General features: G+C 72.5%; 95 protein-coding genes and 1 pseudogene (2 of these 96 only partly in view). 55 read left to right on the top strand and 41 right to left on the bottom strand.

The genetic code is table 11. From position 1 onward, the window contains the following. Window positions 1-1,291 carry the 5' portion of a PIG-L family deacetylase gene (locus ABT095_RS09300; RefSeq protein ID WP_350528698.1) on the bottom strand. 836 nt of this gene lie to the left of the window's left edge, so only the first 1,291 of its 2,127 coding nucleotides appear in the window; it begins with the start codon at window positions 1,289-1,291; its stop codon lies beyond the left edge, outside the window. A 208-nt stretch (window positions 1,292-1,499) separates the two neighbouring features. Here ABT095_RS09300 and tsaE point away from each other — a divergent pair, with 208 nt between their 5' ends. Further along, a complete protein-coding gene (gene tsaE / locus ABT095_RS09295; RefSeq protein WP_350528697.1) occupies window positions 1,500-2,003 on the top strand; it encodes a tRNA (adenosine(37)-N6)-threonylcarbamoyltransferase complex ATPase subunit type 1 TsaE in 504 nt (167 codons plus the stop codon). A 314-nt stretch (window positions 2,004-2,317) separates the two neighbouring features. On the opposite strand, the gene ABT095_RS09290 is transcribed toward tsaE, so the two are convergent. After that, on the bottom strand, window positions 2,318-2,881 hold the full coding sequence (locus ABT095_RS09290) for a hypothetical protein (RefSeq protein ID WP_350528696.1): 564 nt from the start codon (window positions 2,879-2,881) through the stop codon (window positions 2,318-2,320). A 134-nt stretch (window positions 2,882-3,015) separates the two neighbouring features. Here ABT095_RS09290 and tsaB point away from each other — a divergent pair, with 134 nt between their 5' ends. The 5 genes from tsaB to ABT095_RS09265 all read left to right on the top strand — a co-directional run bounded on the left by tsaB (window position 3,016) and on the right by ABT095_RS09265 (window position 6,441). Further along, complete coding sequence (tsaB, locus tag ABT095_RS09285) at window positions 3,016-3,669, top strand: tRNA (adenosine(37)-N6)-threonylcarbamoyltransferase complex dimerization subunit type 1 TsaB (protein WP_350528695.1); 654 nt, start codon at window positions 3,016-3,018, stop codon at window positions 3,667-3,669. 20 nt (window positions 3,670-3,689) lie between these two features. After that, the gene (rimI, locus tag ABT095_RS09280; RefSeq protein ID WP_350528717.1) at window positions 3,690-4,160 is read left to right on the top strand and encodes a ribosomal protein S18-alanine N-acetyltransferase; all 471 of its coding nucleotides are present in this window, start codon (window positions 3,690-3,692) and stop codon (window positions 4,158-4,160) included. Then, window positions 4,153-5,235 (top strand): tRNA (adenosine(37)-N6)-threonylcarbamoyltransferase complex transferase subunit TsaD, encoded by a 1,083-nt coding sequence (gene tsaD, locus ABT095_RS09275; RefSeq protein WP_350528694.1) that lies wholly within the window; start codon window positions 4,153-4,155, stop codon window positions 5,233-5,235. The genes rimI and tsaD overlap by 8 nt, the downstream gene beginning before the upstream one ends. After that, window positions 5,232-5,495 (top strand): hypothetical protein, encoded by a 264-nt coding sequence (locus ABT095_RS09270; RefSeq protein ID WP_502884840.1) that lies wholly within the window; start codon window positions 5,232-5,234, stop codon window positions 5,493-5,495. Before tsaD ends, ABT095_RS09270 begins: the two co-directional genes overlap by 4 nt. Window positions 5,496-5,559: 64 nt before the next feature. Further along, on the top strand, window positions 5,560-6,441 hold the full coding sequence (locus tag ABT095_RS09265) for a polysaccharide deacetylase family protein (protein ID WP_350528693.1): 882 nt from the start codon (window positions 5,560-5,562) through the stop codon (window positions 6,439-6,441). On the opposite strand, the gene ABT095_RS09260 is transcribed toward ABT095_RS09265, so the two are convergent. Next, window positions 6,438-7,604 carry a class I SAM-dependent methyltransferase gene (locus ABT095_RS09260; RefSeq protein ID WP_350528692.1) on the bottom strand — a complete coding sequence of 389 codons (1,167 nt, stop codon included), beginning with the start codon at window positions 7,602-7,604 and terminating at the stop codon, window positions 6,438-6,440. The genes ABT095_RS09265 and ABT095_RS09260 overlap by 4 nt on opposite strands. Window positions 7,605-7,810: 206 nt before the next feature. Between ABT095_RS09260 and groES the strand changes: the two genes are divergently transcribed. The 3 genes from groES (at window position 7,811) to ABT095_RS09245 (ending at window position 10,986) form a co-directional block, all read left to right on the top strand. Further along, a complete protein-coding gene (groES, locus tag ABT095_RS09255) occupies window positions 7,811-8,116 on the top strand; it encodes a co-chaperone GroES (RefSeq protein WP_350528691.1) in 306 nt (101 codons plus the stop codon). Window positions 8,117-8,222: 106 nt separating this feature from the next. Further along, a complete protein-coding gene (groL, locus tag ABT095_RS09250) occupies window positions 8,223-9,854 on the top strand; it encodes a chaperonin GroEL (protein WP_350528690.1) in 1,632 nt (543 codons plus the stop codon). A 151-nt stretch (window positions 9,855-10,005) separates the two neighbouring features. After that, window positions 10,006-10,986, top strand: a complete 981-nt coding sequence (locus ABT095_RS09245; protein WP_350528689.1) for a LysR family transcriptional regulator — start codon at window positions 10,006-10,008, stop codon at window positions 10,984-10,986. A gap of 142 nt (window positions 10,987-11,128) precedes the next feature. Here the strand turns inward: ABT095_RS09245 and ABT095_RS09240 are convergent, their stop codons facing one another. Then, a complete protein-coding gene (locus ABT095_RS09240; RefSeq protein WP_350528688.1) occupies window positions 11,129-11,455 on the bottom strand; it encodes a WhiB family transcriptional regulator in 327 nt (108 codons plus the stop codon). A 453-nt stretch (window positions 11,456-11,908) separates the two neighbouring features. Here ABT095_RS09240 and ABT095_RS09235 point away from each other — a divergent pair, with 453 nt between their 5' ends. From ABT095_RS09235 to ABT095_RS09195, 9 genes are all read left to right on the top strand, one after another. Further along, entirely contained in the window at window positions 11,909-12,520 is a 612-nt protein-coding gene (locus ABT095_RS09235) for a response regulator transcription factor (protein ID WP_014136228.1), read from the top strand. Window positions 12,521-12,800: 280 nt separating this feature from the next. Beyond that, window positions 12,801-13,505, top strand: a complete 705-nt coding sequence (gene shbA / locus ABT095_RS09230) for an RNA polymerase sigma factor ShbA (RefSeq protein WP_350528687.1) — start codon at window positions 12,801-12,803, stop codon at window positions 13,503-13,505. 243 nt (window positions 13,506-13,748) lie between these two features. Next, window positions 13,749-15,251 carry an IMP dehydrogenase gene (gene guaB, locus ABT095_RS09225; RefSeq protein WP_350528686.1) on the top strand — a complete coding sequence of 501 codons (1,503 nt, stop codon included), beginning with the start codon at window positions 13,749-13,751 and terminating at the stop codon, window positions 15,249-15,251. Window positions 15,252-15,376: 125 nt separating this feature from the next. Next, a complete protein-coding gene (locus ABT095_RS09220; protein ID WP_350528685.1) occupies window positions 15,377-16,489 on the top strand; it encodes a GuaB3 family IMP dehydrogenase-related protein in 1,113 nt (370 codons plus the stop codon). A 174-nt stretch (window positions 16,490-16,663) separates the two neighbouring features. Then, window positions 16,664-18,541, top strand: a complete 1,878-nt coding sequence (locus ABT095_RS09215; RefSeq protein ID WP_350528684.1) for a serine/threonine-protein kinase — start codon at window positions 16,664-16,666, stop codon at window positions 18,539-18,541. A gap of 72 nt (window positions 18,542-18,613) precedes the next feature. Then, a complete protein-coding gene (locus tag ABT095_RS09210; protein ID WP_350528683.1) occupies window positions 18,614-19,660 on the top strand; it encodes a protein kinase family protein in 1,047 nt (348 codons plus the stop codon). A 154-nt stretch (window positions 19,661-19,814) separates the two neighbouring features. Continuing rightward, complete coding sequence (locus ABT095_RS09205; RefSeq protein ID WP_350528682.1) at window positions 19,815-21,512, top strand: serine/threonine-protein kinase; 1,698 nt, start codon at window positions 19,815-19,817, stop codon at window positions 21,510-21,512. An 85-nt stretch (window positions 21,513-21,597) separates the two neighbouring features. After that, window positions 21,598-23,217 carry a succinic semialdehyde dehydrogenase gene (locus ABT095_RS09200; protein WP_350528681.1) on the top strand — a complete coding sequence of 540 codons (1,620 nt, stop codon included), beginning with the start codon at window positions 21,598-21,600 and terminating at the stop codon, window positions 23,215-23,217. Between the two features lie 40 nt (window positions 23,218-23,257). Next, complete coding sequence (locus tag ABT095_RS09195; RefSeq protein ID WP_350528680.1) at window positions 23,258-25,048, top strand: GMC oxidoreductase; 1,791 nt, start codon at window positions 23,258-23,260, stop codon at window positions 25,046-25,048. 21 nt (window positions 25,049-25,069) lie between these two features. On the opposite strand, the gene ABT095_RS09190 is transcribed toward ABT095_RS09195, so the two are convergent. From ABT095_RS09190 to ABT095_RS09165, 6 genes are all read right to left on the bottom strand, one after another. Next, entirely contained in the window at window positions 25,070-25,606 is a 537-nt protein-coding gene (locus ABT095_RS09190) for a hypothetical protein (protein ID WP_350528679.1), read from the bottom strand. Further along, complete coding sequence (locus tag ABT095_RS09185; protein ID WP_350528678.1) at window positions 25,607-27,262, bottom strand: fatty acyl-AMP ligase; 1,656 nt, start codon at window positions 27,260-27,262, stop codon at window positions 25,607-25,609. Beyond that, entirely contained in the window at window positions 27,259-27,537 is a 279-nt protein-coding gene (locus ABT095_RS09180; protein ID WP_350528677.1) for an acyl carrier protein, read from the bottom strand. Before ABT095_RS09180 ends, ABT095_RS09185 begins: the two co-directional genes overlap by 4 nt. A 29-nt stretch (window positions 27,538-27,566) precedes the next feature. Then, window positions 27,567-28,085: a PaaI family thioesterase gene (locus ABT095_RS09175; RefSeq protein ID WP_350528676.1), complete on the bottom strand. Its 519-nt coding sequence runs from the start codon at window positions 28,083-28,085 to the stop codon at window positions 27,567-27,569. Further along, entirely contained in the window at window positions 28,082-29,275 is a 1,194-nt protein-coding gene (locus tag ABT095_RS09170) for a ferritin-like domain-containing protein (RefSeq protein ID WP_350528675.1), read from the bottom strand. Before ABT095_RS09170 ends, ABT095_RS09175 begins: the two co-directional genes overlap by 4 nt. A gap of 194 nt (window positions 29,276-29,469) precedes the next feature. Next, a complete protein-coding gene (locus ABT095_RS09165) occupies window positions 29,470-30,879 on the bottom strand; it encodes an MFS transporter (protein ID WP_350528674.1) in 1,410 nt (469 codons plus the stop codon). A 925-nt stretch (window positions 30,880-31,804) separates the two neighbouring features. Here ABT095_RS09165 and guaA point away from each other — a divergent pair. The 3 genes and pseudogenes from guaA (at window position 31,805) to ABT095_RS38840 (ending at window position 34,556) form a co-directional block, all read left to right on the top strand. Then, window positions 31,805-33,385 (top strand): glutamine-hydrolyzing GMP synthase, encoded by a 1,581-nt coding sequence (guaA, locus tag ABT095_RS09160; protein WP_350528673.1) that lies wholly within the window; start codon window positions 31,805-31,807, stop codon window positions 33,383-33,385. A gap of 160 nt (window positions 33,386-33,545) precedes the next feature. Further along, a pseudogene (locus ABT095_RS38845) lies at window positions 33,546-34,046 on the top strand (DoxX family protein); the annotation flags it as partial. Between the two features lie 48 nt (window positions 34,047-34,094). Further along, the gene (locus ABT095_RS38840; RefSeq protein WP_502884844.1) at window positions 34,095-34,556 is read left to right on the top strand and encodes a QcrA and Rieske domain-containing protein; all 462 of its coding nucleotides are present in this window, start codon (window positions 34,095-34,097) and stop codon (window positions 34,554-34,556) included. 149 nt (window positions 34,557-34,705) lie between these two features. On the opposite strand, the gene ABT095_RS09150 is transcribed toward ABT095_RS38840, so the two are convergent. Further along, the gene (locus tag ABT095_RS09150; protein ID WP_350528671.1) at window positions 34,706-34,903 is read right to left on the bottom strand and encodes a hypothetical protein; all 198 of its coding nucleotides are present in this window, start codon (window positions 34,901-34,903) and stop codon (window positions 34,706-34,708) included. After that, window positions 34,900-36,309 (bottom strand): PspC domain-containing protein, encoded by a 1,410-nt coding sequence (locus tag ABT095_RS09145; RefSeq protein ID WP_350528670.1) that lies wholly within the window; start codon window positions 36,307-36,309, stop codon window positions 34,900-34,902. Before ABT095_RS09145 ends, ABT095_RS09150 begins: the two co-directional genes overlap by 4 nt. 233 nt (window positions 36,310-36,542) lie before the next feature. On the opposite strand from ABT095_RS09145, the gene ABT095_RS09140 reads away from it, so the two are divergent. Together ABT095_RS09140 and ABT095_RS09135 are read left to right on the top strand one after the other, a co-directional pair. Then, a complete protein-coding gene (locus ABT095_RS09140) occupies window positions 36,543-37,898 on the top strand; it encodes an ATP-binding protein (RefSeq protein ID WP_350528715.1) in 1,356 nt (451 codons plus the stop codon). Beyond that, window positions 37,891-38,574, top strand: coding sequence for a LuxR C-terminal-related transcriptional regulator (locus tag ABT095_RS09135; protein WP_350528669.1), 684 nt, complete (start codon window positions 37,891-37,893; stop codon window positions 38,572-38,574). Before ABT095_RS09140 ends, ABT095_RS09135 begins: the two co-directional genes overlap by 8 nt. A 93-nt stretch (window positions 38,575-38,667) precedes the next feature. Here the strand turns inward: ABT095_RS09135 and ABT095_RS09130 are convergent, their stop codons facing one another. Together ABT095_RS09130 and ABT095_RS09125 are read right to left on the bottom strand one after the other, a co-directional pair. Then, on the bottom strand, window positions 38,668-38,832 hold the full coding sequence (locus ABT095_RS09130; protein WP_350528668.1) for a hypothetical protein: 165 nt from the start codon (window positions 38,830-38,832) through the stop codon (window positions 38,668-38,670). A 77-nt stretch (window positions 38,833-38,909) separates the two neighbouring features. Continuing rightward, window positions 38,910-39,266, bottom strand: coding sequence for a hypothetical protein (locus ABT095_RS09125; RefSeq protein ID WP_350528667.1), 357 nt, complete (start codon window positions 39,264-39,266; stop codon window positions 38,910-38,912). A gap of 161 nt (window positions 39,267-39,427) precedes the next feature. On the opposite strand from ABT095_RS09125, the gene ABT095_RS09120 reads away from it, so the two are divergent. Then, a complete protein-coding gene (locus ABT095_RS09120) occupies window positions 39,428-40,423 on the top strand; it encodes a helix-turn-helix transcriptional regulator (RefSeq protein WP_350528666.1) in 996 nt (331 codons plus the stop codon). A 54-nt stretch (window positions 40,424-40,477) separates the two neighbouring features. Here ABT095_RS09120 and ABT095_RS09115 read toward each other — a convergent pair whose 3' ends face one another. From ABT095_RS09115 to ABT095_RS09100, 4 genes are all read right to left on the bottom strand, one after another. After that, window positions 40,478-42,016: an FG-GAP-like repeat-containing protein gene (locus tag ABT095_RS09115; RefSeq protein WP_350528665.1), complete on the bottom strand. Its 1,539-nt coding sequence runs from the start codon at window positions 42,014-42,016 to the stop codon at window positions 40,478-40,480. A 47-nt stretch (window positions 42,017-42,063) separates the two neighbouring features. Further along, window positions 42,064-43,410: an FG-GAP-like repeat-containing protein gene (locus ABT095_RS09110; RefSeq protein ID WP_350528664.1), complete on the bottom strand. Its 1,347-nt coding sequence runs from the start codon at window positions 43,408-43,410 to the stop codon at window positions 42,064-42,066. Window positions 43,411-43,493: 83 nt separating this feature from the next. Further along, complete coding sequence (locus ABT095_RS09105; RefSeq protein ID WP_350528663.1) at window positions 43,494-44,294, bottom strand: COG1361 family protein; 801 nt, start codon at window positions 44,292-44,294, stop codon at window positions 43,494-43,496. A gap of 137 nt (window positions 44,295-44,431) precedes the next feature. Next, on the bottom strand, window positions 44,432-44,581 hold the full coding sequence (locus ABT095_RS09100) for a hypothetical protein (RefSeq protein ID WP_350528662.1): 150 nt from the start codon (window positions 44,579-44,581) through the stop codon (window positions 44,432-44,434). Between the two features lie 270 nt (window positions 44,582-44,851). Between ABT095_RS09100 and ABT095_RS09095 the strand changes: the two genes are divergently transcribed. Further along, a complete protein-coding gene (locus ABT095_RS09095) occupies window positions 44,852-46,123 on the top strand; it encodes a putative hexosyltransferase (protein WP_350528661.1) in 1,272 nt (423 codons plus the stop codon). A gap of 28 nt (window positions 46,124-46,151) precedes the next feature. On the opposite strand, the gene ABT095_RS09090 is transcribed toward ABT095_RS09095, so the two are convergent. Then, the gene (locus ABT095_RS09090) at window positions 46,152-47,309 is read right to left on the bottom strand and encodes a putative hexosyltransferase (RefSeq protein ID WP_350528660.1); all 1,158 of its coding nucleotides are present in this window, start codon (window positions 47,307-47,309) and stop codon (window positions 46,152-46,154) included. Window positions 47,310-47,387: 78 nt separating this feature from the next. After that, window positions 47,388-48,896 carry a glycosyltransferase family 39 protein gene (locus tag ABT095_RS09085; RefSeq protein ID WP_350528659.1) on the bottom strand — a complete coding sequence of 503 codons (1,509 nt, stop codon included), beginning with the start codon at window positions 48,894-48,896 and terminating at the stop codon, window positions 47,388-47,390. 243 nt (window positions 48,897-49,139) lie between these two features. Here ABT095_RS09085 and ABT095_RS09080 point away from each other — a divergent pair, with 243 nt between their 5' ends. Further along, a complete protein-coding gene (locus ABT095_RS09080; RefSeq protein WP_350528658.1) occupies window positions 49,140-50,450 on the top strand; it encodes an acyltransferase family protein in 1,311 nt (436 codons plus the stop codon). A 27-nt stretch (window positions 50,451-50,477) separates the two neighbouring features. Here ABT095_RS09080 and ABT095_RS09075 read toward each other — a convergent pair whose 3' ends face one another. Then, entirely contained in the window at window positions 50,478-51,464 is a 987-nt protein-coding gene (locus tag ABT095_RS09075; RefSeq protein ID WP_350528657.1) for a C40 family peptidase, read from the bottom strand. 210 nt (window positions 51,465-51,674) lie between these two features. On the opposite strand from ABT095_RS09075, the gene pcrA reads away from it, so the two are divergent. Both pcrA and icmB read left to right on the top strand, forming a co-directional pair. Continuing rightward, window positions 51,675-54,197: a DNA helicase PcrA gene (pcrA, locus tag ABT095_RS09070; RefSeq protein WP_350528656.1), complete on the top strand. Its 2,523-nt coding sequence runs from the start codon at window positions 51,675-51,677 to the stop codon at window positions 54,195-54,197. 104 nt (window positions 54,198-54,301) lie between these two features. After that, window positions 54,302-54,709 (top strand): coenzyme B12-dependent isobutyryl CoA mutase small subunit, encoded by a 408-nt coding sequence (gene icmB, locus ABT095_RS09065; RefSeq protein WP_350528655.1) that lies wholly within the window; start codon window positions 54,302-54,304, stop codon window positions 54,707-54,709. On the opposite strand, the gene ABT095_RS09060 is transcribed toward icmB, so the two are convergent. Next, window positions 54,697-56,238, bottom strand: a complete 1,542-nt coding sequence (locus tag ABT095_RS09060; RefSeq protein ID WP_350528654.1) for a DUF5691 domain-containing protein — start codon at window positions 56,236-56,238, stop codon at window positions 54,697-54,699. The genes icmB and ABT095_RS09060 overlap by 13 nt on opposite strands. A 187-nt stretch (window positions 56,239-56,425) precedes the next feature. Then, entirely contained in the window at window positions 56,426-57,733 is a 1,308-nt protein-coding gene (locus ABT095_RS09055; protein ID WP_350528653.1) for an SWIM zinc finger family protein, read from the bottom strand. A gap of 193 nt (window positions 57,734-57,926) precedes the next feature. Between ABT095_RS09055 and ABT095_RS09050 the strand changes: the two genes are divergently transcribed. From ABT095_RS09050 to sucD, 5 genes are all read left to right on the top strand, one after another. Beyond that, window positions 57,927-59,030: an ATP-binding protein gene (locus ABT095_RS09050; RefSeq protein ID WP_350528652.1), complete on the top strand. Its 1,104-nt coding sequence runs from the start codon at window positions 57,927-57,929 to the stop codon at window positions 59,028-59,030. Between the two features lie 24 nt (window positions 59,031-59,054). Then, complete coding sequence (locus ABT095_RS09045) at window positions 59,055-61,256, top strand: DUF5682 family protein (protein ID WP_350528651.1); 2,202 nt, start codon at window positions 59,055-59,057, stop codon at window positions 61,254-61,256. 71 nt (window positions 61,257-61,327) lie between these two features. Continuing rightward, on the top strand, window positions 61,328-62,461 hold the full coding sequence (locus ABT095_RS09040; protein ID WP_350528650.1) for a VWA domain-containing protein: 1,134 nt from the start codon (window positions 61,328-61,330) through the stop codon (window positions 62,459-62,461). A gap of 323 nt (window positions 62,462-62,784) precedes the next feature. Next, window positions 62,785-63,963, top strand: coding sequence for an ADP-forming succinate--CoA ligase subunit beta (gene sucC, locus ABT095_RS09035; protein ID WP_350528649.1), 1,179 nt, complete (start codon window positions 62,785-62,787; stop codon window positions 63,961-63,963). A gap of 16 nt (window positions 63,964-63,979) precedes the next feature. Next, on the top strand, window positions 63,980-64,867 hold the full coding sequence (gene sucD / locus ABT095_RS09030) for a succinate--CoA ligase subunit alpha (RefSeq protein ID WP_350528648.1): 888 nt from the start codon (window positions 63,980-63,982) through the stop codon (window positions 64,865-64,867). A gap of 180 nt (window positions 64,868-65,047) precedes the next feature. Here sucD and ABT095_RS09025 read toward each other — a convergent pair whose 3' ends face one another. Then, a complete protein-coding gene (locus ABT095_RS09025; protein ID WP_350528647.1) occupies window positions 65,048-66,178 on the bottom strand; it encodes a sigma factor-like helix-turn-helix DNA-binding protein in 1,131 nt (376 codons plus the stop codon). A gap of 105 nt (window positions 66,179-66,283) precedes the next feature. Between ABT095_RS09025 and ABT095_RS09020 the strand changes: the two genes are divergently transcribed. Beyond that, window positions 66,284-67,573: a cell division protein PerM gene (locus tag ABT095_RS09020; protein WP_350528646.1), complete on the top strand. Its 1,290-nt coding sequence runs from the start codon at window positions 66,284-66,286 to the stop codon at window positions 67,571-67,573. A gap of 150 nt (window positions 67,574-67,723) precedes the next feature. Next, the gene (locus ABT095_RS09015; RefSeq protein WP_350528645.1) at window positions 67,724-70,672 is read left to right on the top strand and encodes a S53 family peptidase; all 2,949 of its coding nucleotides are present in this window, start codon (window positions 67,724-67,726) and stop codon (window positions 70,670-70,672) included. A 51-nt stretch (window positions 70,673-70,723) separates the two neighbouring features. On the opposite strand, the gene ABT095_RS09010 is transcribed toward ABT095_RS09015, so the two are convergent. Continuing rightward, a complete protein-coding gene (locus ABT095_RS09010) occupies window positions 70,724-71,266 on the bottom strand; it encodes a hypothetical protein (protein WP_350528644.1) in 543 nt (180 codons plus the stop codon). Window positions 71,267-71,614: 348 nt separating this feature from the next. Between ABT095_RS09010 and purN the strand changes: the two genes are divergently transcribed. Continuing rightward, window positions 71,615-72,220 carry a phosphoribosylglycinamide formyltransferase gene (gene purN, locus ABT095_RS09005; RefSeq protein ID WP_350528714.1) on the top strand — a complete coding sequence of 202 codons (606 nt, stop codon included), beginning with the start codon at window positions 71,615-71,617 and terminating at the stop codon, window positions 72,218-72,220. After that, complete coding sequence (gene purH, locus ABT095_RS09000) at window positions 72,217-73,797, top strand: bifunctional phosphoribosylaminoimidazolecarboxamide formyltransferase/IMP cyclohydrolase (RefSeq protein ID WP_350528643.1); 1,581 nt, start codon at window positions 72,217-72,219, stop codon at window positions 73,795-73,797. Before purN ends, purH begins: the two co-directional genes overlap by 4 nt. A 58-nt stretch (window positions 73,798-73,855) precedes the next feature. On the opposite strand, the gene ABT095_RS08995 is transcribed toward purH, so the two are convergent. Continuing rightward, window positions 73,856-74,653, bottom strand: a complete 798-nt coding sequence (locus tag ABT095_RS08995) for an RDD family protein (protein ID WP_350528642.1) — start codon at window positions 74,651-74,653, stop codon at window positions 73,856-73,858. Window positions 74,654-74,790: 137 nt separating this feature from the next. Continuing rightward, on the bottom strand, window positions 74,791-75,177 hold the full coding sequence (locus tag ABT095_RS08990) for a DUF2752 domain-containing protein (protein ID WP_350528641.1): 387 nt from the start codon (window positions 75,175-75,177) through the stop codon (window positions 74,791-74,793). 202 nt (window positions 75,178-75,379) lie between these two features. On the opposite strand from ABT095_RS08990, the gene ABT095_RS08985 reads away from it, so the two are divergent. The 6 genes from ABT095_RS08985 (at window position 75,380) to ABT095_RS08960 (ending at window position 80,854) form a co-directional block, all read left to right on the top strand. Then, on the top strand, window positions 75,380-76,237 hold the full coding sequence (locus tag ABT095_RS08985) for a bifunctional methylenetetrahydrofolate dehydrogenase/methenyltetrahydrofolate cyclohydrolase (RefSeq protein WP_350528640.1): 858 nt from the start codon (window positions 75,380-75,382) through the stop codon (window positions 76,235-76,237). Window positions 76,238-76,244: 7 nt separating this feature from the next. After that, entirely contained in the window at window positions 76,245-76,658 is a 414-nt protein-coding gene (locus ABT095_RS08980; RefSeq protein ID WP_350528639.1) for a DUF3017 domain-containing protein, read from the top strand. A gap of 182 nt (window positions 76,659-76,840) precedes the next feature. Then, window positions 76,841-77,830: a malate dehydrogenase gene (locus ABT095_RS08975; RefSeq protein WP_350528638.1), complete on the top strand. Its 990-nt coding sequence runs from the start codon at window positions 76,841-76,843 to the stop codon at window positions 77,828-77,830. Window positions 77,831-77,912: 82 nt separating this feature from the next. After that, a complete protein-coding gene (locus ABT095_RS08970) occupies window positions 77,913-79,226 on the top strand; it encodes a hemolysin family protein (RefSeq protein ID WP_350528637.1) in 1,314 nt (437 codons plus the stop codon). A 30-nt stretch (window positions 79,227-79,256) separates the two neighbouring features. Further along, window positions 79,257-80,294, top strand: coding sequence for a tryptophan--tRNA ligase (gene trpS / locus ABT095_RS08965; protein ID WP_350528636.1), 1,038 nt, complete (start codon window positions 79,257-79,259; stop codon window positions 80,292-80,294). 8 nt (window positions 80,295-80,302) lie between these two features. Continuing rightward, complete coding sequence (locus ABT095_RS08960; protein ID WP_350528635.1) at window positions 80,303-80,854, top strand: 2'-5' RNA ligase family protein; 552 nt, start codon at window positions 80,303-80,305, stop codon at window positions 80,852-80,854. A gap of 112 nt (window positions 80,855-80,966) precedes the next feature. Here the strand turns inward: ABT095_RS08960 and ABT095_RS08955 are convergent, their stop codons facing one another. The 4 genes from ABT095_RS08955 to ABT095_RS08940 all read right to left on the bottom strand — a co-directional run bounded on the left by ABT095_RS08955 (window position 80,967) and on the right by ABT095_RS08940 (window position 89,442). Further along, window positions 80,967-82,427 carry a hypothetical protein gene (locus ABT095_RS08955; protein ID WP_350528634.1) on the bottom strand — a complete coding sequence of 487 codons (1,461 nt, stop codon included), beginning with the start codon at window positions 82,425-82,427 and terminating at the stop codon, window positions 80,967-80,969. A gap of 39 nt (window positions 82,428-82,466) precedes the next feature. Beyond that, window positions 82,467-84,944: a CDP-glycerol glycerophosphotransferase family protein gene (locus ABT095_RS08950; protein WP_350528633.1), complete on the bottom strand. Its 2,478-nt coding sequence runs from the start codon at window positions 84,942-84,944 to the stop codon at window positions 82,467-82,469. A gap of 191 nt (window positions 84,945-85,135) precedes the next feature. Further along, on the bottom strand, window positions 85,136-88,687 hold the full coding sequence (locus ABT095_RS08945) for a bifunctional glycosyltransferase/CDP-glycerol:glycerophosphate glycerophosphotransferase (RefSeq protein ID WP_350528632.1): 3,552 nt from the start codon (window positions 88,685-88,687) through the stop codon (window positions 85,136-85,138). Window positions 88,688-88,812: 125 nt separating this feature from the next. After that, on the bottom strand, window positions 88,813-89,442 hold the full coding sequence (locus ABT095_RS08940; RefSeq protein ID WP_350528631.1) for a class I SAM-dependent methyltransferase: 630 nt from the start codon (window positions 89,440-89,442) through the stop codon (window positions 88,813-88,815). A 280-nt stretch (window positions 89,443-89,722) separates the two neighbouring features. On the opposite strand from ABT095_RS08940, the gene ABT095_RS08935 reads away from it, so the two are divergent. From ABT095_RS08935 to ABT095_RS08910, 6 genes are all read left to right on the top strand, one after another. After that, window positions 89,723-90,721, top strand: coding sequence for a glycosyltransferase family 2 protein (locus ABT095_RS08935; RefSeq protein ID WP_350528630.1), 999 nt, complete (start codon window positions 89,723-89,725; stop codon window positions 90,719-90,721). Between the two features lie 157 nt (window positions 90,722-90,878). Then, entirely contained in the window at window positions 90,879-92,756 is a 1,878-nt protein-coding gene (locus tag ABT095_RS08930) for a hypothetical protein (RefSeq protein ID WP_350528629.1), read from the top strand. A gap of 124 nt (window positions 92,757-92,880) precedes the next feature. Next, window positions 92,881-94,644: a hypothetical protein gene (locus tag ABT095_RS08925; RefSeq protein ID WP_350528628.1), complete on the top strand. Its 1,764-nt coding sequence runs from the start codon at window positions 92,881-92,883 to the stop codon at window positions 94,642-94,644. A 128-nt stretch (window positions 94,645-94,772) separates the two neighbouring features. After that, window positions 94,773-95,717 carry a class I SAM-dependent methyltransferase gene (locus tag ABT095_RS08920; protein ID WP_350528627.1) on the top strand — a complete coding sequence of 315 codons (945 nt, stop codon included), beginning with the start codon at window positions 94,773-94,775 and terminating at the stop codon, window positions 95,715-95,717. 29 nt (window positions 95,718-95,746) lie between these two features. After that, a complete protein-coding gene (locus ABT095_RS08915) occupies window positions 95,747-96,727 on the top strand; it encodes a YihY/virulence factor BrkB family protein (RefSeq protein WP_350528626.1) in 981 nt (326 codons plus the stop codon). Window positions 96,728-96,781: 54 nt separating this feature from the next. Further along, window positions 96,782-97,657 carry a class I SAM-dependent methyltransferase gene (locus ABT095_RS08910; RefSeq protein ID WP_350528625.1) on the top strand — a complete coding sequence of 292 codons (876 nt, stop codon included), beginning with the start codon at window positions 96,782-96,784 and terminating at the stop codon, window positions 97,655-97,657. Window positions 97,658-97,699: 42 nt separating this feature from the next. On the opposite strand, the gene ABT095_RS08905 is transcribed toward ABT095_RS08910, so the two are convergent. Further along, window positions 97,700-98,956, bottom strand: coding sequence for a D-alanyl-D-alanine carboxypeptidase family protein (locus tag ABT095_RS08905; RefSeq protein WP_502884839.1), 1,257 nt, complete (start codon window positions 98,954-98,956; stop codon window positions 97,700-97,702). 141 nt (window positions 98,957-99,097) lie between these two features. On the opposite strand from ABT095_RS08905, the gene ABT095_RS08900 reads away from it, so the two are divergent. After that, window positions 99,098-99,349 carry an SCO4848 family membrane protein gene (locus tag ABT095_RS08900; RefSeq protein ID WP_350528624.1) on the top strand — a complete coding sequence of 84 codons (252 nt, stop codon included), beginning with the start codon at window positions 99,098-99,100 and terminating at the stop codon, window positions 99,347-99,349. A gap of 19 nt (window positions 99,350-99,368) precedes the next feature. Here the strand turns inward: ABT095_RS08900 and ABT095_RS08895 are convergent, their stop codons facing one another. Both ABT095_RS08895 and ABT095_RS08890 read right to left on the bottom strand, forming a co-directional pair. After that, window positions 99,369-100,217 carry a hypothetical protein gene (locus ABT095_RS08895; RefSeq protein WP_350528623.1) on the bottom strand — a complete coding sequence of 283 codons (849 nt, stop codon included), beginning with the start codon at window positions 100,215-100,217 and terminating at the stop codon, window positions 99,369-99,371. A 3-nt stretch (window positions 100,218-100,220) separates the two neighbouring features. After that, window positions 100,221-100,790, bottom strand: a complete 570-nt coding sequence (locus tag ABT095_RS08890) for an RNA polymerase sigma factor (RefSeq protein WP_350528622.1) — start codon at window positions 100,788-100,790, stop codon at window positions 100,221-100,223. A gap of 385 nt (window positions 100,791-101,175) precedes the next feature. Here ABT095_RS08890 and ABT095_RS08885 point away from each other — a divergent pair, with 385 nt between their 5' ends. Then, window positions 101,176-102,765 carry a hypothetical protein gene (locus ABT095_RS08885; protein WP_350528621.1) on the top strand — a complete coding sequence of 530 codons (1,590 nt, stop codon included), beginning with the start codon at window positions 101,176-101,178 and terminating at the stop codon, window positions 102,763-102,765. Window positions 102,766-102,819: 54 nt separating this feature from the next. Here ABT095_RS08885 and ABT095_RS08880 read toward each other — a convergent pair whose 3' ends face one another. Genes ABT095_RS08880 through sdhC form a run of 4 tightly spaced genes read right to left on the bottom strand, consistent with a single transcriptional unit; the run spans window position 102,820 to window position 106,250 of the window. After that, a complete protein-coding gene (locus ABT095_RS08880; RefSeq protein ID WP_350528620.1) occupies window positions 102,820-103,593 on the bottom strand; it encodes a succinate dehydrogenase iron-sulfur subunit in 774 nt (257 codons plus the stop codon). Continuing rightward, window positions 103,593-105,335, bottom strand: a complete 1,743-nt coding sequence (sdhA, locus tag ABT095_RS08875) for a succinate dehydrogenase flavoprotein subunit (protein WP_350528619.1) — start codon at window positions 105,333-105,335, stop codon at window positions 103,593-103,595. The genes ABT095_RS08880 and sdhA overlap by 1 nt, the downstream gene beginning before the upstream one ends. Before the next feature lie 31 nt (window positions 105,336-105,366). Then, window positions 105,367-105,864, bottom strand: a complete 498-nt coding sequence (locus ABT095_RS08870; protein ID WP_350528618.1) for a succinate dehydrogenase hydrophobic membrane anchor subunit — start codon at window positions 105,862-105,864, stop codon at window positions 105,367-105,369. A 5-nt stretch (window positions 105,865-105,869) separates the two neighbouring features. Further along, window positions 105,870-106,250: a succinate dehydrogenase, cytochrome b556 subunit gene (sdhC, locus tag ABT095_RS08865; protein ID WP_350528617.1), complete on the bottom strand. Its 381-nt coding sequence runs from the start codon at window positions 106,248-106,250 to the stop codon at window positions 105,870-105,872. A gap of 243 nt (window positions 106,251-106,493) precedes the next feature. Here sdhC and ABT095_RS08860 point away from each other — a divergent pair, with 243 nt between their 5' ends. Beyond that, entirely contained in the window at window positions 106,494-107,201 is a 708-nt protein-coding gene (locus ABT095_RS08860; RefSeq protein ID WP_350528616.1) for a hypothetical protein, read from the top strand. 28 nt (window positions 107,202-107,229) lie between these two features. Here ABT095_RS08860 and ABT095_RS08855 read toward each other — a convergent pair whose 3' ends face one another. From ABT095_RS08855 to ABT095_RS08845, 3 genes are all read right to left on the bottom strand, one after another. After that, window positions 107,230-107,754: a 2-oxo-4-hydroxy-4-carboxy-5-ureidoimidazoline decarboxylase gene (locus ABT095_RS08855; RefSeq protein ID WP_502884843.1), complete on the bottom strand. Its 525-nt coding sequence runs from the start codon at window positions 107,752-107,754 to the stop codon at window positions 107,230-107,232. 289 nt (window positions 107,755-108,043) lie between these two features. Then, entirely contained in the window at window positions 108,044-108,784 is a 741-nt protein-coding gene (locus ABT095_RS08850) for an SDR family oxidoreductase (RefSeq protein ID WP_350528615.1), read from the bottom strand. A gap of 113 nt (window positions 108,785-108,897) precedes the next feature. Beyond that, window positions 108,898-110,934 (bottom strand): S53 family peptidase, encoded by a 2,037-nt coding sequence (locus tag ABT095_RS08845; RefSeq protein WP_350528614.1) that lies wholly within the window; start codon window positions 110,932-110,934, stop codon window positions 108,898-108,900. A gap of 384 nt (window positions 110,935-111,318) precedes the next feature. Between ABT095_RS08845 and ABT095_RS08840 the strand changes: the two genes are divergently transcribed. The 3 genes from ABT095_RS08840 to ABT095_RS08830 all read left to right on the top strand — a co-directional run. Beyond that, window positions 111,319-112,563 (top strand): amidohydrolase, encoded by a 1,245-nt coding sequence (locus ABT095_RS08840; protein ID WP_502884838.1) that lies wholly within the window; start codon window positions 111,319-111,321, stop codon window positions 112,561-112,563. 240 nt (window positions 112,564-112,803) lie between these two features. Next, the gene (locus tag ABT095_RS08835) at window positions 112,804-113,877 is read left to right on the top strand and encodes a BMP family lipoprotein (protein WP_350528613.1); all 1,074 of its coding nucleotides are present in this window, start codon (window positions 112,804-112,806) and stop codon (window positions 113,875-113,877) included. Window positions 113,878-114,211: 334 nt separating this feature from the next. Further along, a protein-coding gene (locus ABT095_RS08830) for an ABC transporter ATP-binding protein (RefSeq protein WP_502884842.1) crosses the window boundary here: on the top strand, window positions 114,212-115,343 show its 5' portion. 395 nt of this gene lie beyond the right edge of the window; the window shows 1,132 of its 1,527 coding nt (coding positions 1-1,132); its start codon is at window positions 114,212-114,214; its stop codon lies beyond the right edge, outside the window.

The raw sequence follows: 115,343 nt of genomic DNA, 5'->3' as shown, positions 1-115,343 counted from the left end.
TGCCGTGGTCGCCGAAGGTACGGCGCAGGGCGAAGAGGTGGATCAGGCCCTTGGCGTCGAGCAGGACCTCCACGTGCGGCAGCCGCCAGGAGGTGGTGGGCAGGTACTCGACGGCCCGCCAGAGCGAGCTGCCGGGGGTCTGCTCGGCCCAGTGCGCGACCCGCCCGCCGATCGCGGCGAAGGCGTGCAGGCGGCCGACGCCGTCGTTGACCAGCCAGTTGGTGGTCGGCGTGTGCCGGTAGGCGGTGCTGACGATGTGGGTGGTCTTCGACGGGTCCTGGCCGATCTGGTAGTCCCCGCAGTTGTGCGCGGGGCAGGCGCCGACGTTCAGGCCGGCGTACGGCATCAGGTAGTCGCGCTTCTCGTCGACGGCCCGGCGGCTGATGTTCGGCGGCCAGTACTTGCTGCTGTAGCCCCGGTAGTACTCCACCACGGGCTGGGCGCCCCCGGCGGAGGCGTACTCCTGCAGCGCGGCGATGGCGAACTGGGCCGTGGCCGTGTGGTCGATGTGGTCGCCGGAGGTGATCGGCGGCTGGGTGGGGTCGTGCTCCGGGTCCGGGTCCAGGGTGCGGACCACCGTCGGGCGGTGCTTCTTGAGCAGGTCGAGCAGGCAGCCGGTGAGCTGGTCCCTGGTGAAGTCCTGCGGCTGGCTGATTGGGGCCCCGGTGCCGGGGAGGGTGGATTCGGCGCTGACGTCCCCCGACCAGAGGTTGCGCAGCCGGACCTGGGTGCTGTCGGCGGTCTGGTCGATGCCCCGCAGGTTCTGCGCGAGGTTGAAGAAGTAGAGCTGGACGGCCGGCTTCTGCGCCAGGGTGTTCAGCTCGACCAGGGCGCCGCCGGTCAGCTTGACCACCTCGCGCCGCCACTGGGCGCCCGCGTTGCCGGTCGCCATCAGCGCGTACGCCGAGCGCAGACCGTTGTGTCTGGCCTCGGTATAGCCGGGGCGGTCGCTCGCCACGTTCGCCGAGGAGTTGTCGGCGTCGGCGTTGCGGCCGTCGGCCTCGGCGGCGGTGATCACCACGGTGACGACGGGGGCGCCCTTGGCGATCGACCGCTGGATGGGCGGGTTCATGAAGTACAGGTCGTCGTCGGGGTGGGCGATGATCTGCAGGTAGCTGCCGTTCCAGTCCTCGGCGGGCACCGGCGGCTGCGGCGGGGCGGCCGAGGTGGGGGTGGCGGAGGGCGTCGGGGCGGCGGCCGGCGGGTCGCCGGGGAGGACGGAGCGGACGGCCGCCACGCTGGTGGCCGCGACGGCGGTGGTCCAGGTGGCGATCAACGCCCGCCTGGTCATCCGCCGCCGCTTCCCGGGTGTCCAGGTCCGATCCACGCAGTGCCCCCGCAGTTCCACCGGCAACCCGGGGTCCCCGCTTGCTGCCGCTCTGTCAGATGTCAATCCGTATGAGATGTCGTTCTGTCATACGAATTGGTTGCACAATACCGGTCCCGGTCCGGCGATCGGGCTGACCGGAGGGGGCGCCGGGCCCCGTACGCTGTCCCCCATGGGTAACCGGACCACCGTCATCGTCGAGACCCCCGAGCGGATGAACCGGCTCGGGCGAGAGCTGGCCGGGCTGTTGCGGCCCGGGGACCTGGTGCTGCTCTCGGGCGAACTGGGCGCGGGCAAGACCACGCTGACCAGGGGTCTCGGCGTGGGCCTGGACGTCCGGGGCGCGGTCACCTCGCCGACCTTCGTGATCGCCCGCGTGCACCCGCCGCTGAGCGGCGGCCCCGCCCTGGTCCACGTGGACGCCTACCGGCTCGGGGGCGGCCTGGAGGAGATGGAGGACCTCGACCTCGACGTCTCGCTGCCGGAGTCGGTCGTCGTCGTGGAGTGGGGCGAGGGCAAGGTCGAGCAGCTGAGCGAGGACCGCCTGGAGGTCCGCATCGAGCGGGCGCTCGGCGGCGAGGCAGCGGAGGACGACAGCGACCCGCGCCAGGTCACGGTCTCCGGGCTGGGCGCCCGCTGGGACGGCGTGGATCTCACCGGTTTGAGTGAAGGCTAGGCAGGTATTGCGGGCCTCCGGGGCCGCGTGGTGGGATGGCGCCGGAAGTTAGGTATACCTAACTAGGGAGCGCCATGACGAGCACTGACCCGAGCGTCCGGGCGGTATTGGCCGCGTGTGCGGCGGCTGCTGCGATCTCGACCCCGCCAGGCACCACCAGCGGCGCGGGGAACTGCGCGAAGTCGGAAGGCGACGGCCTGCGGCCTGCCGCTGCGCGCAGTTCCCCGCGCCCCCGGACAGTGCAGCTCGCTGAGTGACAGTGCGGGATGGTGGGGGTCGGCCGCGCGGTTCCTCGCGCCCCTGCGGGGTGGAGGTCAGCCGACCACGGTGACCCTGGTCCCGTTCGGGGCGAAGTCCCAGAGGAGTTGGCCGTCGGGGCGGGTGCTGCGGATGCCGCCGGTCTTCCTGGGGGTGGCCTCCGGGGAGGGGGCCGCGTCGGCGGTGGCGGCGCTGAAGCCGAAGACGGTGCCGGACTGCTGGGCGAAGCGGACGACGTGCTCGATGGGGAGGCCGTCCGTGCCGTTGCCGGCGGCGCTGCGGCCGTAGACGGTGTAGGTGCCCGGGGCGGGGTCGACCGTGCCGGGGGTGACCTTGAAGGTGGCCTGGACGGGCGGGGTCTTCTTCGGGTCGACCAGCCAGACCTGGTGGGTGGCGGTCGAGTAGACGACGCGACGGCCCGAGCCGGAGGACGGCGGGAGGGCGGCCAGGCTCGGGCTGGGGGAGGCGCTCGGGGACGGGGCGGCGGGGCCGGCGCTCGCCGCGGGCTTTGCGGCGGCCTTCGTCTCGGTGCCGTTGGCCTGGACGGCCAGCAGGGCCACCACGGCCAGCGCACCCGCCGTCAGGCCGGTGACCACCACTCCCGGACGCGTCCTCGCCACGTGCGCTCCCACCGCTCGATCCGCTCTACGCCGCCCATCGTGCCAGGTCCACCGCCGCGCCAAGGACCGCTTGGTACGTGTGTTCCGAACTCGGAGGAAAAGCCGAAGCCCGCCGAGCCACTAACCTTGACCCCGTGCTGCTGCTCGCGTTCGACACCGCTACCCCCGCCGTCACGGCCGCCGTCCACGACGGCACGGCCATCCTCGCCGAGCTCTACGAGGTGGACGCCAGACGGCACGGGGAGCTGCTGCTGCCCACCGTCGACCAGGTGCTGAAGCAGGCGGGGGTGGACAAGCACGACCTGACGGCCATCGCCGTCGGCGTCGGCCCCGGCCCGTACACCGGCCTGCGGGTCGGCCTGGTCACCGCCGCCGCGCTCGGCCACGCCCTCGGCCTGCCCGTGCACGGCGTCTGCACCCTGGACGCCATCGCGCACCAGGCCCGCCAGGAGGGCGTGAGCGGCCCGTTCACGGTGGCCACCGACGCGCGGCGCAAGGAGGTCTACTGGGCCTCCTACGACGCCGAGGGCCGCCGCACCGCCGGCCCCGACGTGCACCGCCCGGCCGAGCTGACCCCCGAGGCGCAGTCGGTGGGCGCCGGGGCGCTGCTCTACCCCGAGACCTTCCCTGGCGCGCACGGGCCCGAGCACGTCTCGGCCGGGGCGCTGGCCGACTTCGCCGCCTGCGAGCTGGCCGCCGGCCGCGAGCTGCTGCCGAACCGGCCGCTCTACCTGCGGCGCCCCGACGCCCAGGTGCCGGCTGGCTACAAGGCGGTGCTGCCCGCGTGAGCGGGGTGCGTCTGCGGCCGATGCGCTGGTGGGACATCGAGCCGGTGATGGAGCTGGAGCTGAAGCTCTTCCCCGAGGACGCCTGGTCGCACGGGATGTTCTGGTCCGAGCTGGCCGAGGCCCACCCCGGCGGCACCCGGCACTACACCGTGGCCGAGACGGCCGACGGCGAGCTGGCCGGCTACGCCGGGCTGATGGCGGTCGGCGTCGAGAGCGACGTGCAGACCATCGCCGTGGCCGAGGGCCGGCAGGGCGCGGGCCTGGGCGCCGCGCTGCTCACCGACCTGGTCACCGAGGCGGCCCGCCGGGGCTGCGAAGAGGTGCTGCTCGAGGTGAGGGCCGACAACCCGCGCGCGCAGCGGCTCTACGAGCGCTTCGGCTTCGAGACCATCGGCATCCGCCCCGGCTACTACCAGCCCGCCGACGTGGACGCACTCGTCATGCGTCTGGAACACCCCGCACCCGACCTGAAGGACCCCCGCCATGGCTGACGAACCGCTCGTCCTCGGCATCGAGACCTCCTGCGACGAGACCGGCGTCGGCATCGTCCGCGGCACCACCCTGCTCGCCGACGCGGTGGCCTCCAGCGTCAACGACCACGCCCGCTACGGCGGTGTGGTGCCCGAGATCGCCAGCCGCGCGCACCTGGAGGAGATGGTCCCCACCATCCAGCGCGCCCTGGACACCGCCGGGATCAAGGCGAGCGACCTGGACGGCATCGCCGTGACCGCCGGGCCCGGCCTCGCGGGCGCCCTGCTGGTCGGGGTGAGCGCGGCGAAGGCGTACGCCTGGGCGCTCGGCAAGCCGCTGTACGGGGTGAACCACCTGGCCTCGCACATCTGCGTGGACCAGCTGGAGCACGGGCGGCTGCCCGAGCCGACCATGGCGCTGCTGGTCTCCGGCGGGCACTCCTCGCTGCTGCTCAGCGCCGACATCACCACCGACGTCCGCCCGCTGGGCGCGACCATCGACGACGCGGCGGGCGAGGCCTTCGACAAGGTCGCCCGGGTGCTCGGCCTGGGCTTCCCCGGCGGCCCGGTGGTCGACCGCAGGGCCCGCGAGGGCGACCCGAAGGCGATCAGGTTCCCGCGCGGCCTGAGCGGCCCGAAGGACCCGGAGTTCGACTTCTCCTTCTCCGGCCTGAAGACCGCCGTGGCCCGCTGGGTCGAGGCCAAGCGCCGGGCGGGCGAGGAGGTGCCGATCGCCGACGTCGCCGCGTCCTTCCAGGAGGCCGTCACCGATGTGCTGACCCGCAAGGCGATCAAGGCCTGCCTGGCCAACGACGTCGACCACCTGATGATCGGCGGCGGCGTCGCCGCCAACTCCCGGCTGCGGGAGATGGCCCAGCAGCGCTGCGACAAGGCCGGCATCGTGCTGCGGGTGCCGCGCCCGGGCCTGTGCACCGACAACGGCGCGATGGTGGCCGCGCTCGGCGCCGAGATGGTCTGGCGCGACCGCGCACCCTCGAGCTTCGACCTGTCGGCGGACTCCTCGCTGCCGGTCACCGAGGTCTCCGTGCCCGGGCATGTCGACGTGCACGCGGCCGCGCAGGACGCGCTGCGGTGACCATCACCGCCGCGATGTGGGAGGCCAAGGCCGCCGAGGGGCGCGGGGCCGACCTGCACGCCTGGGCGCTCGAGGTGGCCGTCCCCGCCGTGCGCGGGGCGGCCGGTCTGCAGCGGTCCGAGCTGTTCACGGCGCCCGGCGAGCGCGTGCTGGTGGTCACCTGGTGGGCCGGCGAGCCGCTGGCCCTGCCCGAACCGCCGGCCGCGCTGCTCGCCCGGCCGGTGCACCGCTGGAGCTTCACCAGCGAGCACGTCGAATGAACCGCACGGCCACCCGGTAGCGTCTGTCCGGCTGAGAGTCGGCCGGACGGATGCTGGGAGAACCGTGAACCGCAGGATGAAGACGTACGCCGTGGGGGCCCTGGCCCTGCTGGTGACCACCACCGCCTGCGGCAGCGGGAGCAGTGCGTCGAGTGCGGTCTCGGCGCCGCCCGCCACCCAGGCCGGTGCCGCGCCCACGACCGCCGCGCCGGCCCAGAGCTCGGCCCCCGGCGCCGACGGCGCCGCCTCGGCGGCGGCCTGGAAGAAGTGGGGCCTGCAGCCGCTGGCGCCCGCCCCGGCGGCGCCCGCGGACAAGCCGGTCAAGCTGGCGAAGACCGGCCAGGTGCCGGTCTTCAGCGATGTGCCGACGAAGGACAAGGTCGTCTTCGTGACGATCGACGACGGCGCCGAGAAGGACCCGAAGTTCGTCGAGATGCTGACGGACCTCAAGGTGCCGATCTCGATGTTCCTGACCAAGGACATCGTCAAGGAGAACTACGGCTACTTCAAGCCGCTGCAGGCCCTCGGCAACCACATCCAGAACCACACCGTGGACCACCCGCAGATGAGCAAGGTCTCGGCGGCGAAGTCGAAGAGCGAGGTCTGCGACGACCAGACCGCGCTCACCCAGCAGTACGGCACCCCGCCGCTGCTCTTCCGCCCGCCGTACGGCGACGGCGCCAACACCGCGCAGCTCAACACCTCGGTGCAGGAGTGCGGCCCGCGGGCGATCGTGCTCTGGCGCGAGTCGATGCAGATCCACGACATGCAGTACCAGGCGGCCGACAAGAAGCTGAAGCCCGGCGACATCATCCTGGCCCACTTCCGCGGCCCGAAGGACCTCAAGGGCGAGACCATGACGGCGATGTTCGGCGAACTGCTCGCCCGCATCCAGGAGCAGGGCTTCGCCGTGGCGCGCCTGGAGGACTACATCCAGGCCCCCTAGGCGGGCTGACCGAGCATCATGAGGTGGCCGTTGCCGAGGCGGCTCAGAATCACCGTCACCGTGTTCGGCCCGCTCGGCTTGAGCTGGCGGCGCAGCTCCTCGGGGGTGACGCCGATGCCGCGCTTCTTGATGACGACCGTGCCGACCTGCCGCTCGCGCAGCAGCGCCTTGAGCTTCTTGACGTTGTACGGGAGCACGTCGGTGAGCTCGTAGGCGTGCGCGAGCGGGGTCGGCACCAGCCGGTCGGAGGTCAGGTAGGCGATCATCGGGTCGATCAGCCGGCCGCCGACCGTCTCGGCGATCTCCGGCAGCAGCCGGGCCCGGATGGCGGCGCCGTCCGGCTCGTACAGGTAGCGGCCGACCGGGCCGGGCTCGGGGTCGGGCCGGGTGCCGCCCGCCAGGGTGTGCGGGCCGGGCAGCAGGGTGGCCCGGTACCGGCCCGGCGCGTCGGTGCCGAACCAGATGACGGCCTCCTTGACCTCGCCGTGGTCGGAGACCCACTCGGCCTCGGCCTCCTGGGGCACGGCCTCGTGCGGGATGCCGGGGGCCACCTTGAGGGCGCCGTACGGGGTGCGGCGGGCGGCCGCCAGGGCCCAGGAGAGCGGCGGCGAGTACGCCTCGGGGTCGAAGACCCGGCCCCGGCCGGTGCGGCGGGCCGGGTCGGTGAAGACGGCGTCGTAGCCGGTGACGTCGACCTCCGTGACGTCCGCCTCGCGGACCTCGATCAGCTCCGACAGGCCGAGGGCCGCCGCGTTGGCCTCGGCCACGGCGCAGGTCAGCGGGTCGCGGTCGACGGCGAGCACGGCGACCCCGGCGCGGGCCAGCGCGATCGCGTCGCCGCCGATCCCGCAGCACAGGTCGGCCAGACGCTTCACCCCGAGCGCGCCGAACCGCCGCGCGCGCCACTCGGCCACCGAGCGCCGGGTGGCCTGCTCGACGCCGTTCGGGGTGAAGTACATCGCGGCGGCGTCCGCGCCGAACTTCGCGGCGGCACGCTGGCGCAGCCGGGCCTGGGCGAGCGCGGCGGAGACCAGCTCGGCCGGGTGCTCGCGCCGCAGCCGGGTGGCCAGCGCCAGCTCCTGCCCGGGGTCGAAGTCACGCAGCTCGGCAAGGAGGCGCTGCCCCTGGTCGGTCAGCAGGGCCCGGAACGGTTCGATCTCCACGCGCCCATTGTCGCCGGAAGCGAAACGGGCGCGCCGTTGGCACTCTGGTTGACTGAGTGCTAACCGCGCCCTATGGTCGTTCCTGGCACTCCCCACCGGGTGAGTGCTAACGCGACCGAGTGCCCCTGACCCCCGCGACGGCAGGTGCCGGCAGGTCGCCCCTTACCTGAAGAACAACCCCGTAATCTCCGAAGGGGAACTCGGACGTGACCACCGCCAGCAAGGTTGCCATCAAGCCGCTTGAGGACCGCATCGTGGTCCAGCCGCTCGAAGCCGAGACCACCACGGCCTCCGGCCTGGTTATCCCGGACACCGCGAAGGAGAAGCCCCAGGAGGGCGTCGTCCTGGCCGTCGGCCCGGGCCGCTTCGAGGACGGCCAGCGTCTGCCGCTCGACGTCACCGTCGGCGACATCGTCCTGTACTCCAAGTACGGCGGCACCGAGGTCAAGTACAACGGCGAGGAGTACCTCGTCCTCTCGGCCCGCGACGTTCTGGCCATCGTCCAGAAGTAAGCGGCACCAGTCGTAACCAGCCCGCCCCGGATCTCTCTGTCAGCACTGACAAGGGGCCGGGGCGTGGTTGTTGGCTCACGTTTCGATCCCTAAGGAAGCATCAGACATGCCGAAGATCCTTCAGTTCGACGAGGACGCCCGCCGCTCGCTGGAGCGCGGTGTCAACAAGCTGGCCGACACCGTCAAGGTGACCATCGGCCCCAAGGGCCGCAACGTCGTCATCGACAAGAAGTTCGGCGCGCCGACCATCACCAACGACGGTGTGACCATCGCCCGCGAGGTCGAGCTCGACGACCCGTACGAGAACCTCGGCGCGCAGCTGGTCAAGGAGGTCGCCACCAAGACCAACGACGTCGCGGGTGACGGCACCACCACCGCCACCGTGCTGGCCCAGGCCCTGGTTAACGAGGGTCTGCGCAACGTCGCCGCCGGCGCCGGCCCGGCCGCCCTGAAGAAGGGCATCGACAAGGCCGTCGCCGCCGTCTCCGAGCACCTGCTCTCGGTCGCCCGCGAGATCGAGGGCAAGGACGACGTCGCCGCCGTCGCCTCCCTCTCCGCGCAGGACCCGCAGGTCGGCGAGCTGATCGCCGAGGCGATCGACAAGGTCGGCAAGGACGGTGTCATCACCGTCGAGGAGTCGAACACCTTCGGCGTGGAGCTGGGCTTCACCGAGGGCATGCAGTTCGACAAGGGCTACCTCTCGCCGTACTTCGTCACCGACGCGGAGCGTCAGGAGGCGGTCCTGGAGGACCCGTACATCCTGATCAACCAGGGCAAGATCTCCTCGATCCAGGACCTGCTCCCGCTGCTCGAGAAGATCCTGCAGGGCGGCGCCTCGCGCCCGCTGCTGATCATCGCCGAGGACGTGGACGGCGAGGCGCTCTCCACCCTGGTCGTCAACAAGATCCGTGGCACCTTCAACGCCGTGGCCGTCAAGGCCCCCGGCTTCGGTGACCGCCGCAAGGCGATCCTCGGTGACCTCGCCGTCCTCACCGGCGGCACCGTCATCTCCGAGGAGGTCGGCCTCAAGCTCGACCAGGCCGGTCTGGACGTGCTGGGCTCCGCCCGCCGCGTGACCATCACCAAGGACGAGACCACCGTCGTCGACGGCGCCGGTGACACCGAGGCCGTCGCGGGCCGCGTCGCCCAGATCAAGGGCGAGATCGCCAACACGGACTCGGACTGGGACCGCGAGAAGCTGCAGGAGCGCCTGGCGAAGCTCGCCGGCGGCGTCTGCGTCATCCGCGTCGGTGCCGCCACCGAGGTCGAGCTCAAGGAGCGCAAGCACCGCCTCGAGGACGCCATCTCGGCGACCCGCGCCGCGGTCGAGGAGGGCATCGTCGCCGGTGGTGGCGCCTCCCTCGTGCACGCCCAGAAGGTGCTCGACGGTGGCCTGGGCCTCTCGGGCGACGAGGCGACCGGTGTCGCCGTCGTCCGCAAGGCGCTCGCCGAGCCGCTGCGCTGGATCGCCCAGAACGCCGGCCTCGAGGGCTACGTCATCACCTCCAAGGTCGCGGAGATGGAGGCCGGTCAGGGCTTCAACGCCGCCACCGGCGAGTACGGCGACCTGGTGAAGGCCGGCGTCATCGACCCGGTCAAGGTCACCCGCTCGGCCCTGGAGAACGCCGCCTCCATCGCCTCGCTGCTGCTCACCACCGAGACCCTCGTGGTCGAGAAGCCCGCCGAGGAGGAGGCCGGCGCCGGTCACTCGCACGGCGGTCACGGTCACTCGCACTGACCTCGGTCGAACGGCTGAGCCTTCAGGCCCGGCTCGCACCCTGTGAGGGGTGGGAGCCGGGCCTCCGGCGTGAGGGGGCACCTCCCGGCCGAAGGCCGGGGGAGGATCAGGCCGGTTTTGTGGCGCTCAAAGTCTGGCTTATAACTGAGGCATGATCGAGGCCCGACACCTCCGAGTCCTCCGCGCCGTCGCCCGTACCGGGTCCTTCTCGGCCGCCGCGCGGGAGCTGGGCTGCACCCAGCCGGCGGTCAGCCAGCAGATGAAGGCGCTGGAGAAGTCCGTGGACACGCCGCTGGTGGTCCGCTCCGGGCGCGACATGCAGCTGAGCGAGGCCGGCAAGGTGCTGCTCAAGCACGCCACCGGCATCCTGGCCGGGCTCTCGGCCGCCGAGGAGGAGGTCGCGGCGATCACCGGGCTGCGCGCCGGGCGGGTCCGGCTGGTCTCCTTCCCGACCGCCAGCTCCACCCTGGTGCCGCCCGCTGTCGCCCGGCTGCGGGGCGCCCATCCGGGGGTGCGCGTGTCGCTGGTGGAGGCCGAGCCGCCGGAGTCGCTGGCGATGCTGCGCAGCGGCGAGTGCGAGGTCGCCCTCGCCTTCCGCTACCCCGACTCGCAGGGCGGCGCCACGCGCTCTGCCCCGCACGCCTCGCCCCGCGAGGTGCGGGCCGAGGCCACCCTGGAGGCCGCTGCCTCGCAGGCGGCCAACGACTGGTCCGACCTGGTGGTGCGACCGCTCCTGGACGACCCGCTGGTCGGCCTGCTGCCCGCCGCGCACCCGCTGGCCGGGCGGGGCGGGCCGGTGCGGCTCGCCGAGCTGGCGGGGGAGCAGTGGATCGCGGGCTGCCCGCAGTGCCGCGGCCATCTGGTGGAGCTGTGCGGCGCGGCGGGCTTCGAGCCGCGGATCGACTTCGCGACGGACGACTACCCGGCCGTGGTCGGCCTGGTCGCGGCCGGCCTCGGCGTGGCGGTCCTCCCGGAGCTGGCGCTCGGCTCCGTCCGGACGGAGGGCGTCGTCCCCGTGCCGGTGCACACGGCCGCGGGGACCGCAGCCCTGCGGCAGGTCGTGGCGCTCACGCTGCCGGACCTGGCGGACGTCCCGGCGGTGGCCATGATGCTGGATCAGCTGGGCAGCTGACCTTCGGTCGCAACCTTTCCGGGGCAGCACCCCGGGGGCGCGGGGAACTGCGCGACCGGCCATGCACGGCCTGCGGCCTCCCGCTTCGCGCCGTTCCTCGCGCCCCCAGGTAGTGCAACTGGGCGACTGCGGAAACGTTTCTTCAGTACTGGGCGACCTTGGGGGCGGTGAGCGGGACCTCGACCAGGCGGTTGCGGGAACGGCCCATCAGTTCCTCGCGTTCGTCCTCGGTCAGGCCTCCCCAGACCCCGTAGGGCTCGCGGACGGCGAGTGCGTGCGCCGCGCACTCCGTCCGGACCGGACACCGCATGCAGACCTCCTTGGCGCTTGCCTCGCGCGAGCTTCGCGCCGCGCCACGCTCACCCTCCGGGTGGAAGAAGAGCGAACTGTCCACGCCGCGGCAGGCGGCGGAGAGCTGCCAGTCCCAGAGGTCCGCGTTGGGGCCGGGGAGGCGGGAGAAATCTGCCATGGCTCGTTCCCTTTCAGGGACTCGACGGCTCGCTGCCGGGGTGTGCGGCGAGGCTCCGTCGGGTCGGGTGTGAACACCTGGAAATATGACTTACGGCAACCACTGGGACAAGTCACCCACAGAGTTACACAACAGTCAATGACCGTACAGAAGCTATAAAAATGGACAAACCGGGCAAGGTATCCGGGTGACCACGGGGGCGCGCAGGGCCGAACGGATGCGCTCGTGGTGCGCGGTCCGCGCGTGAGCAGCACAAAAGTGCGGCACATGCCCCGCGATGCGGCTGATCGGTAACGGGTCGGCCACGTACAGTGGTGGAGATGGCCCTGAAGGCCGTAACTCATTCGAGTGACGGTCGTTGGATGTGCGGAAGCGGCGAAAGGCCGTGTCGGAGAGATTCGTACCAGCCAGGAGGCTCAACGTGACGCGGATCAGCTGCGGAGGACGACGGGCATGACATCCGTACTCGTCTGCGACGATTCCCCGCTCGCCCGGGAGGCGCTTCGCCGCGCGGTGGCGACCGTTCCCGGGGTCGACCGGGTGACCACGGCGACGAACGGTGAGGAGGTCCTCCGCCGCTGGGTGGCCGACCGCTCCGATCTCGTCCTGATGGATGTCCGGATGCCGGGCCTCGGCGGGGTGGAGACCGTCCGGCGGCTGCTCTCGGCCGACCCGGGCGCCCGGATCATCATGCTCACCGTCGCGGAGGACCTGGACGGTGTGGCGCTGGCCGTCGCCGCCGGGGCCCGCGGGTACCTGCACAAGGACGCCTCGCGCGCCGAGCTGCGGGCCACCGTGACCCAGGCCCTCGCCGACCCGACCTGGCGGCTCGCCCCGCGCCGGCTCCGCAGCCCCGACATGGGCGCCGCGCCGACGCTGACGGCCCGTGAGATCCAGGTGCTCGAGGGTATGAGCCACGGCCGGAGCAACGCCGAGATCGGCCGCGAGCTGTTCCTCTCCGAGGACACCGTGAAGACCCACGCCCGGCGCCTGTTCAAGAAGCTCGGCGCCTCGGACCGCGCCCACGCGGTGGCGCTCGGCTTCCGCTGGGGCCTGGTCCGCTGACCGGCCGTCCGCCGGTGGGCACGCGCGGATGAGAAGTGGCCGAGTGGCCGCTTCGCTCGCTCAGACGTATGACGTTACGGTCCCGAGGCTGCACCATGGAGGAGTGGAGCACCTCGGGGACCAGCGGACAGGTACTGCGGAGACGAGCGTGACCGCAGGTGGCTCAGAGAGCAGTGGGGCGGGAGGCGGCACGGTGCGCGCGACGACCGGTCATAACGTTCCGATGCACAACTCCGGACGCGGTGCCGTGTTTTCCGGCCCGACCAGGCACCATGGACCGATGCGCGACGACGAGACCCCGAGCGACGGGCCCGCCACCGGCGGCCCGGCCGCCGACTCGCCGTACCCCGAGGTGTACCCCGAGGCCGAAGGCCGCAGGCCGGTGCTCGGTGGCGGCGGTTCGCCGGTGCTGAGCGAGCTGGTCGCGGCCGCCGTGCGGGGCGAGGGCCCCGCGATCGACGCCCTGCTCGCCCACGTGCACCCGCTGGCGCTGCGGTACTGCCGCGGCCGCCTGGTGCGGCTGCCGGGCAACGCCCGGCACCATGTGGACGACGTGGCGCAGGAGGTCTGCGTGGCCGTGCTGTGCGCGCTGCCGCGCTACAAGGACGAAGGGCGGCCGTTCGAGGCCTTCGTGTACGGGATCGCCGCGCACAAGATCGCCGATCTGCAGCGGGCCGCGATGCGCGGGCCCGGCTCGACGGTGATCCCGCCGGGCGACCTGCCGGAGCTCCCCGACGAGGCGCTCGGCCCCGAGGAGCAGGCGCTGCTGAGCAGCGACGCCGCCTGGGCGATCGAGCTGCTGTCGAACCTGCCGGCCCGCCAGCGGGAGCTGGTGCTGCTGCGGGTGGCGGCCGGGCTGTCGGCGGAGGAGACCGGTGAGGTGCTCGGCATGTCGCCGGGGGCCGTCCGGGTGGCGCAGCACCGCGCGCTGAGCCGGCTGCGGGCACTGGCGGGCGAGTCGGCCTCGCTGGAAGACGTTTCATGATCGGCGTGTTGTCAAGGGGGCGCGAGCTGGCATTCCGGTGCCAGTACCATGGGGTATCGGCGCCTGGGCAGGTCGCCAAAGTTTCGCGGGTGTGAGCGGGCTCTTCTTGGAGCTTCCTCCAACAGCCCGGTTCTTCTCGGCGGCCTGGTCCCTGTGCCGGTGCGCACTCGAGCGACCAACGCGCCCCGACCACCCTCAGCGGGCGCATCAATCAATCGGCCATGCCACGGAAGGTCCCCAAAGATGTCTTACAACGCCGCAGGCGTACCCGAGAAGTTCGCGATGCTCGGGCTCACGTACGACGACGTCCTGCTGCTGCCCGGGGCCTCCGAGGTGCTGCCGAACATGGTCGACACCTCCTCGCGGGTCTCCCGCAACGTTCGGGTGAACATCCCGCTGCTCTCCGCCGCGATGGACAAGGTCACCGAGTCGCGGATGGCGATCGCGATGGCCCGCCAGGGCGGCGTCGGCGTGCTGCACCGCAACCTCTCGATCGAGGACCAGGTCAACCAGGTCGACCTGGTGAAGCGCTCCGAGTCCGGCATGGTGACCGACCCGATCACCGTCGGCCCGGACGCCACGCTGGCCGAGGCCGACGCGCTCTGCGCCCGGTTCCGGATCTCCGGTGTCCCGGTCGCCTCGCCGGCCGGCAAGCTGCTCGGCATCGTGACCAACCGCGACATGGCCTTCGAGTCGGACCGCAGCCGCAAGGTCAGCGAGATCATGACCCCGATGCCGCTGATCACCGGCAAGGTCGGCATCTCGGGTGAGGACGCGATCGGGCTGCTGCGCCGCCACAAGATCGAGAAGCTCCCGCTGGTGGACGACGAGGGCCGGATCAAGGGCCTCATCACCGTCAAGGACTTCGTCAAGGCCGAGAAGTACCCGAACGCCGCCAAGGACGCCGAGGGCCGTCTGCTGGTCGGCGCCGCCGTCGGCGCCTCCGCCGAGGCCTTCGACCGCGCCCAGGCGCTGGTCGGCGCCGGCGTGGACTTCCTGGTGGTGGACACCTCGCACGGGCACTCGCACAACGCGCTGGCCTGGATCGCCAAGATCAAGGCGGCCGTGAACGTCGACGTCGTCGGCGGCAACGTGGCCACCAAGGACGGCGCCCAGGCGCTGATCGACGCCGGTGTCGACGGCGTCAAGGTCGGTGTCGGCCCGGGCTCCATCTGCACCACCCGCGTGGTGGCCGGCATCGGCGTCCCGCAGGTCACCGCGATCTACGAGGCCGCGCAGGCCTGCCAGGCCGCCGGCGTGCCGGTCATCGGCGACGGCGGCCTGCAGTACTCGGGCGACATCGGCAAGGCGCTGGCCGCCGGCGCCGACACCGTGATGCTCGGCTCGCTGCTGGCCGGCTGCGAGGAGTCGCCCGGTGAGCTGCTGTTCATCAACGGCAAGCAGTTCAAGTCCTACCGCGGCATGGGCTCGCTGGGCGCCATGCAGACCCGCGGCCAGGCGAAGTCCTTCTCGAAGGACCGTTACTTCCAGGCCGACGTCAGCTCCGACGAGAAGCTGATCGCCGAGGGCATCGAGGGCCAGGTGCCCTACCGCGGCCCGCTCTCCGCGGTGCTGTACCAGCTGGTCGGCGGCCTGCGCCAGACCATGGGCTACGTCGGCGCGGCCACCATCGCCGAGATGGAGAGCAAGGGCCGGTTCGTCCGGATCACCTCGGCGGGCCTCAAGGAGAGCCACCCGCACGACATCCAGATGACGGTCGAGGCGCCGAACTACACCAGCCGCTGAGACCGGGCTCCTGAAGGGGAGCCGCGTACGGGAGACACCCCGTACGCGGCTCCCCTTTTTCGGCTGACGGCCCCCGTACGGGATACTGGGCCGGTACGAGGCATGAAGCAGCAGAAGGGCTCGAAGTGACTGAGATCGAGATCGGGCGAGGCAAGCGCGGCCGACGGGCGTACGCCTTCGACGACATCGCCGTCGTCCCCAGCCGCCGGACCCGCGACCCGAAGGAGGTCTCGATCGCCTGGCAGATCGACGCCTACCGCTTCGAGCTGCCGTTCCTGGCCGCCCCCATGGACAGCGTGGTCTCGCCCCAGCAGGCCATCGCCATCGGCGAGCTGGGCGGCCTGGGCGTGCTGAACCTCGAGGGCCTGTGGACCCGCTACGAGGACCCGCAGCCGCTGCTCGACGAGATCGCTCAGATCACCGACGAGGCCGCCGCGACCCGCCGCCTGCAGGAGATCTACGCCGCGCCGATCCAGCCGGAGCTGATCAAGCAGCGGATCAAGGAGGTCCGGGACTCGGGCGTCGTGACCGCCGCCGCGCTCTCGCCGCAGCGCACCGCCGAGTTCTCCAAGACCGTGGTGGACGCCGGCGTCGACGTCTTCGTGATCCGCGGCACCACCGTCTCGGCCGAGCACGTCTCCGGCGCCGCCGAGCCGCTCAACCTCAAGCAGTTCATCTACGAGCTCGACGTGCCGGTGATCGTCGGCGGCTGCGCCACCTACACCGCCGCGCTGCACCTGATGCGCACCGGCGCGGCCGGCGTGCTGGTCGGCTTCGGCGGCGGCGCCGCCCACACCACCCGCAACGTGCTGGGCATCCAGGTGCCGATGGCCACCGCCGTGGCCGACGTCGCGGCCGCCCGCCGGGACTACATGGACGAGTCCGGCGGCCGGTACGTGCACGTCATCGCGGACGGCGGGGTCGGCTACAGCGGCGACCTGGCCAAGGCGATCGCCTGCGGCGCCGACGCCGTGATGATCGGTGCCGCGCTGGCCCGCGCCACCGACGCGCCCGGCAAGGGCTTCCACTGGGGCATGGAGGCCGTCCACGACGAGCTGCCGCGCGGCAAGCGGGTCGACCTGGGCACCGTGGGCACCACCGAGGAGATCCTCACCGGCCCCTCGCACACCCCCGACGGCACCATGAACCTGTTCGGCGCGCTGCGCCGGGCGATGGCCACCACCGGCTACTCCGAGCTGAAGGAGTTCCAGCGGGTCGAGGTCACCGTCGCGCACTGACGCAGTGTCTGGTTCGTACCGAAACCCCCGCCCTCGGCGGGGGTTTCGGCGTTCCGGGAACGGGGGCGGGTGGAGTTGCGTCCCTGGGACAGGAGATGATGGGGGCTTCGCGTCCGGGCGGACCACCCCCAAGGGGAACCGGCTGTCCAGCACAACACTTGGGGGAGCGCACCGATGACCCAGGCGCAAGGTTCCACCGGCCGTCTGCTGGCGGGTCGTTACCGGCTCAACGAAGTGCTGGGCCGCGGCGGCATGGGCACGGTGTGGCGCGCCGAGGACGAGATGCTCGGCCGGATCGTCGCCGTCAAGGAGCTGCGGCTCTACACCGGGGTGGACGAGGAGGAGAAGCACCGGCTGATCGTCCGCACCCTGCGGGAGGCCAAGGCCACCGCGCGGATCCGGCACACCGCCGCCGTCACCGTCTTCGACGTGGTCGAGGAGGACGAGCGGCCGTGGATCGTGATGGAGCTGGTCGAGTCCCGCTCGCTGGCCGAGGTGATCAAGGAGGACGGGCCGCTCACGCCCGCCCGGGCGGCCGAGATCGCGCTCGAACTGCTCGGGGTGCTCGGCGCGGCGCACAGCCACGGCATCCTGCACCGGGACGTGAAGCCCTCCAACGTCCTGATCGGTGAGGACGGCCGGGTCGTGCTCACCGACTTCGGCATCGCCAGCGTGGAGGGCGACACCTCCGTCACCTCCACCGGCATGCTGGTCGGCGCGCCCTCGTACATCTCGCCGGAGCGGGCCCGCGGGCAGAAGCCCGGCCCGCCGGCCGACCTGTGGTCGCTGGGCGGCACGCTCTACTCGATGGTCGAGGGCCGCCCGCCGTACGACCGGGGCTCGGCGCTGGCCACCCTGACCGCCGTGATGACCGAGGACCTCGCCACGCCCGAGAACGCGGGCCCGCTGCGGCCGGTGATCGAGGGCCTGCTCGAGAAGGACCCGGCCAAGCGGCTGGACGCCGCCACCACGCGCTCGATGCTGCGCCGGGTGGTCGGCGAGGCGATCGCCCGGGCCGAGTCGACCACCCAGGTGAACACGCCGCCCGCTTCGGCCGGAGCGGGCGCGGCGGGCGCGGCGGGCGCTTCGGCCGCTGAGAAGGGCCGGGGTGTCTCGGGCCTGCTCGGCACCGTCCGGGTGGGCAGCCGGGCGGGGCGGCAGGCCGACTCCGCCGGGGCGGTTGCGGCGGCCGGCCAGAGCGGTGCCGCCACCGGTGCGGCCACCGGCTCCGCCGGGCCCGCGCAGGGCTCCTCCGGTGCCGGCGCCGCCGGGGCGGGTGCCTCCGGTGCCGGAGCGGACACCCCCGGGCGGGCCGTGCCGCGCAAGGCCGTGATCGGGGCCGCCGTGGTGGCGCTGCTGGTGCTGATAGCCGTGGTGGCCGTGGTGCTGAACCAGAAGGACGACCGGGCGGGCGGCGGCACGCCGGCCGCCGACGCCGTGCACAGCAGCGCCGCGCTCACCCCGGCGCCGAGCGCGCCGAAGAGCGCCCCGCCCTCGCCGTCGGCCTCTCCCTCGGCCTCCGCCTCCGCCTCCGCCTCGCCGAAGGCGACCGCCTCCTCCGCGAGCCCGGCGGCGCCGACCACGGCCGCCACGCCGACCACCGCCACCGTGCCGGCCGGGTACCACGTGTACCGGGACAGCACCGGCTTCACCATCGCGGTGCCCGACTCGATGGGCCCCCCGGCCATCAACAGCGACAACCGGCTCTTCACCGGCACCGACGGCACCACGCTCAAGGTCGCCTGGACCACCGAGCCCAAGCCGGACGCGCTGGCGGAGTGGAAGAGCGTCGAGGAAGGCTCGCACTTCCCGGGCTACCAGCGGGTCCGGATGGAGAAGATCCAGTTCCGCGGCTGGTCCAACGCCGCCGACTGGGAGTGGACCTTCACCGGCAGCACCAGCGGCAACACCATGCACGCGCTCGACCGCGGCTTCGTGACCGGCAAGTACGGCTACGCGATCTACTGGACGATGCTCGACTCGGCCTGGAACACGCCGGACGGCATGAAGGCCCGTCAGGTGAGTTATGACAGTTTCCAGCCCGCACCGTGAAACCTCTCGGGCCGCTGGGGACGTACTCTGACGTGACGGGCATATTTTCCTAGGAACAGTCAGGATCAGCTCATGCGCGCGGCGGGCCCCGGGCAGGTGGTGGGCGGGCGGTACCGGGTGACGGGCGAGCCGGCGGGTGGAGGTCTGCCCGCACGGGACGAAGTCACCGGTGAGTCCGTGCTGCTGCGTGCGCTGGAGCTGCCCGAGGTGTTCGACCCCGAGCTGCCCGCCGAGGGGCCGGACCCGGCGTACGGGGAGCAGGTGGCCCGGCGGGTCGCCGAGCGGACCAAGGGCGAGCCGGGCCACCCCAGGCTGCTGCGCGGCGAGTGGGTCTTCGCCGAGGGCGGGCTGCTGTGGACGGCCGAGGAGCGCCCGGCCGGAAGTGTGCCGCAGGGCCCGCTGCCGCCGTACCGGGTGGCCGAGATCGGGGCGGACCTGGCGGGGGCGCTGCACGCGCTGCACCGCGGCGGCCGCACCCACGGGAACGTCACCGCGGGCGCCGTGCTGCTCTGCGAGGACGGCGCCGCGATGCTCGGGGGGCGGCTGCCCGGGGCGGCGGAGGAGGCCCTCTGCGAGGAGCTGGGCGGCCCGGTGCCGCGCCGGGTGTACGAGGCGCGGGCGGTGCTGCTCGGCACGGTGGCCGAGCGCTGGGCGCCGGACGCCGGCCCGGAGGCGGACTGCTGGGCGCTCGGGGTGCTGCTGCACCGGCTGGCGACCGGTCACGCCCCCTACCCCGAGCAGGAGCTGACGGCGCTGCTGGCCGCCGTCCGGGACGGCGCGTACACCGTCTCCGAGCGCTGCGGGCCGCTGCGCCCCCTGGTCGAGCGGCTGCTCGCCCCGGTGGAGGCCGAGCGGCCGGGCGCGGCGCAGGCCCTGCGCTGGCTCACCGAGCTGCTGTCCTCGGCGCCGGAGCCGTACGAAACGCCGGAGCGGGCCGAGGCGCTGCCGGTGCGGCGGCCCAAGGGCCCGGTGGTGCCGCGGCAGCGCGGGGCCCTGCCGGAGCACCGCCGGCACGGACGGCCGAAGGTGCCGCCGGCCCTGCTCGGACCGCTGCTGGTCGGCGGGGTGATGGTGGCTCTGGTGGCCGCGTTGGCGGCCGTGGTGGCGTTCGCCGGCTGAGACCGGCGAGGGGCGTGGCCGGATGGGGCTGACCTGGTGCGGACCTCGTCGGCCGGGGCGCCTAATCTGTGCGTAGCAGTGGTTGTATCGGTGGTTCGGCGGTGCACCGGAACCCCTCGTCACGGTGACGGCGGGCAGGACGTAGGGGGACTCGGTGAGCGGGCAGGAGCAGTCGGCACAGGTGGGGCGGACGCTCGCCGGGCGATACGTGCTGGGCGAGAAGCTCGGGCGCGGCGGCATGGGCACCGTCTGGCGGGCCCGGGACGAGATGCTGGACCGCGAGGTGGCGGTCAAGGAGCTGACGGTCGGCCACCTGGACGACGAGGACCAGCAGATACTCCAGTCCCGGATGATGCGGGAGGCGCGGGCCGCCGCCCGGATCAAGCACCCGGGCGTGATCACCATCCACGACGTCCTCGAGCAGGACGGCCGCCCGTGGATCGTCATGGAGCTGATCGACGGCCGCTCGCTGGCCGACGTGATCAGCCAGGACGGTACCCTGCTGCCGCGCGAGGCCGCCGAGGTCGGCGCCCAGGTGCTGGCCGCGCTGCACCGGGGCCACCAGCTCGGCGTGCTGCACCGGGATGTGAAGCCGGCCAACGTGCTGCTCGAGCACAACACCGGCCGGGTGGTGCTGCTGGACTTCGGCATCGCGACCTTCGAGGGCTCGACCGAGCTGACCCGCCCGGGTGACCTGATCGGCTCGCCCGACTACCTCGCGCCGGAGCGGGCCCAGGGCGAGCGCCCCGGCGCGGCCTCCGACCTGTGGGGCCTGGGCGCCACCCTGTACGCCGCTGTCGAGGGCGAGTCGCCGTTCCGCCGGACTTCGCCGATCACCACGCTGGCCGCAGTGGTCGGCGACCCGCTGCCGGAGCCGCGCCGGGCCGGTGCGCTCGGGCCGGTGCTGGCCGCGCTGATGGCCAAGGACCCGGCCGAGCGGCCGAGCGCGGACGAGGCGCTGCGGATGCTCGCCGAGGTCACCGCCGGGCACACCGTCTCGATCAAGCAGCCGCCCAAGCCCGCGCCCGCCGAGGCCGAGGCCGAGGCGGAGGCGGAGGCCGAGCACCCGGCCGAGCCGGCGCCGGTGGCCGCCGAGCCGAAGATGCCGACCCAGTTCGTGCCGGTGGTCGACCGCGCCGTGCCCGCCCAGCCGCCGGTCGGCCAGCTGCCGCCCGTGCTGCTGGGGCACCCGACCGGCCCGACGGTGGCGCGTCAGTCCCCGCCGCCCAAGCGCCGCCGGGTGCTGCTGCCGGTGCTGGCCGCGCTGGTCGCGGGCGCCCTGGTGGCCGGCGTGACGTACGAGGTGGCCTCCGGCCGCTTCGGCGGCCGGAGCAGCGCGAACGGCGGGACGTCCACCGAGAGCCCGGCCCCGGCGGACCCGTCGGTCGGCCCGGCGCCGGACGGCTACACCTGGACGCAGGACCACGAGGGCTTCCGCTTCCCGCTGCCCGAAGGCGGCAAGTGGGTGCGCACCACGGACAGCCACAACCAGATCTTCTACTCGCCCGACGGCAAGGTGCACTACCTGCAGTTCGCGGTGGCCGTCGGCCAGTCGCTGGCGCCCTACGACCACCTGGACCAGTTGGAGCAGGACGTCAAGAAGGGCAAGAACATCAAGGACTACCAGCAGATCGACCTCTCCGAGGTGAAGATCAACGGCCAGCAGGCCGCGCACTGGGAGTTCACCTACACGGTGGTCAAGGACGGCACCCGCCGCCACGTGCGGGAGACGGAGTTCCGGGACGAGAGCGGGACCTCGTACACGATCTACCAGTCCGGCCCGGAGACGGACTCGGCGGACGGGGAGCGGCTCTTCACCGCCGTGCTGAACAACTTCACCCCGACCAGATGACGGGTTGGCGCAAGCGTTCGGCCCCGGTCATTTGGTGTTACCGACGGGTACCAAACGGCGGCCCGACGCCTTAGGCTTGCCCGTCATGACGGACACCACGGCAGACCGCAGCACCACTCCGCGCAACCCGGCCGCGCCGGGCTCGGGCCGGACCGTCGCCTCGGCGGTCCCCGCGTCCCTGATCGCCCGCCTGGCCAAGGGCGTCACCGCCGGCCCCGACGCCGAGCAGGTGCACACCACCGCCCCGCTCACCGGCGACCGGCTGGCCACCCTGCCGCTCTCCACCGAGCAGGACGTGGCCACCGCGTACGAGAAGGCCCGGGCCGCCCAGCAGCGGTGGGCCCAGCTGCCCGTCCGCCACCGGGCCGCCGTGCTGCTGCGCTTCCACGACCTGCTGCTCAAGCGGCAGGACGAGGTGCTCGACCTCATCCAGGCCGAGACCGGCAAGGCCCGGCTGCACGCCTTCGAGGAGGTGCTGGCCGCCGCCATGGCCGCCCGCCACTACGGGCGCAAGGCCTCCGCCTACCTGCGCGACCGCCGCCGCTCCGGCGCCGTGCCGGGCCTCACCCACGCGATCGAGGCCCGCCGCCCCAAGGGCGTGATCGGCCAGATCTCCCCGTGGAACTACCCGCTCGAGCTCTCCGTCGGCGACGCGCTGCCCGCCTTCGTGGCCGGCAACGCCGTGGTCAACAAGCCCGACACCCAGACCGCGCTCACCGCGCTGTGGGCCCGCGAACTGCTGGTCGAGGCCGGCCTGCCCGCCGACCTGTGGCAGATCGTGGTCGGCGACGGCCCGGTGGTCGGCCCGCTGGTGGTCGACGGCGCCGACTACGTCTCCTTCACCGGCTCCACCCGCACCGGCCGCGAGGTGGCCCAGAAGGCCGCCGCCCGCCTGGTCGGCGCCTCGCTGGAGCTCGGCGGCAAGAACGCCCTGCTGGTGCTCGCCGACGCCGACCTGGACAAGGCCGCCGAGGGCGCGGTGCGGGCCTGCTTCTCCTCCGCCGGGCAGCTGTGCATCTCGATCGAGCGGCTCTTCGTGCACCGCTCGGTGGCCGACGACTTCCTGGCCCGCTTCGCCGCCCGTACCAGCGCGCTGCGCCTGGGCGGCGGCCTGGCCTACGGCGCCGAGATGGGCTCGCTGGTCTCCGAGCGCCAGCTCGAGGTCGTCACCCGGCACGTCGAGGAGGCCGTCAAGGCCGGGGCCACCGTGCTGGCCGGCGGCCAGGCCCGCCCCGAGCTCGGCCCGCTCTTCTTCGAGCCGACCGTCCTGGACGGGGTCACCCCCGAGATGGCCGTCTGCGCCGAGGAGACCTTCGGCCCGGTCGTCTCGGTCTACCGCTTCGACACCGAGGCGGAGGCCGTCGCGGCGGCCAACGCGACCTCCTACGGTCTCAACTCCAGCGTCTGGACCAAGGACCTGCGCCGCGGCCGGGCCGTCGCCGCCCAGCTGCGCACCGGCACCGTCAACGTCAACGAGGCCTACGCGGCCGCGTACGGCTCGGTCGCCTCGCCGATGGGCGGCATGGGCGACTCGGGCCTGGGCCGCCGGCACGGCTCGGAGGGCATCCTGCGCTACACCGAGGCGCAGACCGTGGCCACCCAGAAGCTGCTGCCGATCGGGCCCTCGATGGGCCTGACCGACGAGAAGTTCGCGGCCCTGTTCACCACGGGCCTGAAGGCGATGAAGGCGATCGGCTTCAAGTAAGCCACCCCCGGGACAACCCTTCGCTAAGGAGCGGCGGCACATGGCAGGCGAGGAAACTCCTGAGTTCGACTACGACGTGGTCGTGATCGGCTCGGGCTTCGGCGGTTCGGTCTCGGCGCTGCGGCTGACCGAGAAGGGGTACCGGGTCGCCGTCCTGGAGGCGGGGCGCCGGTTCACCCGGGAGGAGCTGCCCAAGAACTCCTGGGACGTGGCCAACTACCTCTGGGCGCCCGCGCTCGGGCTGTACGGCATCCAGCGGATCCACCTGCTGGCCAACGTCCTGGTGCTCGGCGGGGCCGGGGTCGGGGGAGGCTCGCTCAACTACGCCAACACCCTGTACGTGCCGCCGAAGGCGTTCTTCGAGGACCGCCAGTGGCAGCACATCACCGACTGGGAGGCGGAGCTCGCGCCGTTCTACGACCAGGCGCAGCGGATGCTCGGGGTGCGGACCAACCCGACCATGACGCCCTCCGACGTCCACCTGAAGGCCGCCGCCGAGACCATGGGGGTGGGCGACACCTTCCACATGGCGCCGGTCGGGGTGTTCTTCGGTGACGGCGAGGACGCCGAGGGCGCCGCCAAGGCCGCCCCCGGCACCGAGGTGGCGGACCCGTACTTCGGCGGCGAGGGCCCGAGCCGCCGGGCCTGCACCGAGTGCGGGGAGTGCATGACCGGCTGCCGGCACGGCGCCAAGAACATGCTCACCGAGAACTACCTCTTCCTGGCCGAGAAGAACGGCGCCGAGATCCACCCGCTGACCACGGTCGAACGGCTGCGCCCGCTCGGTGACGCCGGCACGGGCGAGGGCTTCGCGGTGGACGTGCGCCGCACCAACTCCCGCTCCAACGACCGGGTCAAGGCCGGGGCGCGGACCATCACGGCCGCCCGGGTGGTGGTCGCGGCGGGCACCTACGGCACCCAGATGCTGCTGCACAAGATGCGCGACCGGGGCCACCTGCCGGCGATCTCGGCCAGGCTCGGCGAGCTGACCCGGACCAACTCCGAGGCGATCGTGGGCGCTTCGACCACCGACAAGCGCTACGGGGAGCGCGTCGACTTCACCCGGGGCGTGGCGATCACCTCCTCGATCCACCCGGACGCCAACACCCACATCGAGCCCGTCCGCTACGGCCGGGGCTCGAACTCGATGGGCGCGCTGAGCATCCAGCAGGTGCCCGGGGCCGGGCGCGGTCCGCGCTGGCTGCGGTACGCCGTCACGGCGGCCCGGCACCCGGTGATCTTCGCGCAGTCGATGAACCAGCACCGGTGGTCGGAGAAGACCATCATCGGGCTGGTCATGCAGTCGCTGGACAACTCGATCACCGTCTCGCTGAAGAAGAGCGGCCCCGGCAAGGGCAAGCTCACCTCGACCCAGGGCCACGGCACGCCGAACCCGACCTGGATCCCGGCCGCCGAGGAGGCGGCGCAAGCACTGGCCACCGAGATCAACGGCTTCGCGGGCATGACCCTCGGCGAGGTCTTCGACATCCCGCTGACCGCCCACTTCATCGGCGGCTGCCCGATCGCGGACAGCCCCGAGCAGGGCGTGGTCGACCCGTACCACCGGCTCTACGGCTACCCGGGGATCAGCGTGGTGGACGGTTCGGCGATCTCGGCCAACCTGGGGGTGAACCCCTCGCTGACCATCACCGCGCAGGCGGAGCGGGCGATGTCGATGTGGCCGAACCAGGGCGAGGCGGACGCGCGCCCGGCCCAGGGCGAGACGTACCGGCCGGTGCCGGCCGTCACGCCGGTGAGCCCGGCGGTGCCGGCGGGGGCGTTCGGCCAGCTGCTGCTGCCGGTGCCGAAGGTGCCGCCGCGCGAGAGCTGAGGCGGCACCTCCGGGCCCGGGTCAGGACGCGGGCAGGGTGATCCGGAGCAGGTAGGAGCAGGACCCGGTGTGGGCCTTCTGGCAGAGGCCGACACCGGGCTCCAGGGCGGCCGGCAGCTCCATCGCCTGCAGCCAGCCGGTCAGCCGCTCGCCCGGGCCGCAGTGGTACTCCTTGGCGATGCCCGCCCGCTCGACGCCCTTGTGGGCGAAGCAGGTGTCGACCTGCACGGTGTGGTCGGTGCCCTCGGCCGTCTCCTCGAAACTGTCCCGGGCGGAGAACAGCGAGCCGAGGTAGAGCTCGACGGCCGCGTCGTACAGTGCGCGGTACTGCTCGGCCGTCTCGACCTTCTCGACGCCGAGGGAGCGCATCAGGCGCAGCATCTCCTGGCGGCCGAACTCGCGGACCACCTGGATGTTCGCCTCGTTCGCGCCGTCGACGCCCTTGGCCATCGCGGTCTGGTAGAACCAGAGGCCGTCGGTGGCCATCCAGGAGCGGCGCAGCAGCTCCTCGCGCTGGACGGCGGTCAACTCCTGGGCAGACGTGGGCTGTTCGCTCATCTACGACTCCGTGGCGGGGTGGGCTGGCGCGGCGTACTGCTCGTAGAGGGCCTGGTAGCCGTGGCGCCGCAGCTTGCCGCTGGACGTCCGGGGCAGGCGGCCCTTGCGGACCGGGAGCACGGCGCGGGGGGCGATGCCGAGAGTGCTCGAGACGGCGTAACGCACTTGGTCGGCAAGGGTGTTGCGGGCTTCGGGCGCCGTCTCGCGGGTCTCCACGAACACTACCAACCCTTCTCCGTCCTCGAAGGGTATTCCGGCGGCCAGCACTCCGTCGGGGACGGCGCCCGGGCAGCCGGCGGCCAGCGCCTCGATGTCGGCGGCGTAGTAGTTGCGGCCGAAGACGATGACCATCTCCTTCGTCCGCCCCACGACGAAGAGTTCACCGTCGTGGCGGAAGCCCAAGTCCCCGGTGTCCACCCAGCCGTCGGCTCCGGCGGTGGAGCCGTCCTCGTAGCCGCTGGTCACCGAGGCGCCCCGGATCTGGATCGAGCCGACGGCCGGCTCGGCGGCGAGCGGGGCGCCCGAGGGGTCGACCAGTCGCAGCTCGGTGCCGTCGACCGGTACCCCGACCGAGGCCAACTCCCGTGCACCGTCCGGCTCCTGGCTCTCGGCGACGGTGCCTTCGGCGAGCGCCTCGCGGTCGACCAGCAGGGTGCGTACGGCCCGGCCGACCGGCGGGAAGGTGACGGCCAGCGAGCCCTCGGCCAGGCCGTAGACCGGCAGGAAGGCCTCGGGCCGGAAGCCCGCGGGGGCGAAGTGGGCCGAGAAGCGGCGCAGCAGGGCGGTGTCGACCGCCTCGGCGCCGTTGAGTGCGAGGCGCCAGCGGGAGAGGTCGTACTCCGCGACCTGCTCGGGGCCGGTCTTGTGCAGGGCGTGCAGGTAGCCGGAGTTGGGGGCGGTGCTGATGGTGACGCCGTGCTCGCTGATGATCCGCAGCCAGCGGCCCGGGTCGCGCAGGAAGTCCTCCGGCGGCTGGAGGAAGGTCTCGATGTCGTTCAGCACCGGGGTGAGGAACATCCCGATCAGGCCCATGTCGTGGAAGAGCGGCAGCCAACTGCCGCTCACGTCCTGCTCGGTGACGCCGAGGCCGGCCACGATCGCGTCGATGTTGGCCCGCAGGTTGGCGTGGCTGAGGATCACCCCCTTGGGGGCCGAGCTGGTGCCGGAGGTGTACTGGATCAGCGCGGGCGCATCCTCGGGCACCGGGACGTACTCGGGGGCGCCGGCCCGGCAGGAGCCCACGTCGAGCACGGTGAACCGGCCCTGCTCCTGGGGCAGCAGGGGCCCGAGCAGCTCGGCCAGCACGCCCTCGGTGAGCACCCGCTCGACCCGGGACTGCCGCATCGCCAGGCCGATCCGGTGGGCGTAGACCTCGAGCGGGGCGAAGCGGATCGGCGGGGGCAGCGGCACCGGCACGGCGCCCGCCGCGAGCACGCCGAAGAAGGCGCGGGCGAAGTCGGGCGAGGTCGGCAGGGCGAGGCCCACCCGCTCCCCGCGCCCGACTCCGCGCTCCAGCAAGCCGCAGGCCAACTGACCTGCTTCGAGATGGAGTTGGGCGAAACCGACCCGCTCGGTCTCCTTGCCGCCGCGGAAGACCCGCAGGGCGCGTCCGGTGTCGCGGTCGGCCACGGACCGCAGCGCGTCGGTCAGGCTCATGAGGCCGCAGCACCCTCACGGTCGAGCTCGCCGGCCAGCTCGCGCACCAGCGCCCGGTACTCGCCGACGGTCTGGATGCGGAAGGTGACGTCGGCCTCGATCTCGATGTCGAAGGCCTTCTCCGTCTTCAGGATGATCTGCAGCACCCGCATCGAGTCGACGCCCGGCAGCTCGCGGAAGTGGGAGTCGGCGGTGATCTGCTCGGCCGGGATGCCGAGTTCGGCGGCGATGATCTCGGTGACCTGCTGCTCGGTGCTGTGCTGGTCGGTACTCATGGAACTTCCCCCTGGTGAGACGCGGATGGTCACGACTGGTTGGAGCTGCGCAGGGCCTGGGCCAGGCCGGTGGGCAGCCGGTCCTCGGAGGCGTCCAGCACCTCGTCGGTGAGCAGGTAGAAGGTGCCGTCGGCGGCGGCGACCAGGCCCCCGTCGGCCTGCTCGATCCGGCCGGTGGCGCGGACGGACTCGTCCGCCCGGACGGTGGTCTCGGCACTGACCAGGTACTCGGTGTCGGTGCGCATGGGTTGGGCGTAGCGGATGCGCAGCCCGGCGGTGAAGGCCGAGGTGCGGCCCGAGCGGTAGACCGCCTGGGCGAGCAGTTCGTCCAGCACGGCGGCCACGATGCCGCCGTGGACGACGCCGGGGAAGGACTCGTAGTCGGCCCCGAGCTTGACGCTCGCCCGGTAGCCCTCGCCCTCGGGCTCGATGACCAGCCGCAGGCCGATCGGGTTCTTCGGGGCGCAGCCGAAGCAGTTGGAGACCGCCTCCGCGGTCAGGGATTCGGGCACGCCGATCTCCTCGTGGTCGGTCGAAGTCCTGGTCACACCAGCGAGCGCAGCTTGCGCTTGATGTCGCGGGAGTTCTCGATCGAGTCGTCCTCGGCGAGGCGGCGGACCATCGCGAGCACCTTGGCGTCGGCGGCGTCGGTGGCGCCGGCCTGGATGGTCTCGATCCGCCGGATGCCCTTGGCGGAGGTGGAGTGCGGGTAGAAGTGCCCGGCCGGGTGCTTGAGGCCCTCGCTGCGGTCGGCCAGCCAGACGTAGGCCATCTTCAGCGCCTCGACCTGGTTCTCGACCCGCCCGTCGCACAGCTCCTGGCTGAAGACGTAGAAGGCGCGCGCGTGCCGGGACTCGTCGCGGCCGAGCAGCTTCCAGATCCGCTTGATCACCGGCTCCTTGGTGTCGGCGGCCAGGCGCTGGTAGAGCTCGGCGGCGCGGGCCTCGGAGATGATGTTCATCATCAGGGTGCCCGCCTGGGTCGAGCCCATCGGGTAGGGCTCGCGCTTGTAGAGGGCGTGCTTGGAGCGGATCTTCACCCCGATCCGGTCCAGGTAGCGGGCCTGGACCAGCGAGTGCCGGGCCTCCTCGGCGCCCCACATCAGGGCCCAGGAGGAGAAGCTGGTCTCGCCCTCCCACTCGCGCAGGAAGTTGTGCGCGCCCGGCAGGGTGCCGAACTCGATGATCGCGGCCTCGGTGAGGTAGTCGATCTCGTCCTCCTGGAGCAGGCCGGCGTCCAGGCTCGCGAAGTCGATCTCCTTCCAGTCCCACCGGGTGGTCTCGAACCAGTCGAAGATCTTGTTGTAGGTCATGTCCAGGTAGAAGTCGGTGTACAGCTGGTCCTGGGCCAGCGAGTGGTACGCCCGCAGGCCGATGTCGACCCGGTCGGTGAGGCCGAAGCCCTCGAAGGCGGCGGCCGCGACGAAGTCCTCGATGTCCAGCGCCTCGGCCCAGGAGGGCACCGGCCCGGCCGCGTCGGCGCCCACCACGTAGGCCCGGGTCTTGGCGTGGGCCTCGTTCGCCCGCAGCTTCTCGACCAGCTCGGGCCGCCCGCCGCCGGTGTGGCCGGCGTAGACCACGGCCAGCTCGGCGTCGGGGGCCAGCTCGTTCAGGTACCGCTCGAAGGCGGCGGGCTCGACCCGGTCGACGGCGATCTCGCCGAAGCGGGCCAGTGACAGCTGCTCCGCCAGGACGGTGCCCGGCAGGCAGTCGACGAAGGCGACGCGCAGGTTGCTCATGGTGAAGGTCCTCTCCACGTGAAGGGAATGACCGCAGGCGGGAGCCCGCCCACGGCGGGCCGGCCGGTCGTCGGCGCCGTGCGGGGCAGCCGGTGACGCCGGGCATGGCGGTGCCGTGGTGCGGGGGGACGCGGTGCGGGTGGTGTGGTGCGGTAGGGCGCGGTGCCGGGGAGGGTGGTGCGGCGGTGCGGGTGTTACCGGACGGGCAGCTCGGTGTCGGAGGCCACCGAGGCGGGGGAGTCGAGGGCCGGCCGGGGGCTCATGCCGAGCGCCGGTGCGGCGCCGAGCAGCATGAACAGGCCGACGGTGATGCAGGTGTCCAGGTACGCGTGGTGGGCGTCGTCGTACGTCCGGGGCGTGCCCATCACGGCGACCAGCAGGCTGATGCCGAGCACGCTGCCGATCTGGCGGCTCATGTTGACGACCGCGCTGCCGGTGGAGAACCGCTCGGCCGGGAGCCCGGCCGCGGCGGTGGACAGGATGGTCGGCAGGGCCAGGCCCACGCCCACGCCGCCGACCAGCCAGCCGGGCAGCAGCTCGGTGGCGTAGTGCGGCTCACGCCCGACCATCAGGGCCATCGCCAGTGCGCCGGCCCCGCAGAGCAGGCAGCCGGCCGCGGCGATCCGGCCGACCGGGACGCGCCCGGCGAACCGGCCCGCCAGCAGGGCGGCGACCGGCACCAGCAGCGGCCCGGGAGCCACCGCGAGCCCGGTGCGCAGTGCGGACCAGTGCCAGACGTTCTGCATCCACAGGATGGCGCTGAGCAGGTTGGCCGCGAAGCCGGCGCTGAACGCCAGCACCGCGACGTTGGCCCAGCTGAACTCCCGCAGCCGCAGCAGGGCCGGCTCCACCACCGGGGCTTCGTGGCGCCGCGAGCGGAGCCAGAAGGCCGCCACACCCAGGGCCGCGGCGGCCAGCACCAGCGTGGTGCGCACCCCGGGCCAGTCGTTGACCTTGACCAGCCCCAGGGCGAGCAGGCCGATGGCGGCGGTCAGCAGACCGGCGCCGACCAGGTCGGGCGCCTTGCCGACGCGCTCGTCCCGGGAGTCCGGCACCAGCTTGGCGGCGGCGGCCAGGGCGAGCACGCCGATCGGCAGGTTGACCAGGAAGACCCAGCGCCAGGAGGCGCTGACCAGCAGCCCGCCGAACACCGGCCCGGCCGCGGCGGCCAGGGCGGCCGAGGCCGACCAGACCCGCACGGCGGCGGCCCGCTTCTCGGGCGGGAAGACGTGCAGCAGCAGCCCGAGGCTGGCCGGGGTCAGCGCGGCCGCGCCCAGGGCCTGGAGCACCCGGAAGAGCACCAGCTGCCAGAGCGAGGTCGCCACCGCGCAGGCCCCGGAGGCCAGCGTGAACAGCGCGACTCCGTACAGGAAGCCGTTCTTGCGCCCGAAGCGGTCGGCCAGCCGCCCGAGCGGGACGAGCAGGGCGGCGAAGACGATCGCATAAGCGTTGAGCACCCACGAAAGGTCGGCCAGCGAGGACTGCTTGAACTCCTTGCCGATGTCGGCGAACGCGACGTTGACGATGAAGAGATCCAGACCGGCCATGAAGGCGGCCAACGACAGGATCGCGAGGACCATCCGTGCCTTGCGCGGGGTGACCATGAGCGCCACCGTAACCATGCGGAGGAACGGTGAACAAGGATTTTCTGAAGTCAATTTCCTTGCGGGAAACGGAAGATGATCATCAGTCAGAATTCCCGCTCGAGCCCGGACGGGGGCAGGGCAAAGGGCCCCGCCGGGGGAAACGGGGCCCTTTGTCGTTCAGCACGCGGCGTCAGGGCTGCGCCGGGTGCTGGGCGACGGCGCCGGGGGATGAGCGCCGTCTCGTCACAGTGGTTCATGGAGGCACTGGTTCACTGAGCGTGAGGTGATAACCGTTGTCACCAGTGCTCGCTCGGAGGGCTCGGTCGGGGTGGGGCGACTGCCTGTACCCAGCATCGTGGGGGACGGAAGCCTTGCTGTGCAACCGATTCGACGCAGTTCGGCACAGTCCAATTTCTGGCGGCCGTCCTGCCGTACCATGCCCGCCGCACTTCGTGGGCGCAGCGCCGGGTGGGCGGCGACGACTACGCAGCGTAGTAGGTGAGGGGTCGGGGCGGCGCGGCGACGGGCCCCGGGCGTCCCCGGGAGCCGCCGCCGCGCCCCCACTTCGTTCCAGTCACGGCCGGGTCCGCTGTCCCCTGCATGCCGGCCGCAGCACCCGCGCACGGTCCCACGGCGGGCCGCACCCGGTGAGGGAGTCGGCAGCGCCACGTGCGCCGGTGGACTGAGAGAGGTTGTCCACGCGTGGTTCGGTGTCCGCCCGCCCGCGGCCCGCACCTGGGAGGTGCGACGCGTCCGTGCGGCCCGCCCGGAACAACGCGCGGCCGTCGGCCCTGGTCACGGCGGGCGGGCACGGCAAGCGGGTGAAGTCGGGACGTACGGGCCACCCCGGTAGAATCGGTGGTGACCCCACCCGTCACCCGCCGTCGGCCTCCCCAGGGCCGGCTGCGCGCGACACCTCCCGATCGCTGCCGGAAGGCCGTCCGTGACCTCTGCTACCCCCGACCACTCCGCACTCGACACCGTTCTCGTCGTCGACTTCGGTGCCCAGTACGCCCAGCTCATCGCCCGTCGGGTGCGTGAGGCGCGGGTCTACAGCGAGATCGTGCCCAGCTCCATGCCGGTCGCCGAGATGCTCGCCAAGAACCCGAAGGCGATCATCCTCTCCGGCGGCCCGTCCTCGGTCTACGAGGAGGGCGCGCCGCGCCTGGACCGCGCGATCTTCGAGGCCGGGGTGCCGGTCTTCGGCATGTGCTACGGCTTCCAGCTGATGGCCATCACCCTCGGCGGCACCGTGGACAACTCCGGTGCCCGTGAGTACGGCCGCACCCCGCTGCACGTCGGCAAGACCGGCTCGACCCTCTTCGAGGGCACCCCCGCCGAGCAGTCGGTCTGGATGTCGCACGGCGACGCCTGCTCCGCCGCCCCCGAGGGCTTCACCGTCACCGCCTCCACCGACGTGGTGCCGGTCGCCGCGTTCGAGAACGACGAGGCGAAGCTGTACGGCGTCCAGTACCACCCCGAGGTGCTGCACTCCACGCACGGCCAGCAGATCCTGGAGCACTTCCTCTACCGCGGCGCCGGCCTCGCCCCGACCTGGACCACCGTCAACGTGGTCGACGAGCAGGTCGCGCTGATCAAGGAGCAGGTCGGCGACAAGCGCGCCATCTGCGGCCTGTCCGGCGGCGTGGACTCGGCCGTCGCGGCGGCACTCGTGGCCCGCGCCATCGGCGACCAGCTGACCTGCGTGTACGTCGACCACGGTCTGATGCGCAAGGGCGAGACCGAGCAGGTCGAGAAGGACTTCGTGGCCGCGACCGGCGTCAAGCTCAAGGTCGTGGACGCCGAGGAGCGCTTCCTGACCGCGCTGGCCGGGGTCTCCGACCCCGAGACCAAGCGCAAGATCATCGGCCGTGAGTTCATCCGCGTCTTCGAGCAGGCGCAGGCCGAGATCATCGCGGACGAGGGCCCGGCCGTCGGCTTCCTGGTCCAGGGCACCCTGTACCCGGACGTGGTGGAGTCCGGCGGCGGCACCGGCACCGCCAACATCAAGTCCCACCACAACGTCGGCGGCCTGCCCGACGACATCGAGTTCGAGCTCGTCGAGCCGCTGCGCAAGCTGTTCAAGGACGAGGTCCGGATGGTCGGCCAGGAGCTCGGCCTGCCGGAGGAGATCGTCCAGCGCCAGCCGTTCCCCGGCCCGGGCCTGGGCATCCGGATCGTCGGTGAGGTCACCAAGGAGCGGCTCGACCTGCTCCGCGAGGCCGACGCCATCGCCCGCGAGGAGCTGACCAAGGCCGGCCTGGACCGCGAGATCTGGCAGTGCCCGGTCGTGCTGCTCGCCGACGTCCGCAGCGTCGGCGTCCAGGGCGACGGCCGTACCTACGGCCACCCGATCGTGCTGCGCCCGGTCTCCTCCGAGGACGCCATGACGGCCGACTGGTCGCGCCTGCCCTACGAGGTGCTGGCGAAGATCTCGACCCGGATCACCAACGAGGTCAAGGACGTCAACCGGGTGGTGCTCGACTGCACCTCCAAGCCCCCGGGCACCATCGAGTGGGAGTGATCCCGTAAGCAGCTGAACACCCGCGCCGCCGTTCCCGTACCAGAGGGAGCGGCGGCGCGGTTGTCCGTGCGGGCGCCTTGAGCACGGAACACGTCCGGGAACGGGCAGAATCGGACCGGACCTGTCAGTGGATGACGGGCCGTGAGACAAAGGGGACGGCATGACGGCGGGGCTACGGGATTCGCAGCAGGGCGGGGTCGAGGTCCTGCGGGAGACCGCCACGCGGTACGCGCTGCTGCCGCTGCGGCTCTTCCTCGGGGTGACCTTCGTCTACGCCGCCTTCGACAAGCTCTCCGACGCGCACTACCTGGCGGGCGCCGCCGACCAGGCCTCCTTCTACGCGCAGACCAAGGCCGTCAAGGCGCACAGCCCGATCGGCTGGGGGCTCGGGCCCGCACTGGACCACCCGACCTTCTTCGCCGTGCTGATCGCCTTCGGCGAGCTGGCCGTCGGCCTGGGGACGCTGTTCGGGCTGTGGGGGCGGATCGCGGCGGCCGGGGGCGCGCTGCTCAATCTCACGCTCTGGCTCACCGTCAGCTGGAACATCAGCCCGTACTACCTCGGCAACGACCTCCCGTACCTGATGGCCTGGACGCCGCTGCTGCTGGCCGGCACCCCGTACTTCTCGGTGGACGGCTACCTCGCGCGGCGGGCCCAGCGGGACCGGGCGCGTGGCGTGAGCGAGCAGGGCATCCGGCGGCGGTCGGTGATGGACGGCGGGATCGCGGCGGTCGCGCTCGGCGGGGCCGGGCTGCTGGCCGGCTCCCTGACGGCCACCTTCGGGCGGACCAGGAAGACCACGGCCACCGCCCCCTCGGCAGCGCCGCAGCCGACGGCGGCCTCTGGCGGCTCCGGCGGCGCCAAGGTCTCGGTGGCCGCCGCGAGCGTGCCGGTCGGCGGCTCGGCCCAGGTCAAGGACCCGGCCTCGGGGGACGTGGTCTACATCGTGCAGCCCAAGGCCGGGCAGTACTGCGGCCTCTCCTCCGTCTGCACCCACTCCGGCTGCGCGGTGGACGCCCCCAAGGACGGCAAGCTCTACTGCCCCTGCCACGGCTCCCGCTTCGACGCCGCCACCGGCGCCGTGATCAACGGCCCGGCCACCAAGCCCCTCCCCAAGTACACCGTCACCAAGAACGGCGACCAGCTCGACCTGGGGGCACAGCAGGCCTGACGGCCGGTCGGCTCCGCCGCTCCAGGGTCAGTTGCACGACCAAGGGGCGCGAGGAACTGCGCGAGATCGGAAGGCGACGACCTGTGCCCTTCCGTCTTCGCGCAGTTCCTCGCGCCCCCAGGTGTTGCCACCGGCTCGTCTGCCGAGCGCTAGCGCCGTCCCCGGCGGGCCATCGCGAGCACCGCGGCCGCCAGACCGGCCCCGCCGAGGGTGATGAAGGCGGCGGGGATCACCAGGTGGCCGTTGACCGTCCGGTCGTTCAGCGAGGCGACCAGGTAGAGGACGGCGATCACGGCGAAGAACGCGCCGGAGATCAGGGAGAAGAGGTCGAGCGGGTGCTTCCTCATAGGGCCTGCTCCAGGTGGATGTCGCCGATGCCGACGTAGACGGTGAGGTCGAGGTTGCCCTTGGCGGGCAGCCCGCCCGCCGGGCCGAGGGTGTAGTCGCGGTTGTTGGCCACGCCCGAGCTGGAGCTGTCGTTCGGCAGCCGCACGTCGCCGATCGCGTTGCGGACCTTCACGTGCGTGGTGACGTCCTTGGGGACGGTCACGTACGCGTCGCCGGCGCCGAGCCTGACAGTGGTGCTCAGAGTCGCCCCGGCCGGAGCCAGGCCGGAGAGGTCCAGCCGCAGGTCGCCGGCCCCCAGGCTGTACTCGGACCGCAGCTCGGCGGCGGTCACCGGTGCCCAGGAGCGGTCCCCGAAGGCCTCGCCCACGGTGGTGTCCCGGACCCCGAAGGTGCCCGCCAGGGCGACGGTGAGCACCAGCGCCGGGAGGGTCAGCCCCTTCGCCCGGCCGAACTTCGCGCCGATCAGCAGCGGCACCGCGAGCCCGAGCAGGGCCGCCGCGAGCACGGTGGAGAGCTTGGCGTCGCCGTGCGGTTCGGTCGCGGCCCAGGCCAGCGCGCCGCCGCCGGCGCCCAGGAGCAGGCCGAGCGGGCCGAGGAAGGAGTGCTGGCGGCGCGGCTTCGCCACCGCCGGAGGAGCGGGCCGATCGGGGCCCGGGCCCTTGCGCAGCGGGTCCCCCTCGGGGAGGTCGGTGCGCTTCCACCAGGGCTCGGCCGGGGCGCCGGGCGGCGGGGTGTGGCCGGAGTACGGGTTGCGCTCGGGGTGGCGCGGATCCCACAGGTACCCCGAGGGGCCGGTCGGCGGAGTGTCCGCCGGGCGCTCCGCCTCGGCCTGCCGCTGTGCGCGCATCTGCTCCTGCATATGGGCCTTCCACCCCTCCCACTCGGGCTTGAAGTCACGGGCCAGCTGCTCTTTCCAGGCCGGCCAGTCCACGTGCTGGTGCCAGGCCTCGCCCATCGGGCCGCGCCGGCGGCGGCGGTGCCGCTCGGGGTCGTACCGGACGGCCAGGAAGACCAGGCCGCAGAGCAGCAGCAGCGGGAAGAGCTGCCCGCCGTCGTCCATCGAGGAGAAGAACACCCCGGTGCCGATCACGGTCAGCAGCACCGCGCCCACCGACTGCCCGTCCACCCGCCCGGTCAGCACCCGCTGCAGCTCGGTCCGGCCCTCCCGGCCCTCGGCCGGCTCGCGCGGCACGATCAGCCAGCCCAGGCCGTACAGGAAGAGGCCGAGCCCGCCGGAGAGGCAGAGCACCGCCGTGACGACGCGGAAGACCACCGGGTCGATGTCCAGGTGCCGGCCGAGGCCGCCGCACACCCCCGCCACCACGCGGTGCTCGTCGCTGCGGGTGAGGGGTGGGCGGGCCGCCGGGGGCTGCTCCGCCGTGCTGGTGGTCTGGTCGTCCGTCATGCCTCCATCCTGACGGTCCGCCGGTGCTCCGCCCAAGCTCCTGGGGCCCGGGACGGACCCTGAACCGACCCTGAGACGCAGCTCGGGGGCGGACCCTGATGCGCGCGGGCCCGCCCGCGTGTGACCATCGGGGCGTGGCAGCCCCCGGAACCGATCCCCAGCCCCCCGCACCCCCCGCCCCCTCCGCGCCTGACGGGCCGTCGGGCGAGGGCGGCGCGGCCGACGAGCCGGGCCTGCCCTACCGCAGGCTGTACCGCAGCCCGCACGGGCGGATGCTCGGCGGGGTGGCGCACGGCCTGGCGCTGCACCTCGGGCTGCCGGTGCTCTGGGTGCGGGCCGCCTTCATCCTGCTGTTCTTCGCCCAGGGCATCGGCGGGCTGCTGTACGCCGCGTTCTGGTTCGTGGTGCCGATCGGCATCGGCGAGCCCGCGGTGGGCGGCGCCCGGCCCTGGCGGTACGTCAACGGGCGGTTCGTCCAAGGGGACGTCGAAGGGCCGGACTTCGGCGAGCTGCGCAAGGCCGGCGGCCGGCGCCAGGGGCTCGACCGGCTGCGCGACCTCGCCCAGCGCACCTTCCACGGCGAGGGCGCCGGCTCCCCGTCGTCGTCGGAGAGCGGCGGCGGCGGCCTCGGGCAGATCGCCGCCCTGCTGGTGCTGGTGATCGGCCTGATGGCGCTGCTCAGCGCCCTGCACATCCAGCCCGCCAAGCCGTACGTGTGGCCGCTGCTGACCATCGGGGTCGGCGTCGCACTGGTCTGGCGGCAGGCCGACGACTCACGCTGGCAGCGCTGGTTCGGCCTGGAGGAGGGCACCAAGCGGCGGGCCGCGTACACCCGCGTCGGCGCGGGCGTGCTGCTCGTGGTGGCCGGGATCGTCGCCTTCCTGATCCTCCAGGGCAACGACTCCACCTGGGGCTCCGTGCTCGAGGCGGCGCTCGCGGTGCTGGCCGGCGTGCTGGTGCTGGTCGGCCCGTACGCGCTGCGCCTGTGGCAGGACCTCGGGGCCGAGCGCACCGCCCGCATCCGGGCCCAGGAGCGGGCCGAGATCGCCGCCCACGTGCACGACTCGGTGCTGCACACCCTGACCCTGATCCAGCGCAACGCCGACGACGCCAAGGAGGTGCTGCGCCTGGCCCGCGCCCAGGAGCGCGAGCTGCGGCTGTGGCTCTACCGCCCGGAGGCCGTCTCCGAGGCCGCGCCCGACACCCTGGCCGAGCGGATCCGCTCCGTGGTCGCCGAGGTGGAGGACCTGCACGGGGTGCCGGTCGAGCTGGTCTGCGTCGGCGACTGCCCGATGGACGAGCGGATCGCCTCGCAGATGCAGGCCGCGAGGGAGGCGATGGTCAACGCGGCCAAGTACGGTGGCGGGGGACCGGTCCAGGTGTACGCCGAGGTGGAGGGGCGGACGGTGTCCGTGTTCGTCCGCGACCACGGCCCCGGCTTCGACCCGGACAGCGTGCCGGAGGACCGGATGGGCGTACGCGAGTCGATCATCGGCCGGATGAGGCGCAACGGGGGCACCGCGAGGGTGCGGCCGGCGCCGGACGGCGGTACCGAGGTCGAGCTGGAGATGGAGAGGGCAGATGACTGAGGCTGTTTCGGCCGGTCCCGAGCGGGTCGCCCGCGTGGTGCTGGTCGACGACCACCGGATGTTCCGCACCGGGGTGCGGGCCGAGATCGGGCGCACCGAGATCACCGGGATCGACGTGGTGGGGGAGGCCGACGACGTCGAGTCGGCCGTGCAGGTGGTGGCCGAGACCAGGCCGGACGTGGTGCTGCTCGACGTCCACCTGCCCGGCGGCGGCGGGGTCGAGGTGCTGCGGCGCTCGGCGCCGCTGATGGGGGACGCGGGGGTGAAGTTCCTCGCGCTCTCGGTCTCCGACGCGGCGGAGGACGTGATCGGGGTGATCCGCGGCGGCGCCCGCGGGTACGTCACCAAGACCATCACCGGCACCGACCTGGTCAACGCGGTCTTCCGGATCGCCGACGGCGACGCCGTCTTCTCGCCCCGGCTGGCCGGCTTCGTCCTCGACGCCTTCGCCGCCACCGACACCCCGCCGGTGGACGAGGACCTGGACCGCCTCACCCAGCGCGAGCGCGAGGTGCTGCGCCTGATCGCGCGCGGGTACGCCTACAAGGAGATCGCCAAGCAGCTCTTCATCTCGGTCAAGACGGTGGAGAGCCATGTGTCCGCAGTGCTGCGCAAGCTCCAGCTGAGCAACCGCCACGAATTGACCCGCTGGGCCACCGCCCGCCGCCTGGTCTGAGACGCACCGAAGGGCCGCTACCCCTCGGCGGGGTGGCGGCCCTGTCCATTCCTAAGTTCGGGGGCGATTCGACTTCTGCGATGCAGCAGGAATTCACCTGGTGGTCGGCTGCTGCCAGATCATGTCGCCGGGCTGCACGTCGGATGCGGTGACCCGGGCGGCGGCGGAGCCGGCGGCTTCGGAGGAGAGGGCCGGCGCGGCGACGGCGAAGGCGATGGCGAGGACCGCGGCGAACTTGGCGAGAGCGGTACGGGACATGGTGGCTTCCTCCAGGAGCGGTGTGTCGTGCCGACAGGCATCAGCTTCGCCGACCCCGGAGCCCCCCGGAAGAGCGGTCAGCTGGACGGAAACGGCCCTGGCCTGATCCGTCCAACCGGGCCAGAGCCGGTCAGCAGCTGCTCGTAGAAGGGCGCCACCAGGGGGGCGCCGGCCGAGCCGACCCGCCAGTCGGCCAGCGGCGGCAGGGAGCTGACGGCGCGTCGGAGCAGCGCCTCGGCCCGGGCCTCCGCCGTCTCCAGGCGGTCTGCCAGCAGGAACACCCCGACCACCGGCCGACTGCTCGCGCGGGGGTGCACGGAGATGTGCTCCACCTGCTCCTGGGGCAGTGCCACCGAGGAAATCAAGTCCCTGGTGCCGGCGGGAAGTTCCGCCGTCGGGGTCGAAGCAGTCAGACCGATGTGAACGAGATACATGGTGCCGAGGGTCCCAAAGACGTCACAGCTGGCATAGGGGGCGTAGAAGGACGGTTCGGGCCTTGGCCGGAACCGTCCAAGTAAAAACTCTGGAGCAGCCGTTCCCGTACCTGACATGATCGATCCTGGACCAATCTGTCAGGTCTTACGGGGGACTTTTCATGCTCGACACTCTCGGTTTGGATGCCACGGCGGAATCCGTCTACCGAGCCATGCTCGCCCGGCCGCAGGAAGGCGTCGCGCGCCTGGCCGAGTGGACGGCACTCACCGAGGAGGCCGTCCGGCAGGCGCTGGACACGCTCAGCGAACTCGCCCTGATCCGTGGCTCGTACGAGCGGCCGGGGGAGCTGCGGGCCGTCTCGCCGGACGTCGGGATGGAGATCCTGATGTCCCGCCAGCAGGCGGAGCTCGCGGCCCAGCAGCACCGGGTGGAGGCTTCCCGGGCCGCCGCGGCGCGGCTGATCGCGGAGTACTCCGACCTCAGGCCGACCACGGACCACCCCGGGGTCGAGCAACTGGTCGGCATCGACCGGATCCGGGACAGGCTGGCCTCGCTGACCAGCGCGATGCGGACCGAGGTGATGACCTTCGCTCCCGACGGCGCGCACACCGCCGAGAGCATCGAGGCCGCCCGGCCGCTGAACGAGTCGCTGCTGGGCCGGGGCATCCTCATGCGGACGGTCTACCTGGACAGCGTCCGCAACAGCCAGCCCACCGTCGACTACGTGGCCTGGCTCGCCGAGCGCGGCGGCCGGATCCGGACGGCGCCCGCCCTGCCGACCAGGATGATCATCGTGGACCGGACCACCGCCGTGATCCCGGTCAGCGGCCAGGACACCGCCGCCGGCGCGGTGGTGCTGACCGGCCACGGCACGCTGACCGCGCTCTGCGCGCTGTTCGAGAACGTCTGGGCCGGGGCAAGGCCGTTCGGCGAGGCCACGCACCGCGACTCCGCCGGGCTGAGCCCGCAGGAGGCCACCATCATCGGACTGCTGGCCGAGGGCCACACCGACGACGCCATCGCCAAGCGGCTCGGTGTCTCGCCCCGCACCTCGCGCCGGCTGGCCGCCGATCTCATCGAGCGGCTCGGTGCGCGCAGCCGCTTCGAGGCCGGAGTCCGGGCCGTGCAGCACGGCTGGCTGCCGGCCACCCGCTGAGCCCGTACCGAATGGGCCCCGGACGAGATCTCGTCCGGGGCCCCTCGCGTCGGATCAGGCACCCGCGGCGAACTGGTCGCCGCCCGTCCAGCCGCCCGCGCCGCTGACGTCGCCGCCGTTGTTGGTGTAGGCGTTGACCGAGCCGGTGGGGGTGGTGAAGAGGTAGTCGGCCCGGGCGTCGCCGTTGACGTCGGCGAAGGCGACCGCGCTCTGGTCGGAGGTCACGCCCGTGGCGAACTGGCCGGGGACGCCCCAGCCGCCGTGGCCGTCGCCGCCCCGGTTGAGGTACGGGGTGATGGAGCCGCTGGTGTTGATGACGGTGTAGTCGGCCTTGCCGTCGCCGTCGAGGTCGGCCCAGCGGATCCGGGAGCGGTCGGTGGTGACGCCGGTGGCGATCTGGCCGAGGCCGGCCCAGCCGCCGCCGGTGTCGCCGCCCCGGTTGAGGAAGACGTTGACGGCGCCGCTGCCGGCGGTGGTGACGTAGTCGGCCTTGCCGTCGCCGTCGAAGTCGGCGAAGGTGACGGCGTTCTGGTCGGTGGTGGTGCCGGTGGCGACCTGGCCGAGCAGGCTCCAACCGCCGTGGTCGTCGCCGCCCTTGTTCAGGAAGACGGTGACCGAGCCGTTGGGGTTGACGGTGATGTAGTCGGCCTTGCCGTCGCCGTCGAAGTCCGCGAGGTGGACGCGGGAGCGGTCGGTGGTGGTGCCGGTGGCGACCTGGCCCAAGTCCTGCCAGCCGCCGTGGCCGTCGCCGCCCTTGTTGAGGAAGACGTTCACGGCACCGTTGTCGGCGATGGTGAGGTAGTCGGCCTTGCCGTCGCCGTCCCAGTCGGCCCAGCGGACCCGGCCGGTGCCGGACTCGGTGCCCGCGCGCGGCGCGGTACGGGTGGTGGCGAGGCCGTCGGTGAAGGCCTTGTCCAGCGCACCGTAGAAGGCCTGGCCCATCCGGCTGTAGCCGGCGTCGTTCGGGTGCAGCCGGTCGTTGAACTCGGCGCCGGTGAGGGCCGGGGGCTCCACGTAGCGGACCTTCTCGCCGGCCGCCTGCTTGCCGGGGATCAGCGCCTTCACCTTGGCGTTGAAGTCCTGGGACAGCGCCTCGAGGCCGCCGGTGGTCGGGATCAGGCCCTGCACCAGGACGGTGGTGCCCGGGCGGTCGGCGTTGATCCGGTCGAGCAGGGCCGCGAGCCGGTCGGAGGCGTGCGCCTTGTCGGTGCTCCGGTCCATGTCGTTGATACCGATGTGCAGCAGGACGACGTCGGGCTGGGCGGCGGCCATCCAGCCGTCGATGCCGGCGCTGATCTGGTCGATCAGGTAGCCGCTGTGGCCCTCGTTGTCGGTGTCGGGCAGGGCGCCGGAGTTGCCGGAGCCCACGAAGTCGACGCTGTAGCGGGACTGGCCGGCCACCAGGTTCCACAGCGGGGCCCGGTAGCTGGAGCCGGTGGCGCTGCCGGAGCCGGCGGTGATCGAGTCGCCGAGCGGCATGACCTTGAGCGGGCGGGCGGTCGGGGCGGAGGCGGCCGAGGCGCAGCCGGTGCTGAGACCGGCGGTGGCCAGGGCGATGGCAGCGGTGAGACCGAGGGCGGTGATGCGCTTCATGGGATGTCCGTTACGTCGGGAGGTGGGTGGGAGGGAGCGCGTCGGTCTCAGGCGCCTGCGGCGATCTGGCCCCAGTTGGTCCAGCCGCCGTGGCCGTCCATGCCGCTGTTGATGAAGGCGTTGACGGAGTTGTTGGGGTTGGTGAGGAGGTAGTCGGCGCGGCCGTCGCCGTTGATGTCGGTGAAGGTGACGGCGTTCTGGTTGGTGGTGAGGCCGGTGGCGGCCTGGCCGGGGTTGTTCCAGCCGCCGCCGGTGTCGCCGCCCTTGTTGAGGAAGGCGGTGATGGAGCCGTCTGCGTTGATGACGGTGTAGTCGGCCTTGCCGTCGCCGTCCATGTCGGCCCAGCGGACGCGGCTGCGGTCGCTGGTGAGGCCGGTGGCGACCTGGCCGAGGAGGTTCCAGCTGCCGTGGCCGTCGCCGCCGCGGTTGAGGTAGGCGGTGACGGCGCCGTTGTCGGCGGTGGTGAGGTAGTCGGCCTTGCCGTCGCCGTCGAAGTCGGCGAAGGTGACGGCGTTCTGGTTGGTGGTGGTGCCGGTGGCGACGGTGCCCCAGTCCTGCCAGCCGCCGTGGCCGTCGCCGCCCTTGTTGAGCATGACGCGGACGGAGCCGTCGCCGTTGATGAGGATGTAGTCGGCGCGGCCGTCGCCGTCGAAGTCGGCGAAGCGGACGCGGGTGCGGTCGTTGGTCATGCCGGTGGCGACCTGGCCGTAGTCCTGCCAGCCGCCGTGGCCGTCGGTGCCCTTGTTGAGGTAGACGTGGACGGAGCCGTCGTCGTTGACGACGATGTAGTCGGCCTTGCCGTCGCCGTCCCAGTCCGCGTAGCGGACGCGGTTCGCGCCACCCGCCTCCGTACCGGCGCCACCGCTGTTGCCGCCCTGCGGCGAGACGTAGCCGCTGATGTGCTGGCTGCCGTAGTAGCCGCTCGCGCTGATGGTGCCCCGGGTCACGGAGTTGCTCTGGTTGCCGCCGATGGTGGAGACGGTGCCGTCGGAGTTGACCGAGGTGACCAGGGAGACGTGGTCGGCGTAGCCGCCGCCGCTGTAGTTGAAGACCGCCGCGTCGCCGACCCGCGGGGAGGAGTGCAGGCCGGAGCCGTACAGGGCGAAGCTGCCGGCGCCGGCGGTCAGGCCGGAGACGTTGACGCCCGCCTGGTTCCAGACCCACTTGGCGAAGTCGGCGCACCAGGCCTCGCCGCAGCTGCCGTAGTAGCCGGAGCCGCCGGCGCTGTTGGTGCTGCACGGGCCGTTGCCCAGGTTGGACTGGGCGATCGAGACGATGGTGCTCCCGGTGTTCGCGGAGGCCGAGCCGGCCCCGGACAGCACCAGGGCGGGGGCGACGGCGACGGTGGCGAGCGCGCCGGTCACGAGACGACGGAAACGGGACAGCTGGGCCATGGGAGTGCTCTCCTGTGAATGGTTGGAAGATCGACTGACGGGCAGTCGGAAGAAGGTGGAAGCCGTGGCGGCCTGTTCGCGGGTCAGGCGATCGAGACCGGGAGGGAGGCCGTGCCCGCCTGGAGGTTGTTCGGCTGGGACACGGCGTAGAACTGGATCTCGGTGGTGCCCGCCTTCAGCGCCGGGTCGAGGCTGAGGCGGTAGCGGATGGTCTCCTTGGCGCCCTTGGGGAGCGGCTTGGCGCCGGTCGCGGCGAGCAGGTAGTCCATTCCGGAGGCCTGCGGCAGCGGTGCGTTCTGCCAGGCGCCGGTCGCCGGGTCGAGCCGCTGCAGGGTGCCGCCGACCGAGCCGAGCGGCGCGAGACCGCCGTCGTACTGCTTGAGCCGGACGACGGAGGCGAGGGTGACGTAGTCGCTGCTGCCGGTGTTCTCCACCACGGCGGAGAACTCGACCGGGCTGCCGGGCTTGAGCACGGCGTGCTCGGGGAGGCCGGTCAGGGTGACGTCGAGCTTGGCGGTCGGGGCGACCAGCAGCGAGCCGTTCGGCAGGCGCTGCGGCCCGCCGCTCGCGGTGGCCACCGGGGTGCTCGGGGCGTCCGGGGCGTCCGGGGCGCCCGGCGGTGCGGTCTGCGGGGCGGTGCTCCGGGCCGGCGCGGCCGAGGCGGTGGGAGCGGGGGCGGAGCCGGTCGGGGTCGGGGCCGGGGAGGGGGCGGTCGAAGGGGCGGCGCTCGCGGTGAGCGTGGCGGCCGTGCTCCTGCTCGGCGCCGAGGAGGCCGTCGTGCCGGTGTCGCCGCCGCAGCCCACGAGCGTGCCGAGCAGGCCGGCGGTGAGTGCACCGGCGACGATCGCGGCTCGTCGGGGCGAGTAGCTCCTGCGGTGGGACATGGCGGCTTCCTTCGGCGAGAGGAGAGTGAGCGGGAGGGTGCGTGCGGGCACGGCGAAGCGGCACTCGGCGGTGCGCGGGCGGTGCGGGGGAGGAGCGGGGGAGGAGCGGGCCGGGCCTCGAGGGGCCGGCGGCCGGGCTACTGCCAGATCATGTCGGCCGGGCTGGGCGCGGCCGTGGTGTGCCGGGCGGCCGGGGCGGCCGTGGTGTTCGCGGCGGCGACGGGCAGCAGGGCGGCGAGGGCGAGACCGAGGACCGCGGCGGCCTTGGCGACGGTGGCACGGGACATGGCGGGTTCCTTTGCGGAGAGAAGGGGAGTCGCAGCCCGTCCGGCGTCCCGCGGAGACGCTCTCCCGGTCGGTGCTGCTCGGCGACAACGACTACTTTCGTCGCCCCACGAGCCCGGCGGAACAGGTCTCGGCTGGACGGAATCGGCCCTGTCCTGATCCGTCCAACGAAGGCCCGGGCGGCTCCGGGGCATGCCGTAAGCTCGGCGGGAACCCTGGTGTCCGTACTCGACGGCACGCCCAAGCATCGGCAGGCGGGGAACCCCAGAGCTATGAGCGCGATATCCGGCGCGGTGGTGAGCGAGCGCTCGCACACCGTTCAGCAGGAGCCCGGACCGGACGGGTCCGCCGAGGGCGTCGTGGAGCGACTGCGGGCCGCGGCCCGGCGGTTCGGCCCGGCGGTCGGCATGTACGGGGTGGTGAAGCTGCTCGGCTTCGCCGTCTTCATGTACCTGCTGCACAGCTCGCGTGACTACCGCCACAAGTACTTCCGGTTCGGCGGCGGCCACCACCCCTGGGACGTGCTCGGCAGCTGGGACGGCTGGTGGTACCAGCAGGTCGCGCAGAACGGCTACCACCCGGTGCTGGTGCAGATCGCGCCCAGCGGCTTCACCCACGCCGAGAACTCTGCCGCGTTCTTCCCGCTGTACCCCGGCCTGATGCGGCTGGTCTCCGAGTGCACCGGCCTCGGCCTGTACGGCGCGGGCATGCTGGTCTCGGTGGTCGCCTCGTTCGTCGCGGCCGCCGGCATCTTCGCCGTCACCGAGAAGCTCAGCGGCAGCCGGAAGGCCGGTGTGATCGCGGCCGGCCTGTGGGCCGTCTTCCCCGGCTCCGGGGTCGAGTGGGCGGTCTACTCGGACTCGCTGTTCGTCGCCCTCGCCTCCTGGGCCTGCTACTGCGTGATGACCCGCCGCTGGCTGACGGCCGGTGTGCTCACCTTCGTGGCCGGCCTGAACCGGCCGACCGCCTCCGCGCTGATCGCCGCACTGGGCATCGCCGGTCTGATCGCGCTCTACCGTCGCAAGGACGGCATCTGGCGTCCGCTGGTGGCGATGGCCATCGCCCCGGTCGGCCTGTTCGGCTACGTCGGCTGGGTCGGCTGGAAGATGGGCAGCTGGGGCGGGTACTTCACGCTGCAGCGCGGGGCCTGGTACCACTTCTTCGACTACGGGCACTACACCAAGCAGGTCCTGCACGGGATCCTGACCGGGAAGCCGGACTACATCTACCAGTTCCCGACCGAGGACATGATCGCGTTCGCGGTGGTCATCGCGGTGCCCTGCCTGCTGGCGCTGCTGTTCCGGCTGCGGCCTCCGGCGGTGCTGTGGGTGTACGCGCTGGTCACCATCCTGATGGTGCTGGGCAGCCAGCAGATCTTCGGCAACGTCTCCCGGTACCTGCTGCCGGTCTTCCCGCTGTTCGTCCCGCTGGCCATCGGCATGCGCCGTCTGAAGTGGCCGACGCTGGTGGCGCTGTTCGCCGTGGTGGGCGCCGCCTCCGGCTGGTACGCGGGCTTCGTCCTGTTCGAGCTCGGCATCCCGTAAACCGCGCGGGCCCGGCCCGGACGTGCCGTCAGGGCGCGTCCGGGTAGACGAACACCAGATAGCCGCCGTACAGCGCCGAGAGCACGGCGGCCGAGCCCAGCAGCAGGGCGAGCGAGACCCGGCTGCGGACTCGGGCGAGGCCGGCGGCCGGGGGCAGCAGCAGGGCGTAGGCGGGCAGCAGGAAGCGGGCCCGCGAGTTGAAGTACGCCGCGTCGCCGAGCGCCAGGGTGAGCATCGCCGCGCTGTACAGCAGCAGGACGGGCGGCTGACGCTGCACCACCGACAGCGCGAACAGCAGCACGGCGGCGGCCAGCGTGGCGGCCACCACCACGTCGGTGAGGAAGACCAGGTCGGCCTTGGTCAGCAGGTCGCGCAGCGCGTAGAAGGTCTTGCGGCCGTAGTCGAAGTGGGACTGCCAGGCGTCCTGCACCCGGAAGTAGCCGTCCGGGCGGCCCTTGCGCCACCCGACCCAGGCGATGAAGCCGAGTGAGCCGAGCGGGGCGAGGGCGGCCCCGGCCAGGGCCCGCCAGCCGGCCCGGTGGCGCAGCAGCTCCCACAGCGCGGCGGCCGCGACGGCGGCCGCCAGCGCCAGGCCGGTCGGGCGGCAGAGCCCGGCGAGCAGGCTCAGCGTGCCGGCCCGGAGCCAGTGGTGGCGCACGGCGGCGTATCCGGCCCAGGCGGCGAAGGCCGTGAACAGCGGCTCCGAGTAGGCCGCGCTCTCCACCACGGCGGTGGGCAGCACCCCCCACAGCACGGCGGCGCAGACTCCCGCGCGCGGGCCGTACAGCCGCTCGGCCAGCAGGAAGATGCCCCAGGCGGCGGCCAGCGAGGCGGCCCAGGCCACGGCCGGCGCCGCGTACTCGGGCGGCATCAGCAGGCTCAGCAGCCGGATCAGCAGCGGGTAGCCGGGGAAGAAGGCGTACGCCTCGTAGGGGCCGTGCGGGCCGGGCACGGGCGCGGTGCCCGCGTAGCCGTGGGCGGCGATCCCCTGGTACCAGTAGGCGTCCCAGAGGGTGCCCAGCCGGCGCAGCCCCGGCTCGCTCCGGTGCGGCCAGAGCACCACGGTGAGCACGCCGAGCAGGCGGGCGGCGGTGTAGCCGAGCAGTGCGGCCGTCAGGGCCCGGGCCGGGGCCGGGCGGCGGACGGCCCGCAGCCGGGTGGCGGGGGCGGTCGCTTCGGTGAGCACCCGACCATGAGACCGCCGTCACACCGGTACGGCAAACGCGCCGTCAACCGGGGCTGACGGCGCGTTCGACGGTGCAGGTCAGCGGCGCTGCATCAGGGTCACGGTCATGCCGCCCGTGATCTGCTGGGAGACCTGCCGGTACGGCTCGAGGGCCTTCTTCTCCCCGGTCGTCAGGTTCTGCTGCACGTCCCAGGGGAAGCCGAAGGTGACCACCCAGATCCGCGGGGTGTCGAAGGAGCACCCGCTGGGGTCGGCGCAGCGCTGGGCGTGCAGCGCCGCGATCTCGGTGGTGGAGCGGGTGAGCGCGACGTCCTTGGGGTGCACGTCGGTGTCGGTCAGGTAGTAGTCGAGCGCGAGGTCCGCCTCCAGCTCCCAGGGCTTGCGTGAGGGCAGCATGCCGTCGCCCGCCCGGTAGCCGTGCTCGATGACGGCGGCGGCGCCCTTGGCGGTCCAGGTCTCGCGGGAGTCCCACTTCCGGACGGACCGCTGGTCGGGCACCCCGGCCAGCAGCAGCACGGCCAGGCCGAGCGCGCCGAGCACCTTGGGGCGCAGCATCGTCAGCACGTTGGCCGCGAGCAGGGCCCAGGCGGGCAGGGTGAAGAGCAGGTAGCGGTCGAGGAAGTAGTGCGAGGAGGTCTGCGAGACCAGCCAGAGCAGGCCGACCGGCAGCACCGCCATCACGCCCACCTCGAAGGCGGCGCGGCGGCGGCTCGGCCAGGCCAGCGGGAGGATGGCCAGCGCGAGGAAGGCGTAGCTCACCAGGGAGGAGCCGAAGAGCCCGCGCAGGAAGACGTCACCGACGTACTGCACGGGCGGCGAGGTCAACCAGCTCAGCTGGTCCTTCGACTGCTCCTGGCCGAGCTTCATCAGGGGCAGGACGGGCAGCACCGCGACCCCGGCGGACACCAGGAAGCCGACCAGGAGGGCACGCCTGCGCCCGTGCCACCAGCGGATGCCGACGATCACCGCGTGGGCGGTCAGGAAGGTCAGCGCCACCATGTGGAAGTAGCCGGTGAGCGTGACGCTGAAGCCGTAGGCGGCCCAGCGCAGCGCGGTCGGCCGCTCCAGGGCGCGCAGCAGCAGCCAGGTCGCGGCGGCGACGGCGAGCATCACGAAGGCGTACGCCCGGGCCTCCTGCGCGTAGCGCGAGACGGACGGGATGCACGCGAAGATCACGCCGGCCGCCAGACCGGTCCGGCGGCCGAAGAGCTTGGCCCCGGCCAGGCTGACGAACAGGGTGGCCCCTGCCATCGCCAGCACCGAGGGCAGCCGCATCACCAGCAGCGAGTGCCCGAAGGCGTCGACCCAGAAGTGCTCGATGAAGTAGTAGAGGCCGGTGGAGGCGTCGATGTTGTGCAGCAGGTCCCACAGCTCACCGCTGCTGCGGTCGATCGCGCTCCAGGTGGCCAGCTCGTCCCGCCAGAGGCCGGTGCGGCTGATCCGGAACAGACCGAGCGCCAGCATCAGCAGGACCGGCCAGAGCCAGTAGAGGCGGGCGAGGACGGCGCTGCGCCGGGTGCTCGCCGGGCCGTCGGCCATCGGCACGTCAGGCGCCGGTTCGACGGCGCTTGCCGTACTGGTGCGCATCGCGGTTTTTCCTTCGGAGCTGTCGCGGAAGGGCTGAGGCGGGCGGCTCAAATCCCCGTGAAACGGTACCAGCGTCGTCGGTGGCGACCGTGGCTGTCGGGTGGCGGCCCAGACAGCTGTCCCAAGAGAATGACGCTCCAGGGAGGCGGTTGGGTTGCACAGCGGACGAACTCTGCCCCAACGGTTACCGCACGGCCTGGACCGATACCGCCCCGACACCTTGTTCGGCTAGCCTCCTCGCTTGTGAGCGTCATACAACAGCAGCCGACCGAGACCTCCGGCGGCGCAGCGCAGAAGCCCGTCGTCAGGTCCGCCGCCGCCCGGATGGGGTGGCTCGACGCCATCCGCGGGGTGGCCGCGCTGCTGGTCGCGGTCCACCACTTCGGGCTGATCCAGCTCATACCCGGCGGCAAGGAGTTCGGGGACCACTTCGATCTCGGCATCTACGCCGTGATGGTCTTCTTCCTGGTCAGCGGCTACATCATCCCGGCCTCGCTGGAGCGCCGCGGCGACGTGCGCGGCTTCTGGGTCGGCCGGCTGTTCCGGATCTACCCGCTGCTGCTGGTGGTGGTCACGGCCGCGCTGATCATCCTGCCCCGGAAGTGGTCCGCCGTCCCCGCCGTCGACCTCGACGCCCCGGTCCGCTCGACGGTGGCCAACCTCACGCTGCTGCAGGACCTGCTGCACGTCCCGAACGGCCTCGGGGTGCTCTGGACCCTCTCCTACGAGATGGTCTTCTACTTCTTCGTCTCGGCGCTCTTCGTGGCCGGCTGGCACAAGCGCAGCAGCGAGCTCTCGGTCGGCTTCGCCGCCGCCGCCCTGCTGCTCGGCGCGGCCGTGCCGTCGCAGATGATCACCACGGACAACCACTCGACGCTGCACGCGGTGATGGCCGCCGCCCTGATCATGGGCACGGCGCTGGTCTGCATCCTGACGGGCCGTCCGGCCGCCGTCCGGCTCGGCGCGGTGCTGCTCGGCGGGCTCGGCGCGGTGCTGCTGTTCGCCAACTCCCGGGCGATGTTCTTCGAGAGCATGATGATCCTCGGCACGATGTTCGCGGGCACCGCGATCTACCGCGCCGAGAAGGGCCAGGCCGACAAGCTGCTGACCTGGATCGCCTGCCTCTTCGTGCTCGCCGCCGGCTTCGTCACCGGCTACATGTGGAACCGCGGCATCCCGGCGATCTGGAAGTCCTGGACGCCCACCTGGCAGGGCTGGTCCCTCCCGTACGTGGCCGCCTGGGTCACCTTCGGCCTGGCGATGCTGGCCCGGCACAAGCGCTTCCCCCGGGTGCTGACCTTCCTCGGGGCGATCAGCTACTCGGTGTACGTGGTGCACATCCCGGTCCTGATGGGCGTGCGCTGGCTGCTGCCCAAGGACGCCTTCCCGGCGCACGGCATCGGCAAGTTCGGCCCGGCGGCGATCTTCCTCGCCGCCGTGATCACCATCAGCTACCTGACCTACCGCCTGGTCGAGCTGCCCGGCCAGAACCTGGGGCGCCGGGTGGCGAAGGCCCTCCAGCGCCGCACCGAGGCCGCCGAACTCAAGGTCTGACCCCGGCCCGGTGCCGTCCGGCGCGCCTCAGGCGGGTCGGACGGCACCGGCGAAGGGCATCACGTCCACCGACTCGTAGCGCACCGGTGCGCCCGGGTGCGGGGCGTGGATCATCCGGCCGTTGCCGGTGTAGAGCCCGACGTGGCTGACGGTGGAGTAGAAGAAGACCAGGTCGCCCGGGCGCAGCTCGCCGCGCGGGACGCGCGGGGCGGCGTCGATCTGGGCGTAGGTGGTGCGCGGCAGCGAGATCCCGGCGGCGGCCCAGGCGGCCTGCACCAGGCCCGAGCAGTCGTAGCTCTCCGGGCCGGTCGCGCCCCACACGTACGGCTTGCCGAGCTGCGCCACCGCGAAGGCCACCGCGGCGGCGGCCCGCCCGGTCGCGGGGGCCGGGGTCTCGTCCGGGTCGGCGCCTGATTCGGGGGCGGGAGTCAGCTGGGCGAGCAGGTGCTGGGCCTCGGCCAGCTTCTGCTGGACGGCGGCCTTGTCGGCGGCCAACTCCTTCTGGCGGGCGCTCAGTTCGGCGAGCCGCTGCTGGGCCTCGGCGGCCTCGGTGTCCAGCGCCAGGCGCTGCTGGCCGTAGCTGTGCAGGGCCTGCTGCTCGATCACGCCGACCTGGTCGATCATCCCGGCCCGCTGCAGGAACTGCTGCGGGTCGTCCGCGAGGGCCAGCTGCAGGGTGGTGGACAGCCCGCCGCCCCGGTACTGCTCGGCGGCCAGCTCGCCGAGCCGGGCCCGGGCGGCCTCGATGGCCTCGGCCTTGCGGGCCACCTCGTCCTGCAGGTGGCCGACCCGGCGCTGTAGCTCGGCGGCCTGCTCGGCGGCGCCGTCGTACCGCTGGGTGGCCTGCTCGGCCTCCCGGTACAGCTCGTCCACCCGGGCCCGGATCCGCTCCGGCCCCGGCTCGGCCTGGGCGGGGAAGGCCAGGCCGGTCACCGAGACGGCGGCCACGCCGGCCAGCGTGGCGACCCTGCGGTGGCGCAGGGCGGTGCCCCGGGGTTTTCGGTGCGCGGCCATTGCTGATCCTCTGGCTAAATGGGGTGGGGCCGGGGACGTTAGCCCTCTCCTCGGGCGCGCCGGGCCGAGGGGCACGGCTTCGCCCGAAACCTTGCGGAACTGACCGTTCCGGTCGCGCGCGGCGTCGGTTCATGGCCCTGAGCAGGGTGAATCCGACCGAGTCCAGGGGCGCCCTTGGTTGTCAGCGGCGGGCCATAGACTCGAAGGGCCATGACTAGCCTCTTTGACGACCTCCCGCTCCCCGGCTTCGAGTCCCTCTCGTCCGCCGAGTCGCAGCAGCCGCAGCAGCCCGTGGACGAGCCGCCGTACGAGGAGGCCCCGTACGACGACGCGTACGGAGGGGGGTACGAGGAGGCCATCCCCGACGGGCTGTTCCAGACCGACCACGCGGCGCTGGCCGAGCGGGACGCCTTCCACCGCAACGGCGCGGCCCGCACCGTGACCGACCCGGCGCAGCTGCTCGAGGGGATGAACGAGCCGCAGCGCGAGGCCGTGCTGCACGCCGGCTCCCCGCTGCTGATCGTGGCCGGGGCCGGCTCCGGCAAGACCCGGGTGCTGACCCACCGGATCGCCTACCTGCTGGGCGCCCGTGGCGCGCACCCCGGCGAGATCCTGGCGATCACCTTCACCAACAAGGCCGCCGGGGAGATGCGCGAGCGCGTCGAGGCCCTGGTCGGCCCGCGCGCCCGGGCGATGTGGGTCTCCACCTTCCACAGCGCCTGTGTGCGGATCCTGCGCCGGGAGAGCAAGTACCTCGGCTTCACCTCCAGCTTCTCGATCTACGACTCGGCCGACTCGCAGCGCCTGATGGCGCTCGTCTGCCGGGACTTGGACCTGGACCCGAAGCAGTTCCCGCCGAAGTCCTTCACCGCGAAGATCAGCAATCTGAAGAACGAGCTGATCGACGAGGAGACCTACGCCGCCCAGGCCGCCAACCCGATGGAGAAGAAGCTCGCCGAGGCGTACTTCCTCTACCAGCGCCGCCTGCGCGAGGCCAATGCCCTCGACTTCGACGACATCATCATGACGACGGTCAACCTGCTGCAGGCCTTCCCCGCCGTCGCCGAGCACTACCGCCGCCGGTTCCGGCACATCCTGGTCGACGAGTACCAGGACACCAACCACGCCCAGTACATGCTGGTCCGCGAGCTGAGCCGCAGCGCGGGCGCCGACCTGCCCATGGCCGAGCTGTGCGTGGTCGGTGACGCGGACCAGTCGATCTACGCCTTCCGCGGCGCGACCATCCGCAACATCCTCCAGTTCGAGGAGGACTACCCCGACGCGCGCACCATCCTGCTGGAGCAGAACTACCGCTCCACCCAGACCATCCTCAACGCGGCCAACGCCGTCATCGAGCGCAACGCCAACCGGCGCGAGAAGAAGCTCTGGACGGCGGGCGACCACGGCGAGAAGGTCATCGGCTACGTCGCCGACGACGAGCACGGCGAGGCGCAGTTCATCGCCGACGAGATCGACCGGCTGACGGATGCGAAGGACGCCCGCCCCGGCGATGTGGCGATCTTCTACCGGACCAACGCGCAGTCCCGGGTGTTCGAGGAGGTGTTCATCCGGGTCGGCCTGCCGTACAAGGTGGTCGGCGGGGTGCGCTTCTACGAGCGCAAGGAGGTCCGCGACGTGCTCGCGTACCTGCGGGTGCTCTCCAACCCCGAGGACACCGTGCCGCTGCGGCGCATCCTCAACGTGCCCAAGCGCGGTATCGGCGACCGCGCCGAGGCGATGATCGACGCACTGGCCGCCCGGGAGCGGATCAGCTTCGCGCAGGCGCTGCTGCGGGTGGACGAGGCGTACGGCATGGCCGCCCGCTCGGCCAACGCGGTGCGGCGCTTCAACGAGCTGCTGGCCGGCCTGCGGGCGATCGTCGAGTCCGGAGCCGGTCCGGCCACCGTGCTCGAGGCCGTGCTCGAGGAGACGGGCTACCTGGCCGAGCTGCAGTCCTCCACCGACCCGCAGGACGAGACCCGGGTGGAGAACCTCCAGGAGCTCGCGGCCGTGGCGTTGGAGTACGAGAAGGACCCGGGCGAGCGGCCCGACGGCGACGATGCCGAGGGCACCCCGCCCGTCGGCTCGCTGGCGGACTTCCTGGAGCGGGTCGCGCTGGTCGCCGACTCGGATCAGATCCCGGAGGACGAGGAGGACGGCGCCGGCGTCATCACGATGATGACCCTGCACACCGCCAAGGGCCTGGAGTTCCCGGTGGTCTTCCTGACCGGCATGGAGGACGGGATCTTCCCGCACATGCGGGCGCTCAACCAGGCCAAGGAGCTGGAGGAGGAGCGGCGGCTCGCGTACGTCGGCCTCACCCGGGCCCGCGAGCGGCTCTACCTGACCCGCTCGGTGCTGCGCAGCGCCTGGGGCCAGCCCTCCTACAACCCGGCCTCGCGGTTCCTGGAGGAGATCCCGGAGCCGCTGGTGAACTGGAAGCGGACGGGCGCGGCCTCCGTGCCGCCGCCTTCGCGGAGCCTGTCGGCCTCCTCCGGGGCCTCGCGGCTGAGCGCCCAGCCGAAGGCGGGCTGGGGCAAGTCGGCCCGTACCGTCACCGAGCGGGAGATCGTCTCGCTGGCGGTGGGGGACCGCGTCACCCACGACACCTTCGGGCTCGGCACCGTCACCGCCACCTCCGGAGTGGGGGACAAGGCGCAGGCGACCATCGACTTCGGCGCCTCCGGCCGCAAGCAGCTGCTGCTGCGCTACGCCCCGGTCGAGAAGCTGTAGACCGCCTGCCGGGCTGGCCTCCCCAGAGTTAGGTTAAGGATGGTTAACTACGGGGTGGTCGGCCCGGGTGGCCGTGTTGGGACAACGTGGTCTAGGAGGCAGTGATGGGTGTGTCAGGCCCGATCCGAGTGGTCGTCGCCAAGCCGGGGCTCGACGGGCACGACCGGGGCGCCAAGGTGATCGCGCGAGCGCTGCGCGACGCCGGTATGGAGGTCATCTACACCGGTCTGCACCAGACGCCCGAGCAGATCGTGGACACCGCCATCCAGGAGGACGCCGACGGTATCGGCCTGTCCATCCTCTCCGGCGCCCACATGACCCTGTGCGCCAAGGTGGTCGAGCTGCTCGCCGAGCGCGACGCGGCCGACATCAAGGTCTTCTGCGGCGGCATCATCCCGGACGACGACGTCCCGGAGCTGACCGCCCTCGGTGTCATCGGCATCTTCACCCCCGGCACCACGACCGCCGACATCATCACCTGGGTGCAGGACAACCTGCGTCAGCCGGCCTGACCCGCCAGCTCCAGCAGCATCGCCTCGCGGAACCGCAGCGTGCCCGCGAGGCGGGTGAAGGTCTCGGCCCAGGAGCTGTCCGGGCCGGCCCCGTCGGCCAGCTGCTCGACCGCCGGCGCGGTCTCGGGGGCGAGGGCCCGCTCGGTCATCCCCAGCACCCCGCTGTGGCTCCACGGGTAGGAGCCGGACGCGGCCGCACGCTGCAGGGCCGTCACCACGGCGGTGCTCAGCGGCGGCGTCCACGGCACCGCGCAGGCGCCCAGCGCCTGGAACGCCTCGCCGAGCCCGTGCCCGGCTATGTACGCCGCCGTCCAGGCGGCCCGCTCCTCGGGCGGCAGCACGGCGAGCAGCTTGGCGGCGGCGCCGGCCGTCCGCTCCTTCCTGCCCTTTCCGCTCTGCGGGGGCGCGCCGAGCAGGGCGCGGGCCCAGTCGGTGTCGTTCTGGCGGACGGCGGCGCGGGCCCAGCCCTCGTGCAGGTCCTCCGCCCAGTCGCCGTCCACCGGCAGCGCGAGCAGTCGCTCCGGGGTGAGCCCGGTGCCGGCCTGCCAGTGGCCGAGCGGGGTCGCCGCGATCACCTCGCCGAACCACCAGGCCCGCTCGCCGCGCCCGGTCGGTGACTTGGGCGGCACACCGTCGCGCTGCATCGCCGCGTCGCACTCGGTGGGCGGGGTGACGGTCAGTCGGCCTTCCCCGTACCGGACGGCGGCCCCGGCCCGCTCGGCCATCCGGGCGCCCAGCGCGGACCCGGGCAGGGTGGAGAGCAGCTCGGCGGCCATCGCGCGGACGTTCTTGCTGCGGTCGGTGAGGGCGCTCTCCAGGAACTCCTCGTCGGCGGGGCCCAGGCCCTCCTGCAGGGTGTCGAGGAACAGCAGCCTGTCCTCCGCGCGCTCGGCCGCCCAGGTCGAGCGCAGCAGCGCGAGCGCGGCGGCCGGATCGCGGCGGCGCAGCCGGGTCAGGTGGGTGACGCGCTCGGCGAACAGGCCCTCGTGCCAGAGCTGGTCGGTGGTCTCCGTCGTGCTCTCGGCCACCGTGCGGCTGACGTACCGCCAGTCGGGGTTGCGGTCGGCCAGCCAGTGGCCGAGCGGGCCGGCCAGGGTGACGGCGTCGGGGCGGAGCTCACTCCGGGCACGGGCCGCGTCGAGCAGCTCGGGGAGCAGGGCGGCCGGTGCACGGTATCCGCGGTCGCGGGCCGCCGTCAGCCACTGGGGGAGCAGCTCGCCGAGGTTGGCGCCGCTGCTCGCGCCCCGGTCGCCGAGGAGCAGGCGCAGGCGCCGGGTGGCCGCTTCCGGCAGCGCCGGGCGGGCGTCCGGGGCGGCGGGTTCGGGCCGCTCGACGGCAGGGTCGGGCGGAGCGGCCGCCCTCCGGCGGACGGTCTCCAGGGCGGCCAGATCGAGCAGCGCCCGGGCCGGGTCGGAGCGGTCGAGGGCTTCGGTGGCGGAGCGGTAGGCGGGGGAGCCCTGCGGGGTGGGGAGGGGGCGGCGGTCGGTGCCGAGCAGGGCGGCGGTCTGGAGGTCTTCCCAGGTGTTCAACGGTGGCTCCAAGTAGTTGAGTGGGCACCACCGGGGGCGCGGGGAACTGCGCGACCAGCCACGTGCGGCCTGCGGCCTTCCGCTTCGCGCAGTTCCCCGCGCCCCTGGATAGTGCAACTGGGGCAGAGCGTGTTGCTGCGGGAAGTGCATGGCTTGCCGCGCCGTTCCCCGCGCCCCCGGGGTTGCTCTAGCGGGTCAGGTTCACCGGCGCGCCCTCCGGTGTCCACGCCGTGACCGGGGCGAAGCCGGTGTGGCCGTGTTCGCCGAAGATGGTGACGGGGTGGCCGGCGGAGATGGCGGCGAGGCGCCAGAGTGCGGCGTCGGGGAGGCCGGCCCGGCGGACGGGGAGGCTGTGGTGGCCGTCGGTGAGGCGCCAGCCTTCGGGGGTGAGGACGGGGACGACGTCGGTCAGGGTGACCGGCCAGTGCTCCAGCCAGGGGTCGTCGGCGAGGGCTTCGCCGTAGGTGGCGGTGGCTTCGGCGGGGGTGAGGCCGGGCGGGGCGGTGGCGGCGGGCTCGGGGGCGCCGTGCCGGATGCCGAGCACGGCCCGCAGGGGGCGGGCACCGGGGTGGTAGGCGAGCTCGGCCTCGAGCAGGGTGCCGGTGGGCAGGGCGAGTTCGGGTGCGGTGCCGGGACGGCCGAAGGAGAGCAGCAGGGCCGGGCGCCCGGTCTTGGCGCCGCGCAGCCAGATCCGCCGGGTGGTGAGCGAGGTGTCCGCGCCGCCCTCGGGCCCGGTGGTCCGGGAGCCGAGCACGAGCCAGCGGTCCCGTACCGTCGGCCCGGCGAGCAGCTCGGCGGTGTCGGTGGTGAAGCCGACCCGGGTGCGGACGGTGGCCGCCAGCGGCTCGGGCAGCTCGCCGACCCGCTCGTACGCCCCGGCGAGCAGGTGCAGCAGGGCGTACTCGCCGAGCAGCCCGCCCTGCGGGGTCTCGTCCAACTGCCGTACCCGCCCGGCCAGTCCGGGCGCCTGGGCATCGACCATCCGGGCCGCGACCTCGCCCCAGCCGGCCCCGCTCGGCGCGGCCAGGCCGTGCCGGATGCGGTCGGTGAGCCGCAGCCGCAGCTCCTGCGCTCCCGCCGCGACCCGGCCGGCCCGCTGCTCGGCCCGGCGCCGGGCGGCGGCCGGATCGGCGGCGACGGCGGCCTTGGGGGCGCGCGGGGGCGCCTGGCGGCCGCGCAGCCAGTCGGCGGCCCAGTCGGGCGCCTCGGCGTCGGCCGGCAGGGCCGCGCCGCCGCTCCAGAGCAGCAGCAGGCCGAGCGCGTGCTTGCACGGGAACTTCCGGCTGGGGCAGCTGCACTTGTACGCGGGCCCGGCGAGGTCGATCACCGTGCGGTACGGCGTGCTGCCGCTGCCCTTGCAGAGCCCCCAGATCGCCCCCTGGGCCCAGCCGGTCCCTGACCAGGGGGCGGGTGCGGAGAGCTTGCCCGCCGCCTTGCAGGACGCCTGGTCGGGCGCGAGGGACAGGACGTGTTCGGTGCTCCAGCGTTCCTCCATACCGAGGACGCTAGGAGGGGCCACTGACACTCGCTCAGCTGTCCGGGGTGTTGTCAGTGGGGTGCGGCAGAGTGGTCGTCACGAGGCCGGGAGCAGCCGAGACGACGGATCAACTCCCCTGGCAGTACACCCCGTTCGACACCAAGGTCCTTGCCGCAGGTCTGCCCTGCGGCAGCCCCTAAGGAGTATTCCGATGACCACTCGTACGGGCGAGCCCACCGAGGTGCTCCGCGAGCACGCCGAGGACGCCTTCGCCGCCGAGCTGGCCGCCCTCGCGGCGCAGGACGACCGCCCGCGTCCCGAGCGCTGGCGGCTCTCGCCCTGGGCCGTCGCCACCTACCTGCTCGGCGGCGAGCTGCCCGACGGCACCGTGATCACCCCGAAGTACGTGGGTCCGCGCCGGATCGTCGAGGTGGCCGTCACCACGCTGGCCACCGACCGCGCCCTGCTGCTGCTCGGCGTGCCCGGCACCGCCAAGACGTGGGTCTCCGAGCACCTGGCCGCCGCCATCAGCGGGGACTCCACCCTGCTCGTCCAGGGCACCGCGGGTACCCCCGAGGAGGCCGTCCGGTACGGCTGGAACTACGCCCAGCTGCTTGCTCACGGCCCCAGCCGGGCGGCGCTGGTGCCCTCGCCGGTGATGCGGGCGATGGCGGACGGCAAGATCGCCCGGGTCGAGGAGCTCACCCGCATCCCGGCGGACGTGCAGGACAGCCTGATCACCATCCTGTCCGAGAAGACCCTGCCCGTCCCGGAGCTGGGCGGCGAGACCCAGGCCGTGCGCGGCTTCAACCTGATCGCCACCGCCAACGACCGCGACCGTGGCGTCAACGAGCTCTCCAGCGCGCTGCGCCGCCGGTTCAACACCGTCGTGCTGCCGCTGCCCGCCACCCTGGACGAGGAGGTGGACATCGTGGCCCGCCGGGTCTCCCAGCTCGGCCGCTCGCTCGACCTGCCCGAACTCCCGGGCGGCGCCGAGGAGATCCGCCGGGTGGTCACCGTCTTCCGCGAGCTGCGCGAGGGCGTCACCGCCGACGGCCGCACCAAGGTGAAGACCCCCAGCGGCACCCTCTCCACCGCCGAGGCGATCTCCGTGGTCACCAACGGCCTCGCCCTGGCCACCCACTTCGGCGACGGCGTGCTGCGCGCCGCCGACGTCACCACCGGCATAGCCGGCGCCGTGCTGCGCGACCCGGTGGCCGACCGCGCGGTGTGGCGCGAGTACGTCGAGGGCGTGGTGCGCGAGCGGGACGGCTGGAAGGACTTCTACCGAGCCGCCCGCGAGCACGCCAACTAGCAGCCCGTCCAGGAGGGGATTCTGATGAGCGCAGAGGTGCGCCTGCTCGGCGTGCGGCACCACGGGCCCGGTTCGGCCCGGGCGGTGGCCGCGGCGCTGGAGCGGCTGGAGCCCGACGCGGTGCTGATCGAGGGCCCGGCCGAGGCGGACGCGATCGCGGCGCTGGCCGGGGAGAAGGACATGGTGCCGCCGGTCGCGCTGCTGGCCCACGCGGTGGACGACCCGGCCCGGGCGGCGTTCTGGCCGTTCGCCGAGTTCTCCCCCGAGTGGGTCGCGCTGAAGTACGCCGTCGAGCGCGAGCTGCCGGTGCGCTTCATCGACCTGCCGGCCGCCCACAGCCTGGCCGAGGGAGCCCCGGCGCGCGAGGCCGGCGGGGGCGACCCGCTGGGCGGGCTCGCCCGGGCCGCCGGGTACGAGGACGCCGAGCGCTGGTGGGAGGACGTGGTCGAGCACCGCGCCGAGGAGGCCTTCGAGGCGGTGGCCGAGGCGATGACGGCGGTGCGGGGCGACAGCTGCGACCCCCGGGACGCGCTGCGCGAGGCGTACATGCGCCAGCAGATCCGGGCCGCCCGCCGGGCCGGGCACCAGCGGATCGCCGTGGTCTGCGGCGCCTGGCACGTGCCCGCGCTGGCCACCACGCCGACCGTCGCGCACGACAGGGCGGTGCTGGCCGGGCTGCCGAAGAAGACCAAGGTCGAGATCACCTGGGTGCCCTGGACGCACCGGCGCCTCTCCCAGCACACCGGCTACGGCGCGGGCATCGACTCGCCCGGCTGGTACCACCACCTCTTCACCGCCCCCGAGGCCGACCCGCTGCCGCGCTGGATCACCCGGGCCGCCGAGCTGCTGCGCGCCGAGGACCACCCGGTCTCCTCCGCGCACGTGATCGAGGCAGTCCGGCTGGCCGCCACCCTGGCCGTGATGCGCGGCCGCCCGCTGGCCGGGCTCACCGAGACGCTGGACGCGATCCGCTCGGTGCTGTGCGACGGCTCGGACGTCGCCCTCGCGCTGGTGCAGGAGCGCCTGGTGGTCGGCGACGCGCTCGGCGAGGTGCCGGACTCGGCGCCCACCGTGCCGCTGCAGCGCGACCTGGCCCGGCTGCAGCGCTCGCTGCGGCTGAAGCCCGAGGCCGAGGAGCGCGTGCTCGACCTGGACCTGCGCAAGGAGCTGGACGCCTCCCGATCGGTGCTGCTGCACCGGCTGCGGCTGCTCGGCATCGACTGGGGCGCCCCGGCCCGCTCGGCCACCGGCTCCACCGGCACCTTCCGGGAGACCTGGCGGCTGCACTGGGAGCCCGAGTACGCCGTCCGGGTGGTCGAGGCCGCCCAGTGGGGCACCACGGTCGAGGACGCGGCGGCGGGCAAGGCGGTCGAGACCGCCCTGACCACGCCCGAGCTGCCCGCCCTGACGGCCCTGGCCGAGCGCTGTCTGCTGGCCGGGCTGCCGGGTGCGCTGCCCGCCGTGCTGAAGGTGCTCGGCGACCGCGCCGCGCTGGACACCGACGTGGCCGAGCTGGCCGCCGCGCTGCCCGCCCTGGTGCGGGCCCTGCGGTACGGCGACGTCCGGGGCACGGACGCCGGCGGGCTCGAGCACGTGGCGGGGGCGCTCGCCGACCGGGTCTGCGTGGGCTTCGCGCCCGCCTGCACCGGGCTGGACGCGGCCGGGGCCGTCCTGATGCGCGGTCATCTGGACGCCGTGCAGGGCGCCGTCACGCTGCTGGGGGACGCCGAGCTGGCCGAGCGGTGGGCGGGGGCGCTGCACTCGCTGGCCCGGCGCGAGCCGAGCGGCGGCCCGGCGACGGGCGTGCCCGGGCTGCTGCGCGGCCGGGCGGTGCGGCTGCTGCTGGACGACGGCCGGGTCGACTCGGCGGAGGCCGGGCGGCGGATGGGGCTGGTGCTCTCGGTCGCGGCGGCTCCGGCGGACGCGGCGGGGTGGGTGGAGGGGTTCCTCGCCGGGGGCGGGGCGCTGCTGCTGCACGATCCGGTGCTGTTGGGGTTGTTGGACGAGTGGCTGTGCGGCGTCCCGGACGGGGTCTTCACGGATGTGCTGCCGTTGCTGCGGCGGACGTTCGCGACGCTGGAGGCCGGGGTCCGGCGGACGGTGGGGGAGCGGGTGGCGGCGGGGCCGCTCGGGGCCGCGCCGGTGAGTGCCGTCGCGGTGGAGCTCGATGAGGTGCTGGCCGATGCGGTGCTTCCTACGTTGGCGCGGCTTCTGGGCGTCGGTTAGGTACCGGTCCGTGCCTGCCGATCCGCGCAGTTCCTCGCGCCCCTGACGTTTGCAACTGGACGGAGTATCGAATGGCTATGACTCAGAACGACGAACGGCTGCGGCGGTGGCGGCTGGTGCTCGGGGGCGAAGGTGAGAGCACCGGGTGCCGGCTGACCGGGCGGGATGCCGGGATGGACGGGGCGTTGGCCGCGCTGTACCGGGGGGAGGGGGAGCGGTCGGCCGGGTTGGGCGGGTCGGCGCCGCAGGTGGCGCGGTGGCTGGGGGACATCCGGGAGTACTTCCCGACCACCGTGGTGCAGCTGATGCAGCAGGACGCGATCTCCCGGCTGGGGCTGGACCGGCTGCTGCTCGAGCCGGAGATGCTGGCGGCGGTCGAGCCGGACGTCCACCTGGTCGGCACGCTGCTCTCGCTCAAGAACGCCATCCCGGAGACCACCCGGGAGTCGGCCCGGGCGGTGGTCGCCAAGGTGGTCGCCGATCTGGAGCGCCGGCTGGCGGACCGGACCAGGGCGACCCTCGGCGGTGCGCTGGACCGCAGTGCCAAGGTCAACCGGCCGCGTCACCGGGACATCGACTGGGACAGCACCATTCGGGCGAACCTCAAGAACTATCTGCCGGAGCAGCGGACGGTCGTCCCCGAGCGGCTGGTCGGCTACGCCCGGGCGCAGCGGGCGGTGAAGAAGGAGGTGATCCTCTGCATCGACCAGTCGGGCTCGATGGCGGCCTCGGTGGTGCACTCGGCGGTGTTCGGCGCGGTGCTGGCCTCGATGAAGAGCCTGAGCACCCGGCTGGTGGTCTTCGACACCTCGGTGGTCGACCTGACCGAGCATCTGACCGATCCGGTGGACGTGCTGTTCGCGACCCAGCTCGGCGGCGGCACCGACATCAACCGGGCGCTGGCCTACTGCCAGTCGAAGATCACCCGACCGGCCGAGACCATCGTGGTGCTGATCAGCGACCTGTACGAGGGCGGAATCCGGGCCGAGATGCTCAAGCGGGTGGCCGCGATGAAGGCGGCCGGCGTGCAGTTCGTCGCACTGCTCGCGCTCTCCGACGAGGGCGCCCCTTCGTACGACCACGCCCATGCCGCCGCCCTGGCGGAGCTGGGCGCCCCGGCCTTCGCCTGCACCCCGGACGCCTTCCCGGACATCATGGCCGCCGCGATCCAGAAGCAGCCGCTGCCGGTGCCCCGCTCGCTGTGAACCTGCTTCCGGGCCTGGCGGCCCAGAACTGACATTCGCCGTGTCCACCTGACGGACTAGCGATGACCTGTGGATGCGTTCGCCCGTTGTGACGGTTCTCACCAAAGCCGAGCGGGCCCTGGGCGGAACCAGCCCGCCCAGCGGGGATAACCTGCCAGACGGACGTGACGCGCGTGTTGATTGACGTGTGCGCCCGTGGCTGTGCGGGCCGTAAGGCCGATGTCTCTGCGTACCCGCACCAGCCCCGACGACCCGCAGCGAAGATCCTGCCGTGGCACGCTCGTAGAGACACAATCCGCGACCACGAACAAGGACGAACACACGTGGACCTGTTCGAGTACCAGGCGAGGGACCTCTTCGCCAAGCACGGTGTGCCCGTGCTTGACGGTGATGTCATCGAGACCCCGGAAGCCGCTCGCGCCATCGCCGAGCGCTTCGGCGGCCGTGCCGTCGTCAAGGCTCAGGTGAAGGTCGGCGGCCGTGGCAAGGCCGGTGGCGTCAAGCTCGCCGCCGACCCGGCCGACGCCGTTGCCAAGGCCACCGACATCCTCGGTATGGACATCAAGGGCCACACCGTTCACAAGGTGATGCTGGCCCAGACGGCGGACATCAAGGACGAGTACTACGTCTCGTTCCTGCTGGACCGCACCAACCGCACCTTCCTGGCGATGGCCAGCGTCGAGGGCGGCGTGGAGATCGAGGTCGTCGCCGAGGAGAACCCCGACGCGCTCGCCAAGATCCCGGTCGACGCCAACGAGGGCTGCACCCCGGCCAAGGCCGCCGAGATCGTCGCCGCGGCGAAGTTCCCGGCCGAGGTCGCCGACCAGGTCGCCGACGTCCTGGTCAAGCTGTGGGAGGTCTTCATCAAGGAGGACGCCCTCCTTGTCGAGGTCAACCCGCTGATCAAGTCCGGCGAGGGCAAGATCATCGCGCTCGACGGCAAGGTCTCCCTGGACGAGAACGCCGAGTTCCGTCAGCCGGAGCACGAGGCGCTCGAGGACAAGGCCGCGGCCAACCCGCTCGAGGCCGCTGCCAAGGCCAAGGGCCTCAACTACGTCAAGCTCGACGGTGAGGTCGGCATCATCGGCAACGGCGCGGGTCTCGTCATGAGCACCCTGGACGTCGTCGCGTACGCCGGCGAGAGCCACGGCAACGTCAAGCCCGCCAACTTCCTCGACATCGGTGGCGGCGCCTCCGCCGAGGTCATGGCGAACGGCCTGGAGATCATCCTGGGCGACGCGGACGTCAAGTCCGTCTTCGTCAACGTCTTCGGTGGCATCACCGCCTGTGACGCGGTCGCCAACGGCATCGTCCAGGCGCTGGCCCTGCTCGAGGAGAAGGGCGAGGCCGTCACCAAGCCGCTCGTCGTCCGCCTCGACGGCAACAACGCCGAGCTGGGTCGCAAGATCCTGACCGACGCCAACCACCCGCTGGTCGAGCAGGTGGACACCATGGACGGCGCTGCTGACCGCGCCGCCGAGCTCGCGAACGCCGCGAAGTAAGGAAGGGGACAACACCATGGCTATCTTCCTTACCAAGGACAGCAAGGTCATCGTCCAGGGCATGACCGGCTCCGAGGGCATGAAGCACACCCGCCGCATGCTCGCCTCGGGCACCCAGATCGTCGGTGGCGTGAACCCGCGCAAGGCCGGCACCACCGTTGACGTCGACGGCACCGAGGTGCCCGTCTTCGGCTCCGTCGCCGAGGCCATGGAGAAGACCGGCGCCGACGTCTCGGTCATCTTCGTCCCGCCGGCGTTCACCAAGAGCGCCGTGGTCGAGGCGATCGACGCCGAGATCCCGCTCGCGGTCGTCATCACCGAGGGTGTCCCGGTCCACGACTCGGCCTCCTTCTGGGCGCACGCCGGTGCCAAGGGCAACAAGACCCGCATCATCGGCCCGAACTGCCCCGGCCTGATCTCCCCCGGACAGTCCAACGCGGGCATCATCCCGGCGGACATCACCACCCAGGGCCCGATCGGCCTGGTCTCGAAGTCCGGCACCCTGACCTACCAGCTCATGTACGAGCTGCGTGACCTGGGCTTCTCGTCCGGCGTCGGCATCGGTGGGGACCCGGTCATCGGCACCACCCACATCGACGCCCTCGCGGCGTTCGAGGCGGACCCCGACACCAAGCTCATCGTCATGATCGGTGAGATCGGTGGCGACGCCGAGGAGCGTGCCGCGGCCTACATCGCCGAGCACGTCACCAAGCCGGTCGTCGGCTACGTCGCGGGCTTCACCGCCCCCGAGGGCAAGACCATGGGCCACGCCGGCGCCATCGTCTCCGGCTCCTCCGGCACCGCCGCGGCCAAGAAGGAGGCCCTCGAGGCCGCCGGCGTCAAGGTCGGCAAGACGCCGTCCGAGACCGCCCGCCTGGCGCGCGAGCTCTTCAACGCGCTCTAAGCAGCACAGCTGCCACACCTGAGGCCCGTCGCACGCACTGCGTGCGGCGGGCCTCGGCCATTTCTTCAGGGCGCGAGGCTGCGCTGATCGTTCCGCGAAGGGTCAGTTGCACTATCAGGGGCGCGAGGAACTGCGCGAAGCGGGAGGCCGCAGGCCGTTCGTGGCTGGCAGCGCACGCAGTTAATGAGCAGAGCCCCGCGCCCCTGGGTGCTGCCCACAGATCCGCAGCGGGCCGCAAGACACCGTGGCATGGGGCTCAGGATGCTTCAGGAAGTCCGTGGGCCGGGCCGGGGCGTCCGGGGGCGGTTCCGCCGAAGGGGCTGAGGCGGCCGGTGGGTGGTGGAGGTGGGCGGAGGGGCCGTTGCCCGTCAGGGTGGCGATCATGGCTGTGCCGACGGCCAGGGTGAGGAGGCCGGCGGCGGCGGTGGGCAGGCCCGCGCGGAGGTGGCCGAGCAGGCGCAGTCGCAGGGCGGCGGGCCGCCGGGGTGCGGGGCAGCCCCGTACGGCCGCGCCGTGCAGCAGGGCGCTCAGCCGCTCGCCGAAGCCGGGGGCCAGCGGGTCAGGCCCGACCAGGTCCGGTACGGCGGCCGCGAGGGCGGCCCGGCCGGCCCGGATCCGGCCCTCGGCGGCGGGCGTGCTGGACTCGACCTCCGTTGCGACCACGGCGGCCGGCAGGCCGAGCCCGTCGTGCAGCACCAGGGCCCGCCGCTGCGGCCGCGGCAGCCGCCGCAGCGCCCTGAGCAGCGCCCGGTCCCGCGCGGGCTGCGCCTGCTCCGGATGGACGTGGATGCGGCGACGGGGCAGCCGGAGCCGGTGGGCCCGGCGGGGGCCGCCCCGGCGCCAGGGGGAGAGGGCCCGCTCGAAGGCGTGCGCCCGGACCCAGGCCTCCGGATCCCCGGTGACGGAGCGCCAGCGGTGGCCGGCCTCGGCCAGGGCCAGCCGGACGCAGTGCTTCGCCCGGTGGCGGCGGCCGGTGAGCAGGAAGGTCTGCTGGACCAGCCGGGCGTGCGCAGCCTCGACCAGGCCCCCGAACGAGACCTCGAACGAGACCTCGAACGGGGCCTCGACGGCGGGTGCGGGAGCAGCGGCGGTCGGCACCGCGAGGGCGGTGGCCACCTCCGCGCGGGTGCGGACGCCGAGCTTGCGCAGGGCGCGGTGCAGCAGGACCCGGGTGGTGTCCGGCGGGAGGCCGAGGGCGTGGGCGATCACCGGAGTCGGGTGGCCGGCCGCGAGGAGGGCGAGGGCCTGGGCCTCACGCGGTGTCAGCAGCCGGGCGCCGGACGGCCGATGGGGGCGGACCAGGGTGGTCATCGGTCCGGCCAAGGGGCCTGGGCTCGCATTGGACACATAAACGAATAATCCGGGACACGGCGGAGATTCGCCGCTTCACGGGGCACAACGGGTGACCTTGGCAGCATGACCCCCATGACTCAGCTGATGGGCCGTCCGATCCTCGGCCTGCCGGGCGAGCTGGGAGCCCGCTCCGTGCTCGCCGACCTGCTGGCCGGAGTCCGCACGGCGCTGCTCGGCCTCGCGGTGGTGGCGGCCCCCGTGTACGGGCTCTGGGTGCTCGCGCCGTACGCGGACGACACCGCCGCCAGCGCCGGACGGCTCACCTGCGCGCTCTGGCTGCTCGGCCACGGCGCCCCGCTGACCAGGGGCGAGGCGGCCGCGCCGCTGACCCTCACCCCGCTGCTGCCCACCCTCCTCGCCGTGACCCTGCTGCACCGGGCGGGCCTGCGCTGCGGCCGGCGCGGACGCCCCAGCTGGCGCGCCCCCTCGGCGCTGTGCGCCGGGTACCTGCTGGCGGCGGCCGGCGCCGTCACCCAGTGCACCACCGCCGGCCTGCTGCGGGCCCGGCCGCTGCCCGACCTGCTGGCCGTCGCCGCACTCGCCGCGGCGGCCGTGGGCTCGGGGTACCTGCGCGCGGCGCCGCTCGACCTGCCCGGCCGGCTGCCCCACTGGCTCTGGCCCCCGGGGGCCGGCCCGGTGGTCGGCCGGGCCGCCGCCGCGGGCGGGTACGGGCTGGTGGCGGGCGGTGCGCTGGTGCTGCTGGCGGCGCTGCTGCTCGGGGCGGGCGCGGCCGGGCACTCGGCGGCCGGGCTGGGCGGCGGGGTCGCCGGGTACACCGCCCTGCTGCTCAGCAGCGCCTGCTACCTGCCGGACGCGGTGGTGTGGGGCGGCGCGTACGCGCTCGGGCCGGGCTTCGCGGTGGGGGCCGGTACGGCGGTGGGGCCGGCCGGGGTGCGGCTCGGCGCGGTGCCGGACTTCCCGCTGTTCGCCCTGCTGCCGGACGGTACGGAGAGCACGGCCGGCGGCTGGCGGCTGGCCGTGCTCGGGCTGCCGCTGCTGGCGGGCGTGGTGCCGGCGCTCGTGCTGCGGCGGGCGCGGGCGGCCGGGGCTCCGGACGGCCGGCCGGGCCGCTGGCACCCGGTGGCCACCGCCGTCGCCGCGCTGACGGCGGCCCTGCTGGTCGGCGCCGCCGCCGCACTGGCGAGCCACCTCGCCGCCGGCGCCCTGGCCCCGGGCCGGATGCGCCAGCTGGGCCCGAGTGCCTGGCGGACGGCCCTCGCCGCCACGGTCTGGACCGCCGCCGTGACGCTCCCCGGCGCCTACCTGCCCCGCCTCGCCCCGGCCGGCTGGGCCGTCCGCCGGACCGTGTACCGCGCGGTGTGCCTGCCCGCGCCGCGCCGAGGCCAGGGCTGACCTGCGGCGTTCCAGCATGGCTGGACAGGAGCGCCGCACTGTCCGTCTTAGCTGATAAAAAGCTTGCAAGGGGGGATTTCTGACGGTGGCTCAGGAGTACTGTCCGGAGTTCCGCATGTCCCCATCACGGTTACCCCAAGGAGACCGCGGATGTCCGTTCCACACATACGAGCGCTGGCCAGACGCGCGAGCACGCTCGCCGTCGTGACCGCCGCTCTGGTGGCCGGGGCCGGCCTGCCGGCCGCCACGGCCGCCACGCCCGGCGCCACCGCCCAGATCGGCGCCGCCCCGCGGCCGCTGCCGGACGGGGCCGTCCAGGCCGCCGCCCCGGCGGACAGCACGCCGCTCGACCTGTCGGTCAGCCTCGCGCTGCGCGACGCGGCCGGTGCGCAGGCGCTGGCCGCGGCCGTCACCGACCCGGCCTCGGCGCAGTACCACCACTTCCTGGCCACGGGTGAGTTCGCGCAGCGCTTCGGCGCGGACGCGGCCACCGTCGCCAAGGTGACCCGGGCGCTCGAGGACGCGGGCCTGAAGCCCGGCGCCCTGGGGGCCGACGGTCTGACCATCCCGGTGCACACCACCGTCGCGGGCGCCAAGAAGGCCTTCGGCGTCGGCTTCGCCGGGTACCGGCTGGCGGACGGCCGCTCCGGCTTCCGCAACACCGGGGCCCCCTCGCTGCGCGCCGACGCGGCCCCGGCCGTGGTCGCGGTGACCGGCCTGGACACGCTGACCGACCTGAAGGCCCACCACCAGGAGCCCAAGGCCGCGCCGAGGGCCAAGACGGGGGCCAAGGCCGGCACCGGCGTCTCGGCGTCCGCGGCCTACCCGCAGCTCTGCGCCGACGTGCGGGACTACTACGCGGGCTACGACTACCTGGACGGCCGGGACTACTTCAGCCCCACCTCGCTGGCCCAGGTCTACGGCATGAACGGCCTGAACGACGGCGGCGCCGGGACGACGGTGGCGATCATGTCGCTGGAGTCCTACTCGCCCGACGGCTACCGGACCTTCGAGAACTGCTACGGCATCAACTCGCCGCTGGAGACCGTCCTGGTCGGCAGCGGCGCCCGCACCCCGGCGGACGACACGAACGTGGGCCTCGAGGCGGCGCTCGACATCGACACCGTGGTCGGCCTGGCGCCCAAGGCGAAGGTGCTCTTCTACCAGGGCCGGGACGCCAAGAGCACGGGCTTCACCTACGACGACCTGCTGAACACCTACCGGCAGATCGTGAACGACAACCGGGCCGACGTAATCTCATCCAGCTGGGGCGAGTGCGAGGGCACGATGGACGCCGGCGTCCGCGCGGCCGAGGGCCCGATCTTCCTGCAGGCGGCCCTGCAGGGGCAGTCGGTGTACTCCGCGGCCGGGGACTACGGCTCCACCGACTGCTACCGGCAGGAGAGCAAGCCGGACAGCGTGCGCCAGTCCCAGAGCGTCGACGACCCGTCCGGGCAGCCGTACGTCACGGCCGTCGGCGGCACCAGCCTCTCCGGCACGCTGAGCAGCCCCACCGAGGAGGTGTGGAACGACGGTGACGGCGCCGGTGGTGGCGGCCTCTCGCACAACACCCTCTCCGGCACGGGCAACTACCAGGCCGGCTTCACCGGGCCCGGCTACGGCAACGTGTGCTTCGCCGGTCCCGGCTCGGCCTGCCGCCAGGTGCCGGACGTCGCGGCCGTCGCGGACCCGGGGACGGGCTACCTGCTGGCGGTCGGCACCGACTCCTGGCGGATCATCGGCGGCACCTCCGGTGCGGCCCCGCTCTGGGCGGCCGTGACCGCGCACGTGGACGCCGCGGCCACCTGCACCGGCCGGGTCGGCCTGGTGAACTCCCAGCTCTACGCGGCGGCCAAGGCCGGCCGCAGCCCGCTGAAGGACATCGCCTCCGGCAACAACGACCTCGGCTTCCTGGGCGGCAAGTTCGCCGCCGCCGCGGGCTACGACATGGCGACGGGTCTGGGCACGCCGAAGGGCGACCAGCTGGTCGGCGCGCTGTGCATGCCGGCGGCCACCTACGTCCCGGTGACGCCGAAGCGCATCCTGGACACCCGTAACGGCACCGGCAGGGGCCAGGTCGGGGCGATGGCCACGGTCGACCTGAAGGTGGGCGGCCAGGGCGGTGTGCCGACCTCGGGTGTCACGGCCGTGGTGCTCAACACGACGGTGGCCGACACGGCGTCGGCCGGGTACCTGACGGCCTACCCGGCCGCGACCAGGCGCCCGCTCTCCTCGAACCTGAACTGGACCCAGGGCGCCGTGGTGCCGAACCTGGTGACGGTGCCGGTCAGCACGGACGGCACCGTGTCGCTGTTCAACGGCTCCTGGGGCAGCTCCGACTTCATCGCGGACGTGGCGGGGTACTACACCACGGGCGGCACGGGCTCCAAGCTGGCGCCGCTGGCGCCGAAGCGCCTCCTGGACACCCGTAACCACACCGGGCACGGCACGGTGGCCACCAAGACCGGTGTGTCGCTGCAGATCGCGGGCGCCGGAGGGGTGCCGCCGACCGGGGCGACCGCCGCGGTGCTGAACGTGACGGCGGTGGACACGGCCTCGGGCGGCTATCTGACGGTGTACCCGTCGGGCGTGGACCGCCCGCTGGCGTCCAACCTTAACTGGACGACCGGCCAGGTGGTGCCGAACGCGGTGATCGTGCCGATCGGTTCGGACGGCAGGATCGAGCTGTACAACGGCTCCTGGGGCTCGATGGACATCGTGGTGGACATCGCGGGCTACTTCTCCCCGACGGCCACCGGCGGCAAGTTCCAGGCCGTGAAGCCGGCCCGGCAGATCGACACCAGGCAGGGCTACGGGCGGATGACCGACGGCCGGGTGCTGGCGCTCGGGCTGTCGGTGCCGTCGACCGCGACCTCGGCGGTGCTGAACGTGACCGTCACCGGGCCGGCCTCCCCGGGGTACCTCACCGCCTGGCCGGACGGCTCGGGCAAGCCGCTGGTGTCCAGCCTGAACTGGGTGGCGGGCAGCACGATCGCCAACCAGGTGACGGTGCCGGTCCACAACGGCAAGGTGGACCTGACGGCCGTCGGCGGCGCGCCGAACGTGGTGGTCGACCTGTTCGGCTACTACAGCAGCTGACCGCTGCCACCCAGGTGCCCTCCCCGCGAACCGGCGGGGAGGGCACCTGCGTCAGTTCTGCGAGCTGCTGTAGAGGTCGACCAGGAACTTGGGGCCGGGGCAGGACTGCTGGGCCTCGGCGGTCGGGGCGTCGCTGACGCAGCTCAGGTAGTCGCGGTAGTAGACGTTCATGCTCAGCACGAGCAGCACGCACAGCACGGCCGCCCCGCCGGTGACCAGCCCGCCGATCGCCGCGGGGGTCTGCGGGCGGACAGGGGCGTACGGGTTCGCGCCCTTGGGCCGGGGGGCCCGCAGGGCGCTGATGCCCCAGTAGAGGGCGAGCGCGCCGAACAGCAGGGAGACGTAGACGATGCCGGTGACCAGGCAGAACAGCCCGGCCATGCCGGCGCTCAGGGCGTAGCGCGAGCGCCGCTGGACGGGGTCGGCCGGGTCGAAGCGCGGCTGCGGGGGCGGCGGGGGCTGCGGCTGCCGGCGCTGGTGCGGCGGCGGGGCGTCCTCGCCGGGGGCCGGGGTGCGGGGCCGCCACGGCTGGTCGGGAGCGTCCGCGGGCGGCGGCGCGAAGGGGTTGCGCTCGTCGGTGTTGTCGCCGCTCATCCCTGGTGCAGTCCTTGTCCTCGTACCGGGCGCAGGCGTGGCCCGCCGCGCCTCCATCATGCCCGGAGCACCTGAGAGGCTTCCAACGGCCCGGCGAGATCCCGGTCTCAACTACGCGCGTAGCGCCCGGTGGCCGGTACGGAAGGCCTCCGACCAGCCGTTATCGTGGTGACTCTGCCTCCCCTCGTAGTGGCCCCACCGACGGTGGACGTACCAGCGAGGGAGCCCTCCCGGCCCACGGCCGGGGGGAGCCAAGACGTTACGGAGAACCGCGCAGTGGCTGCCGCCGAGCCCGCCCCCGCTCAGAGCGTTCAGAGTTTCCCGCCCCGTACGCCCGGCCCGGCCCGGCTGGTCGTCCTGGTCTCGGGCTCCGGCACCAACCTGCAGGCCCTGATCGACGCCGTGGCCGATCCGGCGTACGGGGCCGTGATCACCGCCGTCGGCGCCGACCGGGACGCCATCGCCGGCCTCGAGCGGGCCGAGCGGGCGGGCATCCCCACCTTCGTGCACCGGGTCAAGGACCACGCGGACCGGGCCGGCTGGGACGCCGCGCTGACCGCCGCCGTCGCCGGACAGGAGCCCGACCTGGTGGTCACCGCCGGGTTCATGAAGATCCTCGGCCCCCGGTTCGTCGCCGCCTTCGCCGGACGGATCGTCAACACCCACCCCGCGCTGCTGCCCGCCTTCCCCGGTGCGCACGGCGTGCCCGACGCGCTCGCGTACGGCGTGAAGGTCACCGGCTGCACCGTCCACCTGGTCGACGCCGGGGTGGACACCGGGCCGATCATCGCGCAGGGCGTCGTCGAGGTGCTCGACGCCGACCACGCCGATGGCGGCGAGGCGCTGCACGAGCGCATCAAGACTGTCGAGCGCCAGTTGCTCGTCGAGGTCGTGGGCCGGCTGGCCCGCGAAGGTCACCGCATCGAAGACCGAAAGGTATGGATCCCGGCATGAGTGCCACCCACGCCACTGCTCCCGTCTCTGAGAACGTCCGCCCGATCCGCCGTGCGCTGATCAGCGTGTACGACAAGACCGGCCTGGAGGAGCTGGCCCAGGGGCTGCACGCCGCCGGGGTCTCGATCGTCTCCACCGGCTCCACCGCCGGCCGGATCGCCGCCGCCGGCGTGCCGGTGACCGAGGTCTCCGAGCTGACCGGCTTCCCCGAGTGCCTGGACGGCCGGGTCAAGACCCTGCACCCGCGCGTGCACGCCGGTGTCCTCGCCGACCTGCGCCTGGAGTCGCACCGCGCCCAGCTGGCCGAGCTCGGCGTCGAGCCCTTCGACCTGGTCGTGGTGAACCTCTACCCGTTCACCGCCACCGTCGCCTCCGGCGCCACGCCGGACGAGTGCGTCGAGCAGATCGACATCGGCGGCCCGAGCATGGTCCGCGCCGCCGCCAAGAACCACCCCTCGGTGGCCGTCGTGGTCGACCCGGCCCGCTACGCCGACGTGCTGAAGGCGGCCCAGGAGGGCGGCTTCGACCTGCTGACCCGCAAGCGCCTGGCCGCGAGCGCCTTCGCGCACACCGCCGCGTACGACGTGGCCGTGGCCCAGTGGTTCGAGACCTCCGGCTACACCGGGACGGAAGAGGCCTTCCCGAGCTTCCTCGGCGCCACCTGGGAGCGCCAGAGCGTCCTGCGCTACGGCGAGAACCCGCACCAGCAGGCGGCCCTGTACGTGGACGGCACGGGCGGCCTCGCGGGCGCCGAGCAGCTGCACGGCAAGGAGATGTCCTACAACAACTACATGGACACCGACGCCGCCCGCCGCGCCGCCTACGACCACGAGGGCCCGGCCGTCGCGATCATCAAGCACGCCAACCCGTGCGGCATCGGCACCGGCGCGGACGTCGCCGAGGCACACCGCAAGGCGCACGCCTGCGACCCGCTCTCCGCCTTCGGCGGCGTGATCGCCGTGAACCGCCCGGTGACCGTCGAGCTGGCCGAGCAGATCGCCCCGATCTTCACCGAGGTCGTCGTCGCCCCCGGCTACGAGGACGGCGCCCTCGAGGTGCTGACCAAGAAGAAGAACCTGCGCGTGCTGCGCGCTCCCGAGGCGCCGTGCGAGCGCCTGGAGGCCCGCCGGATCAGCGGCGGCGTGCTGCTGCAGCAGGTCGACAAGGTCGACGCCGAGGGCGACGACCCGGCGACCTGGACGCTGGCCACCGGCGAGGCGCTGTCCTCCGAGGAACTCGCCGAGCTGGCCTTCGCCTGGAAGGCCTGCCGGGCCGTCAAGTCCAACGCGATCCTGCTCGCCAAGGACGGCGCCTCGGTCGGCGTCGGCATGGGCCAGGTCAACCGGGTCGACTCCGCCAAGCTCGCCGTCGAGCGCGCGGGCGAGCGGGCCAAGGGCTCGTACGCGGCCTCGGACGCGTTCTTCCCGTTCGCGGACGGTCTGCAGATCCTGCTGGACGGCGGCGTGAAGGCCGTGGTCCAGCCCGGTGGCTCGATCCGGGACGAGGAGGTCATCGCCGCCGCCGCTGCCGCCGGGGTGACGATGTACCTGACCGGCACCCGCCACTTCTTCCACTGATCCAGGTGTGACGAAGGCCCGGACCACCGAGTGGTCCGGGCCTTCGTCATGCGGTGGGTCAGGCCTGCTTCTTCACCACGACGGTCCCGGCGGCACGGTCGTGCCAGCCCTGGAGCTTGCCGGAGTTGTCGAAGAAGGGGGAGAGGTAGACCAGGATCTGGCCGATCCCGCAGAGGAAGCCACCCACGGTCGGGATGATGTAGCGGATGAAGCCGCCACCGAGGCCCGGGTTCTCGCCGGTGCTCTCCTTGACCACGCGCAGGCCCAGGGCCATCTTGCCCAGGGTCGCGCCGACCAGGCCGACCATCAGCCACTCGTAGAGCACGCCGATGGCCGCGATCACGGCCAGCGAGGTGAACAGGCCGGCCATGATGCCGCCGCTGGCCTGCGAGATCTGGTCGTTGAGGCAGCTCTGGTACGCGACGCTGTCGTTCACCAGGCTGGTGCAGTCCTTGGTGTTGTTCACCAGGCCGATGGCACCGCCGAGGCCGAGCACCATCGCCAGGGTCATCACCAGGCCGATGATCAGGCCGTCCAGCAGACGGGCCAGGAAGCGCTGGCCCATGGTGGCTATCTTCACCGGGCCGAGGTTGGCGATGTTGATGAAGCCGTTGTTGGCCTGGATGGTGCCGGGGGCCGGAGCGCCCTGCTGGGGGTAGCCGTAGCCGGGCTGCGGGGCGCCGTAGCCCGGAGCACCCTGCGGGGCGCCGTAGCCGGGGGCCGGAGCGCCCTGCTGGGGGTAGCCGTAGCCGGGCTGCTGCGGGGCGCCCTGCTGCGGGTAGCCGTAACCGGGCTGCTGCGGCGCCTGCGGGGGCTGCTGGCCGTACGGGTTGTTCGGGTCGGGCGGGTAGCTCATCTGTGCCTCCGAGCAAGGATGGTGAGGTGGGACGGGTGCGGAAATCCTGGACGGACGGGCAGTTGAGCTCCGACCGAGGGGGAGACTAGCGGACCGGGCCGACGGCAGGGGCTGTCGTGGCGGCCGGTGAGGGCCGGTCAGGAGAGCACGACGCCTAGGCGGTGCAGCTGCCAGACCCAGGAGAGCGCTAAGCCGACGCCGACCAGCGGGAGCGGTACCTTGCGCAGCCGGGCGGGCAGGACAGGCGCGAACATCAGGGCCAGCAGGGCCGCCAGCGTCACCGGATTCGCGGCCAGGGCCGCGCCGAACCGGCCGTGGCCGGCCTCGATGAACACAGTGGTGCTGCCGCAGAACGGGCAGGGCACGCCGGTGAGCAGCCGCAGCGGGCAGAGCACCCCCGGATCGTGCGCGTCGTGCACCACGGCGGCCGTGAGGGCAGCGGCCGCGCCCGCGCCGACGCGCGCGAGCACGCGCAGCAGTGCGCCCCGGACGGGCGTCCAGGCAGCGGGCAGTACTGATGTCACCGTATGACCGATCCCCCGTGGTTCTCCCCTGACGGTCACCCGCGCGCCTGGGCGCGGGCAACGGCTCACATCGTCGTCGGCCGCACCCTCGGTGTCCAGCGGTGTGCTCACGGCGAGCACAACTTGTGGCGGAACCGCAACGCACGCCGACGAGCGGGAGGGGCGCGCACGGGCACGGCCGGGGATCCGGGAGAATGGGCCCATGACTGCCCAGATTCTCGATGGCAAGGCCACCGCGGCCGCGATCAAGTCCGAACTCGCCGCCCGCGTGGCGGCCCTCAAGGAGCGGGGCATCCACCCCGGTCTCGGCACCGTCCTGGTCGGCGACGACCCGGGCAGCCGGTGGTACGTCAACGGCAAGCACCGGGACTGCGCCGAGGTCGGCATCGCCTCCATCCAGCGCGAGCTCCCCGCCACCGCCACCCAGCAGGAGGTGGAGGACGTCGTCCGGGAGCTCAACGCCAACCCGGAGTGCACCGGTTACATCGTCCAGCTGCCGCTGCCCAAGGGCCTGGACGCCAACCCCGTCCTGGAGCTGATGGACCCGGACAAGGACGCGGACGGCCTGCACCCGACCTCGCTCGGCCGCCTGGCCCTCGGCATCCAGGGCCCGCTGCCCTGCACCCCGCTCGGCATCGTCGAGCTGCTGCGCCGTCACAAGGTGGAGCTGGACGGTGCCGAGGTGGTCGTGCTCGGCCGCGGCATCACCGTCGGCCGCTCGATCGGCCTGCTGCTGACCCGCCGGAGCGAGAACGCCACCGTGACCCTCTGCCACACCGGCACCAAGGACCTGGCGTACCACCTGCGCAAGGCCGACATCATCGTGGCCGCCGCGGGCGTGCCGCACCTGGTCAAGGCCGCCGACGTCAAGCCCGGTGCCGCGATCCTCGACGTGGGTGTGAGCCGCAACGCCGAGGGCAAGATCGTCGGCGACGTGGAGCCGGCCGCGGCCGAGGTCGCCGCCTGGATCTCCCCGAACCCCGGCGGGGTCGGCCCGATGACCCGGGCGATGCTGCTCAACAACATCGTCGAGGCGGCCGAGCGCCGCGCCGGCCTGTAGGCCCGCGGTGGCACGGACCAGGCGGCGGCCGGAGAAGACCACCGGCACGCTGCCCCCGGAGGGTTCGGCCGCCGCGCTCGGCCGCAGCCACACCCTGCCGGTGCGGCAGTGGCCGATAACGCTGGTGCTCTCGCTGGCGGGCGTCGGACTGGCCGTCACCTGGTTCAGCCCCACCGCCGGCAACGGCTTCAAGTACGGGCTGCTGATGGTCGGGTGCGCGCCGCTGCTGGGGGCCGTGCTGCGGCTGGTGCTGCCCGAGGTCGGACTGCTCGCGGTGCGCAGCCGGTTCACCGACGTGTCCCTGCTGACGGTGCTCGGCGGGGTGATCGTGCTGCTCACGCTGGTCGCCCAGCCGGACCCGTGGCTCCAGCTGTCGGTGCTCGACAACATCGGCCAGCTGATGGGCCGTCGGCACCACTGAGCCGTGGAAACCTCTGGAGGGCGCCCCGCCGGTGTGACATATCAGCTACCGGCCTGGGCGCCCTCCAGCTGTTCCTTGCGATAGCCTGAGCCGGGTCTCTCGATGTCGAGAGACCGGTCTCGGCTCCGGCTCGTCGAGCGTGCCTGGAGCGTGGCACCTGGCGATCGCTGGAGTAGGTAAAAATGACTCGCACCCCCGTCAACGTCACCGTCACCGGAGCGGCCGGCCAGATCGGCTACGCGCTGCTGTTCCGCATCGCCTCGGGCCACCTGCTCGGTGCCGACGTGCCGGTGAACCTCCGCCTCCTGGAGATCCCGCAGGGTCTCAAGGCCGCCGAGGGCACCGCGATGGAGCTCGACGACTGCGCCTTCCCGCTGCTGCGTGACATCACCATCACCGACGACCGTGACAAGGCCTTCGACGGCGCCAACGTCGCCCTCCTGGTCGGCGCCCGCCCCCGCACCGCGGGCATGGAGCGCGGCGACCTGCTCTCCGCCAACGGCGGCATCTTCGGCCCGCAGGGCAAGGCGATCAACGACAACGCCGCGGACGACATCAAGGTCCTGGTCGTCGGCAACCCGGCCAACACCAACGCCCTGATCGCCCAGCGCAACGCCCCGGACGTCCCGGCCGACCGCTTCACCGCGATGACCCGCCTGGACCACAACCGCGCCGTCGCCCAGCTGGCCAAGAAGCTCGGTGTCACCGTCAACGAGGTCAAGAACCTCACCATCTGGGGCAACCACTCCGCGACCCAGTACCCGGACATCTTCCACGCCGAGGTCAACGGCAAGAACGCCGCCGAGGCCGTCGCGGACGAGAAGTGGCTGGCCGAGGACTTCATCCCGACCGTCGCCAAGCGCGGCGCCGCCATCATCGACGCCCGTGGCGCCTCCTCCGCCGCCTCGGCCGCCAACGCCGCCATCGACCACGTCTTCACCTGGGTCAACGGCACCGCCGAGGGCAGCTGGACCTCCATGGGTGTCGTCTCCGACGGCTCCTACGGCGTCGAGCCGGGCATCATCTCCTCCTTCCCCGTCACCACCAAGGACGGCAAGTGGGAGATCGTCCAGGGCCTGGACATCTCCGAGTTCTCCCGCAAGCGGATCGACGCCTCCGTCGCCGAGCTGGTCGAGGAGCGCGACGCCGTCGCCGAGCTCGGCCTGATCTGAGCCTGATCACGCACCGACGGGCGGTCACCCCCACGGGGTGGCCGCCCGTCGGCGTACCCGTGCACAACTAGACTCTGCGCCCGTGAACGAAACCCTCGGGGACGCCGCCCTCGTCCTGGTCTTCATCCTGCTCGGCGGGCTCTTCAACGTCGCCGAGATCTCGCTGATCTCGCTCCGGGAGGGGCAGATCCGCACGCTGGAGGCGCGTGGCACGCGGGGCGCCACCCGGGCCGCGCACCTGGCGGCGGACCCGAACCGGTTCCTGGCCGCGGTGCAGGTCGGGGTGACCTGCATGGGCTTCCTGTCGGCCGCCTTCGGCGCCGACACGCTGGCCGGCAAGCTGGCCCCCGTGTTCGTCCGGATGGGCCTCTCGGAGGGCGTCTCGGACGCCGTCGCGCTGGTCGGGCTGACCCTGGTGATCTCCTACGTCTCGCTGGTGCTCGGCGAGCTCACCCCCAAGCGGATCGGCCTGCAGCGCGCCGACTCCATCGCGGTGCTCGCCGCCCCCGTGGTGGACGTGATGTCGGTGGTGCTGCGCCCGGCGATCTGGCTGCTCGGCCACTCCACCAACCTGTGCGTGCGCCTGTTCGGCGGTGACCCGACGGCCGGCCGCGGCACCATGAGCTCCGAGGAGCTGCGCGGCCTGGTCGCCGCCAACACCGAGCTGGGCAGTGACGAGCGGGCCCTGATCAACGACGTCTTCGCGGCCGGGGAGCGCCAGCTGCGCGAGGTGATGGTGCCCCGCACCGAGGTCACCTTCCTGGACGCCGACCAGCTGGTGGGCGACGTCCGCGAGGAGACCAGCAGCTCCCCGCACTCCCGCTACCCCGTGGTCGAGGGCTCCTACGACGCCGTGGTCGGCTTCGTGCACGTCCGCGACCTGTACGGCGCGCGCGGCGGCTCGGCGGTGCGGGTGCGGGAGCTGGCCCGCCCGGTCAAGCTGCTGCCCGCCACCAAGCGGGTGCTCGAGGCGATGGGCGAGATGCGCCGCGAGGGCCACCACCTGGCGATGATCGTGGACGAGTACGGCGGCACCGCCGGGATCGTCACCCTGGAGGACCTGGTCGAGGAGGTGATCGGCGAGATCCGGGACGAGTACGACGCCCAGGACACCACCGCCACCCGCCGCCTGGCCGGCGGCGGCGTGGAGCTGGACGGCCTGCTCAACCTGGCCGACTTCACCGGCGAGACCGGGGTGACCCTCCCCGAAGGGCCGTACGAGACGGTCGCGGGTTACGTGGTCAGCGCGCTGGGCCGGCTGCCGAAGGCGGGGGACAGCGTGGCCACCGAGGACGGCGTACGGCTCACCGTGGCCCGCCTGGACGGCCGCCGGATCGAGCGGATCAGAGTGAGTGCCGTCACACCGGCCCAGGCTCCCTCGGAAGAGGTTTCCTGAAGACTCCGTGAAGCTGGAACAATGGCGCCCATGGTCAACGCAGCGGTCAGCGGTCCGACGGAGAGCCGTCCCCGGGTGCTCTCCGGCATCCAGCCCACCTCGGGCTCGTTCCACCTGGGGAACTACCTGGGCGCGGTGCGCCAGTGGGTGGACCTGCAGGAGTCGAACGACGCCTTCTACATGGTGGTCGACCTGCACGCCATCACCGTCGAGCAGGACCCGGCGACGCTGCGGGCCAACACCCGGATCTCCGCCGCCCAGCTGCTCGGCGCCGGACTCGACCCCGAGCGCTGCACCCTCTTCATCCAGTCGCACGTGCCCGAGCACGCGCAGCTCGGCTGGGTGATGAACTGCCTCACCGGCTTCGGCGAGGCCTCCCGGATGACCCAGTTCAAGGACAAGTCCGCCAAGCAGGGCAGCGACCGCACCACGGTCGGCCTGTTCACCTACCCGATCCTGCAGATCGCCGACATCCTGCTCTACCAGGCCGACGCCGTGCCGGTCGGCGAGGACCAGCGCCAGCACGTCGAGCTCACCCGCGACCTCGCGGAGCGGTTCAACACCCGCTACGAGCCCACCTTCACCGTGCCGAAGCCGTACATCCTCAAGGAGACGGCCAAGATCATGGACCTGCAGGACCCGACGATCAAGATGAGCAAGTCGGCCTCCTCGCCCAAGGGCCTGGTCAGCCTGCTCGACGAGCCCAAGGTCAGCGCGAAGAAGTTCAAGAGCGCCGTCACCGACACCGGCACCGTGGTCTCCTACGACGAGGAGAACAAGGCCGGCGTCTCCAACCTGCTGCGCATCCACTCCGCGCTCAGCGGGCAGTCGGTCGACCAGCTGGTCGAGCACTTCGAGGGCAAGATGTACGGCGCGCTCAAGACCGAGCTGGCCGAGCTGTTCTCCGAGTGGGTCGGCCCCTTCCAGGAGCGCACCAGGACCTACCTGGACGACCCGGCCGAGCTGGACCGCGTCCTCGGGCTCGGCGCCGACAAGGCCCGCGAGGTGGCGGCCGAGACGCTGGCCACGGTCTACGACCGCATCGGCTTCCTCCCGCCGAAGCGCTGACCGCAGCGATGACAGTGGCGAACGTGGTTGGTGGCGGCCTGCCCGAGGCCGTCACCATCGGCGTGTCCATCACCGTCCCGGAGCCGTACGGCCAGGCCATCCAGGACGCCCGGGCCGGTTTCGGTGACCCGCTCGCCCGCTCGATACCCACCCACGTCACCCTGCTGCCGCCCACCGAGGTGGCGGCCGGGCGGCTGCCCGAGATCGAGGCCCACCTGACGGCCGTCGCGGCCGGCCACCGGCCCTTCCGCATGCTCCTGCAGGGCAGCGGCACCTTCCGGCCCGTCTCCCCGGTGGTCTTCGTCCGGGTCGAGGAGGGCGCCCACGAGTGCCGCGCCCTGGAGGCCGCCGTCCGCAGCGGCCCCCTCGCCCGCGAGCTGGCCTTCCCGTACCACCCGCACGTCACGGTCGCCCACGGCCTCCCGGAGGCGGCCCTGGACACCGCCTACTGCGAGACCCGCGCCTTCCACGCCGCCTTCGCCGTCCCCGGCTTCAGCCTCTCCCGCTTCGGCCCCGACGAGGTCTGGCGCCCCTGCCGCAGCTACCCCTTCGGGGCTTAGCCCAGGCTTAGCCCTTCAGGGGCGCGGGGCTCTGCTCATTAACTGCGTGCGCGAAGCGGTAGGCGACAGGCCGTGCATGGTTGGCAGCGCAGTTCCCCGCGCCCCTGAATGGTTACTCGTCTGCCGAAGAGGTGCGGCTGGCCGGGATGAGGGTCAGCAGGAACGGCGCGATGAAGAACGGGCCGACCATGTACCGGTACAGCGGGGCCGGGTTGGCCGCCAGGACGGTGAGCTGGAAGCCGATCAGGACGCCGCCGAGGGCGTAGACCGCCCGCAGGTTCCGCCGCTTGGCGTAGAGGAACAGCGCGGCGTAGCCGATGTAGCACCAGGTCACGCCACGGAAGAGCAGCCAGTCCAGCTGCGGGGTCTTGGCGAGGTTGTACCAGAACTGCGCCGCGTGCCGGAGCTTGTAGGAGACCGGGTGGCTGTACAGCGCGAAGCGGGCGGGGTTGGAGGCCATCGGGGTGCCGGGGGCGGCCAGCAGGTAGAGGTTCTCCGGGGTGGGCGCCGGGTCGGCGATCCAGGTGTAGCCGCGCTTGTCGGCCGGGCCGGGGAAGGGCGACCACGCGATGTGGCCGCGGCAGATCCGGGCCTGCATGATCAGGTCCGGCCGCTCCTTCAGGACCCTGGTCCACATGTCCATCAGCTGGGTGTTGACCCGCTCGGCGGCGTTGCGGTCGAAGTTCCAGGCCAGCACCAGCTGGTCGGAGACGTAGCAGTTGTTGCCGCCGTTGGTCCACTGCTCCAGCGGGCTGACCTGCGCCAGCACGGCCCGGTCGGCGTCCGTGAACAGGTCGGGCTGGTGCGCGTAGGCCACGGCCACGTCGTGGTAGTTGAGCGAGTAGACCGAGCTCGCGGCGGGCTGCTTGATGCCCATCGCGGGGTAGAGCACCAGCTGGCACAGCAGCGAGAAGCCGACCGCGAAGAGCGTGATCACGGTGAGCACCAGCCGCCGGCCGCGCAGCGCGAGCACCAGCGCGACGCCCGCGATCAGCGCCACCCCGAGCCCGTTGTTGCGGAACAGGCCCATGCCGGTCATCGAGAGCGCGAGCACCCACCAGTCGAGCCGCCCGGCCTTGCGGGCGACCAGCCGCACCGAAGCGGCGAAGGTGAGCACCGAGCACAGGGTGAACGGCACGTCCTTCCAGATGTAGACCACGAAGGCGCCGGACGGCGGCGCGGCCGCCACCAGCAGCGCGATCGGCACCAGCCAGCGGGCCCGCGCGCCGAGCGCGCGCAGCGCGACGCAGGTGTAGGCGAGCGTCACCGAGGTGAGCACCGTCTGGGCCAGGGTCAGCACGGCGAGCTTGCCGGGCACGTGCAGCGCCAGCCAGACCAGCACGTTGTAGAGCACCGAGTGCTCGGAGCTCCAGTACCCGGTGGTCACCTGGTTCACGTAGGCGGCCGAGTCGTAGCTGGTCAGCCCGGGGTAGAAGGCCGCCCACCAGAGCAGCAGCACCAGCTGCACCCCGACCCCGACCGCGAGCGGCAGCCGCCACCGGCCGGGCACCCTACGGGCGTGCCGGGCCAGGCCCGAGCGCTGGAGGGTCGGGCTGTCGAGTAGTGCGGTCATGGCTGCTCACCCTACAGGGGCTGTGGTGCCGGGCCGTGTTCAGAGGGCCAGCATCCGGTCGACCACCCGGGCCGAGGCGCCGCCGTCGTCGAGGGCGCAGTGGGCGGCTCGGAAGCGCCGGTAGGCCTCGGCGTGTTCGGCGGTGACGGCCGGGAGGCGGCGCAGGGCGTCGACCAGCTCGGCGGAGGTGCGCAGCAGCGGGCCGGGGGCCTCGGCTTCGAGGTCGAAGTAGAAGCCGCGCAGGTCGTCCCGGTAGTGGTCCAGGTCGTAGGTGAAGAACAGGATCGGGCGGCCGGTGACGGCGAAGTCGAACATGATCGAGGAGTAGTCGGTCACCAGCACGTCGGCGGCGAGCAGCAGCTCCTGCACGTCGGGGTAGTCGGCGACGTCGTACAGGAAGCCGTCCCCGGCCCCGGCCAGCGGCTCGCGCACGTGCGAGTGCGAGCGCACCAGCAGGACGTGGTCCTCGCCGAGGGCGGCCCGGGCGGCGGCCACGTCCAGGGCCAGGCCCAGCTGGTAGCCGTCGCCGTTCTCGCGCTGCTGGTCCTCGCGCCAGGTCGGCGCGTACAGCACGATCTTCTTGTCCGCCGGCACGCCGAGCCGCGCGCGGACGGCCTCGGCGCCCTCGCCGCGGGCCAGCACGTCGCAGCGCGGGTAGCCGGATTCGAGGATCTCGCCCTGGTAGCGGAAGGCCCGGCGCAGGATCGGGGTGGCGAAGGCGCTAGGGGAGACCAGCAGGCTCCAGTGCGGCGACTCGCGGTCGAGCGCGGCCAGGTAGCCGGCGTCGGCCAGCCAGGAGCTCTCCACGTCGTGGGCGATCCGCTTGAGCAGTGAGCCGTGCCAGGTCTGCACGACCACCTGGCCCTCGCGGCGCTCGATGAAGTCCGGGAAGTGCGTGTTGCCGACCAGGTACCGGCAGGTGGCCAGCGCCTCGTACCACTCGGGGGAGAAGTACCGCACCGGGCGGACGCCCTCGGGCACCTCGGCCTGGGCGTCGTCCACCACCCACAGGTGCTCCAGCGGGGCGCCGCGCCGCACCAGCTCGGCGTGGACGGCCCGGGGGGAGTCGGCGTAGCCCCGGCCGTTGAAGACGTCGTACAGCACGGCCTCGCGCAGCGGCTTCTTCCGGGCCGCCGGGTAGGCGAGGTCGCGCAGCCGCTCCTGGGCGTAGGCGTTGCGCTCGGCGGGGCTGAGCACCGGGGTGGAGTCGAGAATCAGGGTGTCGTGCCAGCGGCGCTCGAGCAGCAGCTTCTTGCGGCCGGTGGCCGTGCCGCCCGCCTCGACGGAGACCGGCAGCGTGCCCAGCGCCTGCGGGGCCACGATCAGCGGCTGCTCCTCCTCGGGGCGGCCCACCGGGCGCAGCCGGAACTCCCAGATGCCCTTGAGCAGCGGCCGGGCGGTGCCGTCCGAGCCGACCGCCACGGCCGGCAGCAGGACGTCGAGGCGCTCGCCGCGCTCGACGGGGTGGCGCACCTCGCCGGTGCCGTTGCTGTGCCGCAGCACCAGCTCCAGCGGGCCCTCGCCGGGCAGCGGGGCGGTGCCGGTGAGGCGGAAGGCGTCGCCCTCGGCGGCGATCCCGGTCAGGAAGGCGGTGCCGGTCTGCACGCAGAACTGCGGGTAGCCGTCGGCGAGCTGCTTGAGGTAGAGCACCTGGCCGGGGGCCGCCAGCAGGTGCTGGGCGGCCAGCGGGCCGGTGCGGTCGTCGAGCACCGGGCGGACGGTGGAGCCGTCCGGGCGCAGCAGGTCGACGTCCCAGTGCTCCATCTCGTGCGGGCCGTCGCCGTCGATGACGAAGGGCGCGAACGGCAGCCTGGCGGTGTGGCCGCCCGGGCCGACGCCCAGCGGCACGCTCAGCTCGGTGGGGGACTGCCGGTGCCGCAGCCGCAACTGGCTGCCCTCGGGCAGGTTGTCCGCCGCGATGACCAGGGTGAGGGCGTCATCCGTCCGGGTGGCGCCGGTCAACCGGGCGGGCACCCGCTCCACCCGAAGGCGCAGTCCGCCGTCCTCGAAGAACGGCAGGATCCGGTGCTGCTGGCCCACCCAGTGCGACAGCGGGTACTCGCCGGAGCCGCACCAGTACTGGCTCAGCGCCCCCTGCTCGCGGGCGCGGCCGGAGCGCAGCGCCGCCTCCACCAGCCAGTCGCCGTTCTGCCAGCGGCCGCCCTGCTGAAGCCGGGCCGGGGCCAGCACGGCCGTGAAGGCGCCCCAGTCGTGGTCGAAGGTGGTCTGGCCGCTGGCCTCGGTGGCCTCGGCGTGGTTCTGGTGGCGGGTGCGGAACTTCACCGGTCTCCGGTCGCCCTTGCCCAGCGGGGTGGCGGTGACGGCGGTGAAACCGCTGCTCAGCCAGGTGGTGTCGCGGTCGCCGAAGTGGGCGAAGCCGGTGATCTCCAGGCCCTGGTCCGTCCAGCGGAGGGTGCGGGCGGCGAAGGTGGGGGGCTGGGCGGCCTCGGTGCGGTGGTCGGCCTGCTCCGGCACGCGGGAGGTGGAGACCGCGTCGGCAGTGGCGGAAGCAGGCATCGGGGACGGACCTCCGTGGCAGCAGTGCGGCCGTGGCGGCCGGCAGCCCGGCGGCGCCGACGGGGGGAGCCGTGGGGGACGGCGCTCGACGCCCGCGCGGACTGCGGGTGACATCTCACACCTGTGGATACCCCCTGGTCAACCGTTCAGTTGCCCGACCCGGGGGCACCCCCGGGTCGGGCAACCGGTCGTCACCCCTTGAGCAGTGCGTCCACGACGCGTGCCGAGGCGTTGCCGTCGTCCAGGTCGCAGTACGCCTCGCGGAAGGCCGCGTAGCGGTCGGCGTGCTCCGCGGCGTGCTCGTCCACCCGGCCGAGGGCCGCCACCAGGGCCTGAGAGGTGGCGAGCAGCGGGCCGGGGGCCTGCGCCTCGAAGTCGAAGGTGAAGCCGCGCAGGTCGTCGCGGTAGTGCTCCAGGTCGTAGGTGAAGAAGAGCATCGGACGCCCGGTGTTCGCGAAGTCGAACATCGCCGAGGAGTAGTCGGTGACGAGCACGTCCGCGACCAGCAGCAGGTCGGCCATGTCGGGGTAGGTGGAGACGTCCCAGACGTAGCCGTTGCCGGCGCCGGGGATCTGCCCGCACATCACCTCGTGGGCCCGCACCAGCAGCACCTGGTCCTCGCCCAGCGCCGTCTTGGCGGCGTCCAGGTCGAGCCGCAGGTCGAGCTGGTAGCCGCCGTGCGGACGCTGCCGGTCCTCGCGGAAGGTCGGCGCGTAGAGCACCACCTTCTTGCCCTCGGGCAGCCCGAGCCGCTCGCGGACCTGCTCGGCGGTCTTCTCCCGGTCGGCGGCGAACAGCACGTCGTTGCGCGGGTAGCCGGCCTCGACGATCTCGCCCTCGTACTTGAAGGCCCGCCGCAGCACCGGGGTGGAGAAGGTGTTGCCGGAGACCAGCAGGCTCCACTGCGGCACCTCCCGCTCCAGGTGCTTGAGGTAGTCGCCGTCGACGAACCAGACCTTCTCGAAATCGTGGCCGATCCGCTTGAGCGGGGTGCCGTGCCAGGTCTGCAGCACGGTCTGGCCCGGGCGGCGGGTGAAGAACTCGGGCAGGTGGGTGCTGGTGACGACGTACTTGGCGGTGGCCAGCGCCTCGAACCACTCGGGGCCCCACTGGCGGACCGCCTCGGCGGTGTCCGGCAGGTCGGCCTGGGCGTCGTCGGTGGTCCACAGGTGGCGCAGCGGCAGGCCGCGGCCGACCAGCTCCTGGTGCACGGCGCGCGGCGAGCCCGCGTACTGGGTGCCGAGCGCGGCGATGTAGAGCACCGTGTCGGTCAGCGGGCGCTGCTGCATGCCGGGGTACTCGCCGCGCAGCTTGCGCTGGCGGTAGCCGCTGCGCTCCTCGGGCAGCAGCACCGAGTGCGCCTCGAGCGAGAGGGTGTCGAAGCCGCGGCGCTCCAGGGCGATCCGCTTGCCCCGGCCCTCGACCTCGACCGGCAGGGCGGTGTGGCAGGAGGAGGCCAGCAGGGCCTGCGGCCAGAGCGAGCCGGCCTCGGCGCCGGCCGGGCGGAAGGTGACCTCCCAGGTGCCCTTGTGCAGCGGCACCCGCCCGGCGAAGGAGGCGGTGGGCACGGCGGGCAGCGCGGCGCGGAAGCGGCCCTCGGTGATCTCGACCGGGTAGTGGTGCTCCTCCTCGCGCCAGTTGTGGCGGATCACCAGCTCGTACCGGTGGGTGCCGGGCAGCGGGAAGCTGCCGCTGAGCAGGAAGCCGTCGCCGTCCTTGGCGGTGCTGATCTCCTCGATCACCGGCTGCAGCACCTGGTCGACGAACTGCAGGTACCCGCTGGGGGAGGGCTTGGAGAAGAGCGCGCGCTGCGCACCGGGGAAGGGCGCGTCGAGCTGCCCGGGCGCGCGCCGGTCGTCTATCACCAGCGGGGCGGTGACGCCGTCGGCGAGCAGCAGCTCGGTGTCCCAGCGGTCCCGCAGGCGCTCCTCGGCGGCCGGGTCGAGCGCGTCCCAGGCCTCGCGGACGGTGGTGAGCTCGCTGACCGGGAAGGTCGCGGTGAAGGGGACCGCCCGGCCGGCGGGCGTGCCGAGCTCGACCGGGAAGGTCAGGTCGCGGTCGGACTCCACGTGCTTGAGCCGCAGCCGGGCCCCGGCCAGGTCGGCGCCGGAGGCGGCGGTGCCGGCCACGGTGACCCAGCCGTTGTCGAAACCCACCTCGAGGGCCCGGACCCGGATCTTCTCGACCCGCAGGTAGACGTGGCTGTCCTTGAGCCACGGGACAACTCGGACGTCCTCGTCCACCCAGTGCACCGGCAGGCTCTCGGCGGTGTCGCTCCAGCCGCCGGAGATCCGGCCCTTGTAGACGCCGCCCTTGCCGATGCCGGCGATCAGCACCCGCCAGGAGCCGTCCTTCCACTGCCCGCGGTGCTTGAAGCGCTTGGGGTCGATGGCGACGCTGAAGCCGGCCCAGTCGCAGTTGTAGAGATCGTGGGGAGAACTGGCGGTGGCCTCGGGGCTGTACATCGCCTTGGTCGGCACGGCGAGCACCCGGCGGCCCTTGGCCTCGCGCAGCACCAGCACCTTGACCATGTCGCGCCGGTGCTCGGCGCCCAGGTGCTCGGGGAAGGCGTGCCCGGTGAGCTGCAGCTTGCCGTCCACCCAGGCCGACTCGTACAGGCGGCTGCGCATCACCAGCGCGTTGTCCAGGCGCAGCACGTCGGCGGGAACGCTCTTGCGGCCGCCGCGCAGGAACGGGTAGTCGGCGTACGGGCGCAGCAGGCCGCGCGCGGGGGCGGCGCCGTTGCTGTCCTTCTCGAAGCGCATCTGCTCGACGAACTCGTCCATCCGGTTCGCCAGCGTCAGGTGGTACTTGAGCCGCAGCGGGGCGCGCAGCTTGCGGATCTGCGCCGGGCCGATCGCGCGCAGCAGGCGGCTGACCGACTCCTGGTAGGCCGCGTTGTAGGCCGCGTCGTCCTCGATGATCGGCCAGAAGAACATCGGGATCTCCTCGACGAGGTTGTTCTCGTCGTAGAAGTCCAGGTGCTTCTTGTACTTCGGGTCCTCCTGGGCCTGCAGCCAGGCGCGGACCAGCTCCATCGACTTGACCCGGTCGATCACGGTCTTCGGGTTGGTCTTCATCTGCGTGATCGACATCTCGCCGACCTCGCGCTCGCGCCAGTGGTAGATCGGCTCGGAGAGCACGTCCACGCTCTTGGCCAGGAAGTGGTGCGGCACGCTGACCGGGGCGTCCTCGTACAGGATGCCCTCGGGGTACAGGATGCCCGCGGCGTCGAAGAAGCTCCGGCGGTAGACCTTGTTCCAGGCCGTCCGGTCGGTGATCAGCGCCGGGATCTCGGTGACGTGGGTCCCCAGCCTGGTCTCCTTGAACGGCTTGCGGTGGCCGCCCGAGGGGTAGTACCCGACGGCCCGGAAGCGCAGCACGTTGCCGGTGCAGAAGTCCGAGCCGGTCTCGTCCAGGGTGCCGATCATCAGCTCGTAGGCGCTGGGCGGCAGGGTGTCGTCACTGTCGACGAAGGCCAGGAACTCACTGTCCGGGTCGATGTGCTCGTAGCCGGTGTTGCGGGCCGCGCCGAGGCCCGCGTTCTTCTTCTGGACGAGCCGGAACCGGGAGTCCTTCGCGGCGTAGGCCTTGGCGATGGCCGCGCTGCCGTCCTTGGAGCCGTCGTCGACCATGACGCATTCGAGGTCGTCGAAGGTCTGGGCGGCGATGGAGTCCAGGCACTCCTCCAGGTAACGCTCGACGTTGTAGATCGGGACGACGACGGAGAGGCGGGGGGCCATCGGGTGCGCGGGCCTTTCATCGGGGGAAGTACGGCCGGTCCGTGCCCGGGTCGGTGGGACGAACCGGGCATAGATGCACCGCGATAGTACCCGCCGACTCCGGCCCGGCCTCGGACCGCCGAAGGTCAGGGGACGATGCCCACCAGGACGTACTCGTTGTACTTGAACACCTTCCCCGCGGCCTCGGGAAGGGGGAACGAATAGCTGCGGTCGACCCGGAGACCGGCCCGCTCGGCGTACTCCCGCAGGCCATCGAAGTCGACGAACCGGACGTGGGTCGGGTCCGAGCGGTAGCCCGCCGCCTGCGGGGTGATCAGCACGACCTTGCCGCCGGAGCGGATGCTCGGCAGGTAGCTCTTGAGGAGCTGCTCGCAGGTCTCGAGGTCCAGGTGCTCCAGTACGTGCGCGACCAGCATCGAGTCGAACGCGCCCGGCCGGCTCAGCTCCGGGTCGGCCTCGAACTCGTCGGCGGTGTACGCGATCAGCCCGCGGGCCCGGGCGGTGGCCACCGAGGTCTCGTTGTGGTCCACCCCGACGCTGCCGGGGTCGCAGTTCTGCAGGTTGCGGCCCACCCCGCAGCCCACGTCCAGCACCCGGCCGAGCTGCAGCCGCTTCAGGTTCCACCGGTAGGGGGCCTGGGTCGGCAGCAGGCGCTTGATCCCGGACTGCTCCAGGGTCACCAGCCGCTCCGTGTACGAGGCGTCGGCGGTGGCCCCGCCGGTCGGGGTGGCCTTCGGGTCGGAAGCTTCGGGCATGGCGGGCCTCTCCAAGCTGCGGGAACGGGGCTGCTGGTGACTAGCTGCAAGGGAGCGTAGAGCCGCCGGGGGCCGCGCCGCTGCCGAGGTCACCCGATGGTACGACGCCGGTGACCGGGCGCCGATCGGCTCGTTGACCGGGAAACCGCCCGGGGGTGGGAGTGCGTAGGAGCCGTCGGGCGGGCTAGTCTGCGCCCTGGCCGGTCAGGCCGCGACCGTCAGCGGCGCCGGATTCCCCGTGATCTCCGGCGACTGTGCGTCCCCCTAGAATGAGTCGCAAATGCCCCGCTTCAGCGTGATCGTCCCGGTGTACCAGGTACAGGAGTACCTGGCCGAGTGCCTCGACTCGGTGCTCGCCCAGTCCTGCCCGGACTTCGAGCTGATCGCGGTTGACGACCGGTCACCAGACCGCTGCGGCGCCATTCTGGACGAGTACGCCGCCAGGGACTCCCGCATCACGGTGCTCCACCTGCCCGCCAACGTCGGCCTCGGCCGGGCGCGCAACGCCGGGCTGGCCGAGGCCACCGGTGACTACGTGATCTTCCTGGACAGCGACGACACCTTCACCCCCGGTCTGCTGGCCGACGTCCAGGACCGGCTGACCGCCTGCGCGGAGCCGGAGATCCTGGTCTACGACTACGCCCGCACCTACGCCGACGGCCGGGTCGTCCGCAGCAACTCCGCCCCGATCTTCGCCCGCCCCGGCCCGGACGTCTTCGCGCTCGACCAGCGCCCCGACCTGCTCGACCTGCTGATGGTGGTCTGGAACAAGGCCTACCGCCGCGACTTCATCGACGCCCAGGGCCTCACCTTCCCCGCCGGGTACTACGAGGACACCCCCTGGACCTTCCCGGCGCTGCTCTCCGCCTCGCGAATGACCGTGCTCGACCGGGTCGGCGTGCACTACCGCCAGCGCGAGGAGGGCGGCAACATACTCGCCACCGCCAGCCGCAAGCACTTCGACGTCTTCGCCCAGTACGACCTGGTCTTCGCCTTCCTCGACCAGCACCCCGAGCTCGGCCGCTGGCGCCCGGTGGTCTACGGCCGCATGGTCCACCACCTCAACACCGTGGTCAGCAAGCCCGGCCGCATCCCGCCCGGCGACCGCCGCGAGTACTTCCGCCGCGCCGCCGAACACTGCGCCCGCCTGCGCCCCGCCGAGTACCGCCCCGGCCCCGGCGTCAAGGGCCTGCGCACCGAACTCCTCAGCCACGGCCGCTACCTGACCTACCAGGGCGTCCGCGCCCTGGCCCGGACCCGCAAGGCGCTCCGCGGCTAGTTCTTGTTCTCCAGGGGCGCGTTGCACTGTCCAGGGGCGCGGGGAACGGCGCGAGCAACCCTGCACTCTCGTAGGACCCTGCCCCAGGCCCGTAACCTCCCCGGCGGGCTCTCGTTGCGCAGACCGTTGCTGTCCCCGCACGAGATCGCCCCTCCACATGCAACTCCGTTTCGCAGGGGCTCTCGGCCTGCTCGCCGCGCCGCCCGTCCTCCACCTCGCCCACGCCGACCTCGCCACCCTCGCCGTCCTGGTCCTCGCCGCCGCCGCCCAGTTCCGCTCCCGCCTGGGCCCGCTCGACCGCCTCGCCTGCGCCGCGGGCCTCCTGACCGGCTGGCTCTGCCTCCTCGGCGTCCTCGCCAGCCGCTGGCCCTGGGGCCTGCACCCCGTCGCGATCGGCGAGGCCACCGCCGTCCCCCTCGCGGCGGCCCTCCTGCTGCGCGGCCACCTCGAGCTCCCCCGCCCGCGCCTGGGCGACGCCCTGCTGATGGTCCCGATCGCCGCCACCGGCCTGTTCTACTTCCAGCCGCTGCTGCACGCCGACTTCACCGGCCGCTTCGCCCGGATCTACTACGGCGAGGACCTGGCCCGGCACTTCGCGCTGTACGACAGCATCATCCGCTTCCAGGGTTACCTGGTCTTCCACCGCGCCGAGGCCGCCGTCACCCTCCAGGACGGCTTCCAGAGCTACCCCCAGGGCAGCCACCTCACCCTCGCGGTGCTCACCGAGTTCGCCTTCGACGGCCACCCGCCGACCAGCGCCACCACCGGTCTCAACCTCTTCATCTTCCTGGTGGCCGGCGTGCTGACCGCCTTCGTCGCCGCCGTGGTCTGGGCCGCCCGCCGGGTGGCCGGCCCGCTGCTGGGCCGCTGGGGCGTGCTGCCGCTCGGCACCGTGGTGGCCGCCTACCTGGTGGCGGTCGAGGCCACCCCCATCGTCGTGATGGGCTTCGAGAGCGAGCTGTTCGGCCTGACCCTGCTCGCCGTGCTGGCCGCGCTGGTGATCCGTCCGCTGGCCCGCCCGGGCGAGCAGGTGCTGCTGCTCGGCGCGCTGACCGTCGGCATCTCCTTCTCGTACTACCTGCTGCTGGCGGCGACCGGGCCGCTGCTGCTGGTCTGGCTGGCCGCCCAGCGCCGCCGCCTGCCCGGCCCGACGGTGCTGCTCGCCGCCGCGCTGCTCACCGGCACCGGGGCGGCCCTGCCGGTGCTGGCCAACTGGAAGCAGGCCCACTCCACCGCCGTACTGGCGATCCCCGGCAGCGTGGTCGCCGTCTCCCGGCACCTGCTGCTGCCGCTGGCCGCGTTCGCCGTGCTCGGCCTGCTCACCCGGGCCGCCCGCCGCAACGCCTCCCGGCGGACGGCACTGGCAGCCCTCGCCGCGGTGGGTGCGGTCGCCGTGGTGCTGATGATCTATCAGGTCGCCACTGCGGGCCAGACTTCGTACTACTACGAGAAGCTGCTCCACCCGGTGGTGGTGCTCGCCGCGCTGGCCGCCGCGGCCGCGCTCGGCCCGCTGCTCGGGATGCTGCGGCCCACCGCGCCCTGGGCGGTGCTGGTCACGGCCGCGGCGGCGGGCGCGCTGGTGCTCAACTCCCAGCCGGACTGGACCGGCGGCGGCTGGGAGGGCAGCTACGGCGCCCTCTACCGGGCCGGGCGGCAGGCCGCGCCCGCCAGCGCCGAACTGGTCACCGCCATCGCCGCCAGCCGCCCGGTGCCGGACGACCACGCGGCGGTGGTGCTGACCGAGCCGCACGCCAAGGAGGATCCCCGCTTCCTGGAGGGCAGCCTCTGGGTCGGCGTGCTCAACCGGGACAACGGCCGCTCCTGGCGCGGCTGGATCTGGGGCCGCTGGCGCCGCACGCCCCAGGAGATCGTCGACTACGCCAAGGCCTCGGCCGTCCCCGTCCACGTCTACCTCAGCGACCCCGTCGCGGCCGCCGAGACCGTCCGCCTCCGGGGCACCGAGCGCCTCGCCGTCTCCCTGGTCGGCTACGACCCGCAGGGCCGTCCGACCATCACCGAGCTCTCCCGAGGGTGACACTCGCGGTGGCGGGTTGACCAGGGCGTGACCGGGGCGGCCCGGGCCGCGTTACGGGCAGTGCCGGAGGCCTGTCCCCATGAGCCCCGGCCGACCTCCCACACGCTACGGAAGCGAACCGCCCATGCCGGACGTGGCCACCGAGGCACCCGAGGTGACCCGGGACCTCCGCACCGACCCACCGCCGACCCGCGCCCCGCTGCGCCGCCGAGGCCGCCGGCTGCTGGCCGGCGCCGCCGAGGCCGCCGTGGCCCTCGCCGTCGGCGTGGGCTTCATGCTCTGGGCCCGGAACATCGACGTGGACCCGATGGTCCGGATCGGCCAGGTCAGCGGGCTGGCCAAGCTCCAGTTCCGGGCCGCCCTGATCGCCCTGCCGGTCTTCGCCGTCGTCCTGTACGCCGCGTACCGCTCCGGCGCCCGGCACTACCGGCTGCTGCTGCGGCTCGGCTGCGCCGCCGTCGCCGGCCTGGGGACCGGTATCGTCGCGGGCGGCATCGCCGTCGCCCTGCGCGGCACCCCCTGGGGCCTCGGCGGCCAGGACGGCGACCCGGGCACCCTGCTGAACTACGCCGTCGCGTACCTGCGCGGCGAGGGGCTGCCCGACCTCTACCCGCCCGGCTTCGTCTGGCTGCTCGCCGAGTGGACCAAGTACGGCTACCACACCCAGCGGGCCGTCGGCTTCGCCCTCAAGGACCTGCAGCTGCTGTTCAGCGCCGTGTTCGGCCCGCTCGCCTACCTCGCCTGGCGGCTGCTGCTGCGCCCGGTCTGGGCCCTGGCGATCGCCCTGCCCGCCGCGCTGCTCTTCCTCGATCCGATCCGCCCGTACAGCCACCTGGTGATGGTCTGCCTGGTGCCGCTGCTCGGCCGCCTGCTCACCGAGCTCGCCCGCAGCGCCGACCTGCGGCGGAGACCGGCCGGCGGTCTGCGCTCGGCGGTGCTGCGCGGCGCGGCCCTCGGCGCGGTGCTCGCGCTGCTCTTCCTCACGTACTCGGGCTGGTTCGTCTGGGCCGCCCCCGGCACCCTGATCGCCGTGCTCGCGCTGACCCCCTGGCGCCGGGGCCGCGCCGCGCTGGCCAGGGCGGCCGCCCTGCTCGGCGCCGCCGGGCTCGCCTTCGGCGCCGTCGGCGCCCCGCTGCTGCTCAAGTTCGTCGAGCACGGCGCCACCACCGTCGACCGCTACGCGTACTTCGACGTGTACGTGGACCCGGCGTACGTGATGGGCTGGCGCTACGACCACTCCGTCTGGCTGCCTTCCTGGGCCTGGCCGCCGCCGGGGGAGCTGGCCGGGCAGAGCGTCTTCTCACTCCTGGTGGTGGCCGGCTTCGCGCTCGCCCTCGCGCTCGGGCTGCGCCGGCCCGCCGTGGTGGCCGCGCTGGGCTGCCTGGGCGGCGCCTGGGTGCTGCGGTTCTGGTTCGCCGGGCACATGGAGCGCGACCAGGCGGTGATGCTCTACCCGCGCACCACCTGGCTGATCCTCTACTGCCTGATCGCCCTCACCGTGCTCGCGGCGCAGCTGCTCTCCGGTGCGGCCGGGAGCGCCTGGCGCCGGCTGACGGCGGCGCGGAAGCTGCGCCCCTCCGGCTCCCTGGGGCGCCGGCTGGCGGCCGGCGGGCTCTGCGGCCTGGCCCTGTTCGGCGTGATGGGCGCCTCCTGGTCCGCCAACCGCTACCTGCCGACCGATCCGAAGCAGCACACCATGGGCATGGACGCCTGGCACGCGCAGACCCTCCAGCGCGCCGACGGCAGCTGCCCGACCTACGCCCCGGACCACAACTGCGGCGCCCCGCGCGGGTACTGGAAGCCGGTGGACAGCGTGATCACCGCGCTCTGGTGCGGCAACGTCCCGGCTCCGGACTGGCCCGCGTACTGCGGCCGCCCGTCCCCCTGAGGCCGGCCGGTCAACCGGACGGGCGGCGCCTTCGCTCCTGCGTGGCGCTACCCGGAACCGGGCCGGGTCGTTCCGCATGACGGGTCGTGCTCTCGACGGCCCGCCGCACCACCCGAAGGAGCACCCGCATGACCATCGCCCCCGCCGCCCCGGTCGAACCCGCCGTCCTCGCCGACGTCCCCGGCTGGTTCTGGGACCTGGACCGGCACGCCTTCGAGTGGTTCCTCGACCGCCAGGCCCGCTCCGGGGTCCGCGGCGACCTCCTCGAGCTCGGCGCCTACCTCGGCCGCAGCGCCATCGTGATGGCCCGTCACCTCGCCGACGGCGAGCACTTCACCATCTGCGACCTCTTCGACTCCGACGCGCCCGACGAGGACAACTCGGCCGAGATGGCGATGTCCTACCGCAAGACCCTCACCCGGGAGGCCTTCGAGGCCAACTACCTGGCCTTCCACGACGAGCTGCCCACCATCATCCAGGCCCCGACCTCGGTGCTCGCCGACGGCCGGGTCCGGGCAGGCAGCTGCCGCTTCGTGCACGTCGACGCCTCGCACCTGTACGAGCACGTCGCCGGGGACATCCTGGTGGCCCGGGCCGCCCTCCAGCCGCAGGGCGTCCTGGTGATGGACGACTACCGCTCCGCCCACACCCCGGGCGTGGCCGCCGCCACCTGGGAGGCCGTGCTGAACGGCGGGCTCAACCCGATCTGCCTCACCGAGTGCAAGTTCTACGGCACCTGGGGAGACCCGAAGCCCTTCCAGGAGGAGCTGCTGCGCACCTCCGGCGGCGCCCCCGGCTGCCGCACCCACATCGACACCATCGCCGGGCACCGGGTGCTCCGGCTCGGCGGCGAGCCCGACCCGGTGGTCGACTTCCCCGTCTCCCGGCACCACGACCGCCTCGCCCAGCAGGAGACCCTGCGCAGCGCCGAGCGGGCCGCCGAGGAGCTGGCCGCCCGCCGGTCCGCCGCCGCGGCCGCCCGCCGCCCCGTCGCCGTGGCCCGCCGGGTCGCCGCCGACCTGATGCCGCCCATCCTGACCGGGGCCGTCCGCCGGGCGCGTCGCCGGGGCTGAGCGGGCCGGGCGCCGCTATACAAGGTGGGGTGAGCCTGCTCGCGGCCGTCTGGCCGGTCGGATTCGGAGTGCCCGTGGAGAGACTGGCCAAGCTGCCGGTGATCGGCCCGCTCGTCCGGTGGCTCCTGGCCACCCGGGCCTGGCGCACCTACGCGCACTTCACGGACGCCAAGGGCAACCGGCTGGCCGGGGCCGTCACCTTCTTCGGCTTCCTGGCGCTCTTCCCGCTGCTCACCGTCGCCCTGGCGGTGGCCGTGGCCACCCTCAACGGCTCCCAGGTGCACCGGCTGCAGACCAAGATCTCCGATCAGCTGCCGGGGCTGTCCGACTCGCTCAACCTCCCCGGCCTGATCGACAACGCCGGCACGGTCGGGGCGATCAGCGGCGTACTGCTGCTGCTCTCCGGCCTCGGCTGGGTCGACACCATGCGCGGCTCGATCCGGGACGTCTGGCGGCTGCCCGAGGAGGACGGCAACCCGGTGCTGCGCAAGGGCTGGGACTGCGTGGTGCTCGGCGGCCTCGGCCTGGTCACCGCCGTCTCGCTCGGCGCCTCGGCCGTGGCCACCCAGCTCGCCCACCGGCTGGCCGACGCGATCGGCGTGGGCGGCACGGCCGGCCGCTACCTGCTGGGCGCGGCAAGCTACCTGATCGCCGTCCTCGCCGACACCGCCCTCTTCGCGTACCTGCTGGCGCCCTTCCCCCGGATCGCCGGCCAGCCCCGGCGGGAGGTGCTGGGCGGGGCGCTGATCGGGGCGGTGGGCTTCGAAGTGCTGAAGATCCTGCTCTCCTCGTACCTCGGCTCGGTGGCGACCAAGAACATCTACGGCGCCTTCGGCACGCCGATCGCGCTGCTGCTGTGGATCAACTTCGTCAGCCGCCTGCTGATGTACTGCGTCTCCTGGACGGCCTTGGCGGACCCGGCCGCGGCCCGCCGCCGGGAGGCCGACCAGGCCAGGGCGGTTCTCGCCAAGGACCTTGACCCCCTGCCCAACGAGGGCGGAAGTGACTAGGATCACGGCACCAGCGCCCCTACCCCTGTCGGGCGCTTCCCTTGGAGATAGCCCGTGACCAGCTCCACTCCCGCTGTTCCGCGCACCCCCGACGACGTCCCCGGCTGGTTCTGGAAAGTCGACCAGGACGTCTTCAGCTGGTTCCTCGACCGGCAGACCGAGAACGGCGTGACCGGCAACATCCTCGAACTCGGCACCTACCTCGGCCGGAGCGCCATCCTCCTGGGCCGGCACCTGCGCGAGGGCGAGTCCTTCACCATCTGCGACCTCTTCGACTCGGACGCTCCGGACGAGGAGAACTCGGCCGAGATGGAGATGTCCTACCGCAAGACGCTCACCCGCAAGGCCTTCGAGACCAACTACCTGGCCTTCCACGAAGAGCTGCCGACCGTCATCCAGGCCCCGACCTCGGTGCTCGCCGACGGGCGGATCCCGGCGGGCAGCTGCCGCTTCGTGCACATCGACGCCTCGCACCTGTACGAGCACGTCAGCGGTGACATCCGGGTGGCCCGGGACGCCCTGGCCAAGGACGGCCTGGTCGTGCTCGACGACTACCGTTCGCTCCACACCCCCGGGGTCGCGGCCGCCGTCTGGGAGGCCGTGGCGGACGCCGGGCTGAAGCCGGTCTGCCTGACGCCGGAGAAGTTCTACGGCACCTGGGGCGACGCGGAGGCCGCCAAGGCGGACTTCCTCGCCAAGGGCTGGCCCGTCGCCGAGGGCTACAAGATCAGCGAGGACGTGATCGCGGGCGGCACCGTCCACCGCATCACCTGGACCGAGCCGGCCAAGTCCCCCGCCCCGCAGCCCACTCCGGCCCCCGCCGCGGCCCCGCGCCCCCAGCGCTCCGCCGCCCGCCGCCTCGCCCTCGACCTGCTCCCCCCGGTGGCCACCCGCGCCATCCGCCGCACCCTCGCCGCCCGCAGGGGCTGAACCACGTCCCTCCGGGGGCACTGCTCCCCGGGGGCCGCTGCGCTAGCGCCGTCGCACGGCCGTGGCTCCCACCGGGCCGTTCTCCGGCACGGACAGGGCGGGTACGGCCCGCCGGCGGCGTTGGCGGCGGCGTTGGCGGCGGCGGGCCCGCAGCCGCAGGCCGGCCGCCAGCAGGGCCACGCCTGCGACGGCGGTGCCCCACCAGGCCATCGCTCCGGTGCTGCTGCCCTCGACCGCGGCCTGGGCCGCCGCCGGGTGGGCGACGGCCGGCACGGCGGGGGAGGGCTTCCCGCCACCGGCCGCGGCGGCCGCCGGCGCCGGGGTGGCGGCAGCGGCGGTGTCCTCCGCCAGCAGGCCCACGGCCTGGATGTGCCCGGCCGCCGCGAAGCCCCAGTCGAGCAGGGCCGCCGTCTCCTCGTAGACCTTCATGTACGAGTCGGGGTGCATCACCGTCACCAGCAGGGACCGTCCGTTCCGGACGGCGGCGCCGGTGAAGGTGGATCCGGCGTTGGTGGTGTAGCCGTTCTTGACCCCGATCAGCCCCGGGTAACTGCCCAGCAGCCGGTCGGTGTTGGCGATGCCGAAGCTGCTCCGCTGCCCGGTGGCCTTGTCCAGGGCGCCGGGGAACTGCGCGTCCCGCGTGCCGCAGTAGGCCCGGAAGTCGGCGTTGCGCATCCCGGCCCGGGCGAACAGCGTGAGGTCGTACGCCGAGGAGACCTGCCCGTCGGTGTCGTAGCCGTCGGGCGACACCACGTGGGTGTCCCGGGCCTGGAGGGAGTCGGCCCGGGCCTGCATCTGGGCGACGGTCTGCTCGATGCCGCCGTTCATGTGGGCGAGCACGTGCACGGCGTCGTTGCCGGAGGAGAGGAAGACCCCGCGCCAGAGGTCCTCGACCCGGTAGTCCAGGTCCTCCTTGATGCCGACCAGGCTGCTGCCCTGCCCGAGCCCGGTGAGCTCGGCCGGGGCCACGTGGTGCACGGTGGCGCGGTCGAACTTCGGCAGCACGGTGTCGGCGAAGAGCATCTTCAGGGTGCTCGCCGGGGGCAGTTTCAGATGGGCGTTGTACGCGGCCAGCACCTCACCGGTCGCGGCGTCGGCCACCAGCCAGGACTGGCCGGTCAGGCCGGTGGGCAGCGCGGGCGCCCCGGCCAGCGGGGCGACCTGCACCCCGGCCTGCCCGAGCCGTTGCCCGCCGACCGCCACGGGCGGCGGCCCCTCACCCGGGGCCGCCGCACAGCAGAGCGAGACCGCCGCGGCCACGGCGCCGCAGCGAAGAACGAGACCACTTGCCTTCAGCACCGACGGAACGTACCCGCACCGGCCCCCCGCCCGACTGCCGCGCCGGTACCGTCCCCCGCACGAGTGCCCCCGCTTGGCCCGTCCGGCCTACTGCGCATACTGGAGGCCGACCACTGTGCCCGCTCCACCGAGGACTGCCCCATGAAACTCAGCCGCCGCACCTCCTGGTTCCTCACCGCGTTCGGCGTGTGGTCCCTGATCATCTGGACCACTTTCGTGAAGAACCTGTGGAGGGACTCCGGCCACCAGGCCTTCACGGGCGGTGACCACTCCCACCCCACCGCCTTCTTCTGGGTCCACCTGGCCCTCGCCGTCACCTCCTTCGTCCTCGGCGCTCTGGTCGGTACGGTCGGCATCCGAGGACTGCGCGCCGCCCGCCCGGCGGCCCGGTAGTCACCGGACCTCGGAAGCCTCAACCGCCGGAGCGGTTGTGCGTCGTTCTGGGTACCGGCGCCCATCCCTGAAGCTCCTGGAACAGCGGTGGCTCGGGCAGTGGGCGGCTCCGGACCGAGCGGCCTCGGGCACGTACGACCCGGACGTCCGAGGCCCAGCCGGAGGCACCGGGAGTGCCGGCGGCCCGTGGCCAGGAGGAAGCGATGTCGAGGACGGCCTCCTCGGCGACGTCCACGAGCTGCTCGGTGAAGGCCTGCTCCACCTCCTCGGGCGCCGCCGCCGGCCTGGAGGTCTGACTGTGCGGCAGCCGGTCGAGGCCGACCTCCGTGTCCCGGGCCCGGGTGCGCCAGAGCCCGGCGCGGTCGGCGCGGCCGGTCGCGGTGTAGTGGATGGCCAGGAAGTGGGCCGCCAGCGGGTCCTCGGCTCCGGCGGCCACGCCCCACCACAGCTCCGCCGAGACGGGGTGGCCCAGCCAGTACATCAGGCACCCCACCACGGTGGCCGACTCCACGTGCCCTCCCAGGATGAAGTCGTCCAAGGCTTGCGGCGACGCCTCGCCCACCACAGCCGTGCACAACTGCACCAGGTCGCGGTGGAGGTCCCGGTGGAGATCCTCCCGGCCTGCGATCGCGGTCAGATCCGGTTGCTGCCGAGCCGCCGGGGCGCGGACCGTCGGCGAGGGACTGTTCGAGGCCGCCCGGGGGGCCGCCGGGGGCCGCTCGGCTCGGAGGGTGGGGCGGGTGGCGGTCGATCGCTCCCCGGCCATGATGCGCTCGGCGAGCTGACGGGTGAACTCCACCGGATCATGCTGTTCGAACTCCTGCTCCAGGTCGTCGGCCTGACGCTTCAGCAGCTTGTGGATGTCCATGGCTCAGTTCCCCTGTTGTTCGTCGTCCTGGAGGGTGGTGAGCAGGTGCTCCAGGTGGCGGGTGGCGAGGCTGTAATAGGTCTTGGCGGTGCTCTGCGCGATGTCCAGCACCGCCCCGATCTGCGCGTAGTCCATCTCGTGGCGGCGCAGCCGGACCACCTCGGCCTGCACCGGGTGGGTCTTGGCGAGCTCGTCGATCGCCCAGCGCAGCGCGTCGAGCTCGACTAACTGGTCCATCGCCTCGTGACCGGTCGTGTCCGGTCGCGGCTGGCGCGCGAGGTGGACGGCCTTCTCGTCCTGGCGCCGACGGCTGCGATGGAGGTTCGCGATCTCGTCCCGGAGGATCTTCCACGCGAAGGCCTGGATCGCCTCCGGGCTCGGGAGCCCCAGAGCCACGTCCCACTTCTCGAACAGCTTGGCTCCCGTGTTCTGCACGGCGTCCTGGGCGTCGGCCTTGTTGCCCAGGCGGTCGAGCGCGAAAGGCAGCCAGCGCCGGTGCTGCTCCTCGAAGAACACCGCGAACTGCGGGCCGAGGGCTCCGACCGGGTCGTGCTGCAGAGGGATCTGACGCACGGCTCCCCCCTTCTTGACGGTGGTGACCGGTGCACCGCGCGGTGCACCGGAGCCCCAGCGGGGCTCGTCATGGGTACCGTTCGGGAACGAGGGTTTGTTGACCTGATCCGCCGATCAGTTTCTAACACTGTGTTAGATCGCGACTGCGATCCGTGCCGACCAGCGCATTTGCCGCCCCGGAGGACGATGCCCGGGGTGTCCGTGTGGCGCAGGTCACAGCATTTCGAGGATTGGGCGCAGGCCGGTTTGACCGTGCAGCGGCAGGTCCTGTAAACGGCGCCGGTCGCTGCAAAAGCGATTGCCCCACGGGCTCGGGCCCTGCCAGGATCTTCACGCCGTACGCACATCGCGTACGCACCGTCAGTTCTCAGGGGTGGGAGTGCTCGTGCCACGTTCTTCTGTTCTGCTGGCCTCGGCCGCCGTCGTCGCGCTGTCGGCCGGGGTGATCGGTGCGCCGGTCGCGAGTGCGGCGGCGCCCGTGCCGGTGGTGAGTGATCCGAAGGCGGCGCCCGTCCCGGGCTTCGCCGCGACCGGTCTGCACACCCAGGGCTGCGAGCCGGGGGAGACGCCGGGCTGGGTGGGGTCCAAGGACGTCACCCTGGCCGTCGGGGTGCAGTCCCAGGACGCCGCCACCGCGCGCTTCTCCGTGCGCGACGAGCGCACCGGGCAGGCCGTGAAGACCACCGCCCCGGTGGCCGACGGAGCTGCGAGCATCAAGCCGGGCAACCTGGCGGACGGCCGCACCTTCGCCTGGCAGGCCCAGGCCCTCACCGCCCACGCCACGGGCAAGCCGACGCCTTGGTGCAGCTTCCGGGTCGACACCACGGCCCCGGGCAGTGCGGTGGTCAGCTCCACCGACTTCCCCGCCGACGGCCCGTCCGGCAAGTACGCGGGCCAGTACGGCAGCTTCACCTTCACCGCCGCCGACCCCGCCCCGGCCACCGGCCGCGCCTCGGGTATCGCCTGCTACCACTACGTCCTCCAGGGCACCCTGAGTGTGGGCGGCACCTGCCAGGACACCGACGCGGTGATGGCCGGTCCGGACGGCAGCGCGACGCTCCAGATCCGCCCGACCGACTGGGGTACGAACACACTCAAGGTCCAGGCGGTGGACAACGCGGGCAACGTGTCGTCCCCCGTGAGCTACACCTTCTACGCGCGGTCGAACCCCAATCCGCCGAACACCCTGGGCGACGTGGACGGCGACGGAGTGCCGGACATCCTGCTGCCGGATTCGGCGGGCAACCTGCAGATCATCAGCGCGGCGGCACACGACACCACCCCGAGTTCGGTCGTGCCCGCCGCCCGCGCGGCCAGGTCGACGGGCTGGACGGGTGCACAGCTGGCCCACCGTGGCTCCGACGGGGCCCATGCACCGATGGATGACCTGCTCGTGCACTATCCGGGTGCCGGCTCTCTCCTCGAGTACCGGAACATGGATCAGGGCGGCTTCGCCGGTGGGTGGAACGAGGTGGGGCGCTACAACTCGGCTTATCCGTCGGAGGACTGGTCCCAGGTCGATCAGCTGGTGGTCCTCGGTCCCCTGGACGGACCGTACCGCCCTGCCATGATCACGGTTGAGAACGGTGACCTCTGGTTCTCCGACTACTACGACTCCGCCCAGCACGTCCTGCAGCTCAGCACCACCGGCACCTGGTCCGGCTACGACCTGATCGCCCCCGGCAAGCAGGCCGACGGCTCGCTGCTGATCTGGTCCCGGGAGAAGGCCACCGGCACCCTGCGCAGCTACCGGGCCGTACTCGGCACCGACGGCACGTACGACTTCTCGGCGCTCGCCGACCCGGCCGGCGGCGCCGTGATCGGGAGCTTCCCGGTGGCCGACTACCCGGTGGTGGGCAGCTCCGGTGACGGCAACGGGGACGGCAGGCCGGACCTGTACGCCGTCACGGCGGCGCGGCACCTGCTGACCTTCGACGGGGTGGCGGCCCCGAAGGACCTCGGTCTGCTGAAGTGAAACGACTGAGGGCCCGTCCGGAGGAATCCGGACGGGCCCTCAGTCATGGGCTGACTAGAAGCGACGGGTGACCAGCGCCCGCTTCACTTCCTGGATCGCCTTGGTGACCTCGATGCCGCGGGGGCAGGCCTCGGAGCAGTTGAAGGTGGTGCGGCAGCGCCACACGCCCTCACGGTCGTTCAGGATCTCCAGGCGCTGCTCGGCACCCTCGTCACGCGAGTCGAAGATGAAGCGGTGCGCGTTGACGATCGCGGCCGGGCCGAAGTACTGGCCGTCGTTCCAGAAGACCGGGCAGGACGAGGTGCACGCGGCGCACAGGATGCACTTGGTGGTGTCGTCGAAGCGCTCGCGGTCCTCGGCCGTCTGCAGACGCTCACGCGTCGGCTCGTTCCCCTTGGTGATGAGGAACGGCATGACGTCCTTGTACGCCTGGAAGAACGGGTCCATGTCCACGATCAGGTCCTTGAGGACCGTCAGGCCCTTGATGGCCTCGATCGTGATCGGCTTCTCCGGGTTCACGTCCTTGATCAGGGTCTTGCAGGCCAGACGGTTGCGGCCGTTGATCCGCATCGCGTCCGAGCCGCAGATCCCGTGCGCGCAGGAACGGCGGTAGGTGAGGGTGCCGTCCTGCTCCCACTTGATCTTGTTGAGCGCGTCCAGGACGCGCTCCTTCGGGTCCATCTCCAGCTGGTAGTCGACCCACACCGGGTCCGGGTGCTCCTCCGGGTTGAACCGGCGGATCCGGAAGGTGACGGTGATCAGCTTGGTGGCGCCCGACTCGGCCGCGTCCAGAGCGGCCGAGTGCTTCTCCACGGTCGGAGTGCTCATCAGTACTTACGCTCCATCGGCTGGTACCGGGTCGTGACGACCGGCTTGTAGTCGAGGCGGATGGAGGTGGAGCCGTCGGCGGCCACCTCCTGGTACGCCATGGTGTGCAGCATGAACTTCTTGTCGTCGCGGGTCGGGAAGTCCTCGCGGTAGTGACCGCCGCGGGACTCCTCGCGGGCCAGCGCGGAGACGGCCAGGACCTCGGCCAGGTCGAGCAGGTTGCCCAGCTCCACGGCCTCCAGGAGGTCCGTGTTGTAGCGGGTGCCCTTGTCCTGGATCGCGACGTTCTTGTAGCGCTCCTTGAGCGCCGCGATGTCGGTGACGGCGGCCTTCAGGGTGTCGCCGGTGCGGTAGACCATGGCGTTGGTGTCCATGGTCTCCTGCAGCTCCTTGCGGATCTGCGCGACGGACTCGGTGCCGGTGGAGTCGCGCAGGCCGTCGACCAGCGCCTGCACTTTCTCGGCCGGGTTGTCCGGGAGCTCGACGTACTCGTTGACGTTGGCGTAGTCGGCGGCGGCGATGCCCGCGCGACGGCCGAAGACGTTGATGTCGAGCAGCGAGTTGGTGCCCAGGCGGTTGGCGCCGTGCACCGAGACGCAGGCGACCTCGCCGGCCGCGTACAGGCCCGGGACGATCTCCGTGTTGTTGCGCAGGACCTCACCCTCGACGTTGGTCGGGATGCCGCCCATGGCGTAGTGCGCGGTGGGCTGGATCGGGATCGGGTCCGTGTAGGGCTCGATGCCGAGGTAGGTGCGCGCGAACTCGGTGATGTCCGGGAGCTTCGCGTCCAGCTGCTCCGGCGGCAGGTGGGTGAGGTCCAGGTACACGTGGTCGCCGTCCGGGCCGCAGCCGCGGCCTTCGCGGATCTCGGTGTAGATGGCGCGCGAGCAGACGTCACGGGACGCGAGGTCCTTCATGACGGGGGCGTAGCGCTCCATGAAGCGCTCGCCGTCCTTGTTGCGCAGGATGCCGCCCTCGCCGCGCGCACCCTCGGTGAGGAGGATGCCCATGCGCCAGATGCCCGTCGGGTGGAACTGGAAGAACTCCATGTCCTCCAGCGGCAGGCCGCGGCGGTAGACCAGGGCCTGGCCGTCACCGGTGAGGGTGTGGGCGTTGGAGGAGACCTTGAAGAACTTGCCGGTGCCGCCGGAGGCGAAGACGACCGACTTGGCCTGGAAGACGTGGATCTCGCCGGTGGCCAGCTCGTAGGCGACGACGCCCGCGGTCTTGCCCTCGTTGATGAGCAGGTCGAGGACGTAGAACTCGTTGAAGAACTCCACGCCCTCCTTGACGCAGTTCTGGAACAGCGTCTGGAGGATCATGTGGCCGGTGCGGTCCGCCGCGTAGCAGGAGCGGCGCACGGGCGCCTCACCGTGGTTGCGGGAGTGACCGCCGAAGCGGCGCTGGTCGATCCGGCCCTGCTCGGTGCGGGAGAAGGGCAGACCCATCTTCTCCAGGTCGAGGACGGCGTCGATGGCCTCCTTGCACATGATCTCGGCGGCGTCCTGGTCGACCAGGTAGTCACCACCCTTGACCGTGTCGAAGGTGTGCCACTCCCAGTTGTCCTCCTCGACGTTGGCGAGGGCGGCGCACATGCCGCCCTGGGCCGCGCCGGTGTGGGACCGGGTGGGGTAGAGCTTGGTCAGCACCGCGGTGCGGGTGCGCTTCGTCGACTCGATGGCCGCGCGCATACCCGCGCCACCGGCGCCGACGATGACGGTGTCGTACTTGTGAATCTGCATGAGTGTCAGTCGCCTCTGGGTTCTACGCCGATTAGATGTTCGGGTCGAAGGTGAAGATCACCAGGGTGCCGAGCAGGACCGTGAAGACGGTCGCGGCACCCATCAGGGTCTTCAGCCAGAGACGGGTCGAGTCCTTCTCGGCGTAGTCGTTGATGACCGTCCGCATGCCGTTGGCGCCGTGCAGCATGGCGAGCCACAGCATCAGGAGGTCCCAGCCCTGCCAGAACGGCGAGGCCCAGCGGCCGGCCACGAAGGCGAAGCCGATCTTGGAGACGCCGCCGTCGAGCACCAGCATGATCAGCAGGTGGCCGAGGATCAGGAAGACCAGCACGACACCCGAGAGGCGCATGAAGAGCCAGGCGAGCATCTCGAAGTTGGTCCGCGTGCGGCGGGGGGTCTTCTTCGAGCGGGCGCGGGGCGGCTCGACCACGAAGTTGTCGGCCGGGTTGCCGGTGCCGAGGCCCTGGCCGGTGTGGGCCTGGGCGGAGGGGACGGTGATGGCGTCCGAGTACTTGTAGTCCGTCGACATGTCCGTCACTTCCCGAACCACGTAGTCAGGGTGTGCTGCAGGATCGGGTAGAAGGCGCCGGCCAGCAGGACGACCCAGACGCCGACGACGGTCCAGAGCATCTGCTTCTGGTACTTCGGGCCCTTGGACCAGAAGTCGACGGCGACGACGCGCAGGCCGTTCAGGGCGTGGAACAGGATGGCGGCGGTGAGGCCGTACTCCATCAGGTTCACGAGCGGCGTCTTGTAGGTCTGGATGACCGAGTCGTACGCCTGCGGCGAGACCCGCACCAGTGCGGTGTCGAGGACATGGGCGAACAGGAAGAAGAAGATGAGGACGCCGGTGACTCGGTGAGCCACCCAACTCCACATGCCTTCCCGGCCGCGGTACAGCGTTCCAGCCGGCACGGAAAACCCTCCGGAAGCGGATTGGGGGCTCGGCCGGCTTCGGTGTCGGTCAGCCCGGCCGGGTACGGTCCACCGGCCGCGAGCATCCTATCGACGCCGCGAGGCGGAACGCCTCCGGGGGTGTCAGGTGTGATCCATCAGGCACGCATGGCCTAACAGAATCGGGAACCAAACGGTCTTTGGTCACTCACCGTGTTCATCTCGCTGCGTTACGGTGTCGGCTCCATGCTCCGCTGACACCCAGTGAGGACCACCGTGCCGCTGCACCGCTTACTCCCCGCCCTGACCCTCGCCCTCCCGCTCGCCGCGGGCTGCACCACCGTGGGGGTCTCGGCCGACCGGGCCGCCGCGCCGCGGGAGCTGACGGCGGCGCAGCTGAGGGCGGCCGCGGTCACCGGGCCGGAGCTCGGCTCCGGCTACGCCGTGACGGTGATGACCCCTGGCCCGGCCAATCCGGGGGAGGGGGCGGACCGGGAGAAGGCCGACGTGCCCGCCTGTCAGCCCGTCCTGGACGCGGTGGCCCCGGCCTCCGGGTCGGTGGTCGAGACGGATCTGAACATCGCCCGTTCGGCGGACGCCAAGGCGGGCGTCTATGCGGGGCTGCTGGCCTTGGCTCCCGGTCGGGCGGCGCAGTTGCAGGGGCAGTTGGACAAGGTGCTGGCCCAGTGCGGCAGCTTCACCTCGGTGGCACCCGGTCACAAGGGCCGCAACCGGCACCGGCTCAGCAAGGCCGACACGCCCACGGTGGAGGGAGCCGAGGCGGTCTCCGCCTTCACCCTGACGAATGAATCGGGCGGCACCGTGCTCAGTCAGCACGCGGTGCTGGCCCGCGCCGGGACGGCGCTCGCGGTCTTCTCGACGGTCGGCACGGCGAAGGAGCCGGCCCCGGCGCCGGATCCGCACGTGGTGCAGACCCAGGTCGCGAAGCTGCAGAAGGCCCAGCGGTCGTAGCGCGCCCCCGCGCGCCACGGCCACCGGGTCAGGCCGAGCAGTGGGTGGCCACCAGGTGCTCGAGCCGGGTCAGGGCGATCCGGCGGAGTTCGTCGGCGGCGACCAGGCGCTCTTCGTCGGGGTCGTTGGTGAGCCGGGTCCGCAGGGCGGAGAGGACGGAGTCGAGCATCTCCTCCGGGGCGATGCCGTCCAGGCAGACCACGAAGACGTGGCCGAACCTGGCCTCGTACGCCGCGTGGGCGGCGCGCAGGGCGGTGTGGGCGGCCTGGCTGCCGGGGGCCCGCATGCCGAGCAGGGGCTGCGGCATCCAGCTCTCGTCGGCCAGGGCCTCGGCGAGGTCCGCCGGGCGGAGGTCGTAGGAGGCCTCGCTCGCGGCGGCGAGCAGGGACTCTATGTCGGGGTAGGGGCGGTGGGCGGCCAGTCGCAGCGCCCAGCGGTGGCTGCCGCAGCAGGCCAGCAGGGCCTCCTCGGCGGCGCCGGGGTCGGCCTCGTTGAAACGGTGAAGCCCGAGCAGGGACGGCGTCAGCAGGGGCTTGAGCCGCTGTGACGGGATGTCGCTGGCCAGCGGGTCCTCCTCGTGAGGGCGGGAAGGTGTGGGTGCTCCACAGCAAGCATGGGGCACCGGCTGGAGGCGGTGCGGTGGCGCGACGTGCCGGAACCAAGTGCTCCGGGCCGGCGTGGACGCCGGTGCCCATGCGGTGCGGGGCGCCCCCGGCCGGGCAGCGGCACCACGGTAGTTGAGGGGTAATCAGTTGGGGAGGGAGCGCGCCGAATTCACCCGATCGAGGTATCAAGTTGTGACGTTGACACCCACCGGTCAGCTCCCTCCCCATCCGGCGGGGTCAGGCGCGGTGCACCTTGTGGTTGGCGGCCTGGGCCCGGGGGCGGACCACCAGCAGGTCGATGTTCACGTGCGAGGGCCGGGTGACCGCCCAGGAGACGGTGTCCGCGATGTCCTCGGAGGTGAGCGGGGCGTCCACGCCGGCGTAGACGGCGGCGGCCTTGGCCTCGTCGCCGCGGAAGCGGGTGACGGCGAAGCCCTCGGACTTGACCATGCCGGGGGCGATCTCGATCACCCGGATCGGCTCGCCGTTCAGCTCGAGGCGCAGCGTCCCGGCGACGGAGTGCACGGCGGCCTTGGCGGCCACGTAACCGCCGCCGCCCTCGTACGGCGCCAGCGCGGCGGTGGAGGACATGATCAGCACGGTGCCGTCCCCGGTGGCCCGCAGGGCGGGGAGCAGCGCCTGGGTCACGTGCAGCACGCCGAGCACGTTGGTCTCGTACATGGCCCGCCAGTCGGCCGGGTCGCCCGCCTCGACGTACTCGGCGCCGAGCGCGCCGCCCGCGTTGTTGACCAGCACGTCCACCCGGCCGACCTCGGCGGCGAAGGCGTCCACGGCCGCCCGGTCGGTGACGTCGAGCGTATAGGCCCGGCCGCCGAGCTCCTTGGCGAGCTCCTCGATCCGCTCGGTGCGGCGGGCGGTCAGCACCACCTCGAAGCCGTCGGCGGCCAGTCGGCGGGCGGTCGCCGCCCCGATGCCGCTGCTGGCGCCGGTGACGACGGCCACCTTCTGCTCGGTCATGGTCTCTCCCAAGGGGATGTGGGGTGTCGGGATGTCGGTGGACCGATCATCTCAACAAAGCCGAAGCGGCCCGGAGCTTCGGGAGCTCCGGGCCGCTTCTCCATCACCTGGGGTCAGTGCTTGTAGGTGAAGGACTTGAAGAAGTAGCGGCCGTCGGGGGAGCCCACGCCGGTCGCGGTGTCGTAGCCCTTGCCGGCGGACAGGCCGTAGTCGGCCGCCACCTTGTACAGGCGGACCTTGAGCACACCGTTGATGGTGCCGAGGTCGACGACGTTGCCGAACTTGTTGTGCACGGCGGAGTCGTTGACGTCGTGGAAGGCCTTGGAGCCCGCACGGTCGTAGATCGCCGGGTTGGCGAAGCCGATCGGACGGCCGCCACGGGCCTCGATGGCGTCGGCCAGCAGACCGGCCGTCTCCGGGGCGGAGACGGAGGTGCCGCCGTAGCCGCCCTCGCTGTAGTTGCCGCCCTCGGTGAAGCCCACCAGGGTGGCGGCGACCAGGTCACCGCTCATCGCGATGTCCGGGGTGGCCCGGCGCGGGGTGGCGGCCTTGGAGCCGTCGGCCGCGGTCATCGAGATGCTGTCGGAGACGACACCCTTCTGGTACCAGGGCTGCTCGAAGTCCTTGGAGACGCCGCCGCCACCACCGAAGTAGAAGAAGCCGGGCATCGGGGACCAGGACTTCTGGTCGGCCGAGAGCACCGAGCGCTGGTCACCCATGGAGACCTCGTGCCCGTACTGGCCGGCCTTGTTGCCGAGCTCCAGGGTGGTGCCACCGACCGAGGTGACCCACGCGGAGGAGGACGGCCAGTCCGTCTGCGCCTGGTTGGTGTCGGTCTGGCAGTTCGCACCGGTGGCCGCGGCCGTCGGGGAGCTGTCGCCGCAGTCACCGGCGGAGAAGGTGAAGCCGATGCCCTCGATGGCGCCGAGCTGGAAGATCTGCTCGTCGGCCTTGACGACCGCCGGGTCGATGTCCCCGCTCTTGCCGTGCATGATCTCGCCCCACGAGTTGGAGACGATGTCGGCGAGGTGGTTGTCGACCACGTTCGCCATGGCGGCGTTCAGGTCGTCGTCGTAGCAGGAGTTGGCACCGACGTAGGTGACGTTCGCGTTGGGGGCGAAGGCGTGCACCATCTCGACGTCGAGCGCCTCCTCGCCGGCCCAGCCGGCCGGGCCGCCGCAGTCGTCCTGGTGGACCCACTTGTCCGGGGTGACGACCTCGTTGTACTGCCCGGCGGCGAACGGCTGGTCGCCGTGCAGCGTCGAGAAGTGGTTGGCGTCCTGCTCCATGGTGGACAGGCCGTACGCGTCGATGATCGCGACGCGGGCGCCCTTGCCGGTCACGCCGGCGGTGTCCACGCTGTAGGCCTTGCGCAGCTGCGAGGGGATGTACGAGCAGGGAGCGAAGGGCTCGTTCTTCTCGTAGCCTTCCGGCGCGCCGTTGGCGGGCTTGGTGCCGTAGCCCTTGTCCGAGCAGGTCGGAGTGGTCGGCAGCGACGGGCCCTTGGACTGCGGGGCGGCCTTCGCCTCGGCGCTCTTGACCGAGGTGGCGAAGGAGACGTTCTTGTGCGCCGCGGCGGACAGGCCGCCGACGGCCAGCACCGAGCCCGCCACGGAGGCGGGGACCACGGCGTCCTGGACCGGAGCGGTCTGGGTGCCCTGGGCGGTGCGGTACGCGTGGAAGGAGGTGCCGAACGCCTTGGAGAGCGCGGCGGTGGAGCCCGAGACCTGCACGTAGTGCGCGGTGGTCTCGGTGACCTTCAGGCCGGCGCCGGTCACCCAGTCGGTGACGGACTTGACCTGGGCCTTGGTGGCGCCGAAACGGGCCTTGGCCTCGTCGGTGGAGACGAACTTGCCGTAGGACGGCGAGTTGACGTCGGAGACGGCCTTGGCCAGGGCGGCCAGACCGGCCTGGTCCTGGCCGGCCAGGTAGATGCGGGCCGTGGCGGGAGTCGCGTCGGCGACGGCACCGGCGTCGGCCTGGGCGCTGGCCCACAGGGGGTGGCTGCCGAGGAGCTGCTTGGCGGTCTGCTCACCGACCGGGGTGGCGGCGAGGGAGGGGCTGGCGACCGCGAGAGTTCCCAGGATCAGAGCGGTGGCGGCGGGAGCCGCGACGGCTATCCGGGAGAGCCGGCTGCGTGCTGCTGGCACGTGGGTTCCCCACTTCTCGTTCGATGGGTTCCGTCTGCGCGCCTTCGTGAGGGCAGGACGGACCAGATCCAGGGCGGAGAGCCCGCCAGGATCTGGGAATTGACTGGGAGTTGTCTATTAGGACAAGAGCACGAAGCTCAAGAGCGCGGACCAAAGCTTTGCCAGCACATGACCCCCCGGCCCTTCCCCTGTCACGTGGACGCGCGTAGCTGGATCGGCTCCGTGTCCCTGGTGGGGCACCGGTCGTTGCACAGGACGGTGATCATCGGGAAGGCGGGCCGAAACGTGAAGTCATACCCAGCTGCCGGGCCGGTAAGCATGCGAGTTGGCGCCTCTCTTCCGGAAGTCCCGCCAAACGCCGCTCACCGGCCTACGATTGTTGAGGTGAACCCGCATCAGCGCGCCGAGCAGGCGCCTCGTAGTGCTACCCGTTCCGACCTCCGGGCCCGGGTCCGCTCGTACGAGGCCGAACTGATCGCCCTCCGCCGTGACCTGCACCAGCACCCGGAGCTCGGCCGCCAGGAGTTCCGCACCACCCGGCTACTGCGCGAGCGCATGCTGGCCGCCGGACTCACACCGAAAATCCTGCCCGGCGGGACGGGGATGACGGTCGACATCCTGCCGCCCGGCCACCGCAAGGGCGCCCCGCTGCTCGCCTTCCGGGCCGACATCGACGCGCTGCCGATCGAGGACGCCAAGAACGACGCCCCCTACCGCTCCACGGTTCCGGGCCGGGCGCACGCCTGCGGGCACGACGTGCACACCTCGGTGGTGCTCGGCACCGCCCTGGTGCTGGCCCAGGCGGCCCGGGCGGGGGAGCTGAAGCAGGGCGTGCGGCTGGTCTTCCAGCCGGCCGAGGAGGTGATGCCCGGCGGCGCGCTGGACGTCATCGCGGCGGGTGGCATGGACGGGGTCGGCCGGATCTTCGCGGTGCACTGCGACCCGAAGGTGCAGGTCGGCCGGATCGGCCTGAAGGCCGGCGCGATCACCTCGGCCTGCGACCAGCTCAAGCTGAGCCTGGAGGGCCCCGGCGGCCACACCGCCCGGCCGCACCTGACCACCGACCTGGTCACCGCGATCGCCCGGATGGCGGCCGACCTGCCGCCCGCGCTCGGCCGCCGGATGGACCCGCGCTGGGGTGTCAGCCTGGTCTGGGGCCGGATCGCCTCCGGCTCGGCCTCCAACGTCATCCCCCAGCGGGCCGAGCTGGAGGGCACCGTCCGCTGCCTGGAGCTGGCGGGCTGGCGGGAGGCCCCCGAGGCGCTGCACGAGCTGATCGCCCGGATCGCCGAGACCTACCGGGCCAAGTGGACCCTGGACTACCACCGCGGCGTGCCGCCGGTGGTCAACGAGAAGGCCTCGGTCGAGCAGCTGGACACCGCGATGACCGCCCGCTTCGCGGCCGGGGCCGGCCCGGTGGTGGAGCCCACCGAGCAGAGTCTCGGCGGGGAGGACTTCTCCTGGTACCTGGAGCACGCCCCGGGCGCGCTGGCCCGGCTCGGTGTCCGCGCCCCGCACGACACCACCGTGCGTGACCTGCACCAGGGCAACTTCGACGTGGACGAAAGGGCAATCGCCATCGGCGTGGAGCTGTTCTGCTCGCTGGCCCTCGAGCACGGGAGGGTCTGAGGAGACGGGCGCGTCTGAGGCCCTCTTGAGGGGAACGGCGCGTAGGGTGTTCACTCACTACCACTCGGTAGTGACATCCAGGTTGGTCGGGTGTGGGGGTATGTCCGGATTCGTCCGGGTGTAGCACCACATTTTGATAACAACCCGAATGCCCTCGCAGGCCGTAACACAACCGTGTTCTACGCGCGTTACGGTGGCGCTCGACCACGCCAATCGGGTGTGTGAGAAGGAGATACTCCCTTGCGCCGTTCACTGAAGCTCGCCGCGGTCGTGCTCTCGGGTTCCCTGGGCATTGCCTCGCTCGCCGCTTGCGGCGCAAAGAGCACCGACAACACCTCGTCCTCCGCCTCGGCCGGGGCCGGTGGCACGTCCAGCCTCAAGGTCGGTATGGCCTACGACATCGGCGGCCGTGGCGACCAGTCGTTCAACGACTCCGCCGCCCGTGGTCTGGACAACGCCAAGGCCAAGCTGGGCGTCCAGGTCAACGAGGCCGAGGCCAAGACCGGTGAGGCGGAGGCCGACAAGGAGAGCCGCCTGACCAGCCTGGTCCAGGCCGGCTACAACCCGGTCATCGCCGTCGGCTTCGTCTACCAGACCGCCGTCGAGAAGGTCGCCAAGGACAACCCGAACGTCAAGTTCGCGATCATCGACTCCGCCTCCACCACCCAGCCGAGCAACGTCACCTCGCTGACCTTCTCGGAGCAGGAGGGCTCGTACCTGGCCGGTGTGGCCGCCGCACTGAAGACCCAGAAGAAGCACGTCGGCTTCATCGGCGGTGTGCAGTCCGAGCTCATCAAGAAGTTCGAGGCCGGTTTCAAGGCCGGTGTGAAGTCGGTCGACCCCAGCATTCCGGTCGAGACCACCTACCTCACCACCCCGCCGGACTTCAGCGGCTTCAACGACCCGGGCAAGGGCAAGGAGGCCGCGCAGGGCCAGCTGGACAAGCAGGCGGACGTGATCTACTCCGCCGCCGGCTCCTCCGGCTCCGGCGCCATCGAGGCCGTCGCCAACAACTCCGCCTTCAAGGCGTGGGCGATCGGTGTCGACTCCGACCAGGCCAGCCAGCCCGCGCTGAAGAAGTACGCCGGTTCGATCCTCACCTCGATGGTGAAGAACGTCGACACCGCCGTCTACAAGTACATCGAGGCTGCCAAGAACGGCACCCCGCTGACCGGCGTGGTCAACTTCGACCTCAAGGCCAACGGTGTCTCCCTGGCCACCACCGGTGACCACATCAACGACATCAAGGCCCAGCTGGACAAGGCCGCGACGTCCATCACCTCGGGTGCCACCAAGGTCCCGACCGCTCCGTGATCTGACGCCCACCCGCAGATCGAGCAGCTGAGCAGCTGACAGGGAGGGGCCCGGCTAGGTGCGCCTTGTGCGCACCTTCCGGGCTCCGCCCTTTCTGCCCCCACGCATTCCCCACGGTCTTCCCCTTCGCTTCCTGGCCCGCAACGACGCGCCTCCAGACCACCAGGAGATCGCCATCACCGCTTCCGATCCCGTCCCGAACAAGGGCGGCACCCCCAGCGCGGGGACGGCGGCACCGGCCGTCGAACTGCGCGGCATCACCAAGCGCTTCCCCGGCGTCGTGGCCAACCACGACATCGACATCACCGTGAACCGCGGCACGGTGCACGCCCTGATGGGCGAGAACGGCGCCGGCAAGTCGACGCTGATGAAGATCCTCTACGGCATGCAGAAGCCGGACGAGGGCACCATCGCGATCGACGGCGAGCTGGTCGAGTTCAACACTCCCGGCGACGCCATCGCACGCGGCATCGGCATGGTGCACCAGCACTTCATGCTGGCCGACAACCTGACGGTCTGGGAGAACGTCGTCCTGGGCGGCGAGAAGCTGCACGGGATAGGAGCCAAGGCCAAGGCCCGGATCAAGGAGATCTCCGAGCAGTACGGCCTGGGCGTGCGCCCGGACGCGCTGGTCGAGGACCTGGGCGTGGCCGAGCGCCAGCGGGTCGAGATCCTCAAGGTGCTCTACCGCGGCGCCCGCATCCTGATCCTGGACGAGCCCACCGCCGTCCTGGTGCCGCACGAGGTGGACGCGCTCTTCGGCAACCTGCGCGAGCTCAAGGCCGAGGGCGTCACCGTCATCTTCATCTCGCACAAGCTGCACGAGGTGCTCTCCGTCGCGGACGCGATCAGCGTCATCCGCCGCGGCACCACCGTCGGCGACGCCGACCCGGCGAACGTGACCGCCCGCCAGCTGGCCGAGATGATGGTCGGCGCCGAGCTGCCCTCCCCGGAGAGCCGCGAGTCGACCGTCACCGAGACCGAGATGCTCAAGGTCGAGGGCCTCAGGATCGCCAAGGCCGACATCGAGGGCATCGAGCGCGTCGTCCTGGACGACATCTCGCTCACCATCCACAAGGGCGAGATCCTCGGCATCGCCGGGGTCGAGGGCAACGGCCAGGCCGAGCTGGTCGAGGCCATCATGGGCATGCTGCCGCTGGACGCCGGCACCGTCGTCCTGGACGGCGCCGACCTCTCCGGCTCGCTCACCCGGGCCCGCCGCGAGGCCGGCATCGGGTACATCCCCGAGGACCGCCACCGCCACGGCCTGCTGCTCGAGGCCCCGCTCTGGGAGAACCGCATCCTCGGTCACGTCACCGAGGACCCCAACTCCAAGGGCTTCCTGCTCGACCCGGCCGGCGCCCGCAAGGACACCCAGCGGATCGTCGAGGAGTACGACGTCCGCACCCCCGGCATCGAGGTCACGGCCGCGTCGCTCTCCGGCGGCAACCAGCAGAAGCTGATCA

The sequence above is a fragment of the Kitasatospora sp. NPDC002227 genome (genome assembly GCF_040296285.1).
Lineage (GTDB): Bacteria > Actinomycetota > Actinomycetes > Streptomycetales > Streptomycetaceae > Kitasatospora.
This window is presented reverse-complemented; position numbering and strand designations above follow the sequence as displayed.

Coding starts and splice junctions, on each gene's coding strand:
- ABT095_RS08975 (WP_350528638.1), top strand. CDS start 76,841: ATGACTCGCACCCCCGTCAACGTCACCGTCACCGGAGCGGCCGGCCAG.
- ABT095_RS09235 (WP_014136228.1), top strand. CDS start 11,909: ATGACATCCGTACTCGTCTGCGACGATTCCCCGCTCGCCCGGGAGGCG.
- ABT095_RS08870 (WP_350528618.1), bottom strand. CDS start 105,864: ATGTCGACGGACTACAAGTACTCGGACGCCATCACCGTCCCCTCCGCC.
- ABT095_RS09180 (WP_350528677.1), bottom strand. CDS start 27,537: ATGAGTACCGACCAGCACAGCACCGAGCAGCAGGTCACCGAGATCATC.
- ABT095_RS08900 (WP_350528624.1), top strand. CDS start 99,098: ATGAAACTCAGCCGCCGCACCTCCTGGTTCCTCACCGCGTTCGGCGTG.
- ABT095_RS09115 (WP_350528665.1), bottom strand. CDS start 42,016: ATGAAGCGCATCACCGCCCTCGGTCTCACCGCTGCCATCGCCCTGGCC.
- ABT095_RS08955 (WP_350528634.1), bottom strand. CDS start 82,427: ATGACCGCACTACTCGACAGCCCGACCCTCCAGCGCTCGGGCCTGGCC.
- ABT095_RS09020 (WP_350528646.1), top strand. CDS start 66,284: ATGACCCCCATGACTCAGCTGATGGGCCGTCCGATCCTCGGCCTGCCG.
- ABT095_RS09120 (WP_350528666.1), top strand. CDS start 39,428: ATGCTCGACACTCTCGGTTTGGATGCCACGGCGGAATCCGTCTACCGA.
- pcrA (WP_350528656.1), top strand. CDS start 51,675: ATGACTAGCCTCTTTGACGACCTCCCGCTCCCCGGCTTCGAGTCCCTC.
- ABT095_RS09150 (WP_350528671.1), bottom strand. CDS start 34,903: ATGAGGAAGCACCCGCTCGACCTCTTCTCCCTGATCTCCGGCGCGTTC.
- ABT095_RS09190 (WP_350528679.1), bottom strand. CDS start 25,606: ATGAGCGAACAGCCCACGTCTGCCCAGGAGTTGACCGCCGTCCAGCGC.
- ABT095_RS08950 (WP_350528633.1), bottom strand. CDS start 84,944: ATGCCTGCTTCCGCCACTGCCGACGCGGTCTCCACCTCCCGCGTGCCG.
- ABT095_RS08940 (WP_350528631.1), bottom strand. CDS start 89,442: ATGCCCGAAGCTTCCGACCCGAAGGCCACCCCGACCGGCGGGGCCACC.
- ABT095_RS08895 (WP_350528623.1), bottom strand. CDS start 100,217: ATGGACATCCACAAGCTGCTGAAGCGTCAGGCCGACGACCTGGAGCAG.
- ABT095_RS09200 (WP_350528681.1), top strand. CDS start 21,598: ATGACGGACACCACGGCAGACCGCAGCACCACTCCGCGCAACCCGGCC.
- purH (WP_350528643.1), top strand. CDS start 72,217: ATGAGTGCCACCCACGCCACTGCTCCCGTCTCTGAGAACGTCCGCCCG.
- ABT095_RS09215 (WP_350528684.1), top strand. CDS start 16,664: ATGACCCAGGCGCAAGGTTCCACCGGCCGTCTGCTGGCGGGTCGTTAC.
- ABT095_RS09050 (WP_350528652.1), top strand. CDS start 57,927: ATGACCACTCGTACGGGCGAGCCCACCGAGGTGCTCCGCGAGCACGCC.
- ABT095_RS09195 (WP_350528680.1), top strand. CDS start 23,258: ATGGCAGGCGAGGAAACTCCTGAGTTCGACTACGACGTGGTCGTGATC.
- shbA (WP_350528687.1), top strand. CDS start 12,801: ATGCGCGACGACGAGACCCCGAGCGACGGGCCCGCCACCGGCGGCCCG.
- icmB (WP_350528655.1), top strand. CDS start 54,302: ATGGGTGTGTCAGGCCCGATCCGAGTGGTCGTCGCCAAGCCGGGGCTC.
- ABT095_RS09110 (WP_350528664.1), bottom strand. CDS start 43,410: ATGGCCCAGCTGTCCCGTTTCCGTCGTCTCGTGACCGGCGCGCTCGCC.
- ABT095_RS09055 (WP_350528653.1), bottom strand. CDS start 57,733: ATGGAGGAACGCTGGAGCACCGAACACGTCCTGTCCCTCGCGCCCGAC.
- tsaE (WP_350528697.1), top strand. CDS start 1,500: ATGGGTAACCGGACCACCGTCATCGTCGAGACCCCCGAGCGGATGAAC.
- ABT095_RS09095 (WP_350528661.1), top strand. CDS start 44,852: ATGAGCGCGATATCCGGCGCGGTGGTGAGCGAGCGCTCGCACACCGTT.
- ABT095_RS09165 (WP_350528674.1), bottom strand. CDS start 30,879: ATGGTCACCCCGCGCAAGGCACGGATGGTCCTCGCGATCCTGTCGTTG.
- ABT095_RS09045 (WP_350528651.1), top strand. CDS start 59,055: ATGAGCGCAGAGGTGCGCCTGCTCGGCGTGCGGCACCACGGGCCCGGT.
- tsaD (WP_350528694.1), top strand. CDS start 4,153: ATGGCTGACGAACCGCTCGTCCTCGGCATCGAGACCTCCTGCGACGAG.
- ABT095_RS08925 (WP_350528628.1), top strand. CDS start 92,881: ATGCCGGACGTGGCCACCGAGGCACCCGAGGTGACCCGGGACCTCCGC.
- ABT095_RS09210 (WP_350528683.1), top strand. CDS start 18,614: ATGCGCGCGGCGGGCCCCGGGCAGGTGGTGGGCGGGCGGTACCGGGTG.
- ABT095_RS09040 (WP_350528650.1), top strand. CDS start 61,328: ATGGCTATGACTCAGAACGACGAACGGCTGCGGCGGTGGCGGCTGGTG.
- ABT095_RS09170 (WP_350528675.1), bottom strand. CDS start 29,275: ATGAGCAACCTGCGCGTCGCCTTCGTCGACTGCCTGCCGGGCACCGTC.
- ABT095_RS09130 (WP_350528668.1), bottom strand. CDS start 38,832: ATGTCCCGTACCGCTCTCGCCAAGTTCGCCGCGGTCCTCGCCATCGCC.
- sucD (WP_350528648.1), top strand. CDS start 63,980: ATGGCTATCTTCCTTACCAAGGACAGCAAGGTCATCGTCCAGGGCATG.
- ABT095_RS08945 (WP_350528632.1), bottom strand. CDS start 88,687: ATGGCCCCCCGCCTCTCCGTCGTCGTCCCGATCTACAACGTCGAGCGT.
- ABT095_RS09105 (WP_350528663.1), bottom strand. CDS start 44,294: ATGTCCCACCGCAGGAGCTACTCGCCCCGACGAGCCGCGATCGTCGCC.
- ABT095_RS08930 (WP_350528629.1), top strand. CDS start 90,879: ATGCAACTCCGTTTCGCAGGGGCTCTCGGCCTGCTCGCCGCGCCGCCC.
- ABT095_RS09075 (WP_350528657.1), bottom strand. CDS start 51,464: ATGGCCGCGCACCGAAAACCCCGGGGCACCGCCCTGCGCCACCGCAGG.
- ABT095_RS08995 (WP_350528642.1), bottom strand. CDS start 74,653: ATGAGCTACCCGCCCGACCCGAACAACCCGTACGGCCAGCAGCCCCCG.
- ABT095_RS09125 (WP_350528667.1), bottom strand. CDS start 39,266: ATGTATCTCGTTCACATCGGTCTGACTGCTTCGACCCCGACGGCGGAA.
- ABT095_RS08985 (WP_350528640.1), top strand. CDS start 75,380: ATGACTGCCCAGATTCTCGATGGCAAGGCCACCGCGGCCGCGATCAAG.
- rimI (WP_350528717.1), top strand. CDS start 3,690: ATGCGCTGGTGGGACATCGAGCCGGTGATGGAGCTGGAGCTGAAGCTC.
- ABT095_RS09100 (WP_350528662.1), bottom strand. CDS start 44,581: ATGTCCCGTGCCACCGTCGCCAAGGCCGCCGCGGTCCTCGGTCTCGCC.
- guaB (WP_350528686.1), top strand. CDS start 13,749: ATGTCTTACAACGCCGCAGGCGTACCCGAGAAGTTCGCGATGCTCGGG.
- ABT095_RS09245 (WP_350528689.1), top strand. CDS start 10,006: ATGATCGAGGCCCGACACCTCCGAGTCCTCCGCGCCGTCGCCCGTACC.
- sdhA (WP_350528619.1), bottom strand. CDS start 105,335: ATGCAGATTCACAAGTACGACACCGTCATCGTCGGCGCCGGTGGCGCG.
- ABT095_RS08935 (WP_350528630.1), top strand. CDS start 89,723: ATGCCCCGCTTCAGCGTGATCGTCCCGGTGTACCAGGTACAGGAGTAC.
- ABT095_RS09010 (WP_350528644.1), bottom strand. CDS start 71,266: ATGAGCGGCGACAACACCGACGAGCGCAACCCCTTCGCGCCGCCGCCC.
- ABT095_RS09135 (WP_350528669.1), top strand. CDS start 37,891: ATGACTGAGGCTGTTTCGGCCGGTCCCGAGCGGGTCGCCCGCGTGGTG.
- ABT095_RS09015 (WP_350528645.1), top strand. CDS start 67,724: ATGTCCGTTCCACACATACGAGCGCTGGCCAGACGCGCGAGCACGCTC.
- ABT095_RS09185 (WP_350528678.1), bottom strand. CDS start 27,262: ATGAGCCTGACCGACGCGCTGCGGTCCGTGGCCGACCGCGACACCGGA.
- ABT095_RS38840 (WP_502884844.1), top strand. CDS start 34,095: ATGGACGGCGGGATCGCGGCGGTCGCGCTCGGCGGGGCCGGGCTGCTG.
- trpS (WP_350528636.1), top strand. CDS start 79,257: ATGGTCAACGCAGCGGTCAGCGGTCCGACGGAGAGCCGTCCCCGGGTG.
- ABT095_RS09025 (WP_350528647.1), bottom strand. CDS start 66,178: ATGACCACCCTGGTCCGCCCCCATCGGCCGTCCGGCGCCCGGCTGCTG.
- ABT095_RS09145 (WP_350528670.1), bottom strand. CDS start 36,309: ATGACGGACGACCAGACCACCAGCACGGCGGAGCAGCCCCCGGCGGCC.
- ABT095_RS08850 (WP_350528615.1), bottom strand. CDS start 108,784: ATGACCGAGCAGAAGGTGGCCGTCGTCACCGGCGCCAGCAGCGGCATC.
- ABT095_RS09085 (WP_350528659.1), bottom strand. CDS start 48,896: ATGCGCACCAGTACGGCAAGCGCCGTCGAACCGGCGCCTGACGTGCCG.
- ABT095_RS08960 (WP_350528635.1), top strand. CDS start 80,303: ATGACAGTGGCGAACGTGGTTGGTGGCGGCCTGCCCGAGGCCGTCACC.
- ABT095_RS08920 (WP_350528627.1), top strand. CDS start 94,773: ATGACCATCGCCCCCGCCGCCCCGGTCGAACCCGCCGTCCTCGCCGAC.
- ABT095_RS08880 (WP_350528620.1), bottom strand. CDS start 103,593: ATGAGCACTCCGACCGTGGAGAAGCACTCGGCCGCTCTGGACGCGGCC.
- groL (WP_350528690.1), top strand. CDS start 8,223: ATGCCGAAGATCCTTCAGTTCGACGAGGACGCCCGCCGCTCGCTGGAG.
- ABT095_RS09240 (WP_350528688.1), bottom strand. CDS start 11,455: ATGGCAGATTTCTCCCGCCTCCCCGGCCCCAACGCGGACCTCTGGGAC.